Source organism: Amycolatopsis sp. WAC 04169 (genome assembly GCF_003947535.1).
Lineage (GTDB): Bacteria > Actinomycetota > Actinomycetes > Mycobacteriales > Pseudonocardiaceae > Amycolatopsis > Amycolatopsis keratiniphila.
Genome location: NZ_QHJI01000013.1, coordinates 114685 through 228511, shown reverse-complemented (window position 1 = coordinate 228511; position 113827 = coordinate 114685). Strand labels below are relative to the sequence as shown.

Genomic DNA, 113827 nt, shown 5'->3' with positions numbered 1-113827 from the left:
GCTTGCGCGCCATGTGGACTGTGGGGGTGAGTGCTGCCTGGCGGGCTGCCTATCGGCGGTCCGTGCGGTCGGCCTTCGCGACGGTGCCGTTCTACCGGGAACGCTGGGCTCTCGACGGCAGAACGGATCCCGTGCTGGTGTCGGGTCGCACCGGGACGGATTCCGGCGCGGCGCCACTGGCCGAGGCGGTGCACAAGATCGTCGACCTGGTCCCGCTCGCCGGTGGCGCGCAACGGATCGAGCCGAGCCGGGGCCTGGGTCCCGTGCTGCGTAAGGCACGTTCGGTGAGCGGGGACGCGCTGGTCGTCGTGCTCGGCGGCGACGGGGTGCGGCCGCCGTCGGACCTGCCGCGCGGCGTCCGGTGCTGTGTGGTGGATCCCGACGTCCCGGGGCCCAGCGTGCTGGCCGAACTGTCCTCCGCGCTTCGCCGCGGCCGTCGCGTGCTCGCGGTCGGCGACGACAAGCAACTGGCCGCCTTCGCCGCGGCCTTGCCCGAAGACCGTGCGTACCGGGTCGAATCCGTACCGCGACGGGAACTGGACACACTGGACTCCGGCCCGTACGGGGTACTCCACGATCCGGCGCTGGGTTACCTCGGCGCGATCGAGGAATGCGGCCGCTGGCATCTCGACTGGCCCCGCGTCTACGCGCGCCCGACGACGGGCGGTCTCGCGTTCACCCTGCTGCGCCAGGACTCCCCGCGGTTCGTGGACGTGCTCCCGGCCGGTGGCGTCCGCGGTGAGATCGCGCCGTGCCCGCGACACGGGACGCCGGTCGTGCTCACGTGATGGGGACGACGAAGGCGACGGCGAGAAGCACCGTGTTCGAGGTCGACGTGCTCGATCCGAGGACCGCGGCCGAACCCGAAGGCTGGAGTGGCTTCCGGCGGCGGGCGAAGTTGTGGCCGGTCTGGGAGTACGACGTCCTGCGCCGGGAAGCCTGGATGGCGAAGAATCCCGCGGTGCTCGCGGTGCTCCGCCGCAACGGGACGATCGTCGGCGCGTTCACCGTGATGGTGTGCCGAAGCTGGCGGGCGGGAGACTTCGCGCCGTTGTCCGTCTTCGGCGGACGGTTCCGTCCGCGCTGGGCCGAGGCCTACCTCTGGCAGCTCAGCGGCTATCCCGCCGGTGTGCTCGACGAGCGGCTCGACGAGGCCGAGCGGCGGGAAGTGGTCCGCCGGTTCGAACAGGCACTGTGCGCCCACCTCGGCCCGGGACTGCTGGGCCTGGTCTACCGCGCGATGAACCCGGAGCTCCTCCCGGCGCTGGAAGGCCGAGGCCGGATGTCCCGGGAGATCGACCCGGCGGCCGTGCTGGCCAACGAGTATTCCACTGTGGACGATTGGGAACGGGCACTGGGCGACGAGACCCGGAAGACACTGTACGAACTGCGGGCAGACGGGGACCTGCACACCGAGGCGGCCACCGCCCGCCGGGACCTGGACTGCCACGAGCTCGCCGTGCTGCTCAACGCCCACCGGAGCAGGCAGGACGACCGGGCCTGGGCGGGCGGGCAACGGTCGCGGTTCGGCGGGCTGCACATGGACACCCGGAGCCCGATCGCACCGTCCTATCTGGACGCGTTGATCCGCCGCCCGGACGTCCTCACCCGTACCTACCGGGACGGATCCGGGCGGCTGCTGGGTTTCGGCACGGTGTTCGACGCCGACGACGGCTGTGCGCTGCACCAATGGGCCGCGCTGCCGAGCGCGGCAGGGGGACGGAAAGGGCTCTATGTCGACTTCTACGCCAGGGGAGTGGAGCACATGATCACGCATCGGCGCCCCGAACTGACCGCGGGCCGGGCGATGCTGGAGAACAAGACCCCGCTCGGCTTCGGCACCAGGTCCCTGGTGTCGGTCGCCGTACCGAGACCGGTGCTGGGCCGATGACCTGGGACGTGCGGGTACTCGACCCGCGGACCGACCCGGAACCCGAGGGCTGGGCGGGATTCCTCGCCGCGCAGCAGGCCCCGGTCCCGTGGGACTACGGGTTGCTGCGGGTGGAGTCCCGGTTCTCGCGCAGCCCCAACGTGCTCACCGTGATCAGCGACGGCGGCGAGATCGTCGCCGCGGTGCTGGCGATGCTGTGCGCCCCGATCTCCCCGGACGGCCCCGGCGCCGTGCGCGGCGTGGCCCGGCTGGGACCGCGCTGGGTCGAGGTGCAGCACGCGTGGCTTTCCGGATATCCGCCGTGGTTGTTCGCCGACGGCCTCGACGCGGCCGACCGGCGGGAGATCATGCGCCGGTTCGAGCGGGCCGTCTGCCGCTTCACCGGGCCCGGGTGCGTCGGCGTGCTCTACCGGACCGTCGAGCCGGAGTCGCTCGCCATGCTGACCGGACGGGGCAGGCCCGTTCGCGACACGATGCCGACATCGGTGCTGGAGAACCGGTTCGTCGACGTCGACGGCTGGCTCGCGTCGCTGCGCCGCAGCAGGCGGCTGAGCCTGCGCGGCCAGTCGAAGAAGATCGCCGCCGACCCGGACGTGATCGTCCGCACCGAAGCCGCCCGCACCGACCTCGACGCCCTGGAACTGGCGACCCTGCTGCGGGAGCACCGCGAGCGGATGGGACCGGTGAAGTTCGACCGGCGCGGTCCGGTCACCGCCGAATACCTCGGCGAACTCGTGCGCAGACCGGACGTGATCACCTCGACCTACCACGACGGCGAAGGCAGGCTGCTCGCGTTCACCAACGTGCTCGACCACCCCGTCGCGCCGCTGCACCAGCATTGGGCCGCGCTCGCGCCGGAGGAGGGACGGCCGAAGCACCTCTACTTCGAGGCCGTCGTCCGGAACGTGCGTTACATGATCGAGGGCAACCGGAAGTCCCTGTCCATGGGCCGGGGCCTGACCGATCTGAAGGCGACGCTCGGTTTCCAGCCGGTCCCGCTGCTCGGGGTCATCGTGCCGAGACCGGTGACGCGATGGTGATCGAGGTGCTGGACCCCCGCCGTGACCCGGAACCCGCGTACTGGAAAGCGTTGCGGGACAAGGCGGGACTGCGTGCGGACTGGAGCTGGGAGGTGCTCACCACCCAGTCCTGGGCGGCGCGCACCGAACAGCCGGTCACGATCCTGCTCGAAGACGGCGAACCGCGGGGCGTGGTCAGCTCCGCGTGGGTCACCGGACTCACCCGGCGGCACCGGTTCGCCCGCACGGCGGGACGGGGGCGGCTCGGCGGGCTCGACGTCCGCTCCCCGGGCGCGGGGGCGATGCCGGGCTGGTGGTTCGACGGCGAGGACGGCGACGGCGGCGTCGGCAGGCTGCTGGACACCTTCGTCCCCGCCATGCGCGCGGAACTCGGCCTCGGCCTGCGCGCACTGCTGGTGCGTCAGGTCGGAGAGTCCGGAGTGGACAGTGTCCGCGGCCTGAAGATGGTGCGCCGGACGGAGGACGTGGCCGTCCTCGACGTCTCGCCGTTCTCGAGCCGGGACGACTGGATGCACTCGCTGGCCAGGAAGCGCAAACAGAACCTGCGCAAGATCTTCCGCACCGTCGAGGCCGATCCGTCGCTCGCGGTGCGCGTGCGGCCGGGTGCCGAGGCCGATCCGGTCGAGATCGCGGAACTGTTGCGGTACAACGAAACCAAACACCACGATGTGCCGATCGTGCCGCTGCCGGCGTTCGTCGGTTACGTCGGCGCGCTGCTGCGGCAGCCGGACGTGCACGTCATCGAGTACCGCGAGATCGCCACCGGTCGCGCGATCGCCATCGCGACCTTGCTCGACCACCCGGCGCTGCCGGTCGCGCGGCATTGGGCGGCGCTGCCGCCGGAACTCGGCGGGCGGCCCAATCTGTACTTCCACTTCTACGGCGAAGTGGTGCGCTGGGCGATCGGGGCCGGGCGGCCGCAGGTGGTGTTCGGCAAGAAGATGTCCGAGATGAAGGCCTCGCTCGGGGCGCATCTGGTGCCGCAGTACGCGGCCGCGGTCGCGCTGCTCTAAGCCTCACGAGGCGCGGAGGCCAAGCCGCGCAGGAAGAGGTCGATGGCGAACTCGAACCGCTCCTGCGCGGTCTCCGCGGTGAAGTACTCGCCCGCGCCCAGCAGGTTCGGGAAGGCCCCGGGCGGGAACGACGTCATGTACTCCACCATCCGCCTGCCGCGCTGTTCCTGCTCGGCGAGGTCGATGTCGCCGTGTTGCCAGCCGGCGCCTTCGTAGGCGAAAGCCTTGGCGTAGAGCCATAAAGCGTCGGCGGCGAACAGCGCCCGCTTGAGGTCGAGGCCGCCGGCGCGCAGGACCGCGAGCATCGCTTCGGCCTGCTGCAGGGCGTTCGCGCCGACCGGGACGGGGATGGCCCACGCGATCTTGGCGATCCCGGGGACCGACGTCAGCGCGCGCACGTTGTCGCGCAGCAGATCCTTCGCCTGTTCGACCCAGCGATCCGGGTCGGGTTCGGGGAACGGGCCGAAGGCGAGCACGTGGTCGACCATCAGCTCGTGGAGCTCTTCCTTGTTCGCGACATGGGCGTAGAGCGACGCCGGGCCGGTCTCCAGCGCTTTGGCCACACACCGCATGCTCACTGCCTCCAGCCCTTCACGGGCGAGGAGGTCCAGTGCCGTCTTCACCACGAGCTCCTGGGACAGCACGGGTTTCTCGGCGCGACGCCGGGGCCTGCTCACTTCGTTCGCCTCCTGATCCGGGGTTCGCCGGGAACTCTACTTGACGCGAACAGCGTTCGTCTGTAGAACGGTGTTCGTCAAACGAACAGCGTTCGTCTAACTGGAGGAAGCCATGACCGATCGACAGAACGAAGTGCTGGCCGTGCTGGGCGAGCTCGCCGACGCCTGGAACGCGGGCGACGCGGCCGCATACGCCTCGCACTTCACCGAAGACGCCGACTACGTGACCTTCTTCGGCATGAACATGCCGGGCCGCGCGACCATCGAAAGCGCGCACCGTGCCCTGTTCGAGGGGCCGCTCCGCGGGTCGAAACTGGTCTCGGGCGGCGGCGAGCCCAAGGTCCGGTTCGTCCGGCCGGACGTCGCGATCGTCGTGTCCGGCGGTGGGTCCTCGCTCTCGGGTGGCGAACCCGTGCCGGGCCGGGAATCGACGCTGACGTACGTCCTCGTCGAGGAGTCCGGCGGCTGGCGGGTCGCGTCCTTCCAGAACACCAGGGTGAGCGATCCGGCCGCCGGTGTCCCGATGGGCGGGGAGAGGCGTACGCTCGGTTAGGTTCACCTAAGTCACAAAGAGGGAGTGTGGATGGCCGAGGCGCGGAGAGCGGTGTCGACGACCCGGTTGCGGGTGCTGCGCACCGAGCGGATCACCCCGCATATGGTCCGGATCGTCGCCGGGGGCGAGGAGATCGGTTCGTTCCGGCCCAACGACTTCACCGACGCCTACGTCAAGGTGCACTTCCGGGTGCCCGGCGTCAGCTATCCCGAGCCGTTCGACCTGGCGCGGATCCGTGAAGAGCTGCCGCGCGAGCAGTGGCCGCGGATGCGCTCCTACACCGTCCGCGCCTTCGACGCGAACCTCGGCGAACTGGTGCTCGACTTCGTCCACCACGGTGACGAGGGGGTCGCCGGACCGTGGGCCGCCGCCGCGAAACCCGGCGACGAGCTGCTGATCTCCGGGCCCGGCGGGGCGTACGCGCCGGGCGAGGAGGCGGACTGGCATCTGCTCGCCGGTGACGAGAGCGCCCTGCCGGCGATCGCCGCCTCGCTCGAGGCGATGCCGGCGGGTGTTCCCGTGCACGCGTTCATCCTCGTCGAGGATTCCGCCGAAGAGCAGTCGCTGACCACCAAGGGCGACGCGCGGATCACCTGGCTGCACCGGAGCCGGGGCGACGATCTCGCCGCCGCCGTCCGCGCGCTCGAGTGGCGCGAAGGTGTGGTGCAGGCCTTCGTCCACGGCGAGGCCGGGTTCGTCCGGGACCTGCGGCGTCATCTGCTGGACGACCGGGGCATGCGGCGCGACCTGCTGTCGATCTCCGGATACTGGCGGATCGGGAAGACCGACGAGGCGTGGCGACTGGAGAAACAGGCCGAACGGAACGCGTAGCCTCGGTCGCATGATCGAGCTGAAGGTGGACGTCGACCCGGCCGAGGTGGGTTTCGACGCGGAGCGGCTGCGACGGATCGACCAGCACTTCGACGGGTACCTGGACCGGAACCGGCTCCCCGGGTATCTGGCCGTGGTGACCAGGAACGGGAAGGTCGCGCATCTCGCGGCGAACGGGCAGCGCGACGTCGAAGCCGGGCTGCCGGTCGAGACCGACACGATCTGGCGCATCTACTCGATGACCAAGCCGGTCACGTCGGTCGCCGCGATGATGCTCGTCGAAGAGGGGCTCGTCGACCTCAAGGATCCGATCTCCCGCTGGCTGCCGGAGTTCTCGGAGCCGCGGGTCTACGCGGCCGGTTCGTCGGTGAAGCAGGCGACCGTGCCCGCCGCCGAACCGATCCGGGTCTGGCATCTGCTCACCCACACCGCGGGGCTCACCTACGGGTTCCACCGCACGCATCCGGTCGACGCGCTCTACCGTGAGGCGGGCTTCGATTTCGGCACCGCGCCCGGGCTCGACCTGGCGGGTGTCTCCGAGGCGATCGCGAGGCTGCCGTTGCTGTTCCAGCCGGGTTCGGAGTGGAACTATTCGGTCGCGACGGACATCCTCGGCAGGCTCGTCGAGGTCGTCTCCGGGCAACCCCTCGACGTCTTCTTCGCCGAGCGGATCTTCACCCCGCTCGGCATGCACGACACGGGTTTCCAGGCCGACCCCGGCGCCCTCGACCGACTGGCCGCGCTCTACGTGCCGCATCCGGTGACGAAGGCGCCGTTCCGTCACGACGAGATGGGCGCCGTCGGCCGTGTCGCGCCCACGTGCTTCTCGGGCGGTGGTGGGCTGGTCTCCACGGCCGGTGACTTCCACCGGTTCGCCCAGATGCTGGTGCGCGGCGGCGAGCTCGACGGCGTCCGCCTGCTCGGTCCGCGCACGCTCCGGCTCATGGCGACCAACCACCTGCCCGGCGGCGTGGATCTGGAGACCTGCGGACGGACCGGGTTCTCCGAGGCGCCGTACGACGGTTTCGGCTTCGGGCTGGGCTTTTCCGTACTCGACGACCCGGTGAAGGCCAAGACGCTCGCCAGCGCCGGGGAGTTCGCCTGGGGCGGCGCGGCGAGCACCGCGTTCTGGGTCGACCCGGACGAGGACATCACGGTCCTGTTCTTCACCCAGTTGCTGCCGTCGTCGACCTACCCGATCCGGGTCGAATTGAGGAACCTGGTGTATCAGGCCTTGCTCGACTGAGGGGAGCCATGCGCCGCGGGCAGGTGCGGATCATGGTGCCCGGGCTGGGTGCTTTGTGTGGTCGTGAGTGGCAATGAGGGTTGGAACGACCATTGCCACTCACGACCCCTCGGCGGAATCGCCCGTTTCGTCACCGATCGGACATGTTGTCGTCGAACGGGCTCGCTGACGAGGACACCGCCCTGGCCTACCTGGCGTCGAAAGGCGCGTGATCCGGGGCGCAGACGGTGCCGCGTGCCGGAAGACGTCCGTGGGTCAGGTACGCGTCGACGGCCGCGTCGACGCAGGCGCTGCGGTTCAACGCGCCGTGCCCCCAGGCGTCCAGCGTCAGGAGCCGGGCGTTGCCGAGGATGCGTTCGGTGCGCTTCGCCCCGGCGTACGGGGTTTCCGGGTCGCCCTTGCCGTTGGCCAGCAACAGGATCGGCGCGGTCGGCCGGTTCCACGGCCCCGTGTACCGCGCCTCGTCGGTAGCGGGCCAGAAGGCGCACGGCAGGGAGAGATACGTGTCGTACGAACCGAAACCGCGGCCTTCCCGGTCGGCCGCGCGGGCAGCACGGGGCCAGGCGGCCGGGTCACGCGGATTCGTGGTGTCCGCGCAGATCGTCCCGCCGCCACCCATCGCGGAATCGAACGGTGTCGCGATGGCCTTCGCCGCGACGGGTTTCGTCACCGACTGCAGGAACTGCGCCAGCGCGGGCGAATGGGCCTCGTCGGTCAGCGCGTGGTGGGTCCGCCGGATGACCTCCTGGTAGGTGACCGGTCCCGGCGTGGTTTCGAGCCGGTCGAGGAGCGCGTCGTACTTGGCCCGCAGATCCGTCCCCGGCTCACGGAACGCGCACCGGACGTCGGCCGCGCATGTGTCGAGGAAGGCCTGCAGCGCACGGTCCGCGTCGCGGAAACCGCCGAGCCTGGTGCTGAACGGAACGTTCGCGTCCTCCGGGCGGTGTCCGGTGGACCAGGCGATCGGATCGTCGACGGCATCCAGTGCCAAGGCGCCGACACGATGCGGGAACAGGTTGGCGTACACCTCGCCGACGTAGGTGCCGTAGGAAAGCCCGTAGTAACGCAGGCGGGGCTCGCCGACGGCTTGGCGCATCCTGTCGAGGTCCCTGGCGACGTTCGCGGTCGACAGGTGGTTCAGCAGCGGCCCGGCGTTGCGGCCGCAGGAGGCGGTGACCTCACGGGCGTCGGCGAAATGCCGGGCCTCCTGTTCGGCGGTGATCGGGAACGTGCCCAGGATTCGTTTGAGCGGCTCGGTTTCGGCGTCGGACGTGAAGCAGCGGACCGGTGTGCTGGCGCCGATACCGCGCGGGTCGAAGCCGACGATGTCGAATTGCCGGTGCAGGGACGGCGTCTGGAACCTGCTGAAGCGGCCCTGATTCCCGGGGCCGCCGGGATTGGTGAAGAGGGTGCCGCGTTTGTGCTTCTGGTCCGTGGCGGGGAGACGACCGAGCGCGATCGTGATCCGCGGTCCGCCAGGGTCCTGATAGGACAACGGGACCTCGATCTCGGCGCAGTCGTAGCCCGGTGGCGATCCGGCCGGGCAAGGACCCCAGGCGAGGCCCTTCGGCGCGGCCGAAACCGCGGGCGTGATCGTCAGGGCGGCGAGTGCGGAAAGTGTGAGCGCGGCGGCGACGCGGATTCTGGTCACCAGGCGAGCGTCTCGCCTCGCGGACGCACGATCCCTGGTGCGCGCACCCGGAAAAATGGTGGGGTAAGCCCCTCCATGTTCAACATATAGCGCACCGGGGGGCTTGCGGCAAGACCCCGGTGGTGCCGCAGAATCCTCGGCCGTAGCCAGAACAGGCCGAACAGGAGTGAAGATTTGACGGACGTCGACGTGATCATCGTGGGTGCCGGCCCGACCGGTCTGATGCTGGCCGCCGAACTGCGGCTGGCCGGTGCGCGCCCGCTGGTCCTGGAACGGCGGCCGGAACAGGGGAAGACTCCGAAGGCCCACGGCCTCAGCGGGCAGATCCTGGACCTGCTGCATCATCGCGGCCTGCTGGAGAAGGTGCGGGGGCTCGTCACCGATCCCGTGCCGCCGCACCGTTTCCCCTTCGGTGGGGTCCACGTCGACCTCACCCAGTTCGACGAGCCGCCGCTGAAGGCGCTTTCGGTCCGGCAGCAGTCGCTGGAGCGGCTGCTGGAGGAGCACGCCACGGAGCTCGGCGCGGAAGTGCGTCGCGGGCACGAAGTCGTCGGGCTGCGCCAGGACGACGTGTCGGTGACCGCCGAGGTGCGCGGACCCGAGGGATCGTACGAGGTCACCGCCCCGTATCTGGTGGGGTGCGACGGCGGGCGCAGCCCCGTCCGGTCGATGGCGGGGATCGGCTTCCCCGGCACCACCTATCCGGAGGTGAACCGGATCGGACAGGTCAAGATCCCCGAAGGGCTGACCGTGCACGACAACGGCGACATCGAAACCCCGGAGCTGGGCCGGATCAAGGCGGGCTTCACCCGCACCGGCACCGGCGTGTTCGCGCTCGGTTCGCTGACGCCGGGGATCGTGTTCATCCAGACCACGGAGGACGATCCCGGCGAGATCGACGACGACGTGCCGATGACCCTGACCGAACTCGGGGACAGCATCCGCCGCGTGCTCGGCGGCGACGTCCCGCTGGGCGAACCGGTCCGGCTCTCGCGCTACCAGTTCTCCGCCCGCCAGGCCGAGCGCTACCGCGAAGGCCGGATCCTGCTGGCGGGCGACGCGGCGCACCTGCTGCCCTCCACCGGCACGGCGATCAACGTCGGCATGTCCGACTCGGTCAACCTCGCCTGGAAGCTGGCCGCCGAGATCCAGGGCCGGGCGCCGGAAGGACTGCTGGACACCTATCACGCGGAACGGCACGCCGCCGGTGCGCGTGCGCTGTTGCAGTCCCGGGCGCAGGTGGGGCTGCGGCGCGGGCACGACGAAGCCGCCGAAGCGCTCCGCGCGGTCTTCCAGGAACTGCTGGACGACGAGTCGGCCGCGCGACGCCTCGCCTCCCACGTGGCCGGGACCGACACGCGCTACCCGATGCCGGGTTCCCCGCACGCGCTCGCCGGCAGGTTCGTCCCGGATCTCGCGCTGGAGACCGACGACGGGGCGACCAGCGTCGCCGGGCTGCTGCGTGGGGCGCGGCCGGTGCTGCTCGACCTCGCGGGACGGCCCGATCTGCGTGATCTCGCGCAGGGCCGGGCCGACGTCCACACCGCGAAGGCCGAAGACAGGCCCGCCGACGTCCTCCTGATCCGCCCGGACGGCTACGTCGCCTGGGCCGGCGACGACGCCGACGGCCTGCGCGAGTCCCTCGCCACCTGGTTCGGCGCCTGACCCCCACGCATTTCGTCCTCTGAATGCGTTCTCCCGCATTCAGAGGACGAAATGCGGGTGTCAGCGGTTGATGACCTCCGAGCCGTAGCGCTTCAGGGTTTCCTCGCGCTGGTCGTGCATCAGGTAGAGCGAGAACTGGTCGACACCGAGCGAAGCCAGCTCCTCCAGCCGCTCGACGTGCGCTGACGACGGCCCGAGCAGGCAGAACCGGTCCACGATCTCGTCCGGGACGAAATCGGTCGACGGATTGCCGGCCCGCCCGTGGTGCGAGTAGTCGTAGCCCTGCCGCTCACGGATGTAGTCGGTCAGCTCGTGCGGCACCGGCCCGGAATCGCCGTACCGCGCCACGAGATCCGCGACATGGTTGCCGACCATCCCGCCGAACCAGCGCAGCTGCTCCCGCTGATGCGCCAGATCGTCGCCGACGTACGCCGGGGCCGCGAGGCAGATCGTGATCCCGGCCGGATCCCGCCCCGCCGCGCGAGCGGCCTCGCGGACGGAACCGATGGTCCACCGGGCGATCGCGGGATCGGCGCACTGCAGGATGAAGCCGTCGGCGTGTTCACCGACCGTCTTCAGCGCCTTGGGCCCGTATCCCGCCATCCACATCTCGAGCCTGCCGTTGCGGATCCACGGGATCTGCACCGGCTTGTCCCGCAACAGGACTTCGCGTCCCTCGGTCAGTTCCTTGACCACGTGCATGCATTCGCGCACCGTGGCCAAAGTGGACGGTGGCATACCGACCACCCGGTGCGCCGAGTCGCCGCGGCCGATCCCGCACACCGTCCGGTTGCCGTACATGTCGTTGAGCGTGGCGAAGGTCGACGCCATCACCGACCAGTCCCGGGTGGCCGGGCTGGTCACCATCGGGCCCACGATCATCGACGACGTCGCCGCGAGGATCTGCGAGTAGATGACGAACGGTTCCTGCCACAGCACGCACGAGTCGAACGTCCAGCCGTAGCGGAAACCCTGATCCTCCGCCGCCTTCATCAGCCGCACGAGATCGCGCGCGGGCGGATCGGTCTGGAGCACTATCCCGAAATCCATGGCGGCCGCCTCAGTTCAGGTACTGGTTCAGGTCGCGCGAGAGGAATTTCCCGTGCGTCGTACTGCCCGAGAAGCCGGACGGCGACACCACCACACGCCCGCGCGAGAGCACCGTGTCGACCTTGCCGGTGATCTCCATGCCCTCGTAGGCCGAGTAGTCCACGTTCATGTGATGTGTCTCGACCGAGAGGGTCTGCTTCGCCGTCGGGTCGTAGACGACGATGTCCGCGTCCGAACCCGCCGCGATGACACCCTTGCGCGGGTACAGCCCGAACATCCGTGCCGGGGTGGTCGAGCAGGTCTCGACCCAGCGGCCGAGGGTGAGCTCTCCCGCCACGACCCCTTGGTGCAGCAGGTCCATCCGGTGCTCGACGCCCGGGATCCCGTTCGGGATCGCGCGGAAGTCGCCGCGGCCGAGTTCCTTCTGGTCCTTGAAACAGAAGGGGCAGTGATCCGTCGACACCACCGACAGATCGTTGGTCCGCAGCCCCCGCCACAGATCCGCCTGATGCGACTTCTCGCGCAACGGGGGAGAGGCGACGTACTTCGAGCCCTCGAAATCGGGCTTCGCCAAGTCCTCAATGGACAGATACAGATACTGGGGACACGTCTCCGCGAAGACGTTCTGCCCCTCGTTCCGTGCTTCCGCTACCGCCGCCAGCGCCTGCGACGCCGAGAGATGCACGATGTACAGCGGCGCGCCGGTCACCTTGGCGAGCTGGATCGCGCGCGAGGTCGCCTCGCCCTCCAGTTCCGGCGGCCGGGTGAGCCCGTGCTGCACCGGGTCGATCTTCCCGGCCGCGAACGCCTGCGCGGCCAGCTGGTCGATCGCGATGCCGTTCTCCGCGTGCATCATGATCGTCGCGCCGATCTCGCGCGCCTTCTGCATCGCCAGCAGGATCTCGCCGTCCGTGGAGTAGAACACCCCCGGATACGCCATGAACATCTTGAAGCTGCCGACCCCGCCGTCGACACAGGCCTGCATCTCCTTCAAGGACGAGTCGTTGACGTCGGAGACGATCATGTGGAAGCCGTAGTCGATGGCGCAGTTGCCGTCGGCCTTCTCGTGCCATTTGTCCATGGTGGCCAACAGGGAGGTGCCCTTGGCCTGGACGGCGAAGTCGATGATCGTGGTCGTCCCGCCCCACGCCGCCGCCGTCGTGCCGGTGCCGAAGGTGTCGACGGAATGCGTTCCGCCGAACGGCATCTCCATATGGGTGTGCGCGTCGATCCCGCCGGGCAGGACATACTTCCCGGTGGCGTCGATGGTCTCGTCGGCGGGCCCCAGCGTGCCGGGGGCGCCCACGGCCGAGATCGTCTCGCCGTCGACGAGGACGTCCGCCGCCGAAGCGCCCATCGTGGACAGCACCTGCCCGCCGCTGATGAGGGTGGTCATCACGCCTCCGCGAGAGGTCCGTAGCTGTCGGGACGCCGGTCCCGGTAGAAGGCCCACAGATCCCGCACTTCGGCGAGTTTCCCCATGTCGAGATCGCGGACGACGATCTCCTCCTCGGTGTCGGACGCGGCTTCGCCGACGAGCTGGCCGCGCGGGTCGGCGAAATAGGACTGTCCGTAGAAGTCGTTGTCGCCCAAGGGTTCCACCCCGACACGGTTGATCGTGCCGACGTAGTACTCGTTCGCGACCGCGGCCGCCGGCTGCTCCAGCCGCCACAGGTACTCCGACAGGCCGCGGCTGGTCGCCGACGGGTTGAACACGATCTTCGCCCCGGCCAGCCCCAGCGCGCGCCAGCCCTCCGGGAAGTGCCGCTCGTAACAGATGTAGACGCCGATGCGGCCGACGGCGGTGTCGAACACCGGGTAACCCATGTTCCCGGGCCGGAAGTAGAACTTCTCCCAGAAGCCCTTCACCTGCGGGATGTGGTTCTTGCGGTGCTTGCCGAGGTACGTGCCGTCCGCGTCGATCACCGCGGCGGTGTTGTAGTACACGCCGGGCTGCTCGACCTCGTACATCGGGACGATCAGCACGACACCGTGGCGTTCGGCGACCTCCTGCATGAGCTTCGTCGTCGGCCCGTCGGGGATGCCTTCGGTGTAGGAGTAGTAGTCGGTGTCCTGCACCTGGCAGAAATACGGGCCGTAGAACAACTCCTGCAGGCAGACGACCTGCGCGCCCTGCGAAGCGGCCTTGCCGATGGCTTCGACCGCGTTCGCGATCATGGACTCCTTGTCACCCGTCCACCGCTGCTGGATCAATCCGGCTCGGACCACGTCGCTCACTTGCATCCTCCTCGATTTCGGTGGTGCGCTTGCGTTCGGGCAGGGACAGCAGCAGGTAGACGACGAAGGCGCCCGCCAGGCCGACGACCCAGTTGTAGTCGTAGAGGGGTTTCAGGAACGGGATCAGCCCGTCGGCGGGGAACGGCCCGCCGTACGCGCCGCCGACCGCGAGCACGGCGCCGACCAGTGTCGCGACGAGCGCGCGCCAGTTCCAGCCGCCGTTGAACCAGTAGACGCCGCGTTCGGTGTACAGATCCCGCAGGCGCAGCTTGGTGCGGTAGACGACCCAGTAGCCGGCGACCATCACCCCGGCGACGGCGCCGAGCAGGCCGCCGTAGAAGCCGAGCCACGCGAAGATGTAGATATTCGGGTCGGAGTAGAGCCGCCACGGCTGGATGACGATGCCGATGATGCCCGTGATCAGGCCGCCGACCGCGAAGGTGATCTTCTTCGGGAAGGCGTTGGAGAAGTCGTAGGACGGGCTGACCACGTTCGCCGCGAGATTCGCCGACACGGTCGCCAGCACCAGCGCGATCAGCGCGACCACCACGACGACCGGGGAATCGAACCGGTCGGCCAGTTTCGCCGGATCCCAGATCTGCTCGCCGTAGAGGACACTGCCGCCCGAGGTGGTCAGGATGGCCACGATCGCGATGAACGTCATCGTGGTCGGCAGGCCGAGTATCTGGCCGCGGACCTGCTTGCCCTGGCTGCCGCCGAACCGGGTGAAGTCCGGCATGTTCAGCGAAAGCGTCGACCAGAACGCGATCATCGCCATCAGCGCCGGGGCGAACACCTTCCAGAAGTCCGGCCCCCAGCCGAGTTTCCCGGGTTCGGACAGGATCGGGCCGAGACCGCCCGCCTTGACCAGCACGTAGCCGAGCAGGATCAGGAAGCCGACCGACACCAGCGGCGCCGTCCAGTTCTCGAACCGGCGGACCGCCTCCATGCCGCGCCAGATGATGAGCATCTGGAACAGCCAGAAGAGGCCGAACGAGAGCCACAGCGTCCAGTGCTGACCGAGGACGACGGTGGAATCCTTCCACCCGGAACCCGCCAGCCGCCCGACGATGATGTAGATCGCCTCGCCGCCGACCCAGGTCTGGATGCCGAACCAGCCGCACGCGATGAACGCCCGCAGCAACGCCGCCAGGTTCGCGCCGCGCATCCCGAAGAAGGCGCGGGCGAACACCGGGAACGGGATGCCGTACTTCGTCCCGGCGTGGCTGTTGAGCAGCATCGGGATCAGCACGATCAGGTTGCCGATGGTGATCGTGAGCAGCGCCTGCACCCAGTCCATGCCGAGCGCGATCAGCGACGCCGCGAGCGCGTAGGACGGGATGTTGTGCGCCATGCCCATCCACAGCGCGAAGTAGGTGTACGTGGTCCAGGTCCGCTTTTCGACCGGGACCGGGGCGAGTTCTTCGTTGTAGAAGCGGCTGTCCTTCAAGGACTCGACCTCGCCGAGTTCCACCCGGCCATCAGGATGCACGTGCTGCGTACCGCGTGCCGTCGGCTCCATTGCGGAATCGTGCTCGCCCGCGCCGCGCGGGTGGGACTGGCAGACTGTTCACTGTTGATGGCGTCGGAACGCAGACTGTCGATTGCGTTCGAAGGCCACTGGTGCATGACGTGCGTCACACACACGGACGTAGTGATCCGGCAAACCGGCCGAAACATCTCCACAGGATCTCCACAGCTCACCCGGATGGTCTCCACGGCCGATGCCTACAGTCATCCCCATGGAACTGGGAGGACGCCGGGTGCTGGTCGTCGAGGACGACGTGACCATCGCGGAGAGCATCGCCGCGCGTTTGCGGGCCGAAGGATTCTCGGTCGACCTGGCGCACGACGGCCCTTCCGGCGTCGAGACCGACGCCGAGCGCGAGCCGGACCTGGTGGTGCTCGACGTGATGCTGCCGGGCTTCGACGGGCTGGAAGTCTGCCGCCGGATCCAGGCCCGCCGCCCGGTCCCGGTGCTGATGCTGACCGCCCGGTCGGACGAGACGGACATGCTGATCGGCCTCGGCGTCGGCGCCGACGACTACCTCACCAAGCCGTTCTCGATGCGGGTGCTCTCGGCGCGGGTGCACGCGCTGCTGCGCCGCGTCGAGCGGTCCGCCCGCGCCGACGGCGGGGAAACGGGCACGAAGATCGTGCTCGGCGACCTCGAAATCGACGTCGACCAGCGGCGGGTCACTCGGGCGGGCACCCAGGCCCAGCTGACGCCGATCGAGTTCGACCTCCTCGTCCACTTCGCGAAACGCCCGAGGGCGGTGCAGCCCAGGGAACGGCTGCTCAGCGAGGTGTGGGACTGGGACGTCGCGGGCACCGGTTCGGGCACCCGCGCCGTCGACAGCCACATCAAGGCGCTGCGCCGCAAACTGGGCGCCGACCTCATCCGCACCGTGCACGGCGTCGGCTACGCCCTGGAGGTGGGATCGTGAAGCTCCGCCCGCTGCTCGGCCGCGTGGTCGACGCGCTCCCGAGACCGCTCGACCCGGTCCGCTCCATCAAGCTCAAGCTCGCGATCCTGCTGGTGTCGTCGGGCGGGATCGCGTTCGCCTTCTTCAACTGGCAGATCGGCTGGCTGCCGCCGCGGACCACGATCGCCGCCATGGTGCTGGCCGTGGTCACCTCGCAGATCCTGGCGCACGGGATGACCAGGCCGCTGCGGGAGATGACCGCCGCGGCCCGCGCGATGGCCAAGGGCGACTACACCCGGCGGGTCCGCGCGACCGCCCGCGACGAGGTCGGCGAGCTGTCGCACGCCTTCAACCAGATGGCCGCCGACCTGGACGCCTCGGACCAGCGCCGCCGCGAGCTGATCGCGAACGTCTCCCACGAGCTCCGCACCCCGATCACCGCGCTGAACGGGGTGCTGGAGAACCTGGTCGACGGGGTCGCCCAACCCGATCCGGCGACGCTGAAGACCGCGCTGCAGCAGACCGAACGCCTCGGCAGGCTGGTCTCGGAACTCCTGGATCTCTCCCGCATCGACGCGGGCGCGTTCCCCTTGCAGCTGGAGGAGTTCGATCTCGAACTGCTGCTGGAGGAGGTCGCCACCGAAGCGGGGGTCACCGGTCGCGGCGTGCGGTTCTCCGTCGACGTCCAGCCGCCCGGCGCGACCGCCGTCGCCGACCGCGGCCGGCTCTACCAGGTCGTGGTCAACCTGCTCGACAACGCCGTCCGGCACGGACCCGCCGGGGGAGAGGTCCGGGTGCGGGCGGAGGCCCGCGAGGCCGACGTCGTCATCGAGGTCGAAGACGAGGGCCCCGGCATCCCGCCGGGGGAGCGGGACAGCGTGTTCGAGCGGTTCACCCGCGGTGAGCGGGCCGGTGGCGGGGGCACCGGTCTCGGGCTCGCGATCGCGCGGTGGGTGGTGGACCTGCACGACGGCAGCATCGCCGTCGTCACCCCCGAAGGACGGCCGGGCTGTGTCATCCGCGTCGTGATCCCCGTTCCTTAACTCCCTGGCCGCTTTTCCGGGCGGCCGAACACGGCCAACGGTATGTGCTTTCGCAAACTGGAGGATTCGATGAGCGAAGATCAGGAGAAACAGGCGCACGCGTCGCCCCCGAAGGCGACGAGCACGATGGCTCCGACCATGCCCGACGGAGCCCTGCCGCCCAAGCCCCTGCCGCCCGCCCCGCCGGTACCGCCCGTGCCGGTGCTGATGCGGCCACGGGTGCCGCCGAAGTCGGCGATCGTCCCGCTGCCCGCCTCCGTGCTGCCCGCGGCGGTCGCGGCCGGGCTGGTCACCGCCTTCGTCATGCCGGACGACCCCGGGGCCGGCTGGTTCGTGGCCGGGCTCGCCTTCGCGGTGGCCGTCTACTTCGCCGACAAACGCGCCCGAGGCGACGCCGAACCACACTTCCGGCTGGTCAACGCGCTGTGGGCGGCCGCGGCGCTCGGTCTGCTCGCCGTCGGCATGTTCCGCGCGTCGGTCTGGCTGAACGTGTTGTGCGTGCTGGCGGCCTTCGTCGCGGGATCCCTCGCGGTGGTCGGGAAACGCACCGTGAACACGATCGTCTACGACGTCTTCGCGGTCCCCATCGAAGCACTGCTTTCGATCCCCTGGGTCGGGCGCGGGCTCAGGAAGCTCGGAAAGAAACAGGAAGGCCGGACGCGGCCGAGGTTCCTGGTGCCGGTGCTGGCGAGCGCCTTGCTGCTGCTGGTGTTCGTCCCGCTGCTGCGTGGCGCGGACGCCGCGTTCGCGAGCGTCGTCGACGCCGTGATCCCCGAGCTGAACCCGGGAACCTTCGTGCGCTGGGGTTTCCTGTTCGTGGTGGCCGCGTTCGCCGTCACCGGGGCGTGCTATCTGCTGGCGGCGCCCCCGCTGCCCGCCGACGACGACGCCCCGCGCAAACGGCTCGCGCACCGGCTCGAATGGACGTTGCCGCTGGGTGTGCTGGTGTTGCTGTTCACGAGCTTCGTCGTGGTCCGCCTGGTCGTGTTGTTCGGCGGCACCGAATACCTGCTGGCCACGAGCGGCCTGACGGCGGCCGAGTACGCCAGGAGCGGCTTCTGGCAGCTGTCCGCCATCACCGTGCTGACCCTGCTGCTGGTCGCCGCCGCGCTGCGCTGGGCACCGAAGACCTCGGTGGCCGATCGTGCCTGGCAGCGCGGGCTGCTCGGCTCGCTGAGCGTGCTCAGCCTGGTGCTGGTCGCGTCGGCGTTGAATCGCATGTGGACATATCAGCAGGCGTACGGGTTCACCGTGCTGCGGCTGCTGGTCGAGGTCTGCGAACTCTGGATCGGCCTGATCTTCGTGCTGGTACTCGTATCGCTGGTCCCACTGCGGTCGGCCTGGCTGCCACGTGCGGCCATCGGGGCCGCCGTCGCGGCACTGCTCGGGCTGGCCGTGCTCGATCCGGAACGGTTCATCGCCGACCGCAACATCGACCGGCTCGCGCACGGCAAGACACTCGACACCACTTACCTGTCAAGGTTTTCCGCCGACGTGGTGCCGTCGGCCGACCGGCTCCCCGAACCGCTGCGGTCCTGTGTGCTCGGACCGGTCGTGCGGGGAATCCCGGAAGATGATTGGCGCGAATGGAACCTGAGCCGGTCCCTCGCGCGTCAGACCCCCGTTACCGCGAAGGACGGGATCGGTTGCCGGTACCTGACCCGTCCTTGAGCCGTGACCCACGGCCTTGATCGCCCTCTTGGGGGTGAGGGCGATCAAGGCGGCGGTGAACGGCGCCGCCGGGCCACCGAGGGGGAGGTCCGGCGGTCACCTCGACGGAAATGTCTCGGTCAGAAGGTGAAGACGCCGGCCGACTCGGCGTCGGCGACGCACCGGTTGGCGTACGAGGTGCGGAAGGTGACCGGTTCGCCGCGCCACTTGCCGACCGCCGAGACGTCCACCGGCGAGTATTCGAGGGTGCAGGCCCGCGGTTCCGGCCGGAGCTTGCCGAACTCTCCGTCCACTTCGGACAGTTTGCCGCAGGCGTTCCCGCGCGTGGGGTGGGAACCCCCGGTGGGCCCGCAGGTGAGCGAGACGGTGCCGATCCGGCCCCTGGTGTCGTGGCTGGTCAGCTGAAACGTGGATTCGGCGGGTTGCGCCGGGGCCATACAGGCCAGCGCGAGCACGCAGGCGCCGATCGGTTCGAAGAAAGCCATATCAACCCTATCGGCTGACGTGGCCCGATCACTGTGTTCCACGCTCGGGTGAGATTTGCTCACCCGGACGTGTGGTCGTCCGCTTTTCGAATGTCGTGGGCGAGCAAAGCGACATAAAGCGAGAGCATCGACTCCGGATCTTCGAGCCGCACGCCCAGTACCTGCTCGATCCGGGCCAGCTGCTGGTAGTACGCGGTGCGGGAGGTGTGCGCCGCGGCCGCCGCCGCGGACTTGTTGCCACCGTGCTCGCAGTAATGCCTCAACGCCTGAACGAGTCTGCTGCCCTGCGCGGCGTCCCGGCTCAGCAGCGGGCCGAGCTCCCGCGCGGCGAACGCGGTGATCCGTTCGTCGCCGGCCAGCAGATGCAGCAGTCCGCGCAACCGGACGTCGTCGAGCCGGTGGACCAGCCGTTCGACGTTCTCGGCGAGCGCTGCAGCGGCGACCTGCGCGGCTTCGACGAGCGTCCGCCGCGCTTCGGCGGGCCCGCTGCCCGTGGTCCCGACCGCGACCACGGCGGGTGCTCCGGCGCGGGCCTCGTGGACGTCGGTGGCCAGCCGTCGCAGGACCGCGTCGACCCCCGCCTCCGGCGAAAGCGCGATCAGCGCGCGCACCTGGGTGTCGTCGGTGGCCACCAGCGCGGACACCTTGGCGTGCCGCGCGGCGAGCACCGTCGCCTCGGCGAGTTCCCGCAGCAGCACCGGGGTGGACTGCGCGGTCTTGGCGGTCACCGTGATCCGGGGCCGCACGGCGACCCCGACCAGCAGCCGTCCGGTCAGCGGGACACCCAGCGCGGAGGCCCGCGCGGTCAGTTCGGCGGGCGGCACCGGGTTCGCCAGCAGTTCGGTCAGGATCGCGCGGTGCGCTTGGCGTTCGAGGCTGTCGGTGTCCTTGGCGACCAGCCGGTGGACCGCGAGCGCGGACGCGGCCCGTTCGGCGACCACCACGTGCCGGTGCGGCGGCGGATCCCCGCAGACGACGACCAGCCGTCCCCAGTCGTGCCCGCGCGCGCCGACCACGGTGATCAGCCAGCCCGCGCCCTGGTGGTAGCCGGTCCGCTCGCCGACCTGCACCGGCCGTGATCGGGTCGGCCAGCCGGGCAGCAGTTCGCCGGGGTCGGTGCCCGCCGTGTCGTAGGCGAGGACCTCGTGCGACAGCGTCTCCAGCACCACGGGATGCTCGGTGAGCCGCGCGACCTCCCGCAGGATTTCGCCCGGCTCGGCGCCGGCGATGGTCAGCGCGGTGAAGGTCTCGTGGACCCGTTCGGCCGCGCGCAGTTCGTCGACCTGGGCGTCGACGATCAGCCCGTTCACCGCCTCGGTGACCGACACGAAGCGCGTCTCGCGCGAAAGGGTGATCAGCGGGACGCCGTGGCGGTCCGCGGCGTCGACCAGCGCGGGCGGCAGCTTCTCGCTCCAATGCCGGACCAGTTCGACGACGATCCCGGCGACCCCGATCCCCGCCAGGTCGCCGACGTACCGGGCCAGCGCGGCACCGTCGTCGGGCAGCGCGACCCCGGTGGTGAGCACCAGTTCTCCGCCCCGCAGCAACGGGGCGATGTCCGCGACCTCGGCGACATGCGCCCAGCGGACCGGCGCGTCCAGCCCCGCCGCCCCCGCCACCACATGGGGCCTGCCCTGACGCAGCACCGGCAGCGCGAGCACCTCGGCGACGGTCGGGTACATCGGCCTCCCACCCGGTTCGACAACGCTGGGGACAGACTGTACGGGCGGGACCGGGAGTCCGTACACGTTGACGATGGCGTCGGTGTGGCGCGCGCACCCAGACTCGACCGGGAGCAGGCATCAGCACCAGGAAGGCGGAACCCGTGACCGACCGCATCAACCACTGGATCGACGGCAAACCGTGCGAAGGCGTGAGCGAACGATCGGGTGACGTGTTCGATCCGGCCACCGGCCAGGTGCGGGCAAAGGTCGCCTTCGCCGCGCAGGACGACGTCGACGCCGCCGTCGCCGCCGCGTCCCGGGCGCTGCCGGGCTGGCGCGGGACCTCGCTGGCGGGGCGCACCCGGGTGCTGTTCGCCTTCCGTGAGCTGCTTTCGGCGCGGCGTCACGAACTGGCGAAGATCGTCACCGGCGAACACGGCAAGGTCGAATCCGACGCCGCGGGCGAAATCGCGCGAGCGATCGAGAACGTCGAGTACGCCTGCGGTGCGGCGCAGATGCTCAAGGGCGGGTTCAGCGAGAACGCCTCGACCGGCGTCGACGTGTACTCGATCTCGCAGCCGCTGGGCGTGGTCGGCGTGATCTCGCCGTTCAACTTCCCGGCGATGGTCCCGCTGTGGTTCGTGCCGAACGCGCTCGCCTGCGGCAACACCGTCGTGCTCAAGCCGAGCGAGAAGGATCCGTCCGCGGCCGTGTTCATCGCGGAACTGTTCGCCGAGGCGGGCCTGCCCGACGGCGTCCTCAACGTCCTGCACGGCGACAAGGTGGCCGTCGACGGGCTGCTGGAACACCGCGACGTCAAGGCGATCTCGTTCGTCGGGTCGACGCCGATCGCGAAGTACGTCTACGAAACCGGGACCAGGCACGGGAAACGCGTGCAGGCGCTCGGCGGCGCGAAGAACCACATGGTCGTCCTCCCGGACGCCGACCTCGACCTCGCCGCCGACGCGGCCGTGTCCGCGGGCTTCGGCTCGGCGGGGGAGCGGTGCATGGCGGTGTCGGTCGTGGTCGCCGTCGACCCGGTCGGCGACGAACTGGTCGCGAAGATCGCCGAGCGGATCAAGAAGTTGCGCGTCGGCGACGGCATGCGGCCCACCTCGGAGATGGGGCCGCTCGTCACCGCCGCCCACCACGAACGCGTCGAGTCCTATGTGGAGGCCGGGGTCGAAGCGGGCGCCCGGCTCGTCGTCGACGGCCGCGGTATCGAGGTCGACGGCGAGGACGGCGGGTTTTGGCTCGGCCCGACGCTGTTCGACCAGGTCACCCCGGACATGTCCGTGTACACCGACGAGATCTTCGGGCCGGTGCTGGCGGTCGCTCGGGCCGAGGGCTACGACGCGGCGCTGGAGCTGATCAACGCCAACCCCTACGGCAACGGCACCGCGATCTTCACCAACGACGGCCGGGCCGCGCGGCGGTTCCAGAACGAGGTCGAGGTCGGGATGGTCGGCGTGAACGTGCCGATCCCGGTGCCGGTCGGCTACTACTCGTTCGGCGGGTGGAAGGACTCGCTGTTCGGGGACAGCCACGCCTACGGGCCGGAAGGGTTCCACTTCTTCACGCGGACGAAGGTCGTCACGTCGCGGTGGCCGGATCCCTCGCAGGGCGGGGTGAACCTCGGGTTCCCGCGCAACAGCTGATGCCCGTCGCTCTTGAAGTACATGAAGGCCCCCTTCCTTGCGCCAGGCGCAAGGAAGGGGGCCTTCATGTACTTCGGTGCGGGTCAGAACCGGCCGCAGTTGCCGCCGCCCGCCTGCCCGTTGAACGCGCTCTTCAGCCACTCGGTGGCGTCGCCGGACGCGGTCATCATGCCCAGCGCGTGCGAGAAGAACGGCGTGAAGGTCGTCAGTTCCTTCCACTGGACGTTGGCGCCCTTGCCGCACCAGTCCTTCGCCATCTGCTTGCCGACGGCCGCGGGGATGACGTCGTCCATCGGGCTGTGTTCGACCAGGACCGGCATGGCCGGCTTGACGGTGCCGATCCGGTTCTCCGCCACGATCGCGTCGAACGGCGGCTGGGCCAGGTAGGCGGACACCGGCTTGCCCTCCTTCGTCAGCGAGCTGGTCTGCTTGTACATGAACTGGAGGACCGCGTTCATGGTGCAGGTCTGCCGGGCCTTCAGGAACAGATCGGCCCCGGCCGAGTTGGCCAGGTCCATCAACCTGGCCTCGGGGTAGGCCTGGTTGATGCCGATCAGCGCGTAACCGAGGAACCCGGCGTACATCCCGCCGTCGAGCGATTTCGACAGCACGGCCTTGTCCGCGGGAGCCGCGCCGGAATAGACGCCTTTGACGTCCAGTTCGGGTGCGTAGGTGGCGGCCAGTTCGGCGGCGGCCGCGGCGGCACTGCCGCCCTCGGAGTACCCGGCGATGCCCACCGGGCCATCGGCGGGCAGGCCCGTTCCGGGCAGCCGCTGGGCGGCGCGGACGACGTCGAGCACGGTGTGCGCCTCGGACAACCGGACGACGTACGGGTGGTCGCCGCTGCCCGTCACCCACGGTCCGATGTAGTCGGTCTGCGCCACGGCGAACCCGGCGCCCAGCAACGCGTTGACGAAACTGCCCTGGAAACCGGAGACCAGGTCCGAGGCGCCCTCGCCCGCGAGGGTTTTCGACGGTGCGCAGTCCGGCCCCATGCCGAAGGTGAACGGCGCGTAGGCCACGATCGGCCGTTCGCCGGGACCGGTCCACGGATTGTTCGGAACCAGGACGGTGCCGCTCACCGCGACTTGCCTGTCCTTGTTGTCCCGGGACAGATATTGGATACGGGTCGATTTCGCCCCGTTGTAGGTCGAGGGCTGCGACTTGATCACGTCACCGTTCTCACCGGCCGGAAGCGGTGAAGAGGAGACGTATACCGAATCGGATTCCGCGCTCGCGGCAGTCGCGCCCACCGCGACCAACGTCACGGTCATCGCGGCGATCAGGACATGACGAAAGGAAGAAGTCATAGTGCGCTCCACGTTGAGTCGGAACTTCCGCAGGTGAGCTAGATGGAAGACCTTTCGGTGCCGGCCGGTCAATGGCCGGTCGTCGAATTGTCATTCCCGTAAGTGCGGCGAAACTGATTTCACTCATGGCTTTCCGAGTGGCGGCCGGGTGATTTCCGGAATTCGCCGATCCCGGTTATCGTCGCCGTCATGTCGGAACCGAAGCGGTCGGCGATGCGGGTGGCCGATTCCGATCGCGAAAACGTCGCGCGACTGCTGTACGAAGCCATGGGTGCGGGACGCATCACCACCCGTGAACTGGAAACGAGACTGGACGCCGTCTACGCGGCCAAGACGTTCGCGGAATTCGAACCCGTCGTCGCGGATCTGTCGCCCGGCGGGGCGCTCGCCCTGTCCCACGCCGCCGACGAGGAGCAAGGCGGACGCCGCTCGTTCGCCGTCATGTCCGCCACCACGCGGCGGTTCGGCGGACCACTGCCGTCGAAACACGTCAGCCGCGCGTTCTGGGGCAGCGTGCGCCTCGATCTGCGGCGGGCCCGGATCACCGGATCCTGCACGATCAGGGCGGTGGCGGTCATGGGCGGCGTCAAGATCGTCGTACCCGAGGACTTCGCCCTCGACGTCCGGGGAATCGGACTGATGGGCGGATTCGGCACCGGCCGCCGGACCGGGCGACGGAGCCCGGATGCGGGCGCGCCGGTGCTGCGCGTCACGGGTTTCGCCTGGTGGGGGTCGGTGAGGGTGATCCGGAAGCCCTTGGAGCCGCGGCGGCGCTCCCCGCGCGGGCGCGGCTGAGGGGCCCAAAGAAGTCCGGTGGCTCGCCGGGCACTCCACCTTCCGTAAACTCGTTGTGAGGACGAGCCGAGGGAGGTGCAGGTGGCCAACGCGGAAGAACGCCGCTTCGAAGTGCTGCGCGCGATCGTCGCCGATTACGTGTCCAACCAGGAGCCCGTCGGATCCAAGGCGATCGTCGACAGGCACAACCTCGGGGTGTCCAGCGCCACCGTGCGCAACGACATGGCGGCGCTGGAAGAAGAGGGCTACATCACACAGCCCCACACCAGTGCGGGCCGGATCCCCACCGACAAGGGGTACCGGCTGTTCGTCGACCGGATAGCCGAGGTCAAACCGCTCAGCGCGGCCGAGCGCCGGGCCATCACCGCGTTCCTGGACAGCGGCACCGACGTCGACGACGTCCTGCGCCGCTCCGTCCGGCTGCTCGCGCAGCTGACCAGGCAGGTCGCGGTCATCCAGTACCCGATGATGACCAACTCCGCCGTCCGCCACCTGGAAGTGGTGCCGCTCACCCCGGCGCGGCTGATGCTCGTGCTGATCACCGATTCGGGCCGCGTCGACCAGCGCACCGTCGACCTCGGGGACGTCATCACCGAGGAGAACGTCGGCAGGCTGCGCACGGTGCTCAACGGGGCGCTGGCGGGGCGTCGTCTCGCCGACGCCGCGGCGTCGGTCGCCGAACTGCCCGAGAAGTCGCCGGGCGAACTGCGCGACAGCCTCACCCGCGTCTGTACCGTGCTGGTGGAGTCCCTGGTCGAGCATCCCGAAGAGCGGCTGGTGCTCGGCGGCACGGCCAACCTCACCCGCAACGTCTCGGACTTCCCCGGATCGCTGCGACAGGTGCTGGAGGCGCTCGAGGAGCAGGTCATCGTGCTCAAGCTGCTCGCGGCCGCCCGCAACCCCGGTGCGATCAGCGTGCGCATCGGTGAGGAAAATGAGGACGAGCAGATGCGCAGCACCTCGGTGGTGTCCATCGGCTACGGGATGGACGACATGCTGCTGGGCGGGATGGGCGTCGTCGGGCCGACCAGGATGGACTACCCGAACACCATCGCCGCGGTGCGCGCGGTGGCGAACTACGTGGGGCAGATCCTCGCCGGCCGCTGAACGCGGCGGTGAGGTCGAAGTCAGAAGGAGAAGGCGAAGACGGTGGCGAGGGACTATTACGGCATTCTCGGGGTGGCGAAGAACGCGACGGATCAGGAGATCAAGCGCGCGTACCGCAAACTGGCCCGTGAACTGCACCCCGACGTCAACCCGTCGGAGGACGCCCAGCACCGCTTCGGCGAGGTGACCACCGCGTACGAGGTGCTGTCGGATCCGCAGAAGCGCAAGGTCGTCGACCTCGGCGGCGACCCGATGGACGGCGGCGCCCGCGGCGGCGGGGGAGACCCGTTCTCGGGCTTCGGCGGTCTCGGCGACATCATGGACGCCTTCTTCGGCGCCGCCGGGGGTGGCGGCGGCCGCGGCCGTGGCCCGCGCAGCCGCGCGCAGCCCGGTTCCGACGCGCTCATCCGCCTCGGCCTGACCCTCGAGGAGTGCGCCACCGGCGTCGACCGCGAGATCACCGTCGACACCGCCATCGTCTGCGACCTGTGCCGCGGCGCGGGTGCGGCCGAAGGCACCGGCACCAAGACCTGTGACACCTGCGGTGGCGCGGGCGAGGTCCAGTCCGTGCAGCGGTCCTTCCTCGGCCAGGTAGTCACGGCCCGTCCCTGCCCGGTCTGCCGCGGCTTCGGCGAGGTCATCCCGGACCCCTGCCGCCAGTGCGGCGGCGACGGCCGGGTCCGCGCCCGCCGCAACGTCACCGCCAAGATCCCGCCGGGCGTCGGCGACGGTATGCGCATCCGCCTCTCCGGCCAGGGCGAGGTCGGCCCCGGTGGCGGCCCCGCGGGTGACCTGTACGTCGAGATCGACGAAGCGCCGCACGAGGTGTTCGTCCGGCAGGGCAACGACCTGCACTGCAACTTCCGCATCCCGATGACCACCGCCGCCCTCGGCGCCACGGTGCCCATCGAGACGCTCATCGACGGCGACTACGAACTCGACATCGAGCCGGGCACCCAGCCCGCCACCGAACTAGTGCTCACCGCCAAGGGCATGCCGCGGCTGCGGTCGTCGGGCCGCGTCGACGGCCGGGGCGACCTGCACGTCCACATCGACGTCGTCGTGCCGACCAAACTCGACGACGCCCAGCGAGACCTCCTCGTCGAACTCGCCCAGCAGCGCGGCGAAGACGTGCCTTCGCTGTCGTCGAACGGCTCCAAGCCCGGCGGGCTGTTCTCCAAGCTGCGCACCAAGAACCACCGGTAACCCGTGCCCGAGACGACACTGCCGGTCTTCCTCACCGCCGCGCTGCCCGGCTCCGGGCGCACCACCCTCGACGGCGAGGAAGCCCGGCACGCCGCCACCGTCCGCCGCCTGCGCGTCGGCGAACGTCTCGTGCTCTCCGACGGCGAAGGCGGCATGGCGCGCTGCGTCGTCGAGGCCGTCCAGGCGGGCCGCGACGCGGCGCTCACCCTCGCCATCGAAGAACACTGGACCGAGGAACCGCCCGCACTGCGCGTCATCGTCGCCCAGGCGCTCGCGAAGGGCGACCGCGGCGAACTCGCCGTCGAACTCGCCACCGAAGCCGGTGCCGACGCGATCGTCCCCTGGCGCGCCGCCCGCAGCGTCGCCCGCTGGGAAGAAGGAACCCGCGGCGACAAAGCCCTCACCCGGTGGCGCACCACCGCCCGCGCCGCCGCCAAACAAGCCCGGCGCGCCCACGTCCCCGAAGTCGCCGAACCCGTCACCACCCGCGAACTCGCCGAACTCGCGCAGACCGTTTCCCGCGCGCTCGTCCTCGAATCCGGCATCACCACCCGCCTCACCGAGATCGAACTCCCGGCACAGGGCGACATCCTTCTCGTCGTCGGCCCCGAAGGCGGCATCACCGACGACGAACTGAGCACCCTCACCGACGCCGGCGCCACCGCCATCCGGTTGGGCCCCACCGTTTTGCGCACCTCCACCGCCGCCGCCGTGGCACTCGGCGCGCTAGGGGTTCTCACCGACCGCTGGAAGTGAAAAAACACCCCACTAATTTGCGGCGAGTTATGGCGCGATCACGCAAACAGCCGTTACTCTCGTTAACTGACGCGCAACACACGGTTTCGGCGCGCCACTGGGGATGAAGCCCGGTCGCGCGCGTGAATCCCCGCCGGGCACCTCCCCCCTCGGTCCGGCGGAGCCGCGGCGACGGTGGGCCGACCCCCAGGGCCCACCGCGCCGCGGCATCTTCATTTCGAACCCCATCGCAAGTACTTCGCTCCTTGCCGTGCTTCGAAAGTCGCGCCGTGGCGCGATTCCGCGTGTTGCCCCGTGGGGCCCACGGTGAGGTCGACGGCCGGGGTGGTCGTGAGCGGCGTTTCGGGCTAGGGCGAAGGGTGCCTTCAATGGCTACTGGACTTTGGCTGCGGCGATCGCGGGTCGGGTCCGTGAAGGCCTCCTTGAGGGACCCAGAGTCCCTCAAGGAGGCCTTCACGGACTTGGGATCACAGGGCGAGGCGTGAGTGAAGGCGTGACTCGCGTGATCAGGGACGTGACTCGCGTGCTTGGAGGCCGCACTCGGGTGTTCCGCCTCTGATCACGCGAGTTCCGCCTTCGATCACGTGAGTGCGGTGCCACTCACGACCACCCAGACCGAGATGCGTGGACGCGAAGGGGACTTTCCTCGCATGCGACGCGGCGAAAGTTCCCTTCACCCCGTCGCGGCGTGGCGAGGGGTGGGCCCCCGGTGGGCGATAGGGTGGGGGGATGAGTGACGCGGAGACGTTGTTCGAGCGGATCATCGCGGGCGAGATCCCGTCCGACAAGGTGTACGAGGACGCGACGACGTATGCGTTCCGGGACATAGCGCCGCAGGCTCGGGTGCATGTGCTCGTGGTGCCGAAGAAGCGGTACCGCAATCTGGCCGAGCTGGCCTCGGGCGACCCGCAACTCCTCGCGGACGTCGCGTCGACGGCGCGCAAGGTCGCGGAGATCGAGGGGATCGCGGAGTCCGGGTACCGGGTGGTGTTCAACACCGACGGTGACGCCGGGCAGACCGTCTTCCACGTGCACGCGCACGTGCTCGGCGGCGAGCAGCTGGGGCATTTCGGGCGCTGAAGCGCGCGGCCTGCGGAAACCGGACTGCGTGCCGCCACCCGCAACCAGTAACATCGAACCCGTCACTGTCGTTGAAAATCGCAGCGTAAGCGCAGGAAGTAGGCCCGAGGCCACGTGGCCGGAACCGTACCGGGTGAAGCCGCCCGACCCGACGTTCCCGCGGACGTCACCCCGACGAAGGCTGAAGAGGCCGCGATCACCGAAGCGGCCCAGTCCCGATTCCCCATCCCCGACGCCGCCCCGCTCAGCCTGCTCGGCTCGAGGGACGAAAACCTCCGCGTCGCCGAAGAACTCCTCGCCGCCGACGTCCACGTCCGGGGCAACGAGGTCACCCTGACCGGTGCCCCCGCCGACGTCGCCTTCGCCGAGCGTGTCTTCGCCGAACTCGTGACGCTCGCCGGCCGCGGCCAGCAGGTCGACCCGGCCACCGTCCGCCGCACCGTCGGCATGCTCTCCACCGGTGACCACGAGTCACCGGCCGAAGTGCTGAGCATGAACATCATCTCCCGGCGCGGCAAGACGATCCGGCCCAAGACGCTCAACCAGAAGCGCTACGTCGACGCCATCGACAAGCACACGATCGTCTTCGGCATCGGCCCCGCCGGTACCGGCAAGACGTACCTCGCCATGGCCAAGGCCGTCCAGGCGCTGCAGGCGAAGCAGGTCACCCGCATCGTGCTGACCCGCCCCGCGGTCGAAGCAGGCGAGCGCCTCGGCTACCTGCCGGGCACGCTCAACGAGAAGATCGACCCGTACCTGCGCCCGCTGTACGACGCGCTGCACGACATGGTCGAGCCCGAGTCGATCCCGCGGCTGATGCAGGCGGGCACCATCGAGATCGCGCCGCTGGCGTACATGCGCGGCCGCACCCTCAACGACGCCTTCATCATCCTCGACGAAGCGCAGAACACCACGCCGGAACAGATGAAGATGTTCCTCACCCGGCTCGGGTTCGGCGCCAAGATCGTCGTCACCGGCGACGTCACGCAGGTCGACCTCCCCAACGGCCAGAAGAGCGGCCTCCGGGTGGTCCGCGACATCCTCGAAGGTGTCGAGGACCTGCACTTCGCCCAGCTCACCAGCCAGGACGTGGTGCGGCACAAGCTCGTCGGCGACATCGTCGACGCGTACGAGAAGTGGCAGGCGCTGCAGGACAGCAAGGATCAAGGCAGTGGCTGGAAAGGGCAGCGCCGTTCATGAGCATCGAGATCGCCAATGAATCGGGCGTGAACGTCGACGAGACCTCCATCGTGTCGGCCGCCCGCTTCGCGCTCGACAAGATGGAGGTCAGCCCGCTCGCCGAGCTGTCCATCCTGCTCGTCACCCTCGAGGTGATGGAGGATCTGCACGAGCGGTGGATGGACCTGCCCGGTCCCACCGACGTGATGGCCTTCCCGATGGACGAGCTCGACTCGTCGCGCCGCCCCGACGCGCCCGACGCCTCGCCCGCGCTGCTCGGCGACATCGTGCTGTGCCCGGCGTTCGCGAAGGACCAGGCCAAGACGGCCGGGCACGCGCTGATGGACGAGCTGCACCTGCTCACCACGCACGGGGTGCTGCACCTGCTCGGCTACGACCACGCCGAGCCCGCCGAGGAACGCGAGATGTTCGGTCTGCAGAAGCGGATCCTCGGCGAGTTCCAGGCGGCCGTGGCCGCGCACAACAAGCGCGACGCGCAGCGCTCCGCGGACGACAGGCTCCTCGGCACCGCCGGCCTCGACGCCGCGCCCGCCGAGGAACCGCCCGCCTAGGCGGTTCGCGGACATGGGTAGTCCCACGGCCCTGCTGGTCATCGCCATCGCGCTGATCCTGCTCGCCGGGGTGTTCGCGGCCGCCGACGCCGCCGTCAGCACGGTCTCCAAGGCCCGCGCCGACGGCCTCGTCCGGCTCGGCCGCCCCGGCGCGCGTCAGCTGTCGCTGGTCATCGCCGAACGCCGCCGCCACATCAACCTGATCCTGCTGCTGCGGATGACCTGCGAGCTGACCGCCACCGTGCTGGTCACCGTCGACATCCTCGGCTGGATCCGGCCGCTGTGGCTCGCCATCGTCGTCGCCGCGGGCGTGATGGTCGTGGTGAGCTACGTGATCATCGGCGTCGGCCCGCGCACCCTCGGCCGTCAGCACCCGTACCGGATCGGCCTCGTCGTCGCCGGTCCCGTGCGCGTCCTCGGGTCGATCCTCGGCCCGCTCAGCAGGCTGCTGATCGTCCTCGGTAACGCCATCACCCCCGGCCGCGGCTTCCGCGAAGGCCCGTTCACCTCCGAAGTCGAACTGCGCGAACTGGTCGACCTCGCCCAGGAACGCGGCGTCGTCGAGGAATCCGAGCGCGAGATGATCCACTCGGTGTTCGAACTCGGTGACACCGTCGCGCGCGAGGTCATGGTGCCGCGCACGGAGATCGTCTGGATCGAGCACGACAAGACCGTGCGCCAGGCGCTCGCGCTGGCCCTGCGCACCGGGTTCACCCGGCTGCCGGTGATCGGCGACTCCGTCGACGACGTGGTGGGCGTGGTCAACATCAAGGACCTCATGCCCGCGTACATGGCCGAGGGCGGCTCGCAGCGGCAGGTCGAGGAGCTGATGAATCCGGCGAGTTTCGTGCCGGACTCCAAACGGCTCGACGACCTGCTCAAGGAGATGCAGGTCTCGCACAACCACATGGCGATCGCCGTCGACGAGTACGGCGGCACCGCCGGCCTGCTCACCATCGAGGACATCCTCGAAGAGATCGTCGGCGAGATCACCGACGAATCCGACGCCGACGAACGCCCCGAGGTCGAGGAACTCGAAAACGGCGCGGTCCGCGTCTCGTCCCGGCTCTCGGTCGACGACCTGGGCGAACTGTTCGGGATCGACCTCGAAGACCACGACGTGGAGACCGTGGGCGGGCTGCTCGCCGAGCGACTGGGTAGGGTCCCGCTGCCGGGGGCCGAAGCCGAGGTCGCCGGGCTTCGGCTGTTCGCCGAAGGCGGTAAGGACCGGCGCGGGCGGATGCGGATCACCACGGTGGTCGTCCACCCCGCCGACGCGGACGCGGTGACCGACGCAGCCCAGGGCAGGCGCCGGACCCGGGTCCCGCAGCCCGATGAAAGTGACAGGAGTGTCGAACATGCCTGAGCTGGACGCCGAGGACCAGAAGCTGGTGACCCTGGCCAGGTCCGCGCGAGCCCGCACCCAGGCCGCCGAAGGCGCCGCGCTCCGCGACACCGACGGCCGCACCTACGCGGCGAGCACGGTCGACCAGCCGTCGTTCAAGCTCACCGCGCTGCAGGCCGCCGTCGCCGCCGCCGTTTCGAGCGGAGCCGAAGGAATCGAGGCCGCCGTCGTGGTCACCGCCGAAGGGCTGCTCAAGGAGGCGTCCGTGCACGCGGTGCGGGACATCGCCGAAAAGGCCCCGATCTACCTGGCCGACCCCAGTGGCAAGGTGCTGAACTGATGGCCGAACCGCATCGTTCCGGTTTCGCCTGCTTCGTCGGACGGCCCAACGCGGGCAAGTCGACGCTGACCAACGCGCTCGTCGGCAGCAAGGTCGCGATCACCTCCAGCAAACCGCAGACCACCCGGCACGCCATCCGCGGCATCGTCCACCGCGACGACGCCCAGCTGGTGATCATCGACACACCGGGCCTGCACCGGCCGAGGACCCTGCTCGGCGAGCGGCTGAACGACATCGTCCACTCGACATGGTCCGAAGTGGACGTTGTCGGGCTTTGCGTGCCCGCCAACGAAAAGGTCGGTCCCGGTGACCGGTTCATCGCCGCCGAACTCAAGAAGATCGCCAAGCGCACCCCCGTGATCGGCGTCGTCACCAAGACGGATCTCGTGAAACCCGAGCAGGTCGCCGAGCAGTTGCTCGCCCTGCAGGAGGTCATGGAGTTCGCCGAGCTGATCCCGGTGTCCGCTGTGGACGGTTTCCAGGTCGGCGCGCTCTCGGACCTGTTGGTGCGGCACCTTCCCGAGGGGCCGCAGCTGTATCCGGGCGGCGAACTCACCGACGAGCCGGAACAGACCCTGGTCGCCGAGCTGATCCGCGAGGCGGCTCTGGAGGGCGTCCGGGACGAACTCCCGCACTCGATCGCCGTCACCGTCGAGGAGATGCTGCCCCACGAGGGCAGAGACGACATGATCGACGTGCACGCGTTCCTTTATGTGGAACGACCGAGCCAGAAGGGCATCATCCTCGGGCACAAGGGGGAGCGGCTCAAGGACGTCGGCGCCCGCGCCCGGCAGCAGATCGAGGGGCTCCTCGGCTCGAAGGTCTACCTCGACCTGCACATCAAGGTCGCCAAAGAGTGGCAGCGCGACCCCCGTCAGTTGCGACGGCTGGGCTTCTGACTGAACGGAATGTCTCGATTCGGTCGCGGAGACCGGTTGATGGTGTGGAACCGGACGGGTGACCTTAGAGTCTCAACCCTTGACTCCGGTGATCGCTGATCGGGCGGCGCGCCCGGGTCGCAGTTCCACATCTCATTCGTGAAGGGAAAGCGGTAAATGACCGACAACCAGGGCCTGCCCAACTACTCCGGCGACCCTCAGGGCGGTGGAGGCTTCAACAACCCCGGCCCGCCGCCCAACAACAACCTGGTGTGGGCCATCCTCACCACGATCCTGTGCTGCCTGCCCTTCGGTATCGTCGCCATCGTCAAGGCGAACCAGGTGAACACCCTCTGGGCGCAGGGCCAGCCCGCCGCCGCGCAGGAAGCGGCCGACGCGGCCAAGAAGTGGTCGATCATCGCGGCGATCGTCGGTGGCGTCATCATCGTTCTGTACGTTGTCCTCGTCGTCTTCCTCGGCGTGTTCGCGGCCTCGGTGGACGTGAACAACTACCGCTGATCCCGGCGCTCGAGGGGGAGACCTCATGACCGACCAGTACCCGAACTACCCGCCCCCGGGCGGGCCACCGCCGCAGCAGCCGTATTACGGCGGCATGCCGAACTACGGACCCCCGCCGGACAACAACCTGGTGTGGGCCATCCTCTGCACGGTGTTGTGCTGCTTGCCGCTGGGTATCGTCGCGATCGTGAAGTCGAGCCAGGTGCAGACGTTGTGGTCGCAGGGCTTCCACGCCGAAGCCCAGAAGGCCGCCGACGACGCGAAGAAGTGGTCCATGTGGGGAGCGATCGCCACCGGCGGTCTTTTCCTGCTGTACATCATCTTCATCGTGGTGATGGTCATCATCGGCGCGTCGGCGGGAAGCTTCACGCCGTGACGTCGTCCGTCTACACGGGATTCCCGGCGCGCGGGTTCAAAGCCAAGGCCCGCGCGCTGGGACCGCCCCTGGCCATCGCCGCCGGGGCGGGCCTCGGCTGTGTCGTCCTCTGGCTGGGCGATCCCACCACTCCGGGCGGGCCGCTTCCGGTCTGTCCCACCAAGACCCTGCTGGGCATCGCGTGTCCCGGCTGCGGCGGCATGCGCATGGTCTACAGCGCGCTGCACGGGGACATTCCCGCCGCGCTGCACTACAACGCGGTGTCCTTTGTGGTCGTTCTGCTGCTCGTCTGGAGCACCGTCGCCTGGGCGGTCGGCAGGCTCCGCGGCCGCGCGGTGAACAGCTGGCTGCACTGGCGCTGGACGCCGCTCGCGTTCGGTGTCGTGTTCGTCGTCTGGTTCGTCATCCGTAACCTGCCCTTCGCCCCGTTCACCTCGCTATACGTGTGAGTGCCGGGCCGAGGCCCGGATCGTCGGTGGTACCGAGTACGCTCCCGCGCACCGGTCTGCTCGGTATGTACCCATGCCGTACATTCAGCCCGGGTCGCCGCACGAGGCCCAGTGCTCCAGGGGCGAGGAACCAGCGAGGGGATTTCGATGACCACTCCCTACGGCCAGCAGCCGCCGGGACAGCAGCCGCCGCCCGGATCCGGGGACGGGCAGCAGCAGTCACCGCAGCCGCAGTCGCCGTTCGGGCAGCCGCCGTCGGGAGAACAGCCTTCGCCGTTCGGGCAGCAGCCGCAGCAAGGCGACCAGCCCTCGCCCTTCGGGCAGCAGCCGCAGTCTTCGCCGTTCGGCCAGCAGCCGAGCCAGCCGTTCGGCGCGCAGCCGCAATCCCCGTTCGGCCAGCAGGGGCAGGCCTCGCCGTTCGGCCAGGCTTCCCCGTTCGGTCCGCGGACCGACTACGCCCACTGGGGCCTGCGCGCGGCCGGGTCGCTGATCGACTTCGCGCCGATCTTCGTTCTTCCGATCATCGGCGCCATCATCGCCACGAACGCGAATTCGCTTGTCGGCGGCATCATCTCCGGCGTCGGTTACCTCGCGGGGATCGGCTGGACCGTCTACAACCGGTGGATCAAGATGGGCACCACCGGCCAGTCGCTCGGCAAGAAGATGGTGAACACCAAGCTCGTCCGCGAGAGCGACGGCCAGCCGATCGGCCCGCTGATGGCCTTCGTCCGGGACCTGTGCCACAACCTGGACGGCTGGGTCTGCGGTCTCGGCTACCTCTGGCCGCTGTGGGACGAGAAGAAGCAGACGTTCGCGGACAAGATCCTCAGCACCATCGTCGTGCCGGGCGAAGCGTCGGCGACCACGTCGGCGCCGTTCGGCCAGACGCCGGGATTCCCGGCGCCGCCGTCGTCTTCGCCGTTCCCCGCGCCGCCCGCGCCGTTCGGCCAGCCGCAACAACAGCCGCAGCAGCAGTCCCCGTTCGGTCAGCAGCCCCAGCAGCCGCAGCCGTTCGGGCAGCAGCCGTCCCAGCCGTTCGGTCAGCCGCCGCGGGGAACCGCGGCGCCGTCACCGGAGCCCCAGCCTGAGCCGGCCCTGAGCGAGGCCGAGCCGACTCAGGTCCTTCGCCCGGGGCAGCAGCCCCAGCAGGCACCGTCAGGGTTCGACGAAGCCGAGCCGACGCAGAAGATCACCCCGGACCAGCTGAGGCAGCAGCTGCCCGGAGCGGATGGGCCGAACGGGCCCGGAACACCGCACCAGTAAGGAAAAACCGGCGGGATCCACCCGCCGGCAAATGCGACAAAAGTGGGGAACCCCGATGACGAACCCGTACGGCCAGCAGCCCGGCCCCGGCCAGCAGCCCTATGGCCAGCAGCCTCAGCCCGGATACGGACCCCCGTCCGGCGCCACGCCCGCGCCGTACGGCCAGCCTTCCGGCCCGAACCCGATGCCGTACGGCCAGCCGGCGCCCTACGGCCAGCCCGCGCCGTACGGTCAGCCCGCGCCCTACGGCGCGCCGGGCGGTATGCCCGGTGGCGGCGGTGACATCAACTCGATCCCGGACTACAAGGGCTGGGCGATCGGCTGCATCTTCCTCTGCTGGATCATCGCGATCTTCGCGATCATGAAGTCCAACGAGGTCAACACCTACAAGATGCAGGGCAACTACGCCGCCGCCGCGGACGCGTCGAAGTCGACGAAGACCATGTGCATGATCGCCTCGATCATCGGCGGTGTCGGCTGCCTGTTCTCCATTCTCTGGATCGTCCTGGTCGCCGCGAGCATCTAGCCCGACCCGTAGCCGAAAGAACAACGAGGACCACTTTCATGACCAACCCCTACGGCCAGCAGCAGCCCTATGGACAGCAGCAGCCTGGCTATGGGCCGCCTTCCGGTGGCATGCCCGCTCCTTACGGGCAGCCCGCCCCGTACGGCCAGCCTTCCCCCTACGGCGCTCCGGGCGGTATGCCGGGCGGCGGTGGCGACATCAACGCCATCAAGGACTACAAGGGCTGGGCGATCGGCTGCATCTTCCTCTTCTGGATCATCGCGATCTTCGCGATCATGAAGTCCAACGAGGTCAACACCTACAAGATGCAGGGCAACTACGCCGCGGCCGCGGACGCGTCGAAGTCGACGAAGACGCTCTGCCTGATCGCCACGATCATCGGTGGCGTCGGCTGCCTGCTTTCGATCGTCTGGATCATCTTCGCCGTCATCCTGGCGACGAGCGCGTCGACCTACAGCTGCTACGGCAGCTACTGCTGATTTCGATTCCGGGGCGCACCACCCCGATGTCGGTCCCAGATGGGACGATGTCGGGGTGGTGAACCTCTATCGCGACACCGGAGTGGTGTTGCGGACGCACAAGCTGGGTGAGGCCGACCGGATCGTCACCCTGCTCACGCGGCGGCACGGCAAGGTCCGTGCGGTCGCGAAAGGCGTGCGTCGGACGTCATCGCGCTTCGGGGCGCGGCTGGAGCCGTTCGGTCACGTCGACGTCCAGTTCTACACCGGCCGCTCCCTCGACGTGATCACCCAGGTCGAGACGGTCGACGCCTTCGCGCTGCCGCTGGTGGCGGACTACCAGCGCTACACCGCCGCGAGCGCCATCGCCGAGACCGCGGACCGGTTGTCCGCCGAAGAAGGCGAGCCGGTGCTCAAGCTCTACATGCTCGTCGTCGGGGCGCTGCGCGCGCTGGCGAGCGGCGAACGGGACAGTTCCCTCATCCTCGACGCCTTCTTCCTGCGGGCCATGGCCTACGCCGGCTGGGCGCCCGCGATCACCGAATGCGCCCGCTGCGGCCTGCCCGGGCCGCACAAGGCGTTCAGCGTGTCCGCCGGGGGCTCGATGTGCCCGGATTGCCGGGTTCCCGGCTGTGTCCACCCCTCCCCGGAGGTGCTGACGCTGCTCGCGGCGCTCCTGCACGGCGAGTGGCCGGTGGCCGAGGCGTCGCTGCCGGTGCCGAGGCGGGACGCGTCCGGCCTGGTCGCGGCGCATCTGCAGTGGCATCTGGAGCGCCAGTTGCGGTCGCTGCCGCTGGTGGAGAGGCGTGCGCGGGAGACCAGCACGCAGGCGCAGTAGGGTCGCAGGCACAGGTTTCACTCGATCAGGAGGCTCGAAGGTGCTGCGCAGGGGACGCGAGAACAAGGCGTCACAATTCGAACTTCGCGCGCCGGAGCCGCATCCGTCCGGTGCCCGGCCGCCGGAGATCCCCAAGGAACTCCTCCCGAAGCACGTGGCGCTGGTGATGGACGGCAACGGCCGCTGGGCCAACCAGCGGGGGCTGCCGCGGATCGAGGGCCACAAGCGCGGTGAGGCCGTGATGATCGACGTCGCCAGCGGCGCCGTGGAACTCGGCGTCAAATGGCTGTCGGTGTACGCGTTCTCCACCGAGAACTGGAAGCGGAGCCCGGAGGAGGTCCGTTTCCTGATGGGCTTCAACCGCGACACCATCCGCCGCCAGGTCGACTATCTCGGTTCGATCGGCGTCCGCATCCGCTGGGCGGGCCGCCGTCCCAAACTGTGGGCGAGCGTCATCAAGGAACTGCAGGTCGCCGAGGAGAAGACCAAGCACAACACGGCGCTGAACATGACCATGTGCGTCAACTACGGCGGCCGTGCCGAACTGGGCGACGCCATGCGCCGGATCGCCCAGGACGTCGCCGACGGGAAGCTGAACCCGGACAAGGTCACCGAGAAGACCATCGGCAAGTACCTGTACCAGCCCGACATGCCGGACGTGGACCTGTTCCTGCGGCCGTCGGGGGAGCAGCGCACGTCGAACTTCCTGCTCTGGCAGTCGGCCTACGCCGAGATGGTCTACCAGGACACGCTCTTCCCCGACTTCGACCGCACCCACCTGTGGCGGGCGTGCCTCGAATTCGCGAAACGGGACCGCCGCTTCGGCGGGGCCGTCGACAAGGCTTCCGAAGGGACCGCATGACCACCGAAGCAGCGGACACGGCGGCGTTGCTGACGTCGGCGCGGGAAGCCCTCGAGCGCTATCTCGAAGTCCACGTCGACGACGACGGCGCGCTGACCTTCTCGCACGCGGACGTCCCGTGCGTCATCCAGGCGACCCGGCTGGCCGAAGGGCTGACCGTGCTGAGCCTGACCTGCGTCGTCGCCTGGGATCTGCCGGACGACCCGGCGATCGCGGCCTCGGCGGCGGAACGTGCCGGACAGGGCCTGTTCGGGACGCTCGGGGTGGTGCGTTCGGAGAAGGGCATCGACATCACGCTGAGGTACGCGTTCCCGGCCGAGGGCATGGACCCCTCGCCGCTCGGGACGCTGCTCATGCTGGTCGTCTCGACGGCGTCGCAGCTGCGGTCGGACCTGCTGGGCTCCGCTGCGGGGGAGTGACCGCCGGAACGCAGGGTCACCTGGCATCATCGCGCGCATGGAAACCATTTCCAGAAGCGCCCCGGAGAAGAAGCCGGCCCGGCGGTTCAAGATCACCTCGATCGAGGTGCTCTGCGCGATCCTGCTGATCGCGATCCTCGGGCAGAGCTGGCTCCAGCAGGTGTTCGACGTGCCCGCGCTGCGGACCGGCTCGACCGTGTTCGTCGCCGTCTGCGTGCAGGCGCTGCCGTTCCTGGTGCTCGGGGTGCTGATCAGCGGCGCGATCGCGGCGTTCGTGCCCGCGCGGGTGCTGGAGAAGGTGCTCCCTCGCCGGGCCGGTGCGGCGGTCGGGGTCGCGGGCCTGGCCGGGGTCGCCCTGCCGGGGTGTGAATGCGCGTCGGTGCCGGTCGCGCGGCGGCTGATCGGCCAGGGTGTCGCGCCCGCGGCCGCGCTGACGTTCCTGCTCGCCGCGCCCGCGGTGAACCCGGTGGTGCTGGTCGCCACGGCGGTGGCGTTCCCCGGGAATCCGGAAATGGTGTTCGCCCGGTTCGCCGGTTCGCTCGCCACCGCGATGGTGATGGGCTGGCTGTGGGCGAAATGGGGCAAGCTCGACTGGATCGCGGAGCGGGCTTTGCGGCGGCTTCCCGAGGTTCAGCACGGTTCGCGCTGGAAGACCTTCGCCGAGACGGCGCGGGCGGATCTGGTCGAGGCCGGTGGTTTCCTCGTGCTCGGCGCGATGATCGCCGCCGCGATGAACGTGCTGGTGCCCGCCAAATGGTTCGGGGTGCTGGGGGAGCAGATCGTGCTCGGGGTGCTGGTGATGGCCGTGCTCGCCGTCGTGCTGGCGCTGTGCAGTGAGGCCGACGCCTTCGTCGCCGCGTCGCTGACCGCGATGCCGCTGCTGCCGAAACTGGTGTTCCTGGTGGTCGGGCCCGCGATCGACGTGAAGCTGTTCGCCCTGCAGACCGGCACCTTCGGCAAATCCTTCGCGCTGCGGTTCGCCCCGGTGACGTTCGTGGTCGCCTTGTCCTGTGCCGTCGTGTCGGGTGTGCTGATCCTCGGAGGTGGCGCGTGAAACGCGAGACCCAGAACATCCTGCTGATCCTGCTCGGCGGCGCGCTGCTCAAGATCACCGTCAACGGCGACTACCTGCGCTACGTCAAACCCGCGCAGCAGCCGTGGATCATCGCGGGCGGCGCGGTGATGGTCGCGCTGGGCGCGGTCGCGATCGTCCGCGACCTGCTGGCCGCGCGGGCCGCCGCCGTGGTGTCCGGCGACGTCCACGCGCACGAGCACAACGCCCGTTCGGCGTGGCTGCTGATGGTGCCGGTGCTGGCCGTGTTCCTGGTCGCGCCGCCCGCGCTGGGCGCCGATTCGGTCACCCGCACCGAGGCCAGGGCGCCGCAGAGCGCCGCGGCGAGCAACGCGGCCGCCTTCCCGCCCCTGCCCGCCGGAGACGTGGTGCCGCTGGAGGTCAACGAGTTCGTCAGCCGCGCCGGATGGGATTCCAGCGGCTCGCTGAACGGGCGGACGGTGCGGCTGTCCGGCTTCGTCGTGCACAACGAGGGCAACACGATGCTGGCGCGGATGGTGATCGGCTGCTGCGCGGCCGACGCGTTCCCGATCACCGTGCGGATGGTGGGCGAGGGCGTGTCGGGCTTCGGGAACGACACCTGGCTGGAGGTCACCGGGACGGTCGTGCCGGGGACCGCGGTGCGGGAGAACAGCTACATGCCGGATCTGACGCTCACCTCGGTGCGGCAGGTGCCGGCGCCGAAGGACCCTTACGAGTACTGACGCCGATGCTATGAACGGTCCGTTCCTTGCAAAATTTGCTATGAACGGACCGTTCATGGCGCTCGGCGTCAGTGGTTCGAGCAGGTCCCGACGATCTCCACGGTGTGGCTGATGTCGGAGAACCCGTGCTCCGAAGCGATCTTCTCGGCCCACCGCTCCACCGCGGGCCCCTCGACCTCGACGGTGCTGCCGCAGAGGCGGCACACCAGGTGATGGTGGTGGTGCGACGAGCAACGCCGGTAGATGGCCTCGCCGGTGTCGGTGCGCAGGACGTCGATCTCGCCGGCCTCCGACAGCGACTGCAGCGTCCGGTACACCGTGGTGAGCCCGATGCCGTCTCCGCGTTTGCGCAGCTCGTCGTGCAGTTCCTGGGCGGAACGGAAGTCGTCGATCTCCTTGAGCAGCTCGACCACGGCGGCCCGCTGTTTCGTCGACCGGCGTCCCGGCACCGGCGCGGAACTGTTGGCCGTCGTCGGACTCATGCTCACTTCCCCTCCTGAACGTGGGCTACGGCGTCCACCACGATATGCGCAAGGTGATCGTCGACCAGCCGGTACACCACCTCTCGGCCGCGTCGCTCACCCTGTACGACACCCGCGGTCTTCAGCACCCGCAGGTGCTGGCTGATCAGCGGCTGCGCGACATCGAGCGTGTCCACCAGTTCGTGCACGCACCTGTCCGCGTTACGCAGCTGCATGACGATGGCGATGCGCACGGGCGCGGCGAGCGCCCTGAGCAGGTCACCGGCGTCCGCGAGGACGGCGGGAGAGGCCGACGTCGCGGGTTCGGCGGGGGGACGGGCCGACGAATGCGGTCCGGGGTCTTCCGTGAGGCCCGGGGCGGCAGAGTCCGGGGTCACCGTAGCCATCGCCGCCTCCAAGTCCATCATGATTTCCGAAGTCATTGCCAGTAACAGCTCAGCCCATCTTAGTGTTCCCGTCGCCGGTGGTCTGTTCGCCGACCGGGCGACCACTTGGCGGCGATGTTACTGCTCCATTCGGGTGACTTCGCAAAGAAATGACCATTCCACTTCGCATGTGGTCGCCAACGGTGCAAGGTTGTCGCGGAGCGTTTCGTCGCTTCTACGCTGACGACCGCGCTTTGACGGCCCGGAGAGGCAGTGGGGAGACATGACTCGTTTCGTGACGAAGCTGGCCGCCGCGACGGCGGCCGTCGCTTTGGCGTCGGTTCCGGGGCTCGCCTCGGCGCAGACGACGCAGGCCGTCGACGAGAAGACCGGCCCCGTGTCGTTCGCGAACGTGGCGTCGGTGCGCATCGGGAACCCGGGATCGCTGATCACCGAGACCCAGCGCTCGCCGCTGACGCCCGGCCTGTCGAAACTCTCCCCGGACCGCACCGTCGTCCCGCGTGACAAGGGCGAGGAGAACACCTTCGGCGACAAATGGGCCGTCAACCTGGGCCGCTTCGGCGCTCAGAGCCCGTTCCCGCCCGGTATCGCCAGCCGCGATCACAACGTGGTCGCCGCGCTGCAGCAGACCACGGTCCCGACGGCGGTCGCGGAGGGCAACTTCGCCCTGCTCGACAACGGGCGCGGAGGCGCGAAGCCCGCCGACAACACCGTGCTGGTGCTCGAAGGCGCGAAGAGCGCCGTCGACTGCTCGTCGCCGGGCAAGACGACGTCGTCGACGAGCGTGGGCAAGATCTGGGTGCGGGACCAGAACGGTGACTTGAAGCCGTCCGGCGCTTCGGGCGTCGACGTCAAGGGGCTCAAGCTCGGCCCGCCGTCGGTCATCAAGAACGAGAACATCGGCAAGGACGACACCACCTCCGACCTCACCGTGTCCCGCGTGACCGCCTTCGACCAGCTCATCCGGCAGGACGGCTGGCGCAACGGCGACGTGACCGCGGTGGCGGGCTGGAAGGTGGACATCGTCACGCACGTGCGCGACGACGCGGGCAAGGATCTGCGCGAGGCCCGCACGACGCTCGTGCTCGGCGGCGTGAGCTGCTCGATCCCGAAGAACTTCGTCGCGAAGCCCGCCGGCGGTACCGGACCGGGTGCGGCACCCGCGCAGCCCGCGGTGCCGGGGACGGTGCCCGCGGGCGGTATCCCGCCGCAGGCCGCCGACTCGACACGGACCGTGGTCGGGCTGAGCCTGCTGGGCGGTGGCATCGTGATCGGTGCCGCGGCCATGCTGCTCCTCCGCCGTCGCAAGCCCGTTCCGGTGCGGGAGAAGTAGCCGCCCCGTGCGGCCCTGGCAGGCGGCACTGTCCGCCGTGGTCTCCGCGCTCGCCATCTCCGCGGGCGTGATCGTGCTGACCTGGATCCCGCCGGAACAGCCGGTGTCGTCGTTAGCGGAACCCGCGGTCGCGCCCGGCGAGGACGGCGCTCCCTTGGCGCTGCCCGCCGACAGTTCGAAACGCGGGCAGCGGCCCGGAACCATCCGCCTGCCCGAAGGCGGATCGGCGAGACTCGTGCGCTCCGAGGTCAACTCCACCGGCGTTCTCCCGATCCCGCGCGGGCTCGGCGACGCGGCCTGGTGGGGTGCGCGGCTGGGCGCCGAAGCGGGTACGGCGCTGATCTCCGGGCACGTCAACTGGGGCGGCGTCAAAGGGCCGTTCGACGAGTTGTGGCGGATGCGGGAGGGCCAGGAGGTGGCCGTCAGCGACGCGGCGGGCGGCATCTGGGTCTATCGCGTGCGGGAGATCGTCACGGTGCACAAGAACGACCTGCCCGCCCAGGCGGCGAAGCTGTTCGCGCAGAACGGGCCGCACCGGCTGGTCCTCGTCACCTGCGGCGGTGACTACCTGGGCGGGACCGACGGCTACCGGGACAACCGCGTGATCGTCGCGACCCCCGTTTCCGGCCCGCCCGCCTGAAGTCGGTGCAACCTCTCTCGGCTCGCGTCGCGTGTCTAGCGACACCGGCTAGACGCGAGCAAGGAGTAATACCCGATGGTGGGACAGTTCGACGTGGACGACGCGCGCGAGGAGCAGCCGAAGAAGCGCTCCAGCCTGGGGCTGATCCTCATCGGCGCCGCGATCTTCGTGGTGGCGGCCGTGGTCGCCGTGGTGGTTTTCACCGGAAAGAGTGATCCGGTCGTCGCGGCCGCGCAGGACCAGGCGACCACTTCGGCGGCACAGGCGCCCCAGACCCCGGCCGATCTCGGGCAGGCGCCCGGCACGGTCAAACTCCCCGGCGGCGGAACGGCGAAACTGATCCGCAAGGAGCTGACCGCGGACGGGACCCTCCCCATCCCCGAGGGTCTCGACGAAGCCACCTGGTGGGGCGCGAAACTGGGCGCCGACCAGGGCGCTTCCCTGCTTTCCGGGCATGTGAACTGGAAGGGCAAGAAGGGCCCGTTCGACGAATTGTGGCGGCTCAAGACCGGCCAGGAGGTCGATGTCGTCGACACCGACGGCGGCAAGTGGGTGTACAAGATCGGCGAGATCGTCACCGTGCACAAGACGAAGCTGGCCGAACAGGCGGAGAAGCTGTTCGGTCCGGACGGGCCGCATCGGCTGGTGCTGGTCACCTGCGGTGGCGAGTACGTCGGCGGGACCGACGGTTACGAGGACAACCGCATCGTCACCGCCTCGTTGGTCAGCAGGCCCTGAGCGGTCCGACCTCGCCGGAGGTCGCGCGGGGACGGGCGGTTAGTCTTGTCCTTCTAGCCCATACCCGTCCCCGCATGCTTCGGAGCGTGGAGTGCCCGCCAACACCATTGAGACCGTCGTCAGCCTGTGCAAGCGTCGAGGCTTCGTTTTCCCGTGTGGAGAGATCTACGGCGGTACCAAGTCGGCGTGGGACTACGGGCCCCTCGGTGTCGAACTCAAGGACAACATCAAGCGCCAGTGGTGGAAGACCGTCGTGCAGAGCCGCGACGACGTCGTCGGCCTCGACTCGTCGGTGATCCTGCCCCGCCAGGTGTGGGTCGCTTCGGGTCACCTGGACGTCTTCACCGACCCGCTGATCGAATGTCTCTCCTGTCACAAGCGGTTCCGCGCCGACCAGCTGGCCGAGGACTTCTCCGCCCGCTCGGGCAAGGAAGTGTCCGAGGACGACCTGTCCGAGGTGCCGTGCCCGAACTGCGGCACGCGCGGGCAGTACACCGCGCCGCGTGACTTCAACATGATGCTCAAGACCTACCTCGGCCCGGTCGAGTCCGAGGAAGGCGTGCACTACCTCCGCCCGGAGACCGCGCAGGGCATCTTCATCAACTTCCTCAACGTGCAGACCGCGGCGCGCAAGAAGCCGCCGTTCGGCATCGGCCAGATCGGCAAGTCGTTCCGGAACGAGATCACGCCGGGCAACTTCATCTTCCGCACGCGCGAGTTCGAGCAGATGGAGATGGAGTTCTTCGTCGAGCCGGGCGAGGACGAGACCTGGCACCAGTACTGGATCGACGCGCGCACCGAGTGGTACAAGGACCTCGGCATCAAGGCGGACAACCTCCGCCTTTACGAGCACCCGAAGGAAAAGCTCTCCCACTACTCGAAGCGCACCGTCGACATCGAGTACCGCTTCGCGTTCAACGCGGGCCAGGAATGGGGCGAGCTCGAAGGCATCGCGAACCGCACCGACTTCGACCTCACGACGCACTCGAACCACTCCGGTGTGGACCTGTCGTTCTTCGACCAGGCCACGAAGCAGCGGTTCCGCCCGTTCGTCATCGAGCCCGCGGCCGGTGTCGGCCGGTCGATGATGGCGTTCCTCGTCGACGCGTACCACGAGGAAGAGGTGCCGAACGCCAAGGGCAGCACCGACACCCGCGCGGTGCTCAAGCTGGACTACCGGCTCGCGCCGTTCAAGGTCGCCGTCCTCCCGTTGTCCCGCAACGCCGATCTCACGCCGAAGGCGCGCGACGTCGCGGCTGCGCTGCGCAAGCACTGGAACGTCGACTTCGACGACGCCGGCGCGATCGGCCGCCGCTACCGGCGCCAGGACGAGATCGGGACGCCGTACTGCGTCACCGTCGACTTCGACTCGCTCAACGACCACGCGGTGACCGTGCGGGAGCGCGACACCATGGCGCAGGAGCGGGTCGCGATCGACAAGCTCGAGTCGTACCTGGCGGGCCGGCTGATCGGCGCCTGAGTTCCGCTTTCGGGAGTACGTGAAGGCCCCCTTCATTGCGTCTAGCGCAGTGAAGGGGGCCTTCACGTACTTGCGCCCCGCCCCGTCGGGTCAAGTGTCATGAAAGGGCCGTTCAGGACGTTTCTTGTCCTGAACGGCCCTTTCATGACACTTGAAGCGGCCGCGAGCGCGCGATTGGGCGAAGGGAGCTTTCCCCGCATCGGATGCGGTGATGGGCCCCTTCAGCCCGTGCGCGCCGCCCCGTACCAACGCTATGAACGGTCCGTTCCTTGCAAAATTTGCAAGGAACGGACCGTTCATGGCATTCGGCAGCGGCTCACCCCTGACAACTGTCACCCTCAGGTCATGACGCGCGGCCCACGGCCGCGACGCCCCCGCGCGACATGCTCGAAGCATGCGAGAACAAGACATCACCGCGGGGGCGGCGGTCCGGCTTTCCGGGCTGCGTAAGCACTATGGCGACGTTCACGCCGTCGACGGCGTGGACCTGACGATCGCGCCGGGCGAGGTGGTCGCGCTCCTCGGCCCCAACGGCGCGGGCAAATCCACCACCGTCGACATGATCCTGGGCCTGAGCGTGCCCGACAGCGGCACGGTGACCGTGTTCGGCCGCGAGCCGGGCGACGCGGTCGGCGACGGGATGATCGGGGCGATGCTGCAAGGCGGCGCGCTCGTCGAAGATCTCACGGTCGCCGAGACGGTCGGCATGGTCGCGGCGCTGCACCGCGAGCCGATGCCCGTGCGGGAGGCGTTGCGCCGCGCCGGCATCGAGGACCTCGCGAACCGGCGCTCCACCAGGCTTTCCGGCGGGCAGAAGCAGCGCGTGCGGTTCGCCGTCGCGCTCGTGAGCGATCCCGATCTGCTGATCCTCGACGAGCCGACCGCCGCGATGGACGTCGGCACGCGCCGCGAGTTCTGGAAGTCCATGTACGAGTACACGAACACCGGCCGCACGGTCCTGTTCGCCACCCACTATCTCGAAGAGGCCGAGGAATTCGCCGACCGTGTGGTGCTGATGCGGTCGGGGCGGATCGTCGCGGACGGTTCGGTCGCGCAGGTCCGTGCGCTGGCCGGGGGACGCACGATCCGCGCGGTGGTGCCCGGGGCGGCGGAGCCGGTGATCGCGGGGCTGCCCGCGGTCACCGGGTTCGAACTCCGCGGCGGCCGCGCCGCGATCTCCAGTTCCGATTCCGACGTCACGCTGCGCGCGCTGCTGGCCGAAATCCCCGGAGCGCGCGACATCGAGATCAGCGCCGTCGGCCTCGAAGGCGCGTTCCTGTCCCTGACCACCGAAGCCACCGAGGAAACCGTCCGATGAACCCGACCTATCTCAAGACCGAGATCGTCCGCACCTTCCGCTCCACCCGGTTCGTACTCTTCGCCGTCGCCTTCCCGGTGCTGATGTTCCTGTTACAGGCCAACGTCTTCGCCTCGGGTCAGTTGAACATCTCCGGCGTGATCATGGTCAACATGATGGCCTTCGGCGCCTTCTCCGCCGCCATGACGAGCGGCGCGAAACTGGCCATCGAGCGGTCCACGGGCTGGCAGCGCCAGCTGCGGCTCACCCCGCTGACCGGCGCCGGCTACCTCGGCGGCAAGGCGCTCTCGGCGATGCTCGTCGCGCTCCCGTCACTGCTTGTGGTGCCGCTGGTCGGCGTCCTGTTCCAAGGCGTCCACCTCGACGCCGCCGGCTGGCTGCGGCTGGTGCTCGGCATCTGGGTCGGTGCGATCCCGCTGGTGCTGCTCGGCCTGCTGCTGGGCCAGTTCGGCACGCCGGAGTCGATGCAGCCGCTGAACATGATCGTCATGATGGGCATGGGTTTCCTGGGCGGCCTCTGGATCCCGATCGACGGGATGCCGTCGTGGATGGCCGACCTCGCCCAGGCGACGCCGACGTACTGGCTGATCCAACTGGTCCGCCCGGTGGTCACCGACCAGCTCACGGTGAGCCTCCCGGCCGCACTGGGCGTGCTGGCGGCGTGGACCGCGGTCCTCGGGACGCTGGTGATCAGGCGTTACCGTAAGGACAGTGCGCGGGTCTGAGAAAAGGGTGAACCGGTGAGCGACTACCCGGGCAGGGTCGAGACGGGTTTGAACACCCGGGAGAACTGGTGGGCGGACATGCCGCCGCGAACCGGGCGGGGTCCCCGGCCGAGTCGGTGGGTGATCTTCGGCCTCGCCTTCGTCCTGCCCAGCTTCGTCCCCGCGGCGGTCGATCTGGCCACCGACGGGCCGAACGGGAAAGAGTTGGTGATCGCCGCTCTCCTGCTCTTCTACGGCGCTTGCTACGTGCTGTTCCCGCTCAGCCTGCGGCCTTCCCGCCGGAAGCTGACCTACGTCTTCTCCGCGCTGATGCTGCTCGTGGGTCTCGCCCTGGTCTTCCTGCACGACAACAACCCGTACATCCTGATCTACGCGACGGCGGTGCTGGCGTTCACGCTGCCGCCGGCGTGGGCGGTGATCCTCGACGGCGGCGCGCTGCTGCTGGTGCTGGGCGTCCACCTCGCCATCGGGAAGGACGACTTCGGTGACCTCGTGGCGGTCGCGTCGATCACCGCGGCGATGTTCTTCATGGCGAACCTGGTCCGCGCGGTGCGGAAACTGGAGGCGGCCAACCGGGAGATCGCCACGCTCGCGGTGGCGGGCGAACGCGAGCGCCTGGCGCGGGATCTGCACGACATCCTCGGCCACAGCCTCACCACCATCACGGTCAAGGCCGGGCTCGCCCGCCGGATCCTGGAGAGCGGCAAGGACGATTCCCGCGCGCTGCAGGAGATCCGCGAGGTCGAGAGCCTGACCCGCAGCGCCCTTTCGGACATCCGCGCCACGGTGTCCGAATATCGCGAAGTGTCGCTGTCGGCGGAGGTCGCCGGAGCGCGGGCGGCGTTGCGAGCCGCCGAGATCGACGCGGATCTGCCGCACGCGGTGGACAACGTCGCCCCGGCCTTGCAACGCACTTTCGGTTACGTGCTGCGGGAAGCGGTCACCAACGTGCTCCGGCATTCCGGTGCCAAGCACGTGAAAGTCCGTCTCGGCAGGACCTGGCTGGAAGTCGAGGACGACGGCGAAGGCGGCGAGGCGATGGCGGGGAACGGTCTGCAGGGCCTCACCGAACGGCTGGACGCGGTCGGCGGGACCTTGACCGCCACCACGCCGCCTGGGGGAGGATGGCTCGTCCGGGCGGAGGTACCCGAGTCCGCCTTGCGGAGCGACGTGCCTGCGCCGCTCTCCGAACCCGCTGGAGGCTGCGCGTGATCCGGGTCCTGCTCGCCGACGACCAGGCGATGGTGCGCGGGGCGCTGGCCACCGTGCTCGGCCTCGAATCCGACATCGAGGTGGTCGCCCAGGTCGGCTCGGGTGACGAAGTGCTTCAGCGGGCGAAGGAGACCGCCCCGGACGTCGCGCTGCTCGACGTCCAGATGCCGGGCAAGGACGGTCTCGAAGCCGCCGCCGAACTGCACGGCGCGCTCCCGTTGTGCCGGATCATCATCTGCACCACCTTCGGGCGGCCCGGCTACCTGTCGCGGGCGATGGCGGCCGGTGCCGCGGGATTCGTGGTCAAGGACGCCCCGCCGGAGCAACTCGTCGACGCCGTCCGCAGGGTCCACGGCGGGCTCCGCGTGGTCGATCCCGCACTCGCCGCCGAATCGCTCGCCACCGGCGCGAGCCCGCTCACCGGACGCGAACACGACGTCCTGAAGGCCGCGAAGGACGGCAGCACGGTGGCCGATATCGCCCGCTCGCTGCACCTTTCCGAAGGCACCGTGCGCAACCATCTTTCGGCCGCGATGGGCAAGACCGGGGCCAGGACGAGGGCCGAGGCGGTGCGGCTCGCGGAAGAGCACGGCTGGCTCTGAGATCACCCCGCCGCTCTGCGAGAATCACCCCGTGAGTACCGCCGAACGGACCAAACCCACCCGCGCGAACTGGGTGCGCCGGACCTTGGCGGGATTCCTGCTGATCGTCGTCGCGCTGATCGGCGGAACGGCGTTCCGGGTCTGGCAGGTGGCGCGGGAGGACGTGCGCGACCGGGCCGACGTCATCGTGGTGCTCGGCGCGGCCCAGTACAACGGCAGGCCGTCGGAGATCTTCCGAGCCAGGCTGGAGAAGGCGAAGGCGCTGTACGACCGGGGCGTCGCCGAGGTGATCGTCACCGCGGGCGGCAAGAAGGCCGACGACAACTACACCGAGGCGCACGCGGGAGCGCAGTGGCTGCGCAAACGCGGTGTGCCCGTGTCGGCGACCCTGCCGGTCGGTGAGGGCAGCGACACCCTCCGCAGCCTCCGCGCGGTCGCCGAGCAGGTGCAGCAGCGGGGCTGGAAGACCGCCGTGCTGGTCAGCGACCCGTGGCATTCGTTCCGGGCGCGGGTGATGGCCGGCGACCTCGGGCTCGACGCCTGGACGTCGCCCACGCACCGCGGCCCGATCGTGCAGGCCCGCGAGACGCAGGCGCGCTACATCGTCCGCGAGACCGGCGCGCTGCTGTACTACCGCCTCACCAGGTTCCCCGCGGAGGTCTGAACCCGATAAGTGTCGGTGATCGCGCTTAAGCTTGGCTGGTGAGCGACACCTACACCGAGGCCGACAGGGCGCGCCTGCTGCCCGAGCGGCCCAAGGGCGCGGCGCTGGAGGGCGCGGAAGACGGGCGGAGCGCCTTCGCCCGTGATCGCGCACGCGTGCTGCACTCGGCGGCCCTGCGGCGGCTGGCCGGCAAGACCCAGGTGGTCGGCCCGGGGGAAGGTGCCGAGGTCAGCGGCGTCCCGCGCACGCGGCTGACGCATTCGCTGGAGGTCGCCCAGATCGGCAGGGGGATCGCGGACGAACTGGGTGCGGACCCGGACCTGGTGGACACCGCCGGTCTCGCGCACGACATCGGGCATCCGCCGTTCGGGCACAACGGCGAGCGCGCGCTGGACGAGGTCGCGCAGCCGTGCGGCGGTTTCGAGGGCAACGCGCAGACCTTGCGCATCCTGACCAGGCTGGAGCCCAAGGTCCTGCTCGAAGGCGGAGCGGCCGGCGGTCTGAACCTCACCCGCGCCTGTCTCGACGCCTCGACGAAGTACCCGTGGCTTCGCGAAGAGGGCAATCCGAAGTACGGCGTGTACGCCGACGACGCCGAGGTCTTCGCATGGGTCCGGCAAGGTACTGCGGCGCCATCGGAGCGCCGCACCTGTCTGGAAGCGCAGATCATGGACTGGTCCGACGACGTCGCGTATTCCGTGCACGACGTCGAGGACGGGGTGCTGGCGGGCCGGATCTCGTTGCGGGTACTGGCCGACGCGGAGGAACGCGCGGCGGTGGCCGAGGCGGCGCGCAGGTTTTCGCACCAATCCCAGTCCACTTTGGAAGGTGCGGCGAAGGAACTGCTCGACCTGCCCGTGGTCGCGGAACTCGCCGAACCGGGGCTCGACGGATCGCTCAAGGCGCAGGTCGCGTTGAAACGGCTGACGAGTGAGCTGGTCGGCCGGTTCGCGACGGCGGTGGTCGGCGCGACGAGGGAGGTCCACGGGGAGGGACCGCTGAGCCGCTACGCCGCACGCCTGGTCGTTCCGGAGCAGGTCGCGGCCGAGGTCGCGTTGTTCAAGGCGCTCGCGCTGCGGTACGTGATGAGCGACAAACGGCGCCTCGCGATGCAGGACGGTCAGCGTCAGACGCTCGCCGAACTGGTCGGCGCCCTGTGCCGCCGCGCGCCGGACGCGCTGGACGGCCTGTTCCTGCCCGCCTGGGAGGCCGCCGCGGACGACGCGGCCCGCCTGCGCGTGGTCGTCGACCAGGTGGCGTCGCTCACGGACGCGCAGGCTTACGCGTGGCACGCCTGGCACACCGGCCGCCACGGCTAGTCCGAACTTTCGGACAGGAGACGCACGGGCCCGTGCACGGTACGGTCTGCGGCATGGGAGCCGTCGAAAGCCACCTCCGGTTTGGTCTGGACCTCTACCGGGTGCTGGCGAGCCGCGCGGAGAACGCGTGCTGCTCGCCGTACTCGATTGCGAGCGCGCTCGGCCTGGTGACCCAGGCCGCCAAGGGGAAGACCCGCGAGGAACTGATCGCGCTGCTCGGCGACCCGGACGAGCTCGCCGACCTGCTGGGCAAGGCGTCGTCACTGCTCGAAGACGGCCCCGAACTCGCGGTCGCGAACACGCTCTGGGCCTGGGACGGGCTTCCGCTCGAAGACTCCTTCCGCGAGGAACTCGCCACCTGGCCGGGCGGGAAGGTCGAGAGCGCCCCGTTCGGCGACGATCCGGAGGCCGCGCGGCGGCTGATCAACGCCGACGTCGCGCAGGCCACCCGCGAGCTGATCCCCGAACTCCTGAAGCCGGGAACGGTCGCTGAGGACACCGTCGCCGCGATCGTCAACGCCTTGTATCTCAAAACCGCGTGGACCAATCCGTTCTCGCTTGACAACACCGCGCCCGCGGACTTCCACGCGCCGTCGGGCACCCGTACGGTGCCGACGATGTGGCTCGAAAAACAGCTCGACCACACCCACGAGGACGGCTGGCAGGTCGTCCGCCTCGGCGCCGAGGGCGGGGTGGAGGCTATCGTCCTGCTGCCGGACGGCGAACTCGACGACGCCGAACTCGACGCGGGGAAGCTCGCCGGCCTGCTGGAGAACACGCGGTCCAAGACGATCGCGCTGTCCCTGCCGAAACTCGACCTCGACGTCGACAGCCCGCTGACGGCCAAACTCCAGGATCTCGGCGTGCGGACGATGTTCACCGCCGACGCCGACCTCACCGGCCTCGCCGACGACGACCGGCTCGAAGTGTCCGAGGTGCTCCACCAGTCCGTGCTCCGCATCGACGAGCAGGGCCTCGAAGGCGCCGCCGCGACGGCGGTGCTGATGCGGCTGACGTCGCTGATCGTCGACGAGCCCCTCGAAGTCGCCGTCGATCGCCCCTTCCTTCTGCTCGTCAGGCATGCCTCGACGGGTGTGATCTACTTTCTCGCCCGCGTAGTCGAGCCGTGAGGACGGTCAGTGAGTCTTTTCCAGGCTGAGACGGCGGAGGTGGACGCCGGGAAGACTCCCACGAGACCCCGCCGGTTCGCCGCCGCCGACGCCGCCATCATGGGCGGCTTCCTGCTGTTCGCCTTCCTGCTCTACAACGGGCTCTGGCTCGACCTCGAGGAAGGCTATCTCTGGAACAGCGCGTCGGATCAGAACCTGTGGGAATGGTTCTTCTCCGTCACCGCGGACAACGTGCTGCACCTGAGGAACCCGCTCAGTTCGCACTTCCAGAACCATCCGCTCGGCGTGAACCTGATGGCCAACACGGCCATGCTCGGCATCGGCATCCCGCTTTCGCCGATCACGCTCACCTTCGGCCCGACGCTCACCTGGGCCATCGCCCTCACCGGCGGTCTCGCCGGCACGGCGGCGGCCTGGTACTGGGTCTTCTCGCGGCATCTGGTCACCCACCGGGTCGGCGCGGCCATCGGCGGCGCGTTCGCCGGTTTCGCCCCGCCGATGATCTCGCACGGCAACGCGCACCCGAACTTCGTCGCGTGGTTCGTCCTGCCGTTCATCGCGCTGAAGGTCTTCAAGATCGCGCGCGGCGAACGCCCGGTCCGCAACGGGATCTTCCTCGGCCTGCTGGCGGCGTACCAGATCTTCCTCGGCGAAGAACCACTGCTGATCTTCGCGATGGCGTTCGCGATCTTCGCCATCGCCTACTTCGCGACGAACTACCGCGAGTTCCCGCCGATGGCGAAACCGCTGGGGATCGGCGTCGGCATCGGGGTGCTCGTGGCGCTCGTGCTGTGCGCTTTCCCGCTGTGGTGGCAGTTCTTCGGCCCGCAGAGCTATCAGGCGATCGAGCACGGCCCGGTCGGGAACGACACGGCCGCGTTCACGCGGTTCGCGACGCAGTCCGTCGCCGGGCAGCCGCAGGCCGCCGCGGACGTGTCGATGAACCGCACCGAAGAGAACGCCTTCTTCGGCTGGCCGCTGATCGTGCTGATGGTGGTCATCACCGCCTGGCTGTGGCGCGAGGTGTTCGCACGGGCGCTGGCGATCTCGATGTTCGTGATGGCCTGGCTTTCCCTTGGCGTGCAACTGATCGTGGTGCACGAGGAGACCGGGATCCCCGGGCCGTGGAAGCTGTTTTCGGAACTGCCGTTGTTCGAGTCGCTGCTGGAATCGCGGCTGGCGATGGGCTGCATCCCGCTCATCGCCGCCCTGCTCGCTCTGGCGACCGAACGCGTCTACACCGTGGCGTCGAAACTGCCCGAAGTGCCGGGGGAGCGGCGGTTCCCGTTGCGGCTGGTGTGGATCGGCGTGGTCATCGCGGTCCTGCTGCCGATCGCGCCGACCCAGCTGATCGTCAAGGACCGGCCGCCCACGCCGAGGTTCCTCGCCGACGGCACGTGGCGGAGCTACGTCGCGCCCGGCGGGACCGTGGTGCCCGTGCCGTTGCCGAGTTCCGGCGAATCCGAGCCGCTGCACTGGCAGATCGACGCCGGGCTCGGCTACTCGATGCCGGAGGGCTACTTCGTGGGCCCGAGCGGGCCCGACGACAAACGCGGCCGCTACGGCGCCATCCAGCGGCCGACGTCGGTCATCTTCGACCAGATCAAGCAGACCGGCGTCCCGGCGACGATCACCGAGTCGCAGCGGGTGCAGGCGCTGGAGGATCTGCGGTACTGGAACGCCGACGTGCTCGTGCTGATCCCGCGCGAACACCAGGACGCCTTCCGGACCACGGTGGATCTTCTGCTGCGCAAGCCCGCCGAATTCGTCGACGGCGTCTGGGTGTGGGACGTCCGGACGATCACTCCGTGAGCCCGGCCCGGCTCGCGGACCACCGCGAGCCGGCGAACGGCTCGCCGGCGCGGTGTTCGTTGACCCGGACCGTGGCGCAGGCGAGCCGTGCCGCGACTTCGGCGGCGTGTTCCTCGTCCGCGCCCCACACCGATCCGCACAAGCCTGGCGCCGTGGCGTTCGCGAGCCCGACGGCTTCGTCCACTGTGGAGCATCGGACGACCGGGAGCACCGGCCCGAACTGCTCCTCGGTCACCACCCGCATCCCGTCGTGCGCCTCGGCGAGGATCGCCGGTGCGAAGAAGTAGCCCGGCCCGTCGAGCGGCCCGCCGGTGACGATCCGCGCGCCGCTCGCCCGTGCCTCGTCGGTGAGACCGGTGACGCGGTCGTGGCGTGGCCGGTTGTTCACCGGCCCGATCTGCGTCCCCGGCGTCCTTCCGTCGCCCACCACGACTTCCGCCGCCATGGCCGCCAGCGCCTCGACGACGCCGTCGTAGACCGGCCCGACGGCGTAGACCCGTTCGACCGCCACACCGATCTGCCCGCAGTTGGCGAAAGCGCTCCAGAAGAGCCGTTCCGCGATGGCGGCCGGGTCGGTGCCGGGCAGGACGATCGCGGGGTCGTTGCCGCCCAGTTCGAGCGCCAGCTGCCGCCATTCCGGCGCGGCCGCCATCCGCTTCCCGGTTTCGGCCGAGCCGGTGAAGGCGACCTGCCGGATCGCGGGATGTGAGATGAGGAGCTCGCCGAGGGGATCCTGGCCGGTGAGCACGGTCAGCACGCCCGGCGGCAGCACCTCCGCCAGCATCCGGCCGAGGTGCAGTGTGGTGAGCGGCGTGCGCGGCGAAGGCTTGAGCACCACCGTGTTCCCCGCGGCGAACGCCGATGCGAGCATCGCGACGGCCAGCTGGACGGGGAAGTTCCACGGCGTGATCGCGGCGACCGGCCCGTCCCCTGAGACCCGGGATCCGGGCCGAGACCCGGCGAAATACCGGAGCCGCGCCGCCGCTCCGGCGAACTCGGCTTCGGCTTCGCGAAGCGGTTTCCCTTGCTCCTCGGTGAGAACGGGGGCCAGCACGGGCGCGGCCTCCTCGACGACGACCGCGCACGACATCAGCGCCGCGCGCCGGTCCGCCGCGCGCCAGGCGGGGGAGGCGACCGCCGCGGCGCGTACCGCTTTGTCGACCTCGGCGGGCCCGCAGTCGGGGACGGTCGTGATCCGTTGTCCGGTGGCGGGATCCTCGACGGCGAGCATGGTCCTCCTCAGTGGAAGGAAAAGTGCCGGCTCACCAGCGTAGCGTCGATGATCGACTGACGGTTCCGGCGAAAAGGCGAAAAGACTTCCCTCCTGCCGCGTGGCGCACGTCACCGACAGTGCTGTCACGTCCGCGCGGGCCGCCTCGTCCAGTCGGTGAACGCACTCGCACGAGGAGGACACCATGCCGCGCATTCCCGCCGTGAAGACCGCCGAAGCCGGCTTCCTGCTGAAGCTGTTCTACAAGTTCGCAGGCAAGCGTTTCGGCGCCGTGCCCGAGCCGATGGCCGTCTACGCGCACCACCCGGCCCTGCTGCGGGCGAACGGCATGCACGAGATGATGGCGGAGAAGGCCAGCAAGACACTGCCGTCGAACGTGCGCGAGCTGGCCGTGTACCGCGTCGCGACCCAGCTCGGCTGCTCGTGGTGCATCGACTTCGGGACCATGCTGCAACTGCACGAGGGTCTCGACATCGAACGGCTGAAGAACATCGACGACTACGCGAAGTCGCCCGCCTTCACCCACCAGGAACGGCTCGCGCTCGCGTACGCCGACGCGATGACCGCGAGCCCCGTGACCGCCACCGACGAGCAGGTCGCCGAACTGGAACGCGAATTCGGCCGCAAGGGCGTCATCGAGCTGACCTACCAGATCGGCCTCGAGAACATGCGGGCCCGGATGAACAGCGCGCTGGACATCACCGCGCAGGGCTTCACCTCGGGCGATGCCTGCAAGATCCCGCTTCCCTGAGATTCCCGCGTTTAGTCCTCTGAATGCGCCCAGGCGCATTCAGAGGACTAAACGCGGTCAGAGGCCGGCGCGAGTCCGCGCGGTCGTGAGCTTGTCCGGGTTCGCCATGTCGTAGATCGCCACGATCTTCCCGTCGCGGATGACGAACGCGTCGACGTGCTCGTCCAGCGCCCGGTACCGCTCGGAACCGGGCTGCGGCGGCAGATAGACACCGAGGTCGCCATTGACCAGCGCGAGCCTCGCCTTTTCCATCCCCGCCGGGTCGTACATCCGCATGAGGCCCTGGAACAGCCGGGTGACCTTGTCGAACCCCGCGACCGTGTGCACCGCGGTGCGCGCCTTGCCGCCGCCGTCGCCGACGAGGACGACGTCGGGATGCAGGACCTCCGCCACCGCCTGGATGTCCCCGGTGAGCATCGCCGTCATGAACTTCTCGATGATCTGCTGCTGCTCGGCCAGCGCCGTCCGCGGCGGCGGATCGGCGTCGGCGACCGCGCGCCTGCCACGGGAACCGTGCTGGCGCGCGGCGTCCGTCGTGCAGCCGAGAATCTCGGCGATCTCGCCGAACGGCACCGAAAACGCGTCGTGCAGGACGAACGCGACCCGCTGCTCCGGCGTCAGCCGGTCGAGGACCACCATCGCGGCCATGCGCATGCCGTCGTCGCGGACGGCGACGGCCAGCGGGTCCTCCGACGGAGGGGAGCCCAGCGGGCCGAGGACCGGTTCGGGCAGCCATTCCCCGACGTACCGTTCGCGGCGCACCACCGCCGACCGCAGCCGGTCGAGGCAGATCCGGCTGACGACGGTGGTCAGCCAGCCCTTGTGGTCTTCGATGGCCGCGCGGCGGCGTTCGTCCATGCCGCTCAGGCGCAGCCACGACTCCTGGACCGCGTCCTCGGCGTCGGACAGCGTGCCGGTGAGCCGGTAGGCGACCGACACCAGGTGGGACCGCAGCGCGGCGAAGTTCCCGGCGAGTTCGTCCAGGGCGGTGCTCATTCCCCGAGTGTGCCGCACAGCGCTCGGGGAGCGGGAACTAGAGTGATGAGCGTGGCAGGACGGATTCGGGAGAGCGACATCGCGGAGGTGCGCGAGCGCAACCGGATCGACGAGGTCATCGGTGATTACGTGGCCCTCCGCAGCGCGGGCGGGGGCAGCCTGAAAGGGCTTTGCCCGTTCCACAACGAGAAGACCCCGTCGTTCAACGTGCGCCCCACTCACGGCACCTTCCACTGCTTCGGCTGTGGCGAAGGCGGTGACGTGATCAAGTTCATCCAGAAGATGGACCTGATCTCGTTCGTCGAGGCCGTCGAGCGGCTCGCGGATCGCGTGGGTTTCCGGCTGACCTACGAGGGCGGCGGCGGAAGCGTCCAGCGTGATCGCGGCACCCGCGCCCGGCTGATCGAGGCACACCGCGCGGCCCAGGAGTTCTACGCCGAGCAGCTGCTCACCCCGGACGCGCGTGCGGCGCGGGACTTCCTGTCCGAGCGGGGTTTCGACGCCGCCGCCGCGCAGACGTTCGGCTGCGGGTACGCGCCGGCGGGCTGGGACAAGCTCACCAAACATCTGCTCAACCGCGGGTTCGAGGTCAAGGAACTGCTCACGGCCGGGCTGGCCAAGGAGGGGCAGCGCGGGCCGATGGATCGGTTCAACCGGCGGCTGCTGTGGCCCATCCGCGACGTCGGCAACGAGGTGGTCGGGTTCGGGGCGCGGCGCCTGTACGACGACGACCGCGTCTCGGCGAAGTACCTGAACACCGCGGAATCGCCGATCTACAAGAAGTCGCAGGTGATGTTCGGCCTCGACCTGGCCAAACGCGAGATCGCGAAGCGTCACCAGGTCGTCGTCGTCGAGGGCTACACCGACGTGATGGCGATGCACGCCGCCGGGGTCCCGACGGCCGTCGCGTCGTCGGGGACGGCGTTCGGCGAGGACCATATGAAGGTCCTCCGGCGGCTGATGATGGACGACGACGCCTTCCGCGGCGAAGTGATCTTCACCTTCGACGGTGACGAAGCCGGTCAGAAGGCGGCGTTGAAGGCTTTCGAAGGCGACCAGACCTTCGCCGGGCAGACCTACATCGCGGTCGCCCCCGACGGCATGGACCCGTGCGAACTGCGGCTCGCGAAGGGCGACACCGCGGTGCGCGACCTGGTCGCGCGGCGGATCCCGCTGTTCGAGTTCGCGATCAAGAGCATGCTCAAGGCCTTCGACCTCGACTCCGTCGACGGCCAGGTCGCCGCGCTGCAGAAGACCGTCCCGCTGGTGGCGGGGATCAAGGACCGTGCCAGCCGGGACGGCTACGCGTCGAAACTCGCCTGGTGGGTGGGCTGGCAGGACGCGGCGCAGGTGGTGAACCGGGTGCGCGGCAGTGCCGGGGCGGCGGCGAAACGCTCCGCCACCGTCGAGGTCCGGCGGCCCGCCGCCGCGGCCACCGCCACCGCCGAAGAGGACCTGCCCCGCCCCGCGCCCGGCGACCCGCGGTTCATCGCGCAGCGCGAGGCGCTCAAGGCGGCCCTGCAGCAGCCGATGCTCGCCGGAGCCGAGTACGACGCGCTGCCGGAGGACGCGTTCACCCATCCGGTTTACGTCGCCATCCACAAGGCGCTGCTGTCCGCCGGGGGAGCGGGCTCCGGGCTGACCGGGCCCGCGCTGCTCGACGCGGCCGCCCCGCACTGCCCGCAGGGCACGGTGCGGCGGGTGCTGAGCGAGCTTTCGGTGGAACCGTTGCGCGCCAAGGGCGAAGTCGACTCGCGCTACATCTCCGCGCAGCTCGCGGCGGTGCAGGAAAGTCTGGTCGGCCGCCAGATCAACGAGATCAAGTCGAAGCTCCAGCGGCTTTCCCCGGTCGAGGCGCCGGACGACTACCGCGCGCTGTTCGGCGACCTCGTCGCGCTCGAGCAGTACCGGAAGGCGCTGAAGGAACAGGCCATCGGCGGATTGGACTGAGCATGGGCTGGCTGCGTCACCTGCTGGGTGACCGTGTCCCGGCGGATTTCGACGGCTCGCTGGACGACGGCGAGCACGTCGTCGGGAGCGCGGCGGTCGAAGGCGGCGGATATCTGCTGGTCACGCCGCTGGGACTGTGGATTCCGGGTCCGCGCCGGGTCGGCTGGCATCTGGTCGGCAAGGCGGCGTGGTCCACCGGGGTGCTGACCCTGACCGAGTCCGAGGAGACCGGCATGGCGGGGGACGCCGTGCTGCTGGCCGACAAGACCCCGGTCCGCTTCGAGCTCGCCCGGCCCGGCAAGGTCCCGATCCTCGTGCGGCAGCGGGTCGACGGCTCGGTCCGGGGGCGGTACCGCAAGGACCTCGGGACCGGAGGAGCGTGGTTCGTCGAGCGCAAGGTCCCCGGTCAGGACGGCACGGTGCTGCAGGTGCGGCCCGATCCGGGCACCGACGTCGACCTGGTCAAGGCGATCGCCGAGGAAGCGGCCAGGAAGCTGGCGAAGCCGAACAGCTAGCAGTACGCTCGTACTGTGTGGGATCCGGTCAAGTACCTCGACTACGCCGACCTGCGGGCCCGGCCGTTCCACGACCTCGTCGGGCGGATACCGGCCGAGGCGCCCCGCCGCGTCGTCGACCTCGGCTGCGGTCCCGGGAATCTGACCGCCGGCCTGGCGGAACGCTGGCCGGACGCGATCATCGAGGCGAGCGACAGTTCACCCGAAATGGTCGAAGCCGCGCGGTCACGAGGTGTCGACGCGCGAGTGCTGGACGTCAACGACTGGGTGCCCGAGCCGGACACCGACGTGGTCATCTCGAACGCCGTGCTCCAGTGGGTCCCTGAACACCGTGACCTGCTCCGCCGCTGGGTGGACCTCCTGCCGTCCGGGGCGACCCTCGCGTTCCAGGTCCCCGGCAACTTCGACGCCCCGTCGCACGCCCTGACCCGCGCCCTCGCGCGCACCGACGAGTGGGCTCCGCGCCTCGCCGGCGTCGTCCTGCGGGAGAACGAGGCCGTCGACAGCCCGCTCGGCTACGGGACCCTGCTCGCCGACGCGGGCTGCGCCGTCGACGCCTGGGAGACGACGTACCTGCAGCGGCTGTCCGGGGAAGACGCCGTGCTCGAATGGATCACCGGCACCGCGCTGCGGCCGGTCAAGGAGGCCCTGCACGGGGAAGACTGGGACCGCTTCCGCGCGCAGCTCGCCCGCAGGCTGGACGAGGCCTACCCGCCGCGCCCCGACGGGACCACCTGGTTCGAGTTCCGGCGGATCTTCGTGGTCGCCGTCGTGGCCTGACGCGGCGAAGGGTCAGCGCTGAGGCCGCCCGAACCGCTCGCCGACCTTGGCGCGAGCGACCCCGGCGGCGCCCTGCACCATGGGGTGGTCGGCGACCTTGCGGTAGGTCCGCACGATCTGCTCGTACCGCCCGCGGCCGGCCTTCGCGCCCAGTACGTAGCCCGCGGCCGCACCCAGCAGGAACATCTTCATCCGAGTCCACGCCTCCCGTTCGATCTTGCTCCGGCTGTCATTGTCCCTCAAAACGCGAGCTTGACGAGGTGATGTCGAAAGTGGGGGGTGGGTGCACGGCCGCCGGAGGGCATGGGCTAAAGTTCTCTCATCGGTCGGAGCGATCCGGCTGGTGCGGAGCACAATCCCCTGTAGCTCAACTGGCAGAGCATTCGGCTGTTAACCGGAGGGTTCTTGGTTCGAGTCCAAGCGGGGGAGCACAAGGCCCAGGTCATCGACCTGGGCCTTCTTCGTGTCCGGACCCCCAGGGCCGACTTTGACGACCGTCCAGTGATCGACGTTGTCCTGACCGGGCGCTGCGCGGGCCGTCAACCGTCGCGGCTTCAGCGCCCCGCGCCGCAGGACGAGCCGTACAGCGTCACGGCGGATTGGGAGTACTTCGTGGACAGCTTCTGGACGAGATCGGATGCCGAGCAGTCGTTGTGCTGGAGCAACGACCTGGCTGTCTTCCGACCCTTCATCTGGATCGTGAATCAGTGGAACCGGCCTGTGATGGTGAATAGTTCGGTTGGGTGATGGAGGCCGTGGTCGCCTGGTATCGGCGCCGTCGTCGTGAGACGACAGAGGACACCCGAATGACTGATTCTCTTGGGAACTATCGCTCTTAGCGACTCCGGAAATCAAAATAGGTGCTGCGGGTTTCACAATGGCCGGAAACCGACCCAGTCACCCACCGGAAGGCCCGAAAAGACGTGACCAACCTCCGTGTAATGGCCACTCTCTGCTCGGCAGCGCTGGTCGCCGCCCTGCTGACCACCCAGCCGGCCTCGGCGGCGATCGAGTCGCCCATTGTCAGCGCGCTGAACGGCCAGTGTCTCGACGCACACGGCAACGGGGCCAAGGTCACCCCCAACGGCGCGCCGGCGATCCAGTGGCCCTGCCATGGGGACACCAACCAGCTCTGGCATTTCTCCCAGGACTTCAACCGGGAGAACACCTTCTGGCTCCAGGTCGGAAGCGGGAACTCCAAGTGCCTTGACGTACCCGGCAAGAGCAGCGCGGCCGGGGCCGAACTCCACCTCTGGGATTGCCAATCCGATTCCGGCGGCAGCCAGTTGTGGCAGTTCCGCCACATCCGTTCCGAGAACGGCTGGCACTACCACTACATCCAGAACATACGGTCCGGTAAGTGCCTGGACATCCCTGGTGGCTCCACCCGTAGCGGGGTCCAGCTCATCCAATGGCCGTGCAGCCTCGCGGCGCGCAACCAGGTCTGGCGCAACCGGGCCTGACGCCATCGCGGCTTTTTGTCTAGGGTCGCGGTATGGGGGACACGGTGGACGATGTGGACTGGTCGCGGCTCGAGCACAATTACGGCAACGCGGCGGATGTCCCGGCGTTGCTTCGCGGCTGTGCGAGCCCGAATGTGAAGACGGCGTCGAACTCGCTTTTCGACCTGTCGAACAAGCTTTTCCATCAGGGCGGATGGGTGTGCTCGGCGGCGTCGGCCGCGCTGCCCGGTCTGGCCGATCTCGCCGGTGATCCGGCCGTCCACGGGCGGCACGAGGTGGTTGAGCTGATCAGCTGGCTGGCGGGTGAGGCGGTCGAGGTTTCCGAGCGGTTCGTCGACGCTGGTTGGCGGCCTGCGCTGGACAGGGTGAGACCACGACTGCTTGCGTTGCTGGACGACGCGGATCCGGCCGTTCGGCGGGCGGCGATCTCGCTCGTCGCTGACGGTATCCGTCATCCGGAGTCGATCGTGATGCTGCGTCGCCGGTGGACGGTGGAGACCGATCGCACGATCCGGATCGATCTCGTGGGCGCGTTGGGCGTGGTGTTCGCCTGGTCGCAGGACGAGGAATCAGGCGAGTGCCTGCACGCGCTGGTGACCGATGACGACCCACTGACCGGACTGGCCGCCGTGCACGCCTTGGCCGTGTCCGATCCCGCTGTCGCGACGGACAAGGTCGGCCTGCTCATCTCCGGGGTGTTGAACGCTGATACCGCGCAGTACCAGGATTCCGAATGGGTCGGCCACGGCCCGGAGGCTCTCGTCCACAAGACCGGGAGTTTGCTGCTCGGCGACCCGGGCGCGGCCACCGCGTTCGCACTCGGCGTCGCTCGTTCCGGCGACGCGGCGAAGCGAGTCGCCGCGCTCAGGCATGTTCAACAGGTGCTATCCCTGTGGCGCACCACCACCGAAGAGTTGCTTCCCCTGCTGGCCGCGCACCTAGACGACGAATCACCCGAAGCGCGTTACCGGGCGGCTGCCCTGCTCGCCTGCGTGGGCGAAAGGGGAGCGCCGTACGCCGAGCAGTTGATCGCCCGCACCTTCGACCACGCGGCGCGTGCCCCTCGTACTGCGACGACCGTGGGCGATGCCGCGGTGTGGGCATTGGCGAGGCAGCATCATCCAGGCTGTGTGCCGGGACTGGTGAAACGGCTGTGCCGTAGCAGCCTCGGGTTCAGCCCTGCGGGCTCCTACTACGACAGGACCAATCCGATATTGGATCAGCCGTCGATCGGCGAGGTACTGATCCCCTTGCGTGGACACGTCGATGCCCTTCTGGACGCCGTCATCGGCCGGCTGGCCAAAGCCCGCCGTGACTCCATACTCGCGCTGAACCTGTGCCAGGTGATCGCGGCATGGGGGCCGAGCGCGGCCGCCGCCTTACCTGTCGTCATCCGATTCCTTGACGACGAGCAGGTCCGGCCCGCGGCCGCGAAAGCGATCGGTGCCATGGGGCCCGCCGGTGTCGGCGCGGTGGACGCGTTGCGTCGCCACGCGAGCGAACCGGCCGTGGCATGGGCGTTGTGGCGCACCGGCGCCGATCCCGAAACGGCCGTCGCCGTCTTGACAGACCTCGTAGCCAGGCCCGGTCTCTGGCACACGACGATCGCGCTGCTGGCCGACCTCGGTCCACAAGCCGCATCGTGCGTGGACGAGCTTCGTTCCCTGAGCTGTTCCGCCGACGACTGGACTCGCACCGAAGCCGCCTACGCCTTGGCACGGATCACCGGCGATCCGACCGAGCCTGTGACCATCCTGACCGACTTGGCCTACCCGCTCGCGCACGGCGACTGCCTGCCTGTCCGAATCGCCGCGCTGCGCCACCTCGCTGACCTCGAAGCGACCGACGATCGAGTGCGCGAGCTGGCACAGGCCGTAGTCGACAGCGAACGGCGGCTCGCTTATTTCGGCGGATGGCACACCTTCTCCGAAGACGAACAGGCCTACACCGCCGCGACCGCACTGCTGGCCGACGACTCCAGTGAGGACGGAGCATCCGAACGATGAGCACGAGCAGGGCAGTGACCTGGGAAGGCTTCTTCAACACCAGGGACCTCGGCGGACTGCCCACCACGTCCGGCGACACGACCGGCTATGGAGCCTTCTTCAGGGCGGCGGACCTTCGTTTCGTCACCGAGACAGGCTGGGCCCAAGCGCGTGAGTCCGGCGTCCGCACGGTTATCGACCTCCGCAACGCGGACGAGATCCGGCCTGCTGAAACTCCGTTGACGGCACAGGCGGGCTCGGCACAATTCGCTGCCGCCCCAAAAGGCCCTGCCATACCGACCGGCGTCGACCGGCTCGAAGTCCCGCTCGACGACATCGACGACATCGAGTTCTGGCAGCACGTCAACCGTGAGCGGCTCAACGGCACGCCGCTCTACTATCCCGTCTTCCTCCAGCGGAAGGCCGAGCGTTGTGCAGCCGTCATCAAGGCGATGGCCAATGCCGATCCCGGCGGGATTCTGTTCCACTGTGGCGCCGGCCGAGACCGAACCGGGGTGATCGCGCTTCTGTTGCTTGCGCTGGCCGATGTCGAACCCCAGGCGATCGCCGCGGACTACGCCCTGTCCGCCGAAGCCCTTAGGGCCCTCTTCGCCGCGATGGGAACTGCCGACCAAGAGCCGCTGATCCAGGCTGTCCTCGCGGACCGGGGCACCACGGTCGAAGAGGCCGTCATGGCGACCCTCGAAGGCTTCGATGTCGAGCAGTACTTGCGCACAGCCGGCGTTACCAGCAGGGAACTCGACGACGTTCGCAGCAGACTCTCTTGAGACTGGTCGCCGCCCGCTCAGGCGGCGAAGACGGTGCGGACGACGGACTCGTCCCCGTCGATCTCGACGAGCCCGAGCGCGCGGGCGTCTTCGAGGGTGAGGGCACCGGCGGCGAGGCCGAGGACGCAGGCGGGGACGGCGCGAACGGTGGCGTCGAGTTCGCGGCCGTCGTGCGGATCTACCTCGAAGCCGGAGCGTGTCGCGCGGAGCTGGTAGGGCGGGCCGCCGATCTCGAGGCCGATCGTCATCGCGGAGCGGACCTTCACCCGGGCGCCGAGCAAGGCGGGGACGGCGAGTGCGAGCCACTCCGGCCGGAACGAGTCGTCGCCGGGCCCTCGGGTCATCAGCGGGGTGGACCAGCGGATCAGGCTCTCGATCGGCTCGCGAAGTTCGGCGCCCCATGGCGTGAGGGCGTACTCGACCACGCTGCCCGAGCCGGCCAGCCGCCGCTCGACCACGCCCCAGGTCTCCAGATCACGGAGCCGGTCGGCGAGCAGGTTGGTTGCGATGCCGGGCAGGCCGTCGAGCAGCCCCCGGTAGCGGGCGGGACCGATGAGGAGCTGCCGGACGATGAGCAGATTCCACCGATCGCCCACGACTTCGAGGGAACGGGCGAGCCCGCAGTACTGGCCGTAGCTCCGCATGGAATCCCTCAACTTGTTTTTCTCAAGTGCGCGTGGCAAGCTCAAGTCTACCGGAGAGGGGTCGCCATGTCGGATGTCACCGCGAACGTGAGGCCCTCCTGGGTCGACGACGACTTGTTCCCGTTCGAGAGCCGTTTCGTCGACATCGACGGGAACACCGTGCATTACGTCGACGAGGGATCAGGCCCCACGCTTCTGTTCCTGCACGGCAACCCGACCTGGTCGTTCCTCTGGCGCGACGTGATCCGCGCGCTGCGTAAAGACTTCCGGTGCGTCGCCCTCGACTACCCGGGCTTCGGTCTGTCGACACCGAAGCCCGGATACCGCTACTGGCCCGAGGAACACGCCGACGTGGTCACCGCCTTCGTCGACGCGCTCGGCCTGGAGGACGTCACTCTGGTCGGCCAGGATTGGGGCGGTCTGATCGGCCTGGCCACCGTGCAGCGGCGGCCGGACGTCTTCACCCGGCTGATGCTCGCAGACACCTGGGCATGGCCGGTCAACGGCGTCTTCCACTTCGAGTACTTTTCCCGGATCTTCGGCGGCCCGCCCGGCCGTTTTCTGGCCAGGCGGCTGAACTTCGTCGTCAACGTGTTCGTCCCCTTGGGGCATCGGCGACGCAAGCCGACGGCACTCGAAATGACCCATTACCGGCGGCCCATGGACAACCCCGAGCGACGCCGGGCCTCCGCCATGTTCCCGCACCGGGTCCTCGCCAGCCGCGCCTTCTTCGCCGAGATCGAGGCCGGGCTTCCGGGTATCGCCCACTTCCCGACGCTGATTGTGTGGGGCGACAAGGACATCGCTTTCCGCCCCCAGGAACGTGAACGACTGGAAGCCACCTTCCCCGACCACACGACCGTGATCGTCGAAGGCGCCGGCACCTACGTGGAATCCGACGCGCCCGAGGAGTTCGTCACCGCGTTCCGCGATTGGGTGGCGTCTTAGGCGCGGTCGTGGAGGGTGATCCGGTAACCGTCGGGATCGGCGAAGGTGAAAGTCCGCCCGAAGGGGCCGTCGATCGGCGCGGAGACGATGGTGTGCCCGTCGGCGACGAGGGAGTCGTGAATGGCCTGGACGTCCGTGGCGTGCAGCCAGATCGCGGCGCCGATGCCGGGCTGTGGGACGGAGTCGAGGTCGGTGCCGGGAATGACCTCGCGGAGCGCGAAAGCGATCGGCTTCGTCTCGAAGACGACGGCATGCGGAGGTCCGGCCGGTGAGCGGACGAGGCCGAGGTACTGCTCGTAGAACGCCTGCGAAGCGTCGAGGTCGCGCGCTTGCAGCGAGATGAAGTCCGGGCCGGTGGCGGGCAAGGGCATGCTCCTTTTCGTCGTGTCAGCATCCTGACATAGGCGAGAGTATGTCAGGATGCTGACACGAGTCAAGGTGGTTGACCTCCAGTCGGGTCCAGGTTCAAGGATGGAGGCATGACACTCGAAGCGGACGAAATGCTCCTGTTCCGGAACACCATGCGGATCACCGACGGCCACCTGGAGGAGTTCACCGCCGCGGTCCGCGAAGCCATCGACTTCGTCGAGCGCAACGCGCCGCAGGTGATGGTGCAGACCTTCGTGGACGCCGACCGGATGCTGGCCTACAGCTACCAGATGTACGCGGACTCGGCCGCGGTCCTCGAGCACTGGCGGATTTCCGAGGATCAGATCAACGCCGTGTCGGCGCATTGCACGGTGGTGGACTTCCAGGTGCACGGCTCGCCGGACGAGCGGGTGCTCGCGGGAATGCGCGGCATGATCGACGACGGCACCGCCGTCGTCACGCCGCGCATCGCGGGTTTCGTGCGCGCCGCGGTCAGCCCTTGAAATAGCCCTTGAACAGGATCTCGCTGATCTTGGTGGTGGTCTCCTGGCCGGTTTCGTAGCCGTTCTGGATGACCTTGGTGTTGTTCATCAGCGCGAGGGTGTACCGCTCGTGCGGCCCGACGAAGCCGACCGAGTTCATGATCCAGGAGCCGTCGTCGTTGTCGTCGGACCAGCCGTTCTTGTTGCCGGGGCGGGCGGCGGGCCCGGCGCCCCAGACGCCCCACTGCTGGTTGGCGTCGACGGTGCGCATCTCGTGGACGATGTAGTCGCGGTGATGGCGGGGCAGCTTCGTCAGGACGTAGTTGACGAGCCGGTCCAGGTCGTTCGCGGTGGTCAGGATCCAGCCCCAGTGATGCGGGTGCTGGTCGGTGAACCGCATGTCGGTCATCCCGTAGGACGGGAAGCGCTTCGCGAACTCGGCCTCTCCGCCGTAGCGGGTCCACAGGGTGTGGGCGGCGGCGTCGTCGCTGGAGTCGAGCATGCGGCGCATCAGCTCCCGGTCCTCCGCGGTCAGCTGGACGGCGCCGGAGTCGTTGCGCAGCAACAGGTCGACGACCATGGCCAGCTTCGGCGTGGAGCAGGCCCAGATGAGGGTCCCGGCGTCCGCGCTCCGGTAGACGGCGCCGGTCCAGCGGTCCCGCAGGACGATCCCGGTGTCACCGGGCCTGCTGTCGGCATAGGCCTGGGCGCGCGCGATGCGGGCTTCGAGCTCCCGGCCGAAGCGGGTCGTCGCGCCGGCGGGCGTGGCAGGTGTCAAGGCGAGCATCACCAGTATCGCGGTCAGGATGGCGGAAAATCTCTTCATGCGTTCCCCAGGTCGTCTAGTGGTTCTTCCTGAGGTGCAAGACGTTCGCGGGGCGGCGAAGGTTGTCATGGGCAGGCACTCAAAGGGACATCGGCGACACGGGGTCGGCCTTGCGCACCAGCGCCGCGCCGAGGGTGCGGGCGGCGCGGGCGACGGTGTCGGACAACGCGGCGAGTGGCTGCGGCGGCGCGAGCACGGCCGCGATCGAACCGACCGCCCGGCCGGTCGGCAACGTGATGGCCGCTTCGACGGCGACGAGTTCGTGTTCCGCCTGCCATACGGGGCAGAAGCGGCCGATGCGTTGCGGCACGGTGGATCCTGGGCGGAAAAGGCGGTGATCCTCCGGCCGGGCGAGGCTGGCGGCGGCGATCAGGATGTGCCCGTCGCAGGGCACGGCGAGCACCGAACTGGCTCGCGTGGCCGCGGTCAGGCGCCGGAGCTCGCCGCGGGCCAGCTCCAGCAGGCGCGGATAGGGTTGCCACGATTGGCCGAGCCGGAATGCCTGCGCGCCGACGCGATAGCGGCTTTCGCTGCGCTGGACAACCTCCAGTGCGGTCAATTGCTCGAGTAATCGATGTGCCGTCGCTTTCGGTATCGAGCACGAATTCGCCAGCTGGGTCAATCCCGCTTCACCTTGATGCCGTACCAAGGCATCCAATAGGGTGAAAGCACCTTCGAGGACGCTTCTCGGTCTTCTCTTGGTCTCCATTGAAATCCCCTCGCGCGGTCCACTGGACGGAAACCTTGCTGACAAGGCCATCCCGTCGGTGTCAGGGTGGAACGGTCCCGGTGCGTATCTTCGGTCAAAAAGCGCGAACTGGGAAGAGTGCATCCACCGAACGGAAAGAGGTTCGAGCAAAATGCGAAGATCCATTCGGCTGGGGACGGCGTTGGCCGGTCTGCTCGCCGGTCTGCTCGTGGCGCCCGGGGCGGCGGCGGACGAAGGCGATTTCCGTATCGCCGCCTCGCCCTCGTCGCAGAAGACCGCCGCGGACTTCGACGGCGACGGGTTCGCCGACAAGGCGGTTTGGCGCCCTGGCAACGGTGTCTGGTATGTGATCCGCAGCAGCAACGGCAGCGTGGTGTCGCAGCAGTGGGGCGTCTCGGGCGATGTTCCGGTCGCCGCCGACTACGACGGTGACCACCGCGCCGACTTCGCCGTTTGGCGGCCGGGCAACGGTATTTGGTACATCATCCAGAGCAGCAACGGCGCGGTGGTGACCCAGCAGTGGGGTGTGGCCGGCGACGTTCCGCTGACCGGCGATTTCAATGGTGACGGCCGCTCCGATTTCGCCGTCTGGCGGCCGAGTAATGGGACCTGGTACGTGCTGGGTATCGCCACCGTGCAATGGGGCGTGGCCGGTGACGTTCCGGTCGCGGGGGATTTCAACGCGGACGGACGCGCCGACTTCACCGTTTGGCGGCCGAGTGACGGCGTCTGGTACGTACGGGGAATCGCGACCCAGCAATGGGGCGTCTCGGGCGACATTCCGGTGGCGGGTGATTTCAACGCGGACGGCCGGTCCGATTTCGCCGTTTGGCGGCCGGGTAACGGCGTCTGGTACGTGCTCGGTATCGCGACCCAGCAATGGGGTGTGGCGGGTGACGTGCCCATGGGAGGCGACTTCGGCGGCGACCCGCGGGCGGACTTCGTGGTGTGGCGCCCGTCGAACGGGACCTGGTACGGCCTGAACCTGTTCACCACCCAATGGGGGACAGCGGGCGACATCCCGGTCTGACCGAGCTGCCACTCGATCAGGTGACGCCTTGACCCGCGAATAGTGACACTTCTACGCAAAGGATGGGGCGTGTGGCGACTGGGGCCTTGGAGGCTGACGCGGCTCTCTCCGGCTCCTTCAAGCGCTATGAACGGTCCGTTCCTTGCAAAATTTGCAAGGAACGGACCGTTCATAGCGCTCGGGACCGGACCGCGGCGGTCGGCGGCAAGCTCGTCGTCGGCGCTCGTGAGCGAGTACGCCGGGATCGGAGTGGGCGAAAACGGGGCGCCGCCGGCCTACCCGGTCAAGAAGTGACCCCGGCGTCGAGAAGGTCGGGCATGCCCCTCAGCTGCCTGCGCGAGGTGATGCCGAGCTTGCGGAAGATGTTGCGCAGGTGGGCGTCGACCGTGCGGGGGCTGAGGAACAGGCGCGTGGCCACCTCCTTCGAGGTCGCGCCCGCGGCGACCTGGCGCGCGATATGCGTCTCCTGCATGGTCAGGTGGTCGTAGGAACGTCCGGTGCGGCTGCGCGCGACCTCCCCGGTCGCGCGCAGCTCGTCGGCGGCCCGCCGGGTGAACGCCTCCAGCCCGATGTCCGACAGCCGTTCGTGCGCGGTGCGCAGGTGTTCGCGTGCCTCACGACGGCGTCCCTCGCGGCGCAGCCACTCGCCGTACCGCAGATGCGCCCGCGCCAGATGCACCGCGAGCGGGCCGTTTTCCAGATGCCCCAACGCTTCCCGGTGGTCGGCCTCCGTGTCGCTGACCAACGCCCGTGCGGCCGCCGCGGTTCCGCGGGCGAAGGCGGTTCCGGCGGGCTCCGTGCGCTCGGTCAAGGAATCCAGCGCCGACCGGGCGACGGCGGGCTCGCCGCACCGCACCGCGGCTTCCACGAGCTCGGGCAGCGCGATGCCGGTGAGGAAGAGATCTCCACTCGCGACGGCACGGGTCGCCGCGTCCAGCGCGGCCGGATAGTCGGCGAGACCGTTGTACAGCACCGCGGTCGCCCAGTGGGCGTTCGCGGTCAGCTGGCCGTTGCCCCGCGTCGTCGCCTGGGCGAACAGGTCGAGCACTTCCTCGCGGCGGCCGCGCATGGCCGCCAGATGCACTCGCGGGTAGAGCTGCGGCGCGTCGCCGACGGCGTCCGCGATCGCCTCCTCCTCCGCGATCGCGGCCATCGCCCGGCCGAAGTTCCCGGTGAGCACCGCGTGCAGCGCCACCTGGGACAGGCCGAGCCGGATGGTCATCGGCGATCCGGTGTCGTGCCCGGTCCGCACGAGCCAGTCGACGATCGTCGCGTGCAGTTCGATGTCCCACAGTTCGCCCGCGAGCACGGTGGCCAGGGCCGGCGTCCTGGTCCAGCCGTCGTCGTCGCCGGTGAGAGCCCGGCGAAGCGCGGGCACGCCGGCGTGGTGTCCTTCGGTGGTCAGCCGCACGAGCGCGTCGAGGAGGTCCGGCGGCCCCGGAGGCGCCGAGCGCGCCGCGTCGAGGACACGGTCCAGCACTCCTGCGGCCCTGCCGACGACGAGCCCCATTTCCAGCGCCGCGACGAAGAACTCACGCGATCGCTCCGGATCGACGGGGGCGAGCCGCTGGGCCGCCCGCAAAATGAGCTCAGGCCCCCGCACGGCTCCCTCCGCGCCTTGGACGAAGGCGATCCGCCCGCGCAGCAGTTCGACGGAAGCGTGCTGCGGCACATCCAGTGTCTCCGTGTCGACGCTGGCCAGCAGATCCGCCGCCGCGTCCGTCCCGCCCGCTTCGAGCGTCGTCCGCGCGGCCGCGAGGGTGCGCTCGGTCTGCTTCGCGGGGTCGAGCGAAAGCGCCGCCGCCCGTTCGAGGAACGCGGCGGCGGCCGCCACGCCACCGCGCGCCTGCGCCCGCGACGCCGACAACTCCAGCTCCGCCGCGACCTCCTCGTCCGGCCCGGTGGTGGCCTGCGCACGGTGCCAGGCCCGCCGGTCCCCGGCGGTTTCCGGGTCGGTGACCTCGGCCAGCGCCCGATGCGCGGCATGGCGCTGCTCCGGCGCGGCCGCGCGGTACGCGGCGGACCGCGCCAGCGGATGGCAGAAGCGCGCCCGCGTGTCGAACCGGATCAGCCCGGACGCCTCGGCGGCTGCGCTCGCGGCGGGCACTGTGATGTCCAGCCGCCGCGCGGCCGCCCAGAGCAGTCCGGGGTCGCCGGTGGGATCGGCGCTCGCGAGGATCAGCAGCCGTCGCGCGTCCACGGGCAGTTCCGCCATCCTGGCGAGGAAACTGCGCTCGATCCGGCTCGCGACCGGCGACGGCTCCGGCAGCGCGAAGCCACCCGCCTTCGGCAGTTCGATCAGGGCGAGCGGGTTACCGCGTGCCTCGGCGAGCAGGCGGTCACGCACCCGCTCGTCCAGCGTCACGGTCTTCTCGCCGGCCAGCACGGCACGCGCGTGCGCGTCGCTCAGGCCGCCGATCGTGAGCCCGGGCAGTTCGTCCAGCCCGCGGACCGGATCCCGGTCGCGGGCGGCGAACACCATCGCGATCGGCTCGGCCGCGATCCGCCTCGCCAGGAACGTCAACGCCCTCGCCGAGGCGGTGTCGAGCCAATGCGCGTCGTCGACCAGGCACAGCAGCGGACGCGTCCCGGCGGCGGTCGACAGCAGTTCGAGCGCGGCGAGGCCGACCCGGAACGGGTCCGGCGCGCCGTCGGCCAGCCCGAAGGCGACGAGGAGGGACTCGCGGTACGGACCCGACAGCGTGTCGAGGTGCGCCAGCGCCGGAACGCACAGCTGGTGCAGCGCCGCGAACGGCAGTTCGCCCTCGAATTCCGACCCGGAGGCGCGGATGAGCTGGAATTCCCCCGCGGTCGCCTCCCCGACGTGGTCCAGCAGCGCGCTCTTGCCGATCCCCGGCTCACCGCGCAGGACGAGCACCCCGCCCTCGCCCCGGGCCGCCGCGCGGACCAGGGCGAGGAGGCGATCGATCTCGTCGCGCCTGCCGACGAGCGGGCGGGAGGACGTCGTGGGCATGGTCCGAACCCTAGCGAGACGAACTAGGTGATTGTCGCCGACGCGAGCGAAGGCGGGCCCGCGCGATCGTTGCGGCATGACAGTACGAGAGACGAGACGGATCTCGCGCGGGGTCGCGATGGCAGGCCTGGCGAGCGCCATGTTCCTGGTCATCCTCGATGCCGCGATGGTCAACCTGGCCGGATCCAGGATCCGGCAGGGCCTGGGGCTCACCGCCGCCCAGCTCACCGTGGTCGTGGACAGCTATCTGGTGACCTTCGCCGGTCTGCTGCTGCTCGGCGGCCGCCTCGCCGACGTGCTCGGGGCCAGGAAGGTGTTCCTGGCCGGAATGGCGGCCTATCTCGCGGCGACGGCCTTCTGCGCGCTGGCCACCGGCGGTGGGATGCTGATCGCCGGGCGGATCGGGCAGGGGATCGGGGCCGCGGTCCTGATGCCCGCCGCGCTCTCGCTCGTGCTCGGCCTCTACCCGTCGCCCGCGGAACGCACCAGGGCGATGGGGATCTGGGGCGCGGTCGCGGGGGCGGGCAGCCTAGCCGGGGTCTTCCTCGGCGGAACACTGACCGGACTGCTCGGCTGGCAGGCGGTGTTCGTGGCACCGGTGCCGTTCGGCGTCGTCGGCGCGCTCGTCGTGTGGCGGGCGGTGGCGCCGGTGCCCGGACGGCCGGGCCGGTTCGACGCGCTGGGCGCCGTCACGATCACCGTCGGGATCTCCGGGCTCGCGCTGGGCATGGTCTCCGCCTCGGACGCGGGCTGGGCCGCGCCCGGCACGATCATCGGACTCGCCGCGGGTCTGGTTTCGCTGGCGGCGTTCGTGGTCGTCGAGCGGCGTTCCGCGCGGCCCCTGGTCCCGCTCGGGGTGTTCCGCCGGAAACCGGTGGTCACCGCGAATCTGGTGATGGTGCTGATCGGCGGCACCTTGACGAGCCTGTTCTTCTTCCTGCCCCAGTACCAGCAGGACGTGCTCGGGATGAGCCCGCTGGCGACCGGGATGACCCAGCTCCCGCTCGCCGTCATGATCATCGTCGGCAGTGTCCTCGCGCCGATGCTGGCGAAACGCGTCGGGCCCGGCCGCGCACTGCCGACCGCCCTGGTCGTCCTGCTCGCCGGTTTCCTGTGGCTGGCCTGGGACCCGACGACCAGCGGCTTCTCGGCGAGTTTGCTGGGCGCGTTCCTGCTGATCGGCACCGGGCTCGGGCTGGGCGCCGTCAACGCCACCGCGATGGCGGTCCGCGACAGCGCGGACGGCGAAGCGGGTCTGCTCAGCGGACTGGTCAACGCCGCGCAGCAACTGGGCGGCGCGGTCGGTCTCGCCGCGCTCGCCGGAATCGCCATCGGCGCCGCCGGAACACACGGCGAGATCTCGTTCACGACCGCATTCCTCGGCGAAGCCGCCTTCGTCGTCATCGCCCTCGCGGTATCGCTCGTCTCTGCGAAACGTTGACCTCCACCATGAAAGGAAACTCCACAATGGACACCGTGCTGGTGACCGGCGCGACCGGAACCGTCGGATCCGCATTGATCCCCGCCCTGCTGGCCCGCGGAGTTGCCGTCCGCGCCATGACCCGGGACCCTGGGCGCTCCGTGCCCGGCGCCGAGACCGTCGTCGCCGACCTGCGTGACCCGGAATCCGTTGCGGCGGCGCTGGAAGGCGTCGACGCGGCCTTCCTCAACAGCCCCTCCGCGGCCGACGCCGCCGCACACCAGATCCGGTTCGCCGACCTGGCCCGGGACGCCGGCGTGAAGCAGCTCGTGGTGCTCTCTCAGTACGCGGCGAACGCGGACTCGCCGGTGCGATTCCTGCGCTGGCACGCGGAAGTCGAGGAATACGTCCGGAAACTCGGGATCGATCACACCGTGCTGCGCCCCAACCTGTACCTGCAGGCGCTGCTCGGCTTCTCGCGCACCATCGCGCAAGGCTTCATCGCCGCGCCCATCGGCGACGCCGCCGTCAGCGCGATCGACACGAGGGACATCGCGGCCGCCGCCGCGGTCGTACTGACCGATGCGGGACACACCGGCCGGACCTACACGCTGACCGGCCCCCGCGCCGTGACCCACACCGAGATCGCCGACGCACTGTCGATGGTCATGGGACGGAGCATCGTCTTCCACGACACGTCCGCCGATCAGTTCGCCGCCGCGCTGAACGGTTTGCTCCCGCCGTGGCAGGTCGACGGTCTCATCGAGGACTACGCCCACTACGCCCGAGGCGAAGCCGCCGAGGTGCACACGTCCGTCGCCGATCTGACCGGAAACCCCGCGCGAGACGTCACCGATTTCGCCCGCGATTACGCCGCGGCTTTCGAGGCCGGCCGATGATCTATCACTGCATCCGGTTCACGCTCAAGCCCGGAGTCACCGAAGAGGAGAAAGCAGCGGGTCTCGCGCAGATGGGCGAGCACATCAACGCGATTCCCACGATCAAAGCACGCGTCGTCGGACCCGATTTCGGTGGTGAATTCGACTACGGCGCCGTCACCGTCCTCGAAGACATCGAGGGGTATGAGCAGTACATGAATCACCCGGCGCATCTTGCGATGGACAGGGCCGGGTTGCCGTTGATCGACCGGTTCGTGTCGTACGACGTCACCGACGATCCGGATCCGGAAAGCGGCGCGAAGATCGCGGATGTGCATCGGCGGCGGTTCCGGGACGTGCCGGATGTGGCGGAGTTGGTTGCGGAGCTTGGGGAGTACAGCGGTAGTGCGGCTCCTGGGCGGCATGGGAGTTGAGTCGGTTCTGCGGAATTTCGCCGAGGGTGAATGGGCTTCGGGGCCGATTCACCCTTCGGTGTTGTTCGTGCGGTTCGCTTGTTGCTTAAAATTACGAACACGTGTTCGACAGATTTGCGGTATTATTGAGGGGTGTCCGAGACCTTCCTCCCCGAACTGCCGCAGGAGTTGTGGCGCGCTGGCAAGCTGGAGCTTGCCCATGGCGTGCAGCAGTCGTTGCAGGTGATTCGGATGGCGACCGCGGCGTTGTCGCGGTTTCTGGCGGAGATCGAGTCTCGGGGCGTCAAGGACTTGTATGGGCATGGCAGTACGGCGAGCTGGTTCGCGGAGATGGCGGGTTTGTCGCGCGGCGAGGCGGGCGCGGTGGTGAAGCGGGCTCTTGCCCTGAATCCCACCCGGGCTTTGGATGGCACGGAGGTTCCGCCTGTCGCTCCGGCGACTGCGGCGGTCGCTGCTCAGGGGTTGGTCGGGGATGAGCGGATCGATCAGATCCTGGAGATCTTGAAGAACCTCCCCGCCGACACCTCTGCCGAGGACCGGGCGAGTGCAGAGAAGATCCTGGCCGAGCTTGCCCCGAACGCCGGTCCCCGCCAGCTCGTCGAGGCCGAGGCGAAACTGCTGGGCTGGCTCGACCCCGACGGCAACGAACCCAAAGACCCTGAACCCAAGGAACCACGCCGGGAGATCACCCTGGAACGCCGCAGGGACGGCTTCTGGAAACTCACCGGCCTCCTGGACGACGAGACCGGCGCCCGGACCGCGGCTGCCCTGGAGGCGCATGCCCAGCCGCGGCCGGTGGACGAGTTCGGGCAGGCGGATCTGCGGATGAAGTGCGAGCGCATGGGAGACGCCTGGGCCGAACTCCTCGACCTGGCCATCGCCTGCCCCGATCAGCCGGGAACCAGTGGCTACCGGACCTTGGTGCACGTCACCGTCGGACTCGAGGAGTTGAAGTCCGGTCTCGGAACAGCGTGCCTGGATTTCGTGGGGACGATGACCGCCCGCGAGGCCCGGCTCGCCGCCTGCGACTGCCTCATGTTGCCGGTCGTGATGGGCACCTCGGGCGAACCACTGGATATGGGACGCCTGAGACGGTTCGTCACACCCGGCCAACGCCGGGCGTTGAACATCCGCGACGGTGGCTGCGCGTTCCCGGGCTGCCATCGGAAACCCAAGAACTGCCACGCCCACCACATTCACCACTGGGCAGACGGCGGGCCGACAGATCTTCGGAATCTCGTGTTGCTCTGCGGCTTCCACCACCGGTTGATTCACCACGGCGACTGGGAAGTACGGATGGCGGCCGATGGGTTACCGGAGTTCATCCCACCCCAATACCGGGATCCGCTCCGACAACCCCGCCGTAACACCCTGCATCACGTCTAGGCCCCGAGGAGCCCGCCAGCCACCCAGGCGACGGGCCCCTCGGCATGCCCGGCGCTAGGGGACCGTGTGGATTTCGGGACATCTGACGTCCCAAAACCCACACAGTCCAGCACGCCTCAAAGCCACCCTCATTTCAGGTCATCCGACCGCTCGGCAGCCGGCGGCCTACGAGAAGTCATCCACCCCAACACCGCGGACCTGCAGCAGTCGAGGGTTTACCGGAGCTGACCCCGTCCGCATAACCCCGAAACCGGCAGAAACCCCCACGCCCAGTTCTGCCAGGAAACCTGCCTGGTCCCGCCCCGCCCACCGGCCTACGTTGATGCCAGCCGCTCAGCGGCGACACGGAGCCGAGGGGCCCGGACACGCCCATCGGTCTCCGAACCGACGTCGTCCCCGACGTCACACGCACGCCGAGGCCGGCGGGATACCGGCCGATCGGCCGCTGCCCCCCGATCCCCATCCGGCCTCGGCGTGCCACGGTCACGGGAGCCCGCCGAGCCGATCACCGAGACCACGAGCGCGTTCCCGGTCCGTGCGGGCCGACCCCGGATCGCCCATCTCGTCGGCCAGCGCCGCTCGTTCGCCGAGCGTGTCGATCTGAGCCTGGGTCAGCCCGATGCGTTCGTAGAGTTCCTCGGCTTCGGACAAGCGGCGGTGCGCGTTCGCGTGGTCGCCCTGGCGGCGCAGGAGCCGCCCGGTCTCCTGCAGCGCGCGGGCCTGGCCCATGGTCGCTCCGTGCCGCCGGAACAGGCCGAGCGCCGTTTCGCATTGGGTGAGCGCCCGGTCCGGCGCGTCGAGGGCGGCCAGGTTCTGTGCCGAACGCAGCAGCACGTACGCGTAGTTCGTGTCGTCCACCGGGGTCCGCGTGCCGCCGTGCTCCTGCGCGAAGTAGCGGACACAGACCTCGAATTCCTCGGCGGCGTCGGCGAACCGACCGGACCGAAACCAATAGGAGGCTCGCATCGTCCGCGCCACATGGACTCCGAGCGGGTAGCCGGCCTCCTCGAACAGCCGCACGGCCTCGTCGAAAAGCTCCGGCGACGTCGTGCTGCCGGTGTCGCGGGCATGGGCGCTCGTCAGGTACACCCGTGCCCAGCCCTGTTCGCGCGGGTCGCCCGCCTCCACCGCGGCGTCCCACGCCAGCCGGGCCATCCGGATCGACTCTTCCGCCCGGTCGCGCAGCGAAGCCTGCACCCAGGACAGATAGTTCCGGTGCACCGCCTCGTCCCGTTTGCTGCCGAGCGCGATGGCCGAGTCCACGGCGAGTTCGAACACGTCGTACCAGACGCTCGCGGTCCCGCCGATCTCCGAATACCAGTGCATCGACTCTGCCAGGTCGAGGACCGGCCGGTGCGCACCGCGCGCGGCGACGCTTTTGACCGCGGCGAGCCAATTCTTCAGCTCGACTTCGAGCCATCTGCCCGCGCCGGTGTGGTCGCCGAACGACGGCGTCGCGACCGGGAGCGGGCTCGCCCCGTCGCTCGGGTGGAAGTAGCGGCCCGCCGCCGTCGCGGTGCGCACCAGCCAGTCGGCCAGCCGCTTCTCCGCCGCGGCGACGACTTCGGGGGATTCCTCCAGCGCGAGCCGTTCGGTCGCGAAGACCCGCAGGAGGTCGTGGAACTGGTACCGCCCGTTCTCCTGTGACGTCTGCAGCAGGCTCGCGTCGGCCAGTTCCTCCAGGAAGACGGCGGCGTCATCCTCGTCAGTGGCTTCGACGAGGGCCATCGCGGCGCCCACCGAGAAGTCCGCCGCCGGGACGAGCGACAGCCGCCGGAACACCGCGGCGGCGTTCGGGCTGAGCTGGCGGTACGACAGTTCGAACACGCTGCGCACGCAGAGATCGCCGGCGGTCAGGGTGGTCAGCCGTCGACCGCGCAATTGGTCCACCAGCCGCGACAGCGGCCACGTCGGACGGCTCGCCAGCCGGTTGCCCGCGATCCGCAGCGCCAGCGGCAATCTTCCGCACAGCTCGACCAGTTCGAGCGCCGCCTGCCGTTCGCGCGCGACGCGGCCCGCTCCGATGATGGCCGACAGCAGGGCGATCGCGTCGTGTTCGCCGAACACGTCGAGCGGGAGCCTGCTCGCGCATTCCAGCCCCACCAGCATCTGGCGGCTGGTGATCAAGGTGAGGCAACGCGGTCCGCCGACCAGCAGCGGACGGACCTGGGCTTCGTCAGCCGCGTCGTCCAGGACGATCAGGGTCGCTCGATCTCGCAGGAGCGACCGGCACAGGCCCGCCCGGTCCTCGGGGTCGGCGGGGATGCGGACGGCGTCGACGCCCAGCGAGCGCAAGATCAGGTGCAGCAGGTCCGCCGGGTTCGCCGGTTCGGCGGACATTCCGCGCAGCTTGAGGAAAAGTGTCCCGTCGGGGAATTCTTCGGCGAGGTTGTGCGCCACGCGGACCGCGAGGGTGGTCTTGCCGGTCCCGGGTGGCCCGCTCAGGATCGCGACCCGTCCCGACCGGCGCCTGCCGTCGCACAGATCCGCGGAAAGGGCGCGCAACGCGTCGAGATCCCTCTCTCGTCCGGTGAGGTCGTCGACGTCCGCCGGGAGAACGCCGATCAGGTACGTCTTGTGGATTTCGGGCGCGGGGGCACGGCCCTGCCTCGCGGCCTTCTGCAGGCCGGTCAGCTCCTCGTCGGTCAAGGACAGCGGCGCGGCGAGCGCTTCGATCGTCCGGCGCTGCGGGCTTTTGGCGATCCCCCGCTCCATGTCGCTGATGGCGCGGACGCTCACCCCGGACCCCTCGGCGAGCTCCTCCTGCGTGAGTTCGGCGCGGACGCGGTAACCCTTCAGCAGCACACGGAAACTCGTGGCTGCCCGGCCCGGGGCGGCGTTCGTCATGATCGGATTATCCCGCCCCGACCTGCGGGCTCAACTTGACTTTTGTCTCACGGGGTACCGGGTCGTGATCGCCGCCGCCCTGTCCCGCAAGGAATCGCGTAACCAAGGCGGGCCAAGGGCTTCGGCGTCCGCGGCGAGCTGCCACAGCGCCCATTCGGCGTGCCGCGCGTCCTGGAAGGTCACCTCCAGCCTCAGCCTGCCGTCCTCCTCGGTCTCCTCCGCGAGGACGGCCAGCGCGGTGCTCACCAGCTGGTCGCGCCGAGCCGGATCCACCCGCACCTCGACCGCGACCTGATCCCCGCCGGAGCGGAACCGCGTGCTGCGTTCCTGCCAGGTCCGGTCCAGATCGACGCGTTCCGGTCGTTCCGCGGGCTCGGGGAGTTCCTCGGCGGCCCGAAGCCGGGACAAGCGGTAAGTCCGGTCCTCGCCGGATCTCGTGGCCAGCAGATAACCCTGATCCCGGACGGTGACCAGGCCGATGGGGTCCACCGTGCGCCACCGCGCCGCCTGACCCGAGGCCGCGTAGTGGATGCGCAGCTTGTGCCCGGCGAACACCGCGCGCCGGACCTCGGCGACGATGGCGTCGGGCACCTCTTCGGCGACCACGCGGCGCGAGAGGAGATCGGTCTCCGGGTCGATGAGCAGCCGCCGGGCCGCGCCCGCCGCGGTGTCCCGCTGCCCTTCCGGCAGCGCGTCGATCACCTTGAGCATGGCCGAGGCGAGCGCGGAACCGAGGCCGAACGTCTGCGCGCCACGCCGCGATCCCGCGATCAGCAGCGCGAGCGCCTCGTCGTGGTTCAGACCGGTGAGCTCGGTCTGGAAACCCGGCAGCAGCGCGAAACCGCCGTTCCTGCCGCGTTCGGCGTACACCGGGACACCCGCCGCGGACAACGCTTCGATGTCGCGCAGCACGGTGCGGGTCGAGACCTCCAGCTCGCGCGCGAGCGTGGTCGCGGACAGCCTGCCCCGGTGCCGCAACAGCAACACCAGTGAGACCAGCCGGTCGGCGCGCATGGGAAAACTCTAGCGGAATACACGACACAGGATGTCGTGTATTCGCTGCGAAGCTCATCCCCATGACAAGCAGGACTGTGGCCACTGAGCCGAACGATCTGGGCAGGTTCTTCATCGAACGAGGCAACGCGGGCGATGTCGACGGGCTGGTGGCGTTGTACGAACCGGACGCGGTGCTGGCGTTCCCGCCGGGCAACGTCGCGACGGGGCACGCGGAGATCCGCAAGGTGTACGAGGAGTTCGTCGCGGCCGCGCCGGAACTCCTGCCGGGCAGGCAGCACCCGGCGCTGGTGAGCGGGGACCTCGCGCTCACGGCGTCCACGCTGACCACCGGTGAGATGACCGTCGAGGTCGCCCGCCGTCAGCCGGATGGTTCCTGGCTGTGGGCGCTGGACCAGCCGGTGTTCGTGCCGTGACGCCGGCGGCTCGCCGGTGACGGGCCCCGTCACCGGCGAGCCGTGCCCGGGGTCAGACCGTGCAGTTCCTGGCCGTGCCCGTGTTCACCTTGGCGCCGGTGAACTCCTCGATGATCGCGATGTTCTCCGGTGCGTAGTTCTTGGCGACGATCTTGGCCACGTCCGCGCTGCCGAGTTTGGCGGCGTGGGGTGCGGATTGATCCAGCCAGTAGGCCGTCCGAAGGAACTCGATGAGCACGAATTGACGCAATTCGGGCTGTGCCTTGATCTTGGCCCAATAATCGGGATGCTTCGTCTTGGCGACGCGCAGGTACAGCTGGAGGTAGCGCAGGTTCGTGGCCGCGATGTCGCGGGAATTGCTCGCGCCCACCCCTTGGATGTACTCGGCGACGACGGTCGCCGCGGGCAATCCCATGAGACCCGCGTTGAGTTCCGCGATGACACCTTGCATCCGGTACGACCCCTGCTGCTGGTCGCGCAGGTAGATGTCGTCCATCGACCGCGTGAGATCGTCCGTGATCAGCGGGAGTATTTCGCGGCGGGGGAATCCGCCGTGGATCGGGACCTTCATCGCCTTGCGGGAAGCGTCGATCCAGGCGGAGACGTAGACGTCCCACGAGGTTCTCGACGGATCCAGATCCCACATGTGGGTCTCTTCGTGGATCGCCACCATCAGGGATTCGGCGAGCGCGTTGAAGCTGGTCTTGTTCACGAACTGGCTGAAGTACTTGTCCTTGGCCTGGGCGATCGCGAGGGCCTCACCGCTGGGCCAGCGCCGCTGGTACACGGCCTGGATCGTCTGAAGCCACTTCGTGGACTGGAAACCGGCCTTTATGTCACTTACATCGGCTTTCGGTTGTACGGGTTCTTCATAACAGAAGGGAGCCGTCGTCTCTTGCGCGGCGGCGGGGACGGCGAATGGGGAGAGGGACAGGACGAGGCACGCGGTCAGCACGGTAATGCGATTTCGGCGCATGAATTCCTCGGTTCACGGTAGGGTTTTCCGTGGTCGGACGGAAGTGTCCCCTACCGATCACCGTCACTTCAATGATCCGGCCCGTACTGCGGCTGGACAGGCTAGGAATTATGGCGGCGAACGGGCTATTCCGCGGCCAGCCGGGATCGGCGCATGCTGTAACCGAAGTAGATCAGCAGCCCGAGCGCCATCCAGCCGGCGAAGACGATCCACGTGGCGCCGTCGAGGCTGAGCATCATGTAGGCGCAGCACAGCACCCCGAGGATCGGCGTGACGGGGGAGAACGGCACCCGGAACGAACGCGGCGCCTCCGGTTGCCGCTTTCGCAGCAGCAGCACGGCGACGTTCACCAGCCCGAAGGCGAAGAGCGTGCCGATACTGGTGGCGTCCGCCAGCTTCCCGAGCGGGACGAACGCGGCCAGCGTCGCGACGAACCCGGACACCACCAGGGTGTTGATCCGCGGCGTGCCGCTTTTGGGGTCCACTTTGGACAGCGAGGCGGGCACCAGGCCGTCGCGGGACATCGAGAACAGGATCCGCGTCTGTCCGTAGAGGACGGTCAGCACGACACTGGAGATCGCCACGATCGCGCCGACGGCGAGCAGTCCGGCCCACACCGGGTTGCCCGCCACGACGCCGAGCACATGCGAGAGCGCGGCTTCCTGGCCGTCGAACTCCTGCCACGGCAACGCGCCGATCGCGGCCACGGCGACCAGGCAGTACAGCACGGTGACGATGGCGAGCGAGAGCAGGATCGCCCGCGGCAGATCACGCTGCGGGTTCTTCGCCTCCTCGCCCGCCGTGGACGCCGCGTCGAAACCGATGTAGGAGAAGAAGAGTTTCGCGGCGCCGGCGCTCAGCCCGGCCAGGCCGAGCGGCAGGAACGGGGTGAAGTTCGCCGCCCGCACCGCCGAGAACGCGATCGCGCAGAACAGGACCAGCGTGCCGACCTTGATCACGACCATGATCGCGTTGGCCCGCGCGCTCTCCTTCGCCCCGGACAGCAACAGGAACATGGCCAGCAGCACGACGACGATGGCCGGGACGTTGACGATCCCGCCCGATCCCGGCGGCTGGCTCAGCGCGTCGGGGATGGCGAAACCGAACGTCAGCCGCAGCAGCTCGTTGAGGTATTGCCCCCAGCCGACGGCGACCGACGCCACCGAGACGCCGTACTCGAGCACCAGGCACCAGCCGCAGACCCAGGCGACCAGCTCGCCGAGCGTGGCGTACGCGTAGGAGTAGGACGAACCGGACACCGGGATCATGCCGGCCAGTTCGGCGTAGGAGAGCGCCGAGAACAGCGCGGTGACGCCGGCCAGCACGAACGACAGCACGACCGCGGGGCCGGCCACGGGCACCGCCTCGCCGAGGACGACGAAGATCCCGCTGCCCAGCGTCGCGCCGATGCTGAGCATGGTCAGCTGACCGAGACCGAGGGAGCGCTTCAGCGTGCCGTGATCACTCTCGGTGATCAGGTCGGCGACCGGTTTACGCCGCACCGCCGCGGCTCGCAAATTCATGACGCCGACCGTATCTGCCGCCTCGGGAGGCCATGGGCCCGGCTATCGCCCGGCCAGCTGCCGGTCGTGAATTCCGCGCCAGACCAGCAAAGAAAGCACCGCGCCGCACAGGCAGAGGAACATGTCCCACTGGGTGTCCCAGATGTCCCCTTGGGTGCCGAGGAAGTCGTCCGCGCCCGAACCGGCGACGAGTGCGCTGGACCACTCCACCAGTTCGAAGCCGACGGCGATCGACAGGCAGACACAGACGGTCAGGAACGCGACCCAGCCGCCGGGGCGCAGCGGCGTCCGCCGCAGCAGCACTTCGCGGACGGCGATCGCGGGGACGAAACCCTGGACGAAGTGGGCGAACCGGTCGTAGTTGTTCCGCTGGGTGCCCATCCAGGCTTGAAACCACTCCCCGGCCGGGGTCTCGGCGTAGGTGTACTGCCCGCCGTAACACAGCACGAACGCGTGCAGCACCAGCAGCCAGCAGAGCAAGCGGGTCAAGGGAAAGCGTTTGCGCAGCGCCACCACCAGCGGCAGCCCGATCAGCACCCAGGCGACTTCCAGCAGCCACGTGCCGGGGGATTTCGCCTGGACGCCGGTCGCCACGAGTGCCGCGAGCACCGCGCCGGCCAGCAGGGTCCCTTCCGTCCGGCCGACACCGCGCACCATGGAAGGGACCCTACTTCGACGGGCTCCGGCCCGCTCAGTTCAGCTTGCGCATGTCGGCGGGCAGGCCGCCGCCGGCGTAGACGTCCTCGGTGAGCTTCGCCAGCGCGGTGAGCGCGACGTTCTGGCTGAACGGCCCGTAGGACACGCGGGAGACACCGAGCTTCTGCGCGGTGGCCAGCGGGATCGAGCCCGGGACGCCGATCAGGTTCACCTTGCGCTCGCCCAGCGCCTCGACCAGCCTGCCGACCTGGGTCCCGTCGAGCTTGCCGGGCACGAAGACGTTCGACGCGCCCGCGTCCAGGTACGCGCGGCCACGGGTGATCGCGTCGGCCAGCACCTCTTCGGGGTCGCGGTCGCCCGCCCGGAGGAAGGCGTCGGTGCGGGCGTTGAGCACGAAGTCGACACCGGCGGCCTGAGCGGCGGCGACCGCGGCCTCGACGGCCTTGACGGACTCGGCCAGCGGCTTCATCTGGTCTTCGAGGTTGCAGCCGACCGCGCCGACCTCGATCGCGCGGGCGACCGTGCCGCCCGGGTCGCCGTAGCCCGCTTCCAGGTCGGCGGTGACCGGCAGATCGCCGGCCACGCGGACGACCAGGGCGACCTCGGAGATCATTTCGTCGCGGGGGATCACCTCGCCGTCGGGGTAGCCGCGGGCGGCGGCGATGCCGTGGCTCGGCGTGGCGAGCGCCTGGGTGCCAGGGGTTTCGGCGACGACCTTCGCGGTGATCGCGTCCCAGACGTTGACGACGAGCAGCAGTTCGGGGGCGGCGTGCAACTCCTGCAGCCGCGTGGCCTTCTCGGCGGTGGAAACCATGCCGCCAATCTAGAGGTTTCACCCGCATCACGACGAGGCGTTGAGTGCGCCGAACGTGTTACGCGCCGGGCCGGGGCCACGACTGGGAGGCATAGCACGTTCGAGGGAGGCCCCATGGAGCTGACGATCAACGCCGCCGGCGACGAACAAGCGCTGACCGAGTTCTACAGCTGGCTTCGCGACGACGTCGACGTGGCGCGGTCCGCGACGATCAGCCTCGCCGGGTCGCGGGACACGGGGGAGATGGGCGCCTTCGAGGTCATCTGCATGTCCATCGGTTCCCTGACCGGGCTGGCGAACCTGGGGATCGCTTGGGGCGGCTTTCTGCGCTCCCGCGAGGAAACCCCGCCGTTCACCATCACCGTCGAGGGCGAGCTGACCGCGGAACAACGCGCCATGCTCCGGAACCTGGACCTGCCGTTCTCCTGACGGGTCAAGCGCCGCTTCCCAGCCACCGCAACGTTTCCAGCGCGACGGCCACGTCCACCGCGTTCTCCGCCAACGGCCGGGGGAGCAGTTCATCGGCCCGCGCCAGCCGCCGGACGACGGTGTTGCGGTGGGTGTAGAGCCGTTCCGCGGTCCGCGTCGTGTTGCCCAGTTCGTGCACGTAGGTCCGCACGGTCTCCCGGGTCTCGGTGTCGGCGTGCCGGAGTTCCCCGAGGGTGTCGGCGATGAACTCGCCCGCCTGCGCCGGATCGCCGGTGAGCAGCACGAGCAGCTGGATGTCCTGGTACCGCGCGATCTGCCGCGGCGAGGTGAGCCGGGCGAGCATCCGCTGGGTGGCGGCGGCGTCCAGATGGCTGCGGCGGAAGCCGTCGATCCCGCTGCCGGGCCGCCCGAGCGCGACGCGGACGTCGGGGTGCGGCGCGAGGTCTTCGGCGAGCCGGTCGGTGCGCGGCGGTGTCCGGCCGGGCAGCCAGACCCACAACGCGGCGGCGCTGGCGACGACGGTCAGCCGGTGTGAAGCGCCGCTGGCCCGCATGAGCGTTTCCGCGGCGGTTTCGAGCTGCTGCGACGACGGGGTGACCGAGCCGCTCCAGACGATCGCGGCCGTATGCGGGCCGGCGAGCGGGTAGCCGAGCTGGGCTTCGGCGCGCGAGCGGCTGATGGGCGCGCCTTCCAGCAGCAGTGTGACCGTCGCCCGCCGTTCGGCGTGGGCGCCGCGGGTCAGCTCCGTGCGTTCGGCGGCCATCCGTTCCGACACCGCGGAGACGGTGTCCTCGATGAACGTGGTGATGGACAGCGAGGAGACGTCAAGCAGTTCACGGAGCAGCACCGGATCCGACGTGAGGTCGAAACAGATCTCGATCCACCGGCGCCAGGCCACTCCCTGCGCCCGCCGGTAGGCGTCGAGGCCGCCGGAGTCGAAGCCGCGGCGCACCATGTCGCGGGCGCCGTCGAGCACCTCCTGGTTCAGGTTGGCGGAGACGCGTTCGCCGGGACGCTGCACGTTGGCTGCCGCCCAGTGCAGCAGATTCGCCAGGTTCGCGCGTTTGGTCCCCTCGGTGAGCACGGGGTCCTCGGCGACCGCGCGCATGCTGTCCCCGCCGAGGGAGGCTTCGTGCAGCTCCTCGATCCATTCGGCGCGCGGATGCAGCACGATTTCCGCGCCTTGCCGGAAGAGGTCACGGGCCTCGGGGGACAGCGTCGGCCAGGGTGATGCGGCACTTTGCACCATGAATGCATCATGATGGTGCAGATAGCGCTAGCGCAAATCCCCGCCGCACCCGCATCGTGGAGAGAACCGAGACGAGGCTGGAGTACCGCATGACGACGAGCACACCCGTCGAGCACCTCGACGTGGTCATCATCGGTGCCGGGATTTCCGGGATCGGGGCCGCGCGCTACCTGAAGACCGAGAACCCGGGCAAGACGTTCGCCATCCTGGAGGCCCGCGGCACGTCCGGCGGCACCTGGGACCTGTTCCGTTACCCGGGCATCCGCTCCGACTCCGACCTCCACACCTTCGGCTACGAGTTCAAGCCGTGGCGGGACAAGCAGTCGATCGCCGACGCGCCCCGGATCCTGTCGTACCTGCGTGAGACGATCACCGAGAACGGCATCGAGCCCAGCATCCGCTATCACCACAAGCTGCTCTCGGCCGCCTGGTCGAGTGACGAGGCGCGCTGGCTGCTGGAGATCGAGCGGACCGACACCGGCGAGCGCACCCGCCTCAGCGCGGGCTGGCTGTTCAACGCGGGCGGCTACTACCGCTACGACGAGGGCTTCACCCCGCGTTTCGAGGGCCGTGACCGCTTCGCCGGCACGATCGTGCATCCGCAGCACTGGCCGGAGGACCTCGACTACGCGGGCAAACGCGTCGTCGTGATCGGCAGCGGCGCCACCGCGGTCACCCTGGTCCCGGCGATGGCGGGCACCGCGGCGCACGTGACGATGCTGCAGCGCACCCCGACCTACGTGATGCCGGTGCCGCGCGAGGACAAGATCGCGAACGGCCTGCGCAAGATCCTCGGCGACGAGCGGGCGTACGCGCTCACCCGCCGCAAGAACATCCGCAAGGGGCTCGCGGTCTGGCAGTTCTGCCAGAAGTTCCCGAAGACCGCCCGCGGGCTCATCCGGTACGTCAACAAGAAGCAGCTTCCCAAGGACTATCCGGTCGACGAGCACTTCAACCCGCCGTACGACCCGTGGGACCAGCGGCTGTGCGCCGTGCCCGGCGGCGACCTGTTCGCCGCGATCCGCAAGGGACAGGCGGACGTCGTCACCGACAAGATCGCGACCTTCACCGAGAAGGGCATCCGGCTCGAATCCGGGCGCGAGCTGGAGGCGGACATCATCGTCACCGCCACCGGCCTGAACCTGCAGGTGTTCGGCGGGGCGAAGCTCAGCGTCGACGGTAAACCGGTGATCCTGCCGGAAACCGTCGCGTACAAGGGAATGATGCTCTCCGACGTGCCGAACGCCGCGTTCGCGATCGGCTACACGAACTCGTCGTGGACGCTCAAGATCGGCCTGCTGTGCGAGCACTTCTGCCGCCTGCTGACGCATATGGACACTCACGGCTACGACGTCTGCCGCCCCGTCCTCGCCGACCCGGACATGCCGACGAAACCGTTCCTGGACTTCGCCGCCGGATACGTGCAGCGCGCGCTCGACCAGCTCCCCCGGCAGGGCGACCGCATGCCGTGGCTGACGTCGATGAGCTACCACTCGGACATCAAACTGCTGCGCGCGGAGGACATCACCGATCCCGAGCTGCACTTCTCCCGCGCCAAGGTCCGTGAGGCGGTGGGCTCGTGACCGACAGCTTCGCCGACCTGCCCGGCGGCCCGCGGCTCTGCTACCGCGAGGACGGCCCGGCCGACGGGGTGCCGCTGGTGCTGATCGCCGGTCTCGGCCTGGACCTCACGTCGTGGCCGCGGGAAATGATCGACGGTTTCACCCGCCGCGGCTTCCGGGTCGTCCGGTTCGACAATCGCGACGCGGGCTGTTCGGATCGCATCAAGGCGCCGAACCCGGGCAAACTCCGGCAACTGCTGGCCAAACCGCTGCCCGGCGCGTACGACCTGGGCGACATGGCGGCGGACACCGTCGGCCTGCTGGACCATCTGGGCATCGAGAAGACGCATCTGGTCGGCATGTCGATGGGCGGCATGATCGCCCAGACCGTCGCCGCCCGGAATCCCGGCCGCGTCCTGTCGCTGACGTCGATCTTCTCCACCACCGGGCATCGCCGCGTCGGGCAGCCGGCTAAGTCGACGCTGGTGCGTATGGCGAGGCGGCCCGCCCAAACGGTCGAGGAGTCCGTGGCCGGGCACCTGTCGCTGATGGGCCACCTCGGTTCGGCCTCGTTCCCGCTGGACAAGGACGTCGAAACGGCCTGGGCCGAGGGATTGTGGGAACGCGCCGGGGGACGGCGCGCCCGCAGCGGCATCGCCCGCCAGATCGGCGCGATCCAGGCCAGCGGCGACCGCACCGCCGAACTCGGCCGCATCACCTGCCCGACGGTCGTGGTCCACGGCGACACCGACCGGATGGTCCACCACAGCGGCGGACGGGCGACCGCCAAGGCCATCAGCGGTGCCCGCTACGTCGAAATCCCCGGTATGGGGCACCACATCGCCCCGGAGCTGGTGGAGCGGCTCGTCGGGCTCACCGCCGAAGTGGCCCTCGACCCGGCAGGAGAAACCCGATGAGCGGCGTTCGCGGCAAGGTCGCCGTCGTCACCGGAGCCGGTTCCGGCATCGGCCGTCAGCTGGCCCTCGAACTCGCGCGGCGCGGAGCCCGGCTCGCGGTGTCCGATGTGGACGAAAATGGGCTGGCCGAGACCGTCGCCGAGGTCAAGGCCCTCGGCGCGGAAGTGCAGGGCGCCACGCTGGACGTCAGCGACCGGGAGGCCGTGCGGGAGTACGCGACCACCGTCGCCGGGCAATTCGGTGTGGTGCACCAGATCTACAACAACGCGGGGATCGCCGGCGGCGGGCAGACCGTGCTCGACGCCGACTGGGAGCTGTACGACCGTACGCTCGCGGTGAACCTCTTCGGCGTCATCAACGGCACCAAGGCCTTCCTGCCGCATCTGATCGACTCCGGCGACGGCCAGGTCGTGAACATCTCCAGCCTCAACGGTTTCCTGGCCCAGCCGACGCTCAGCGCCTACTGTGCCAGCAAGTTCGGCGTCCGCGGGTTCACCGAGGCGCTGCGCACGGAGATGATCGCGGGCAGGCATCCGGTGCGGGTCACGGTCGTCCACCCGGGTGGTGTCAAGACCGGAATCGCCTCGGCGGCGTTGAAGGAAGCCGAAGCCCGCGGCATCGAGCCGACCGCCGAACAGCGGGAACGCGTCCGCGTGTACAACGAAAAGCTGCTGAAGATGCCGGCGGATCAGGCCGCCCGCATCATCCTCGATGGCGTCGAAGCGGGGAAACCGCGGGTGCTCGTCGGAAACGACGCGAAACTCGTCGACCGGCTCGTCCGGCTGCTCCCGCGGCGGTATCCGAAACTGATCGTCGACTTCGAACGACGGCGCCTCGCCCGCTAGCCCTCGACGCTGCGGTGCCCGAACAGGCCGAGCAGCCAGGTGTAGCGGACGGCTTCGCGTGCCTGCTCGTAGGCCTCGGGAGTGCCGATCCAGATGGCCTGCGTGATCAGCTCGATGGTGGCGGCGACGACGGTCCGCGCGGTGAACGGCGGCGGTGACGGCAGCGCGGCATCGGTGGCGCGCAGCCATTCCGCCGTCCGGTCGAAGACGGCTTCCCCGGCGCGCAAGGTCTTCTCGCGTGCTTCGAGCCCCGCGTCGCCGAGCGCGTAGATCTCCAGCAGCGCGGCGCGGACGGCGGTAGGGCGCCGGTGCACGTAGTCGACGAGGAAATCGCAGCAGGCGGCGACGGCGTCCAGTGGGGTGGCGGCCTTGGCGCCCGCGGCGACACCCTGGCCGATGAACTCGGTGGTGATCTCGCGGTAGGCGGCGAGGAACGCGTCCTGTTTGCCGGTGAACTGTTCGTAGAACGAGGTCCGTGACACGCCCGCGGTGGCGGTGATGTGGCCGACCGTGGTGGCGACGTAGCCGCGTTTGCCGGTGTTCTCCAGAACCGCGTCGATCAGCCGGGCCCGCTGGGTTCCGGCGACCTCGTCGCGGCTGAGGTTGTGCGGCCCCTTCGGCAGCTTGCGGTGCTCGGTCACGTGCGGCACCGTACCGGTCCCCGAAATCCGTGAAGGCCTCCTTAAGGGACCCAGAGTCCCTCAAGGAGGCCTTCACGGACCGAGCGGTCAGCTGACCGGCACCTCCGGGGCGAGGGAGTTGCCGGGCGCGATCTTCCCGCAGCTGGACGGCGCGGCCTTGCCCGCGAACCGGTCGTTGAGCCAGCCGATGGCCTGCGGCGCCCAGGCGACGGCCGCCCCGACGTGGCTCAGCAGGTTGTACTGGTCGTACTTGATCGACTTGTTGCCGGTGTCGCAGTACTGCCGGGCGAGCGACCGCACGTCACCGGCGACCATCACGCCGTCCCCGGTCCCGATCCCCGGCGGATTGCCGAAAGTGCCTTCCACGGCACCGTTGTTGCCCTGCGCGATGTAGCCGGGCACGGTGGGCGTCGGCGCGGAGCCGAGGTTGATCTTGTTCACGGCCTCGACGTACGGCAGCACCTTGTTCGGGTTCGTGTACTCGGGCTTGACGAATTTCTCCCACGTCAGCCCGGGATAACGGCCGAGCGCGTCGACGATCGACGCTTTCTCCATGTCCTTGAGCACCTGGAGCCCGTACGAATTCGCGTACGGCTTGAGGTCGATGCCGAACGACCGCGAGACCCCGATGAGCGCCATCGGGATGACCCCGGTCCACGCGACACTGCCGTTGACGTATTTGAGATTGTGCGACGGTTTGACGAGCACTCCGCCTTCGGTGAAACCGACGAGGTTCTTGTTGACCTCGGGCGCGTAATCCTGCGCGAGCGCGGCCGCCCAGCCGGTCGCGATGGCGCCGCCCGAATAGCCGATGAGCCCGAACCGGGTCTTGTCGTTCATTCCCGTCCCCGGCGACCTCGTCGCGGCGCGGATGGAATCGAGCGTGTTCGTCCCGTATTCCGGCCCGGCGGCGAAGTTCGCCTTCTGGCCTTCGGTGTCGGGGATGACGACGTTGTAGCCCAGCAACAGGGCGGGCGCGATGAACAGCGACTCCGCGTTGGCGATCAGCCCGCCGAGCGAGACGTCACCGGCGATCGCCCTCGACGGGCCGTGCTCGGGATTGAGCGAATCGTAGAACGATTGGTACGAAACGGCTTTGGTGCTGTCGCCGGTCAGGCTGCGCAGCACCGAGGTGACGTTGGCGGACGGCTTCCCCTGCGCGTCGGTGGACCGGTAGAGCAACTGGGTCACCTTGAGCGGCGTGGAAATGCCGAGGACGTGGTAATTGAGCGTCCTGGTCTTCAGCACGGTGCCGGGGCTGTACGAAGACAACGGTTCGTTGCCGTCGTAGCTGTAGAACGGATCGGTGGCGGGGGCGGCGGAGGCGGCGGGCGCGGCGGCGAAACCGACGATGAGGACGATCGCGACGGCCAGCAGACGAGCGGGCTTTCGGGTCATGACTCCCCTTTGAATCATGAAGTGGATCACGTTTTGGATTCCCGGAACCTACCAGCCGGTAACCGATGATGTACAGGGCCGTACATCATTTATTGTCGCGACATTGACACTTCTTCCGCTCCTGTTTGGACGGAGCACGGCTCGGACAGGGTGCGCGTTGTGATCCAGCACAAAAGCGGCAGTGCGATCAGCGGGATCAAGGCCGTCCGCAGAGACGTGTGGTCGGCGATCGTTCCGATGAGGGGGCTCGCGAGGCCGCCGATGCTGACCGTCAGGCCGAGGGTGACGCCGCTGGCCGTGCCGACCCGCGTGGGGAGGTAATCCTGGGAGAGGGTGATCTGCAGGGAGAACGGTATGTACAGGCTCACCGCGGCCAGCAGCACGAACGGGAAGAACGCGGGCCCGGGTACGAACACGACTCCCGCGACCGTGACGACGGTGGCCAGGTACGACCAGCGGACCACGGTGACCCGGCCACGGCGCCCCGCCAGCCTGCTGCCCAGCAGAGTGCCCACGGCGCCGCCGAGATAGAGCAGGAACAGCGCGGCGCTGCCCGTCGTCGTGCCGCCTCCGGTCCGCTGCTGTGCGTAGAGCGAGACGAACGTGCTCAGCCCGACGAACACGATCGAGCGGAAGACGACCGACACCGACAGTTTCGCGAACGACCTCCAGTCGTCGACGCCGGCGACGTCCGATCGCGAGCCGCCGGCGCGTGCCTGACGCGTGAGGGCGCGCAGCACGGGCAGGCAGAGCACGGATCCGGCCAGCGCGGGGACGACGAGCAGTGGTGACATCCGGAGCCCGCCCAGCGTCATGACCGCGGCCACGAGTACGGGGGCGGCCGCGAAGCCGATGTTCCCGCCGAGGGAGAACCAGCCCATGGCCTTGTGCCCGCCGCCGCCCGCGATCCTCGCGATCCGGGCGGCTTCGGGGTGATAGGCGGCCACGCCGATTCCGGACACGGCGACAAAAATGAGTGTCAGCGCGTACGAATCGATCAGCCCGCCGAAGCCGATGCCGAGCCCGCCGAGGAGGGTGGTCGACGGCAGCAGCCACGGCATCGCCCAGCGGTCGGTCAGCGCGCCGAACAACGGCTGGGCCACCGACGAAAGCAGTGAGGCGGCGAGCACGATGCCCGACACCGCCGCGTATCCGTAGGCGCGTTCGGCCGCGAAGAACGGCACCAGCGCGGCCACCGAACCTTGATACACGTCCACGCAGGCGTGCCCGGCCGAGAGCAGGGCGATCGCTTTGATCTTCGGCATCCCGCCATGCTCGTCGCGGACCTCGGTGTCGCGCTTCCGATAAAATGACAAACAATGACGGAAATCCGCCACCTACCCGAGGCGCCGACCCAGGTCCGGTCACTGGCCTCGGGCGCGATCGTCGACGCGCACCGCCACGACGAGCACCAAGTCGTCTACGCCGCCCGTGGCGTACTGGCGATCACGACCGACAAGGGTTCCTGGGTCGCGCCGGCCACGAGGGCCATCTGGGTGCCTGCCGGGACCGTGCACGCCCATCAGGCGCACGGCGATCTCGAACTCCGCCTCGTCGGCCTGCCCGCGACCGTGAACCCCTTGCGGCTGAACGAGCCGAGCGTGCTGGCGGTCGGCCCGCTCCTGCGCGAACTCATCCGCGCGTACACCGATCCGCCGCGCGACGACACCCCGGAACGCCGCCGGCTGCGCGCGGTCCTGCTCGACCAGCTGCGCGCCTCGCCGCAGCAAGCCCTGCACCTGCCGACGCCGGACGACCCGCGGCTGCGCGCACTGTGCGAGATCCTCAGCGCCGATCCGGCCGACAACCGGACACTGGCCGCCCTCGGCGCCCGGGTCGGGGCCAGCGATCGCACTCTCGCCAGGCTCTTCAAAGCCGATCTCGGCATGACTTTCCCGCAGTGGCGCACACAATTGCGGCTCTACCGCGCTTTGGCCCTCCTCGCCGAGGACACTCCGGTGACCGCGGTGGCGCATGCCTGCGGCTGGTCGTCGACCAGCGCGTTCATCGACGTCTTCCGCCGCGCCTTCGGGCATACGCCGGGCACGCACTACGACCGGTGAACGCGAAAGCGGGGCCGGTCCACAATGGACCGGCCCCGCTTCTTCGTTCGCTTCTTACGCCTCGCTACGGCGACGGCGCACCAGCAGCACCATCAGCACACCCGCACCGAGCAGCGCGCCGCCGATCACCAGCGGCATGGTCGCGGAGGCACCGGTGTTGGCCAGCTCGTCGCCGCCACCCGACTCGGCACCACCGGGGGTGGTGGGCGCCGGGGTGTCGGTGGCGGGCGCGCCACCCTGCTTCCAGGCCACGGTCGCGTTCGCGACGACCGAGGTCTTCTCGGACTCCGCCACGATCAGGGACTGCGCGGGCACCTTGGCGTAGTTCTCGCCCACGAACAGGCGACCGGTGTCGAGGTGGCCGCTCACCTTCAGCGAGAACGAACCGTTGCCGTCCTTGGCGTCCTTGGGAACGTCGATGTAGACCTTGGTGCCGTCCTTGATGGCGGCGGCCTTGATCTCCTTGCCGTCGGCGTCGGTGACCTTGGCGCCCTCGGGCAGCTTGCTCGTCAGCTCGGTGATGTCACCGTTGGTGGCGATGCTGAACGGACCGATCTTGGAGCCGGTCGCGCCCGAGGCCTTGGCCGGGCCGATGTCGAGGGTCGGCTTCGGCTGCGCGCCGATGCCGACGTTCTTCTCGCCGGTGAGGTAGTCGTAGACGGCCAGCACGTCGGCGGACTCTTCGGCGCCCTCGAACGGCAGAGGCTTCTTGCGGTCGAGGTTCTTGCCGTCACTGAAGTGCCAGACGGCGGCCTGCGTCGCGGTCACGGCCTCCTCGACGGACAGGCCGTCGGTCAGCTTGACGTCCTTGCCGAGCGCGCCCTCGAGCGCCTTCACGGCGACGGCCGGGTAGCCGTGGTGCAGGACCCAGTTGATCTTCGAGTTGTTCTTGTTGAACGGCGAAGCGGCGTCCGGGTACTTGTTCCACGGACGTTCGATCATGTCCTGGTCGGTGCGCATACCGACCTCGACCTGCACGCAGTACATCTTGAGCTTGCTGCCGTCGGAGAGCTTCAGCCCGAACAGCTTCGTGACGTAGTGCTGCCCGCCCTCGAAGTTGACGCTGAAACCCCCGGTGCCGGAATTTTCGACGACCCGGCCCCGTGCCGCGCCGTCGTCGGCGAGGGCGGCCGGAGCGGCCATCGTCAGCGCGACGGCCGCGGTGGCGACCGCGATCCCGCCGCGAACCAGAACTGACCTGCCGTGCATGTGTCTCCTATCCGAAATACGGACCACGAATGCCAGTGCCGCGTGCGACCACAGGCCCCGACCGCAACGGCTCGCCCGGATGGGGGATGACTAATCCCATCGAGCGAGAGCGGAGCATACAGAAGTCACACAAGTGGCTACTCGGGGGTATGGCTCATGTCCGAATTGCCCCGAAAGAAGGATGAACGGCAAGAAAACGATCTTGAGCGAGTGGGCGACCCCGCCGTTGAGCGGGTCCGATGGCGGTCACGCTCCGTGGGAGGACTCTTCGCTCGGTCGTCGACCGGAAAATCGTGTCTCGGGGTTATTCGGGATCGTTTCCGGTGATATTCTTTCGCGGCGATTGATTTCCGCACTCGTTTTCCATTGTTGCGCTAATGGAAGTGGTGGAGATCACTGTATGTGGCGACGTCGTCGGTGCCTCCTGCGATCAGGCGTATCGGGGGCTCGGAGGGCCGATGTCTTGGTTCTTTCGGGTAGATGTTCCGTGCTCGCCGCCGGCGAGCCCGCTCGGCGAGGTAGACAGGGAGGTTCGGGCATTGCCGGGAGTTCGCGGATGAGGCGATTGCGCGGACGAAAGAAAACGGCCGTGTGGGGAGGCACGAGCATGCGATCTTCGACGCGTGACCAACGATTTTGTTCATCGTGGATTTCCATTCTCGAACGTGGGGAATCGCGGCCGCGCAATTCGCGCCCGGATCGCCGCCCGCCGGGGTGCGGTCATGGGAGATGACCTCGGTGCGGTGGCCGTCGCCCGGTCACCCTCCGGCACCCCGGTTCCCCGTCAGCTGCCTCCGGTGCCCGCGCATTTCACCAGCCGGACCGCGGAACTCGAAGCGCTCGACTCGGCCGCCGCCGGTCAGGCGGACGACTCGGCCGACCGGTCGCCCGCGGTGACCGTGGTGGTCGGGCCCGGCGGTGTCGGCAAGACCGCGCTCGCGATCACCTGGGCGGTCCGGAACGCCGGACGGTATCCGTCGGGCCAGCTGTACGCGGATCTGCGCGGGTTCTCCCCGGAGACGGCCGTGCCGCCCGAGGACGCGCTCGGAGCGTTCTTGCGCGCGCTCGGCGTCCCTCCGGAACGGGTGCCGGTCGGGCTGGCCGAGCAGGCGGCACTGTTCCGGACCACCACCGCGGGGATGCGGCTGCTGCTGGTGGTGGACAACGCCATCTCGGCCGCGCAGGTGCGGCCGTTGATCCCGGCCTCGTCGGGATGCGTCGTGGTGGTCACCAGCAGGCTGAGGCTGGACGGCCTGCACGCGGAGGGCGCGCGATTCGTCGACATGGCGCCGCTGCCGGAGGAACACGCCGTCGAGCTGTTGACGCGATCGGTGGGCGAATCGAGGGTGGCGGGCGAACTTCCGGACGTGACGAAGCTGGCGGCACTGTGCGGACGGTTGCCGATCGCGCTCCGGGTGGCGGGCGCCAGGCTGGCGTCGCGGCCGAAATGGCCGGTGGCCAGGATGGTGGCGGAGCTCCGTGACGAACGGATGCGGTTGACGAAGCTGTCGCCGGTGGGTGAAGCGTCGCTGACGGCCACCTTCGACTCGTCCTATTCGGCGTTGTCCTCGCACGCGGCCAGGCTCTATCGGTTGCTCGGCGAGCACCCGGGACCGACGATCGAAGTGGGCGCGGCGGCCGCGGCGGCGAGGGTCTCCGAGAATGAGGCCGCGGACGGGCTCCAAGAACTGGCGGACGCCAGCCTCCTCGAGGAAGTCGGAGAGCGCGGCTACCGCTTCCACGATCTGGTGCGGTTGCACGCGCGGGCGCTGCCGGACGACGAACGGCTCGAAGTCGTCGCCCGTATCGCGGACTGGTACCTGCACCGGATGACGCGGGCGAACCTGGTGGTGATCCCGATGCGCTGGCGGGTCAGCACCGTGCGCGCCCGGTACGAGGGCGCGCCGGCCTTGTTCGCCACGGGCGCCGAAGCCCTTCAGTGGCTGGACGAATGGCTGCCGGACATCATCGAGGTGCTCGAAGAGACGTCCGCGCTGGGGCAGGACGAACTCGCCTGGCAACTGTGCGAAGCCCTGTGGGAACTCTTCCTCTACCGCAAGCATTATCAGCTGTGGCTGCGGACGCACGAGGTCGGCGTCGCCGCGGCACACCGGTGCGGCCACGCGGTCGCCGAAGCCCGGCTGCGCTGCCAGCTGGCCCGCGCGCACCTGGATCTGGGACGGTTCGAAGACGCCGAGAACGAATGCCTGAAGGCCGCGGAGCTGGCCAAGGGCGCCGGAAGCCGGCACAACGAGTCCGTCGCCCTGGACCAGCTGGGCATGGCGGCGCAAGGCCGTGGCGACTTCGAGCGGGCGGTCGAGTTCTTCGGCCAGAGCCTCGTGATCGAAGGGGAACTCGGGATCGACCGCGGCGTCGCCCAGCGGCACCGCCGGATCGGCGAGGCGTTGCTGCAGGCGGGCCGGACCGCCGACGCCGCCCGGCATCTGCGTCTCGCGCAAGAGCTGTTCGACGACATCGGCGATGTGAAGGGCGAGGCCGAGGTCACCCTGTCGCTCGCGCGGATCGACGCGCGGGCGGGCGAGATCACCGCGGCGAAACGGGAACTCGCCCGCGCCGCCGCGGTGCTCGACGAGTCAGGTTCGGCCGTCTATCAGTCCGATGTGCTCGTGGCGTTCGCCGAGGTCGCTGAGCTCGAGGGTGATTTCGGTGCCGCCCGTGCGCAGCTCACCAAGGCGCTCGACCTGTGCGGCCCGATCGGCGGGCTTCGGGTGGAGCGGGCCCGTGCCCGGCTGGAGGCCTTGGCCGCGCGGCGAGACCATTCGCAGCAGCCGGAGCCGACGGCCGGCGAGTAGCCACAGATAGGCCCCCGCGCCCGCCAGTTCGGCGGACACGCACGCGACGACGACCACGTCTCCCATGCGGTCGCCGACGAGACAGCGGCCGGGGGAGTACGCGACGGCGACGATCGTGAGCCCGGGCAGCCGGTCGAAGTCGCTCGCGATCACGGCGCGGGCGTCGGCGACCGCACACGGTCCTGAGTGGACTAGCACGTCGGCGAGGGAGGCGCACGTTCCGCCGTTCGCATCGGACAGGAGGAACGAGCTGCCCGCTACAGAGGCCGGCACGGCAGCACCTCCGCCATCCGCACCGGGGACACCGGGACCGCCCTGGTGGGCTCGGGCAGGCCGAGGAGCCGGTACATCTCGGTCCGCAGGATCGCGCCGGCGCGGCCCGGCCGCGATGAGAGCAACTCGCGGACCTGCCCGGCCACGCCGATGGATTCCGCCTCGCACAGCAAAGGCAGAAGGGAACTGCCGGGCGTCCACCGGGGCGCGTGCTCGGCGACGACCGCGCTGGGTGTGCCCGGCAGCAGCGGTTCGGTGCCGTCCCCGGCCAGGAGCACCGGTTTGCCGATGCCCGCCGCGTAGCCGGTCACGGAACCGTAGTCGCCGATGACGTGGTCCGCCGCGATCAACGCGGCCCGCCAGCTCCCTTCGGGGCGCAGAAGCTCGAGCCCGGACCGCAGACAGTCGGCCAGCCAGGTACGGATCTGCCAAAGGCTGTGGTGCGACCAGATCTGGGGGTGCAGGACCCCGAGCACCCGGAAGTGCTCGGGCGGGAGTTCGCCGAGTACCCGCTCGAACAGGTCGTGGTGCCGGCCGAAAGCCGACCGGTCGGACCAGGTCGAGGTGACGACCACCAGCCGCCGGTCGTCGGTCACGCCGAGCCCTCGCCGGTAGTGATCGCGAAAGGGAAGGCTGGCGATGAGCCGGTCCAGCGCGATGTCGCCCGCGACGACGGCGGCGGGCACCGCGGGAGGACAGGTCTCGGCCAGGACCTCCAATTCGCGGTCGTGGACGAGCACGATCGAGTCGGCCCGTACCCGCCCTTCCCGCATCAACTGGCTCGCGTCGAGCCCGACCTGAGGGCTCCAGTCGGGGCCGGCGCCCGGAGGCCGCCACGGCCGGTACTGGCCGAAGCCGCCGCCGTGCGGAACCAGCAGGACCGGTCCCGAGACTTCGTCGATGCCGCGCTGGCTGGCGGCGAGGACGAGGTCGTACGCACCGCGCCGCGCCTGCGCCCAGGGGAGGACTATGCCGCCCTGCGCCTCCACGAAGTCGCGCGTGGCACGCCAGGATTCCCATTCCGGGACGGTGAACACCGCCTGGACGCGGTGGTCGGCTTCGAAGAGCGGCAGCAGATCGAGGAGCCGGTTCCCGGCGACGATGTGCGGGATCATCACCAGCACGGATTTGACGCCCTTGCGTGTCGCCCAGTGCTGATCGGAATCGCCCACCGGACCGCGGACCCACGATGACTCGGTCATGAAATTCCCCTCGCTCGAACTCCGGTATCCGCAGTCAGCATGGGAGCGAGTGTGGAGAAAACGGCTTCGGCCGGTTGTCAGTTCATTGACAGATGATCAACGGTGATCGCCGAAGTTTGACAATTAAGCCGGTGACCTGGCCTTATGCGCGAACGGGTGGAAAAATGATCCGGCGGGACAGGGGTGGCGAACCCGGGTTCGCCATGGGGAAGGGGCGCACTCGTGGAAATCGCTTTCGGAATTCTCGGGCAGACGGCCATGCTAATGCACGGGAATGTGGATGTGAACTGGGCGGGGCCTCGGCCGCGGCAGGTGCTGACCGCGTTGCTGACGGCGCCGAACCGCCGATTGCCGCTGGACGTCGTCGTGGACTGGGTGTGGCAGGAGCACGAGGGCGCGCCACAAGACGCACTTTCGACGCTGCACCAGAACGCGACGAAGCTGCGCCAGGCGTTCGACAAAAAGGCTGTGCCCGCGAGGGTGAGTGTAAGCAAAGCCGGTTGCCTGCTGGAGATCGAGCCGGCACTGGTCGATCACTTCGGCTTCCAGGCCACGATGGACAAGGCCCGCCGGTTCCGTGAACTCGGACAGCACGACCGCGCGCTCGTCGAAGCGCTTTCCGCGGTCCGGTTGTGCCGGGACGAACCCTTGGCCGATCTCCGGACCGAGCGTGCCGACGCATGGCGTGCCTTATGGGATCGCAGTGTGTGGATACCCGCCAACGCGTTCGTCGTGGCGGAGCAATTGGCGACCGGGAAAGCCGACGCCGCGGTGCGAAAACTGGCGGAACTCGAACAGTCGCATCCGGGAGAACTGAGTTTCGAGAAATTGAAAATCCGGGCGCTGGCCGAAGCCGATCAGCCCGCCGAAGCCGCCGACTTCTTCCGGACGGCTTATGCCCGTTACCGGGAGGCGGGGGAGACAAGGGCGGCGGACGAACTGCGGGCGGTCAACGACAAGGTACTGATGCGGCCGGAACGGGTGATGCCCCGGCGCAAACCGGCTCCGCTCGATCCCGCTGGCCAAAGCGAACACGTGATCCGGCATTTGCCGCCGGACGTCGACGACGTCGCGGGAAGAGTCGATCTGATCGCGCTGCTCGACGCTTACACGACCGATTCCGCGGGTGCGCCGAAACGGGCCGCGGTGGTGGTGACCGGCGGCCCCGGGGTCGGGAAGACGACCTTGGCGGCGAAATGGGCCCATCGCGCGGAACGACGGTACCGGCACGGCGCGGTCATGCTGGATCTCCGCGGGGACAGCCAGGCCGCGAGGGCCGACGCCGGCGAAATAGTCGACACGCTCTTGTCGTTGCTGGACTTCCCGGTCGACCAAGTGGTCAACCCGATCGCCCGCGCCGCGAAACTGTCGGCGCTGCTCGCCCGGCGCTCGATGCTCGTGATCCTCGACAACGTGCGCAGTTCCGATCAGGTCGCGCCGCTGCTGGGCGTCCTGTCGTCGTGCACGGTACTGATCGTCTCGCGATGGCGCCTGAAATCCTTGTCGGCGAAGCTGACTCCGCCGGTGATCACGGTGTTCCCGCTCGCCGACCAGTATTCCTCCGCTCTGTTGACCCGGCGAATCGGTCGCCGCGCGCGAGACGACGCGGAGGGAGTCGAAGAGCTGGTGCGGCTGTGCGACGGCAACCCGTTGGCGCTGACCCTGGTGGCCGAACGGGCCATCTCCCGGGCGGGCACGCGGATGAGGACCCTGGCGAGCCAGTTGCGCGACGCCGACCTGTTCCTGGACCTCGGCGACGAGGGAGACTGGCCGGGGATGAGCCTGAGGTCCGCCTTCGCCCTTTCGTATCAGGACCTCGAACCCGCCGAGCGGCGCGTGTTCGCCTTGATCGGCCTGCACCCGAGCGCCGAGATGACCACCGCGGTGATCGCCGCCGCGGACGGGCGCCCGGCATCGGAGGTGCGGCGCTCGCTCGACATACTGGTCGCCGCGCATCTGATCGAACACCCCGCCGACCTCGACCGTTACCGCGTGCACGACCTTCTCCATCTGTACGCCGCGTCCCTGGCCACCCAACTGTCCGATGTGGACGCCGCCAGACGGAGAATGTCCGAATTCTACTTGCTCATGGTTTTCGACGCGTATCGGCTGCAGTATCCCCACAAGGTCCCGCCCGACCTGCCGGACATTTCCCTGAAAGTGGCTCCGCCCGGATTCGGCGACGCCGTCGAGGCGCGGCAATGGGTTCTGCGGGAAAGAGTGGCGTTGCTCGCCGTGGTCGCCATGGCCGAAGAGTTTCACCTGTATCCGATAGCCTATACCATTCCGGCGCTGGTCACGGAATTCCTGCTCATGCAAGGAGATTTCCCCGAGGCCGTCGAAGGTTTGACCATCGCGGTCCGGTCGGCGGCGGCTCAAGACGAGGTGGCGCCATGGGCATCGTGTCTGAATGACCTGGCCGTGGTGCACATGCTGGCGGGCGATGATGACAAAGCGGAAGAATGCCTTCTGCGAGCTTTGGAACTGGTCGACGCGCACGGGATCTTGATCGGCCGGGTGACGGTCTTGCTGAATCTGGCACGCGTTCATCTGCACGCCGGACGCGCGGCCGAGGCCGCCGGAATGTATCGAGAAGCGCTGCCGCTGACTCGCAGGCTGGGAGAGCCGGCCCTTTGTGCCAGTGCCGAACACCGGCTCGCCGACGCGCTGAGCGAAATGGACGGCCATGAGCAAGAAGCTCTCGATCTGTATCGGAGCGCCTTACGGAGCCGGGGCGCGGCGGGTGACGCCACAGCGCTGATGCGAACGCATATCGCACTGGCCGCCCTGTTGGTTCGTTTGGGGCGACTGGCGGAGGCGGACACGGAGTGCCGCGCGGCCTCGGCGCTGACCGACAAGAGCCAGGACCTCCCTGTGGTCATGAAACTGAATACGGTCCTCGCCCGGCTGCGGCACGCGGAAGGGGACGATCGGGCGGCACTGCGGCATGCGCACAAGGCGGTCGGGTTGGCGGATCGATCACGACACGCGACGGGGCAGGCGCGTGCGCTGTCCGTCCTCGCGCAGATCGTTTGCGACCACGGTAATCCTGAGGCCGCTCGGAAGCTGTGGGAAGAGGCCGCGGAGCTGTATCGAGGTCGAGCCAAGTGGTCCAAGGCCGCGGCGATCGAGGCCTTGCTGGCGGAACTCGACGCGCGTGGGCCGCTTGTCCCGTCTGCTCGTGAAGGGGACACCGTGGCGATGCCTTCTCCGCATCTCCGGATCCTGCCCGGAAGGCGGAGTTGAGAGGGCGGCGAGTAGAGCTACGCCAGAGATACTGCGCAGTAGGCACTAGATGGTGTGAATAATTTGCCTTGCTTGCTACGTGGAGACTTTGAATGCCTGGGCGTCGACACTCGCAAGGATGAATTCACAGCGGCTGGCAGGGCCTTGTCGTCACCTTCTGATCAGGTCGCGTGCGTCTGCTCGCAGGCAAGGCGGATGAGGCCATGGCGGTGGACCCCCGTGGCGTCGGCGCGGTCCACTTCCGGGTCCCTGTTTGCGGCCCGGATAATCCGGCCGCGCAAGGCAAACCTGCAGTTCAGGCCTTCGTGTGGCGTGTCGTTGAAGTCGACGGGATCCGGGAGGCCGGGTCGGCGCGTACGGGTGATCCGCAGCCGCTACGCTGCTCTCGTCTCATCGCCCCACGGATAGGTCAGATCGAACGCTCGCCGGTGATCCGGCCTTTTTTTCGGAGCGTTTTGATACGCCCCCATCCGGGCTGTGAGACTTCCATTAACGCAAGGCGAGTGAGGAGCGGTCAACCTATGCCGAACCACATGGACTGGTGGATCGTTTACAGCACGTTGCGGGGGCAGTAGTTCTCGTCGCGAGCCGTGCTGGTTCTCCGGGCGGATGTACCGCTCGGAGAACCAGGTGAGCGTGGCTAGTGCCGCCCTCTCGGGCGGAGGACCACGCCCTCTGCCAGGAGAATCCGCCTCGTCTGGCTGTAGGTCATGCCATAGGTCTCCGCCAGCTGCCGAATGTTCCGGCCCGACAGATAGGCGTGGACGAGTCCTGGCGGTGTCGGCGGTAGCCGGACCTTCGGCGGCCGGAGTGTGACGCCGGCTTCCAGCAGGGTGGTGCGTACCTTCCGGTAGCTCACGCCGAGGTCTTCGGCGAGGCCTTCGATCGTCTCGCCCTCGTGATAGCGGCGGACCAGCTCCGCGGGCGCGAGTGGATCGCCCCCTTGGGCAGCATCTTCACCGGCTTCGTCATCGGTCACCAGATCATCGCCGCCCCGTACAGCTGATCGGTTGTTCTCCGACAGGACGAGTCCGGTGATCCAGGCCCGCCCGATCTTTCTAGACAACTGCACGTCACCACAGGGCTGCACCGCTACTTGTGTGTACTTGCCCGGATGTGGGCAGGTTCACCTGCAGGACGGGTGACGTGCGGTCACGTGCGCGCCGGAAAGAAACCAACGAAAACCTCGCGTATGGAGGTACCGCCGCTCCGCCGACCGCTGTTGAATTGGACCAGACCATTCATTGGCGATTGGAGTCCCTCATGACGCGACGGCACCTCCGCCGGGGGTTGTCCCTGGTGGCCGGGCTCGCCTTGGCCGGGACGCTGCTCCCGGCCGCGAGCAGCGCGGAAACGCGGGAAGCGCGGGGTGTTCCGCTCGGTGAGCTGACCGCCACGGCGACCAAGGTCGCGTCCGGGCTGGTGAACCCGACCGCGATCACGGCGCTCGACGACGGGAGCGGCCGGATCCTCATCGTGGAGAAACGAGGGGTCGTCCGCGCCTACCACCCCAGGACCGGGCTCGCCGCCAAACCGGTCCTCGACATCAGCGACAAGGTGAACGGCGCGGACGTCGAGCGCGGGCTGCTCGGGCTCGCGATCGCCAAGGACAGGCGGGCTTACGTCGCGTACACCCGCAAGTCCGACAGCGCGGTGACGTTGTCCCGGGTCCGGTTCGACACCGGTGAGCTCACCGAGCTGATCACCCAGCCGCATGCCGAGTTCTCCAACCACAACGGCGGCCAGCTGGCGTTCGGTCAGGACGGCTACCTGTACTGGGGGATCGGCGACGGCGGCGGAGGCGGCGATCCACTGGCCAGCGGGCAGCGGTTGGACACGCTGCTGGGCAAGATCCTGCGCGTCGACGTCAACCGCGCGTGCCGCCCGCTCAAGTACTGCGTCCCGGCGGGCAACCCGTTCGTCGGCGTCGCGGGCGCGCGGCCGGAGATCTGGGCGTACGGGCTGCGCAATCCCTGGCGCTTCTCCTTCGACCCGGCCGACGGTTCGCTGTGGATCGGCGACGTCGGCCAGGGCCGCTTCGAGGAGGTCGACCACCTCGCCAAGGGCAAGGGCGGCGCGAACTTCGGCTGGTCCTGCAAGGAGGGGCCGGTCGTGTTCGACGAGACGCGGTGCGAGGACGGCGTGACCTACACCGAGCCGGTGTTCCACTACATCTCCGGCGCGGAGGGCTGCGCGGTGATCGGCGGGCACGTCTACCGCGGCCGAAAGTACGCCGCGCTGGCGGGCGGGACCTATCTCGCCACCGACTTCTGCCAGGGAACGGCCTGGGCCGTCCGCAAGAAGGCCGACGGCACCTATGAAAGCGCCCGCATCGGCCAGTTCCCGCTCGACGCCACCACGTTCGGCACCGATCAGAACGGCGAGCTGTACCTGGCCGACGAGACGCCCGGCGGGCTGCACCGGATCTCGTTCGCGCGCAAGGGCTGAACCGGCTTCCCCTGCCGCGTCCGCCCGGCGCGGCAGGGGACCTGATCACGTTTCATCAAGTTTTCATCCTTCCTCCATAGCTTGGGTTCGTTCGGTGAATTCAGTGATGGAGGGCGACGTGGAGCAATCATTCCCACCCGGAGGCGCGCAGTGGCCGCCGCCGCAGGGCTGGGTCCCGCAACCGGTACCGGCGCCGCCCGCCCGGAAAACCCGGTGGCCGCTGTTCGCCGGGATCGCCGGGCTGGTGGTGGTGCTTCTCGCGGGTCTGACGACCTGGTTGCTGTGGCCCTCGAACGCCGGCCGTGAACCTTTCGAGCAGGCACTGGCCGGGCTTGCCTCGGCGCCCGCCGTCCGGAACAGCACCTCCGCGGTCGGCGGGATGATGGAGACGGACGTCAAGACCACGGCGTACGGCGAGACGTCCGGCACGATGTCCTTCCACGGCAAGAAGATCGAGATCCTGGTCGTCGGCGGCAAGGTGTTCTTCAAGGCACCAGACGGCCTGCTGCCCGGGGCCTCAGCGGACTCGGCCGAGGAGCTCAAGGACCGGTGGATCACCGGCGAGGACGAGCTGTTCGGCCCGGTCCTGCAGCAGTTCGAGTCCCCGGAGAAACTCGCGAACCGGTTGCGCGAGGCGCTGGAGCGGGCGGACGAGATCACCGAGGGCCCGAGCATCCGGGACGTCCCGGCGCTCAAGGCGAGCACGCCCGCCGGTGATCTGTACGTGTCGAAGGAAGCGCCGCACCGGCTTCTCCGGTACTCCGTGAAGATGCCCGGCGGCATGCCTTCCCTGCCCGGCGCGGGTTCGCAACCGCAGCTGCCCTCGGGTGCCGGTCTCGGTGACTCCGATGTGGACGCCTTGTCACCGCAGGAGACCGACGCCGTCTACGAAGAACTGACGTCGAACACCAAGAAGCTGACCGGTGCCGTCAATACCGGCGTGCGGTTCGACATGGACGGCGCGGCCACGGTCGCGTGCAGTGCCTCGGGCTGCACGGTGACCGCGAACGTCACCAGTTCCGCCTCGGCGAGCGGCGGGAAGGTCACCGGCCAGGTCAACGCCACGATGACCGCGAACGTCACCATCGGCGGCCGCTCGGCGGGCAGTTGCCGGAACACGGCCACGCTGCCGATGAACGGCTCCGGCTCGATCAGCTGTGTCAACGGCGGGGCCGGCGGCGTCTTCTCGGCCGTCGAGGCGGAGAAGAAGGCGGACGCGGAAGCCCGGTCGCGAGCGTCGGGCGGCGTTCCCGTCCAGTACCAGATCGAGAGCATCGCCTCGGTTTCCGTGCTGGCCGAAGCGATCGGGCAAGTCGAGATCACCCGGCTCGTGGACGAATTGGGACAGCGGCGGTCCCAGCTCGGCGGCAAATAAAAGAAACAGCGCCGGGCGTACGGCTTCGATGCCGCGCGCCCGGCGCTTTCGCGTCCCGTTCGATTCGGGTCAGTCGGTGCCGGATTCGATCGCGGCGTGGTCGAGCAGTTCGTCCTCGCCGGAGGCCTTGCCGCGCGAGGCGATCGCCTGCGCGCCGCCCGCGTCCATCGCCCCGATCAGACCGGTCGACGCGGCCTGCGCGGCGCCGATCAGCGTCGGGTGCCCGCCGCCGACCATGCCGAGCCCGGCGTACTGCTCCAGCTTGGCGCGCGAGTCCGCGATGTCGAGGTTCCGCATGGTGAGCTGGCCGATCCGGTCCACCGGGCCGAACGCCGAGTCCTCGGTGCGCTCCATGGACAGCTTGTCCGGGTGGTAGCTGAAGAACGGGCCGGTGGTGTCGAGGATCGAGTAGTCCTCGCCGCGCCGCAGCCGCAGGGTGACCTCGCCGGTGACGGCCGCGCCGACCCACCGCTGCAGCGACTCGCGCAGCATCATCGCCTGCGGGTCCAGCCAGCGGCCTTCGTACATCAGCCTGCCGAGGCGGCGGCCCTCGTTGTGGTAGCTGGCGAGGGTGTCCTCGTTGTGGATCGCGTTGACGAGCCGCTCGTACGCCGCGTGCAGCAGCGCCATGCCCGGTGCCTCGTAGATCCCGCGGCTCTTGGCCTCGATGATCCGGTTCTCGATCTGGTCGGACATGCCGAGCCCGTGCCGTCCGCCGATGGCGTTGGCCTCCAGGACCAGGTCGACCGCGGTGGCGAACTCCTTGCCGTTGATCGTCACCGGGCGGCCCTGCTCGAAGCCGATCGTGACGTCCTCGGGCGCGATCTCGACCTCGGGGTCCCAGAACCGGACGCCCATGATCGGGTTCACGATCTCGATGCCGGTGTCGAGGTGCTCCAGCGACTTTGCCTCGTGCGTCGCGCCCCAGATGTTCGCGTCGGTCGAGTAGGCCTTCTCGGTGCTGTCCCGGTACGGCAGGCCGTGGGCCTGCAGCCACTCGGACATCTCCTTGCGGCCGCCGAGTTCGCTGACGAACGCGGCGTCCAGCCACGGCTTGTAGATCCGCAGCGACGGGTTCGCGAGCAGGCCGTAGCGGTAGAACCGCTCGATGTCGTTGCCCTTGAAGGTGGAGCCGTCGCCCCAGATCTGGACGTCGTCCTCGAGCATCGCGCGCACCAGCAGGGTGCCGGTGACCGCGCGGCCGAGCGGGGTCGTGTTGAAGTAGGTGCGGCCGCCGTTGCGGATGTGGAAGGCGCCGCAGGACAGCGCCGCGAGACCTTCCTCGACCAGCGCGGCCTTGCAGTCGACGGCGCGCGCGATCTCGGCGCCGTAGGCCTTCGCCCGGCCCGGGACCGACGCGATGTCGGGTTCGTCGTACTGGCCGATGTCAGCGGTGTAGGTGCACGGCACTGCACCCTTCTCGCGCATCCACGCGACCGCTACCGAGGTGTCGAGGCCGCCGGAGAAGGCGATCCCGACGCGTTCGCCGACAGGCAGAGAGGTGAGTACCTTGGACATGATGGAAGTATATGCATAGGAGTGTATGACCATGCAAGCCGGGGTGAGCGGCGCAACTCGGGTGGGTGGTCGCCTGTCCGCAGGGCTGGCCGCCTCGAATACCTGGCATGGAGACTTCGCGGACCGCTCGGGAACCACGCCTCCCCGTCTTCGGGGCCGCGCTGATCGGGGTCGTCGCCCTCGCCGCGGCACTGGCGGCCGGCCATCTGGTGGCCGGGTTCATCAGTGCCAACGCTTCGCCGTACCTCGCGGTCGGCAACGGGGCGATCGATCTGACGCCGGTCGGGCTGAAGGATTTCGCGGTCCGCACCTTCGGCGTCTACGACAAGCTCGTGCTGCTCGGCGGGATGGCCGTGGTGATGGTGCTCGCCGCCGCCGTGGCCGGGATGGCCTCGCGCCGGTCACCCGTTCCGGGCATCACGCTGATCGCCGCCTTCGGCCTGCTGGGTGGGTTCGCGGTGGCGCAGCGACCCGACCTCTCGGCGGTCGCGCTGCTCGCACCGCTGGCCAGCCTGATCGCCGGGGTCGGCGTCTTCTTCTGGCTGCATCGCCTGGCCTCGGCCGGTCCCCAGAGCGAAGTCGCGGGCGCATCACGAAGGTCGGTGCTGCTGGCCGGGGCCGGCGCCGTCGTGGCCGCGGGTGCGGCGGGCGTCGGAGGGCAACTCCTCGCAGGCACGCGAGACGCCGAGTCCTCGCGGGCGGCCGTCGGGCGGCTCGTTCCCGCCGAGCCGGCGCCGCCCATCCCGGCCGACGCGGATTTCGCGAAGCTCGGCACGCCGACGTTCCTCACCTCGAACCGCGACTTCTACCGCGTCGACACCGCGCTGTCGGTACCGCAGGTCCGGGCCGAGGACTGGAGCCTCCGGCTGCACGGCATGGTGCGCGAGGAAAAACGGTTCAGCTACGACGACATCCGCGGCAGGCCGCTGATCGAGCGCACGATCACCATGACCTGCGTGTCCAACGAGGTCGGCGGGAACTACGTCTCCACGGCGAACTTCATCGGCGTGGATCTCGGGGACCTGCTGCGGGAGGCCGGGATCCTGCCCGGTGCCGAGCAGATCCACTCCACCAGCGTCGACGGCTGGACCGCGGGCAGCCCCGTCATCGCCGCGCTCGACCCTGAGCGGGGCGCGATGCTGGCGATCGGGATGAACGGGGAACCGCTGCCGGTCGAACACGGTTTCCCCGCGCGAATGGTCATCCCCGGTCTCTACGGCTATGTTTCGGCGACGAAATGGGTCAAGGATCTGGAGATCACCACATGGAAAGCGCGCCGTGCGTACTGGCTCGAACGCGGCTGGGGTGAACAGGCCCCGATCAAAACGCAGTCCAGGATCGACAGTCCGAAAGGATTCGAAACGGTACCCGCCGGCAAGGTCCGGGTCTCGGGTGTCGCGTGGGCGCAGCACACCGGGATCGAGCGGGTCGAAGTCCGGCTCGGCGCGAACGGAAGCTGGCTGCCCGCAACGCTTTCCCGTGAGGTGGGGGTGGACACCTGGCGGATGTGGTGGATCGAATTCGACGTTCCGGCGGGCAGTCACCAGGTCACCGTCCGGGCCGTCGACAAATCCGGCTACACCCAGACCGACGCGCGCGCCGGGACCGTTCCCGACGGGGCGACCGGCCGGCACGTCATCAGTTTCACCGCACGGTGATCGGCGTCACTCGAATGGGTGGCAATCCGATTTCACCGTGGTTCCGAATACCCGGTAAGAGTCCGAAAACAAAATGGAGTGATTTTCCGTGAGCAAGCTTCGCGTCGCAGGAATCGGTTTCACCGCGGTCACCGCGCTGGCCCTGGCCGCCTGCAGCAGCAACGACAGCGCTTCGTCCGGCAGCTCCAGCAGCGCCCCCGCGCCCGCCCCGTCCTCGTCGATGTCGGCCCCGATGTCGAGCGCCGCTTCCGGTGACGGGGTCACCACCAACGCCGACGTGTTCGGCCCGGCCTGTTCGCAGCTGCCGCAGGGCAGTGCGCCGGGTTCGCTGGACTCGATGGGCCCGCAGCCGGTCGCCAGCGCCGCCTCCACCAACCCGCTGCTGACCAAGCTGGTCGCCGCGGTGAAGGCCACCAACCTGGTGGACACGCTCAACAGCCAGCAGGCCATCACCGTGTTCGCCCCGGCGGACCCGGCCTTCGAGGCCCTGGGTGAAGCCAAGTTCACCGAGCTGGCGGGCAAGCCCGACCAGCTGGCCCCGATCCTGCAGTACCACGTCGTCGGCAAGCGTTACGACGCCAAGGGCCTGGAGTCCGCCAAGTCCGTGGAGAGCCTGAACACCGCGGGCGGCCCGGTCAAGATCGAGGGCTCCGGCGAGAACATGACCGTCAACGGCGCCAAGGTCCTGTGCGGCAACATCCCGACCAAGAACGCCACCGTCTTCGTCATCGACAAGGTGCTGACCCCGGGCACCAACAAGAACTAGGTCCCCGCCCTGAGATCGCGGTGGCCACGCCTTCGGGCGCGGCCACCGCGATCTTCGTGTCAGGGAACGAGCGCGGCGGCGTCCACATCGGTCACCACGAGCCGCAGACTCGCGTTCTCCCAAGGGGTTCCGGTCAGTACGGCGCGCAAGGCGGCCCCGGCGACCTCTGTGAGCGGCGGGATCGGCACCTCCAGCGCGACCACGCGGATCTCGACGACGTTCTCGGAGATGTCGACGGCCATCACGTCGAGATCCCACGGCACCGCCGACGCGGCGGCCGTGGTGGACGGCGTGGCCGCGCGCAGCCCCGGTATCTCGCGAAGCGTGCTGAGCAGTGAAGCGGTCAGTTCGGAACGTGCGGTCACAACAGTCCTCCACGGATTTCGATGTCCAAAATGGACACCGAGACGGCCGACGGGGTGAGCCCGGTCGCCTCGGTGACCGCTTTGCCCACGGCCCGCTGCACCGCCTGCGCGGTCGCGGCGGCCTGGTCCAGGCCGGAGAGCGAGAGGTCGATTTCCACCCGCACGTCCGGGGGGTCGTGCTCGACGAACGCGCGGACCCCTTCCGTGGGCGCCGGTTCGAGGCCCTTGATCCGCTGCCGCGCGATCCTGGTCAGCGAACCGGCCAGCCCGCGCAGCCCGGGTTCCAGGCGTACCACGCCGGGGACCCGGGCCGCGGCGTGCGCGGCGACCGCCGCGATCACCGGCGGGGCGATCACCGTCTCGACCAGTTGCCGGGCCGGGGCCTGCTCACGCGTCATAGAGGTCCTCCACCACCAGATCGAGCCGGGCCAGGCGGAGACCGACCCTGGCGCCCGCCGCCGCGGTGACCCGCTCGCGGACGACGTCCAGCGAGTCACCGTCGAAATCATGTGCGATCGCCAGGTTCAGCTCCACGTTCACGGCCAGCGGGTCGGTGACGTCCGGTGCGGGCAGGACCCGGCAGCGGCGCGCGCGGACGCCGTCGACGGAGTCCGCGGCGAACCGCAGCACGGCCGCGACCGCCTGATCGCTCACCTGGACCTCGCCCGGCTCCGGGCTCGCCAGCGGCACCAGATCGCGACGCCGCACCTCGGCGCGGATCGCGGACATGATGCGGCCGGTGAGGTCCGGCGACGGCTCGGTGTCGTCTTCGGCCAGTTCCCTGGTCAGCCCGCGCAGCACCAGAAGGCTTTCGCGGGTCGCCCGGCAGTGCGGGCAGTCGAGTTCGTGCGCGTCCGCCCGGCCGGCGTCGACCTCGTCGAGCCGGTCCCAGACCTGTTCCACATCACGGCCGCACGGCAGCAGGTAGTCGCGGGTCGCGTGGTTCATCGCCATGGCGCCATCACCTCCGCCAACTGTGCTCGTGCTCGCGCGATGCGTCCGCGCACCGCGGTGGTGGTCGCCCCGATCGCCTTCGCGATCTCCTCGTAGGAGCGACCGTGGACCTCGCGCAACAGCCAGCAGGCCCGTTGCTCGGCGGTCAGCTGGTCCAGCGCGCCGGTGAGCGCCGTCATCTGCGCGCTCGTCTCGGCCGCGCGCTCCGGCCGCCCCGCCGAACCGGTGGACTCCTGCTGGTCCAGTTCGACGTCGGCCACCGGTTTCCTGGCGCGGATCACGTTCAGGCACCGGTTGGTCGTCATCCGGTAGAGCCAGCCGACGAACGCCGCGTCCTCCTGCAGCTGGTCGAGCCGCCGCCAGGCGACGAGGAACACCTCCTGGACGACGTCCTCGGCGTCCCCTTTGTTCCCCAGCATCCGCAGCGCCAGCCGGTACATCGGCCCCTGGAACCGCAGGACGAGCTGCTCGTACGCGCGGATCTCGCCGTCGCGGGCGCGCGCGACCAGCGTCGCGTCGTCCAGCACCGTTTCGCCGGCCGCGAGCGGCTCTGTTCTCGCCGAAGCCGTCATCGAGCGCACCTGTGCAGCGCCGTCATGCCGAAGCTCCCTTCACCCCACCCGGACAGGTGGTCACCCGTTAAGACACCGCTTCCCCGGAAACGTCACGCGGGAAACCCGATCCAGCCGACCACGGCACGGCGGATCGCGCACGGCGAAGTCAGGTGATCGCCCGGCGGCGGAACGCGCGGAGACCCGCGGGGGTGAGCACGACCAGCGCGAGGACCAGCGCGAGCGCGCAGAGCCACGCGGGCAGATGGGCGACCTCCGGGGTCAGCGCGCCGCGCAGGCCTTCGCTGACGTAGGTCATCGGGTTCAGCGCGCACAGGGCGCGGAACCAGGGGACGGCGGCGAGTTCGGGGAACGGGAACTGCGCGGAACCGGTGAACAGCAACGGCGGCATCACCAAGGAGAAGGTGATCCCGATCCGGGCGGGGGAGACGAGTGAGCCGATCGTCACCCCCGCCGCGCCACCCGCCAGCGCGCCGAGCACGGTGTACCCGAGCGCCGCCGGGAGACCGGACGGCCGCCAGGACAGTTCGCCGAGTACGAGTGCGCCGACCGGGACCATGAACACGGCCGTGACCAGGCCTCGCGACGCCGCGGCGAAGATCCGCTCGACGACGATCCAGGCGAGCGGCACGGGTGCCCGCAGCCTGTTCTCGATGGTGCGGGTGGCGAACTCCATGGCCAGGGGGAAGGACGCGTTCTGGGCGGCGGCGAAGAACGCGTTCAGCGCGACGAGGCCGGGCAGGAGCAGCCGCGCGTAGCCGGGCGGGGTGTAGCCGAGCGCGCCGAGGACCTTTCCGAACACCAGGAGCATCAGCAGGGGT

Annotated in this window: 110 protein-coding genes and 1 tRNA gene (1 of these 111 cut by a window edge); 73 read left to right on the top strand and 38 right to left on the bottom strand. The window is 69.2% G+C overall.

All coding sequences use genetic code 11. The annotated features are described in order from the left end of the window. The first annotated feature begins 62 nt into the window (after positions 1-62). Genes DMC61_RS34380 through DMC61_RS34365 form a run of 4 tightly spaced genes read left to right on the top strand, consistent with a single transcriptional unit; the run spans position 63 to position 3944 of the window. Positions 63-788 (top strand): hypothetical protein, encoded by a 726-nt coding sequence (locus tag DMC61_RS34380; protein ID WP_125694598.1) that lies wholly within the window; start codon positions 63-65, stop codon positions 786-788. Beyond that, positions 788-1891, top strand: coding sequence for a hypothetical protein (locus tag DMC61_RS34375; RefSeq protein ID WP_125694597.1), 1104 nt, complete (start codon positions 788-790; stop codon positions 1889-1891). The genes DMC61_RS34380 and DMC61_RS34375 overlap by 1 nt, the downstream gene beginning before the upstream one ends. Continuing rightward, a complete protein-coding gene (locus tag DMC61_RS34370; RefSeq protein WP_125694595.1) occupies positions 1888-2931 on the top strand; it encodes a GNAT family N-acetyltransferase in 1044 nt (347 codons plus the stop codon). Before DMC61_RS34375 ends, DMC61_RS34370 begins: the two co-directional genes overlap by 4 nt. Beyond that, on the top strand, positions 2925-3944 hold the full coding sequence (locus DMC61_RS34365; protein WP_125694593.1) for a GNAT family N-acetyltransferase: 1020 nt from the start codon (positions 2925-2927) through the stop codon (positions 3942-3944). Before DMC61_RS34370 ends, DMC61_RS34365 begins: the two co-directional genes overlap by 7 nt. Here DMC61_RS34365 and DMC61_RS34360 read toward each other — a convergent pair. After that, a complete protein-coding gene (locus tag DMC61_RS34360; RefSeq protein ID WP_016332438.1) occupies positions 3941-4621 on the bottom strand; it encodes a TetR/AcrR family transcriptional regulator in 681 nt (226 codons plus the stop codon). The genes DMC61_RS34365 and DMC61_RS34360 overlap by 4 nt on opposite strands. Before the next feature lie 112 nt (positions 4622-4733). On the opposite strand from DMC61_RS34360, the gene DMC61_RS34355 reads away from it, so the two are divergent. Genes DMC61_RS34355 through DMC61_RS34345 form a run of 3 tightly spaced genes read left to right on the top strand, consistent with a single transcriptional unit; the run spans position 4734 to position 7251 of the window. Next, on the top strand, positions 4734-5174 hold the full coding sequence (locus DMC61_RS34355) for an SgcJ/EcaC family oxidoreductase (RefSeq protein ID WP_125694591.1): 441 nt from the start codon (positions 4734-4736) through the stop codon (positions 5172-5174). Positions 5175-5204: 30 nt separating this feature from the next. Beyond that, entirely contained in the window at positions 5205-6005 is an 801-nt protein-coding gene (locus DMC61_RS34350; protein WP_199750165.1) for a siderophore-interacting protein, read from the top strand. Between the two features lie 10 nt (positions 6006-6015). Then, positions 6016-7251, top strand: coding sequence for a serine hydrolase (locus tag DMC61_RS34345; protein WP_125694589.1), 1236 nt, complete (start codon positions 6016-6018; stop codon positions 7249-7251). 187 nt (positions 7252-7438) lie between these two features. Here DMC61_RS34345 and DMC61_RS34340 read toward each other — a convergent pair whose 3' ends face one another. Further along, a complete protein-coding gene (locus tag DMC61_RS34340) occupies positions 7439-8902 on the bottom strand; it encodes an alpha/beta hydrolase (RefSeq protein ID WP_125694587.1) in 1464 nt (487 codons plus the stop codon). 174 nt (positions 8903-9076) lie between these two features. On the opposite strand from DMC61_RS34340, the gene DMC61_RS34335 reads away from it, so the two are divergent. Next, a complete protein-coding gene (locus tag DMC61_RS34335) occupies positions 9077-10567 on the top strand; it encodes an FAD-dependent monooxygenase (RefSeq protein ID WP_125694585.1) in 1491 nt (496 codons plus the stop codon). A 60-nt stretch (positions 10568-10627) separates the two neighbouring features. On the opposite strand, the gene DMC61_RS34330 is transcribed toward DMC61_RS34335, so the two are convergent. The 4 genes from DMC61_RS34330 to DMC61_RS34315 are packed head-to-tail and all read right to left on the bottom strand — an operon-like array spanning position 10628 to position 15377. Continuing rightward, a complete protein-coding gene (locus DMC61_RS34330) occupies positions 10628-11617 on the bottom strand; it encodes a TIGR03842 family LLM class F420-dependent oxidoreductase (protein WP_125694583.1) in 990 nt (329 codons plus the stop codon). Positions 11618-11627: 10 nt separating this feature from the next. Further along, complete coding sequence (gene hydA, locus DMC61_RS34325) at positions 11628-13013, bottom strand: dihydropyrimidinase (RefSeq protein WP_125694581.1); 1386 nt, start codon at positions 13011-13013, stop codon at positions 11628-11630. Beyond that, positions 13013-13855, bottom strand: coding sequence for a nitrilase-related carbon-nitrogen hydrolase (locus DMC61_RS34320; protein ID WP_016332446.1), 843 nt, complete (start codon positions 13853-13855; stop codon positions 13013-13015). Before DMC61_RS34320 ends, hydA begins: the two co-directional genes overlap by 1 nt. Next, positions 13806-15377 carry an NCS1 family nucleobase:cation symporter-1 gene (locus DMC61_RS34315; protein WP_125694579.1) on the bottom strand — a complete coding sequence of 524 codons (1572 nt, stop codon included), beginning with the start codon at positions 15375-15377 and terminating at the stop codon, positions 13806-13808. The genes DMC61_RS34320 and DMC61_RS34315 overlap by 50 nt, the downstream gene beginning before the upstream one ends. 241 nt (positions 15378-15618) lie before the next feature. Between DMC61_RS34315 and DMC61_RS34310 the strand changes: the two genes are divergently transcribed. The 3 genes from DMC61_RS34310 to DMC61_RS34300 all read left to right on the top strand — a co-directional run bounded on the left by DMC61_RS34310 (position 15619) and on the right by DMC61_RS34300 (position 18995). Then, entirely contained in the window at positions 15619-16302 is a 684-nt protein-coding gene (locus DMC61_RS34310) for a response regulator transcription factor (RefSeq protein WP_063274640.1), read from the top strand. Then, positions 16299-17324, top strand: coding sequence for a HAMP domain-containing sensor histidine kinase (locus DMC61_RS34305; protein WP_016332449.1), 1026 nt, complete (start codon positions 16299-16301; stop codon positions 17322-17324). The genes DMC61_RS34310 and DMC61_RS34305 overlap by 4 nt, the downstream gene beginning before the upstream one ends. A gap of 69 nt (positions 17325-17393) precedes the next feature. Then, positions 17394-18995, top strand: coding sequence for a DUF4153 domain-containing protein (locus DMC61_RS34300; protein ID WP_125694577.1), 1602 nt, complete (start codon positions 17394-17396; stop codon positions 18993-18995). 119 nt (positions 18996-19114) lie between these two features. Here the strand turns inward: DMC61_RS34300 and DMC61_RS34295 are convergent, their stop codons facing one another. Then, on the bottom strand, positions 19115-19480 hold the full coding sequence (locus tag DMC61_RS34295) for an SSI family serine proteinase inhibitor (protein ID WP_016332451.1): 366 nt from the start codon (positions 19478-19480) through the stop codon (positions 19115-19117). A gap of 59 nt (positions 19481-19539) precedes the next feature. Then, a complete protein-coding gene (locus DMC61_RS34290) occupies positions 19540-21162 on the bottom strand; it encodes a PucR family transcriptional regulator ligand-binding domain-containing protein (protein ID WP_125694575.1) in 1623 nt (540 codons plus the stop codon). A gap of 143 nt (positions 21163-21305) precedes the next feature. Between DMC61_RS34290 and DMC61_RS34285 the strand changes: the two genes are divergently transcribed. Continuing rightward, on the top strand, positions 21306-22802 hold the full coding sequence (locus DMC61_RS34285; RefSeq protein WP_125694573.1) for a CoA-acylating methylmalonate-semialdehyde dehydrogenase: 1497 nt from the start codon (positions 21306-21308) through the stop codon (positions 22800-22802). A gap of 83 nt (positions 22803-22885) precedes the next feature. On the opposite strand, the gene DMC61_RS34280 is transcribed toward DMC61_RS34285, so the two are convergent. Then, on the bottom strand, positions 22886-24112 hold the full coding sequence (locus DMC61_RS34280; protein WP_125694571.1) for a lipase family protein: 1227 nt from the start codon (positions 24110-24112) through the stop codon (positions 22886-22888). Positions 24113-24301: 189 nt separating this feature from the next. On the opposite strand from DMC61_RS34280, the gene DMC61_RS34275 reads away from it, so the two are divergent. The 21 genes from DMC61_RS34275 to DMC61_RS34175 all read left to right on the top strand — a co-directional run bounded on the left by DMC61_RS34275 (position 24302) and on the right by DMC61_RS34175 (position 40856). Further along, entirely contained in the window at positions 24302-24907 is a 606-nt protein-coding gene (locus DMC61_RS34275; protein ID WP_233595052.1) for a DUF1707 domain-containing protein, read from the top strand. Between the two features lie 81 nt (positions 24908-24988). Continuing rightward, positions 24989-26014, top strand: a complete 1026-nt coding sequence (hrcA, locus tag DMC61_RS34270) for a heat-inducible transcriptional repressor HrcA (protein WP_125694569.1) — start codon at positions 24989-24991, stop codon at positions 26012-26014. A gap of 42 nt (positions 26015-26056) precedes the next feature. Then, positions 26057-27220, top strand: a complete 1164-nt coding sequence (dnaJ, locus tag DMC61_RS34265; protein WP_125694567.1) for a molecular chaperone DnaJ — start codon at positions 26057-26059, stop codon at positions 27218-27220. A 3-nt stretch (positions 27221-27223) separates the two neighbouring features. Then, complete coding sequence (locus DMC61_RS34260; protein ID WP_125694564.1) at positions 27224-27976, top strand: 16S rRNA (uracil(1498)-N(3))-methyltransferase; 753 nt, start codon at positions 27224-27226, stop codon at positions 27974-27976. 729 nt (positions 27977-28705) lie between these two features. After that, positions 28706-29056, top strand: coding sequence for a histidine triad nucleotide-binding protein (locus DMC61_RS34255; RefSeq protein ID WP_016332459.1), 351 nt, complete (start codon positions 28706-28708; stop codon positions 29054-29056). Positions 29057-29170: 114 nt separating this feature from the next. Further along, positions 29171-30256, top strand: coding sequence for a PhoH family protein (locus DMC61_RS34250; RefSeq protein WP_125694562.1), 1086 nt, complete (start codon positions 29171-29173; stop codon positions 30254-30256). Continuing rightward, positions 30253-30807: an rRNA maturation RNase YbeY gene (gene ybeY, locus DMC61_RS34245; protein WP_016332461.1), complete on the top strand. Its 555-nt coding sequence runs from the start codon at positions 30253-30255 to the stop codon at positions 30805-30807. The genes DMC61_RS34250 and ybeY overlap by 4 nt, the downstream gene beginning before the upstream one ends. A gap of 13 nt (positions 30808-30820) precedes the next feature. Beyond that, positions 30821-32173, top strand: coding sequence for a hemolysin family protein (locus tag DMC61_RS34240; RefSeq protein WP_125694560.1), 1353 nt, complete (start codon positions 30821-30823; stop codon positions 32171-32173). Continuing rightward, positions 32166-32492: a hypothetical protein gene (locus DMC61_RS34235; RefSeq protein ID WP_016332463.1), complete on the top strand. Its 327-nt coding sequence runs from the start codon at positions 32166-32168 to the stop codon at positions 32490-32492. Before DMC61_RS34240 ends, DMC61_RS34235 begins: the two co-directional genes overlap by 8 nt. Further along, positions 32492-33391, top strand: coding sequence for a GTPase Era (era, locus tag DMC61_RS34230; RefSeq protein WP_016332464.1), 900 nt, complete (start codon positions 32492-32494; stop codon positions 33389-33391). The genes DMC61_RS34235 and era overlap by 1 nt, the downstream gene beginning before the upstream one ends. A gap of 156 nt (positions 33392-33547) precedes the next feature. After that, complete coding sequence (locus DMC61_RS34225) at positions 33548-33889, top strand: CD225/dispanin family protein (RefSeq protein WP_125694558.1); 342 nt, start codon at positions 33548-33550, stop codon at positions 33887-33889. 25 nt (positions 33890-33914) lie between these two features. Further along, positions 33915-34265, top strand: a complete 351-nt coding sequence (locus DMC61_RS34220) for a CD225/dispanin family protein (protein WP_007034859.1) — start codon at positions 33915-33917, stop codon at positions 34263-34265. After that, positions 34262-34714, top strand: a complete 453-nt coding sequence (locus DMC61_RS34215; RefSeq protein WP_016332467.1) for a DUF2752 domain-containing protein — start codon at positions 34262-34264, stop codon at positions 34712-34714. Before DMC61_RS34220 ends, DMC61_RS34215 begins: the two co-directional genes overlap by 4 nt. 147 nt (positions 34715-34861) lie before the next feature. Next, positions 34862-35977 carry an RDD family protein gene (locus tag DMC61_RS42040; RefSeq protein ID WP_125694556.1) on the top strand — a complete coding sequence of 372 codons (1116 nt, stop codon included), beginning with the start codon at positions 34862-34864 and terminating at the stop codon, positions 35975-35977. A 55-nt stretch (positions 35978-36032) separates the two neighbouring features. Further along, positions 36033-36503 carry a CD225/dispanin family protein gene (locus DMC61_RS34205; RefSeq protein WP_016332469.1) on the top strand — a complete coding sequence of 157 codons (471 nt, stop codon included), beginning with the start codon at positions 36033-36035 and terminating at the stop codon, positions 36501-36503. Between the two features lie 38 nt (positions 36504-36541). After that, positions 36542-36982 (top strand): CD225/dispanin family protein, encoded by a 441-nt coding sequence (locus DMC61_RS34200; protein WP_125694554.1) that lies wholly within the window; start codon positions 36542-36544, stop codon positions 36980-36982. A gap of 55 nt (positions 36983-37037) precedes the next feature. After that, positions 37038-37799, top strand: coding sequence for a DNA repair protein RecO (recO, locus tag DMC61_RS34195; protein ID WP_016332471.1), 762 nt, complete (start codon positions 37038-37040; stop codon positions 37797-37799). A 40-nt stretch (positions 37800-37839) separates the two neighbouring features. Further along, complete coding sequence (locus DMC61_RS34190) at positions 37840-38661, top strand: isoprenyl transferase (protein WP_016332472.1); 822 nt, start codon at positions 37840-37842, stop codon at positions 38659-38661. Then, complete coding sequence (locus DMC61_RS34185; RefSeq protein ID WP_016332473.1) at positions 38658-39080, top strand: hypothetical protein; 423 nt, start codon at positions 38658-38660, stop codon at positions 39078-39080. Before DMC61_RS34190 ends, DMC61_RS34185 begins: the two co-directional genes overlap by 4 nt. A gap of 37 nt (positions 39081-39117) precedes the next feature. Continuing rightward, the gene (locus tag DMC61_RS34180; protein WP_016332474.1) at positions 39118-40134 is read left to right on the top strand and encodes a permease; all 1017 of its coding nucleotides are present in this window, start codon (positions 39118-39120) and stop codon (positions 40132-40134) included. Beyond that, a complete protein-coding gene (locus DMC61_RS34175; RefSeq protein ID WP_016332475.1) occupies positions 40131-40856 on the top strand; it encodes a TIGR03943 family protein in 726 nt (241 codons plus the stop codon). The genes DMC61_RS34180 and DMC61_RS34175 overlap by 4 nt, the downstream gene beginning before the upstream one ends. Before the next feature lie 68 nt (positions 40857-40924). On the opposite strand, the gene DMC61_RS34170 is transcribed toward DMC61_RS34175, so the two are convergent. After that, complete coding sequence (locus tag DMC61_RS34170) at positions 40925-41338, bottom strand: Fur family transcriptional regulator (RefSeq protein ID WP_020629376.1); 414 nt, start codon at positions 41336-41338, stop codon at positions 40925-40927. A gap of 2 nt (positions 41339-41340) precedes the next feature. Further along, on the bottom strand, positions 41341-41724 hold the full coding sequence (locus DMC61_RS34165) for a helix-turn-helix transcriptional regulator (RefSeq protein ID WP_043848664.1): 384 nt from the start codon (positions 41722-41724) through the stop codon (positions 41341-41343). Positions 41725-41986: 262 nt separating this feature from the next. Between DMC61_RS34165 and DMC61_RS34160 the strand changes: the two genes are divergently transcribed. From DMC61_RS34160 to DMC61_RS34105, 12 genes are all read left to right on the top strand, one after another. Next, a complete protein-coding gene (locus DMC61_RS34160; RefSeq protein ID WP_125694552.1) occupies positions 41987-43057 on the top strand; it encodes a hypothetical protein in 1071 nt (356 codons plus the stop codon). Between the two features lie 7 nt (positions 43058-43064). Then, positions 43065-43697: a class F sortase gene (locus DMC61_RS34155; RefSeq protein WP_125694550.1), complete on the top strand. Its 633-nt coding sequence runs from the start codon at positions 43065-43067 to the stop codon at positions 43695-43697. Between the two features lie 75 nt (positions 43698-43772). After that, positions 43773-44435 (top strand): class F sortase, encoded by a 663-nt coding sequence (locus tag DMC61_RS34150; RefSeq protein WP_125694549.1) that lies wholly within the window; start codon positions 43773-43775, stop codon positions 44433-44435. Between the two features lie 91 nt (positions 44436-44526). Next, on the top strand, positions 44527-45915 hold the full coding sequence (locus DMC61_RS34145) for a glycine--tRNA ligase (RefSeq protein ID WP_034316415.1): 1389 nt from the start codon (positions 44527-44529) through the stop codon (positions 45913-45915). Between the two features lie 394 nt (positions 45916-46309). Next, positions 46310-47233 carry an ABC transporter ATP-binding protein gene (locus DMC61_RS34140; protein ID WP_199750164.1) on the top strand — a complete coding sequence of 308 codons (924 nt, stop codon included), beginning with the start codon at positions 46310-46312 and terminating at the stop codon, positions 47231-47233. Further along, positions 47230-47958 carry an ABC transporter permease gene (locus DMC61_RS34135; RefSeq protein ID WP_125694547.1) on the top strand — a complete coding sequence of 243 codons (729 nt, stop codon included), beginning with the start codon at positions 47230-47232 and terminating at the stop codon, positions 47956-47958. Before DMC61_RS34140 ends, DMC61_RS34135 begins: the two co-directional genes overlap by 4 nt. A gap of 15 nt (positions 47959-47973) precedes the next feature. Beyond that, positions 47974-49170, top strand: coding sequence for a sensor histidine kinase (locus DMC61_RS34130; protein ID WP_125694545.1), 1197 nt, complete (start codon positions 47974-47976; stop codon positions 49168-49170). Further along, the gene (locus tag DMC61_RS34125; protein WP_125694543.1) at positions 49167-49772 is read left to right on the top strand and encodes a response regulator transcription factor; all 606 of its coding nucleotides are present in this window, start codon (positions 49167-49169) and stop codon (positions 49770-49772) included. Before DMC61_RS34130 ends, DMC61_RS34125 begins: the two co-directional genes overlap by 4 nt. A 31-nt stretch (positions 49773-49803) precedes the next feature. Beyond that, a complete protein-coding gene (locus tag DMC61_RS34120; protein ID WP_125694541.1) occupies positions 49804-50436 on the top strand; it encodes a YdcF family protein in 633 nt (210 codons plus the stop codon). Between the two features lie 38 nt (positions 50437-50474). Further along, entirely contained in the window at positions 50475-51755 is a 1281-nt protein-coding gene (locus DMC61_RS34115) for a deoxyguanosinetriphosphate triphosphohydrolase (RefSeq protein ID WP_125694539.1), read from the top strand. A gap of 53 nt (positions 51756-51808) precedes the next feature. Further along, a complete protein-coding gene (locus tag DMC61_RS34110; protein WP_125694537.1) occupies positions 51809-52885 on the top strand; it encodes a serpin family protein in 1077 nt (358 codons plus the stop codon). 9 nt (positions 52886-52894) lie between these two features. Continuing rightward, complete coding sequence (locus DMC61_RS34105) at positions 52895-54697, top strand: glycosyl transferase (protein ID WP_125694535.1); 1803 nt, start codon at positions 52895-52897, stop codon at positions 54695-54697. On the opposite strand, the gene DMC61_RS34100 is transcribed toward DMC61_RS34105, so the two are convergent. Beyond that, on the bottom strand, positions 54687-55928 hold the full coding sequence (locus DMC61_RS34100) for an aldehyde dehydrogenase family protein (RefSeq protein WP_125694533.1): 1242 nt from the start codon (positions 55926-55928) through the stop codon (positions 54687-54689). The genes DMC61_RS34105 and DMC61_RS34100 overlap by 11 nt on opposite strands. A 184-nt stretch (positions 55929-56112) precedes the next feature. On the opposite strand from DMC61_RS34100, the gene DMC61_RS34095 reads away from it, so the two are divergent. Further along, a complete protein-coding gene (locus DMC61_RS34095; protein WP_016332491.1) occupies positions 56113-56679 on the top strand; it encodes a carboxymuconolactone decarboxylase family protein in 567 nt (188 codons plus the stop codon). Between the two features lie 57 nt (positions 56680-56736). On the opposite strand, the gene DMC61_RS34090 is transcribed toward DMC61_RS34095, so the two are convergent. Beyond that, positions 56737-57675 carry a sigma-70 family RNA polymerase sigma factor gene (locus DMC61_RS34090; protein ID WP_125694531.1) on the bottom strand — a complete coding sequence of 313 codons (939 nt, stop codon included), beginning with the start codon at positions 57673-57675 and terminating at the stop codon, positions 56737-56739. Positions 57676-57720: 45 nt separating this feature from the next. Here DMC61_RS34090 and dnaG point away from each other — a divergent pair, with 45 nt between their 5' ends. From dnaG to DMC61_RS34075, 3 genes are read left to right on the top strand one after another with little or no spacing between them, the layout of a single operon-like run. Then, entirely contained in the window at positions 57721-59625 is a 1905-nt protein-coding gene (gene dnaG, locus DMC61_RS34085; protein WP_037342879.1) for a DNA primase, read from the top strand. Positions 59626-59627: 2 nt separating this feature from the next. Continuing rightward, complete coding sequence (locus tag DMC61_RS34080; RefSeq protein ID WP_125694528.1) at positions 59628-60140, top strand: hypothetical protein; 513 nt, start codon at positions 59628-59630, stop codon at positions 60138-60140. Positions 60141-60155: 15 nt separating this feature from the next. Further along, the gene (locus DMC61_RS34075) at positions 60156-60920 is read left to right on the top strand and encodes a trans-aconitate 2-methyltransferase (protein WP_125694526.1); all 765 of its coding nucleotides are present in this window, start codon (positions 60156-60158) and stop codon (positions 60918-60920) included. Positions 60921-60932: 12 nt separating this feature from the next. Here DMC61_RS34075 and DMC61_RS34070 read toward each other — a convergent pair whose 3' ends face one another. Continuing rightward, entirely contained in the window at positions 60933-61163 is a 231-nt protein-coding gene (locus tag DMC61_RS34070) for a hypothetical protein (RefSeq protein WP_228688334.1), read from the bottom strand. Between the two features lie 113 nt (positions 61164-61276). On the opposite strand from DMC61_RS34070, the gene DMC61_RS34065 reads away from it, so the two are divergent. From DMC61_RS34065 to DMC61_RS34045, 5 genes are all read left to right on the top strand, one after another. Beyond that, a tRNA-Asn gene (locus DMC61_RS34065) sits at positions 61277-61349 on the top strand. 72 nt (positions 61350-61421) lie between these two features. Next, positions 61422-61667: a hypothetical protein gene (locus tag DMC61_RS34060; RefSeq protein WP_125694524.1), complete on the top strand. Its 246-nt coding sequence runs from the start codon at positions 61422-61424 to the stop codon at positions 61665-61667. Between the two features lie 194 nt (positions 61668-61861). Next, on the top strand, positions 61862-62383 hold the full coding sequence (locus DMC61_RS34055) for an RICIN domain-containing protein (protein ID WP_125694522.1): 522 nt from the start codon (positions 61862-61864) through the stop codon (positions 62381-62383). A 32-nt stretch (positions 62384-62415) separates the two neighbouring features. Continuing rightward, entirely contained in the window at positions 62416-64389 is a 1974-nt protein-coding gene (locus DMC61_RS34050) for a HEAT repeat domain-containing protein (RefSeq protein WP_125694520.1), read from the top strand. Then, on the top strand, positions 64386-65156 hold the full coding sequence (locus tag DMC61_RS34045; protein ID WP_125694518.1) for a tyrosine-protein phosphatase: 771 nt from the start codon (positions 64386-64388) through the stop codon (positions 65154-65156). Before DMC61_RS34050 ends, DMC61_RS34045 begins: the two co-directional genes overlap by 4 nt. A 17-nt stretch (positions 65157-65173) precedes the next feature. Here DMC61_RS34045 and DMC61_RS34040 read toward each other — a convergent pair whose 3' ends face one another. Then, positions 65174-65800: a helix-turn-helix domain-containing protein gene (locus DMC61_RS34040; protein ID WP_125694516.1), complete on the bottom strand. Its 627-nt coding sequence runs from the start codon at positions 65798-65800 to the stop codon at positions 65174-65176. A 66-nt stretch (positions 65801-65866) separates the two neighbouring features. Here DMC61_RS34040 and DMC61_RS34035 point away from each other — a divergent pair, with 66 nt between their 5' ends. Next, positions 65867-66748 carry an alpha/beta fold hydrolase gene (locus tag DMC61_RS34035; protein WP_125694514.1) on the top strand — a complete coding sequence of 294 codons (882 nt, stop codon included), beginning with the start codon at positions 65867-65869 and terminating at the stop codon, positions 66746-66748. Here DMC61_RS34035 and DMC61_RS34030 read toward each other — a convergent pair. Continuing rightward, complete coding sequence (locus DMC61_RS34030) at positions 66745-67113, bottom strand: VOC family protein (RefSeq protein ID WP_125694512.1); 369 nt, start codon at positions 67111-67113, stop codon at positions 66745-66747. The two genes, DMC61_RS34035 and DMC61_RS34030, sit on opposite strands and share 4 nt — an antisense overlap. Before the next feature lie 114 nt (positions 67114-67227). Between DMC61_RS34030 and DMC61_RS34025 the strand changes: the two genes are divergently transcribed. After that, positions 67228-67620, top strand: a complete 393-nt coding sequence (locus DMC61_RS34025; RefSeq protein WP_125694510.1) for a hypothetical protein — start codon at positions 67228-67230, stop codon at positions 67618-67620. Here DMC61_RS34025 and DMC61_RS34020 read toward each other — a convergent pair. Next, the gene (locus tag DMC61_RS34020; RefSeq protein ID WP_125694508.1) at positions 67610-68425 is read right to left on the bottom strand and encodes a serine hydrolase; all 816 of its coding nucleotides are present in this window, start codon (positions 68423-68425) and stop codon (positions 67610-67612) included. The two genes, DMC61_RS34025 and DMC61_RS34020, sit on opposite strands and share 11 nt — an antisense overlap. Before the next feature lie 79 nt (positions 68426-68504). Next, positions 68505-69134 (bottom strand): helix-turn-helix domain-containing protein, encoded by a 630-nt coding sequence (locus DMC61_RS34015; RefSeq protein WP_125694506.1) that lies wholly within the window; start codon positions 69132-69134, stop codon positions 68505-68507. A 151-nt stretch (positions 69135-69285) separates the two neighbouring features. On the opposite strand from DMC61_RS34015, the gene DMC61_RS34010 reads away from it, so the two are divergent. Continuing rightward, entirely contained in the window at positions 69286-70164 is an 879-nt protein-coding gene (locus DMC61_RS34010) for a VCBS repeat-containing protein (RefSeq protein WP_125694504.1), read from the top strand. Positions 70165-70447: 283 nt separating this feature from the next. On the opposite strand, the gene DMC61_RS34005 is transcribed toward DMC61_RS34010, so the two are convergent. After that, complete coding sequence (locus DMC61_RS34005) at positions 70448-73138, bottom strand: AAA family ATPase (protein ID WP_125694502.1); 2691 nt, start codon at positions 73136-73138, stop codon at positions 70448-70450. A gap of 76 nt (positions 73139-73214) precedes the next feature. On the opposite strand from DMC61_RS34005, the gene DMC61_RS34000 reads away from it, so the two are divergent. The 4 genes from DMC61_RS34000 (at position 73215) to DMC61_RS33985 (ending at position 77256) form a co-directional block, all read left to right on the top strand. Continuing rightward, the gene (locus DMC61_RS34000) at positions 73215-74579 is read left to right on the top strand and encodes an MFS transporter (protein ID WP_199750163.1); all 1365 of its coding nucleotides are present in this window, start codon (positions 73215-73217) and stop codon (positions 74577-74579) included. 26 nt (positions 74580-74605) lie between these two features. After that, positions 74606-75457 carry an SDR family oxidoreductase gene (locus tag DMC61_RS33995; RefSeq protein ID WP_125694500.1) on the top strand — a complete coding sequence of 284 codons (852 nt, stop codon included), beginning with the start codon at positions 74606-74608 and terminating at the stop codon, positions 75455-75457. Beyond that, positions 75454-75870, top strand: a complete 417-nt coding sequence (locus DMC61_RS33990; protein WP_125694498.1) for a Dabb family protein — start codon at positions 75454-75456, stop codon at positions 75868-75870. Before DMC61_RS33995 ends, DMC61_RS33990 begins: the two co-directional genes overlap by 4 nt. A gap of 132 nt (positions 75871-76002) precedes the next feature. Then, the gene (locus DMC61_RS33985) at positions 76003-77256 is read left to right on the top strand and encodes an HNH endonuclease signature motif containing protein (RefSeq protein WP_125694496.1); all 1254 of its coding nucleotides are present in this window, start codon (positions 76003-76005) and stop codon (positions 77254-77256) included. Between the two features lie 483 nt (positions 77257-77739). Here DMC61_RS33985 and DMC61_RS33980 read toward each other — a convergent pair whose 3' ends face one another. Then, positions 77740-80103, bottom strand: coding sequence for an NB-ARC domain-containing protein (locus tag DMC61_RS33980; RefSeq protein ID WP_125694494.1), 2364 nt, complete (start codon positions 80101-80103; stop codon positions 77740-77742). A gap of 30 nt (positions 80104-80133) precedes the next feature. Next, positions 80134-81117, bottom strand: a complete 984-nt coding sequence (locus DMC61_RS33975) for a YafY family protein (RefSeq protein WP_125694493.1) — start codon at positions 81115-81117, stop codon at positions 80134-80136. Positions 81118-81194: 77 nt separating this feature from the next. On the opposite strand from DMC61_RS33975, the gene DMC61_RS33970 reads away from it, so the two are divergent. After that, the gene (locus DMC61_RS33970; protein WP_016332516.1) at positions 81195-81533 is read left to right on the top strand and encodes a nuclear transport factor 2 family protein; all 339 of its coding nucleotides are present in this window, start codon (positions 81195-81197) and stop codon (positions 81531-81533) included. A 52-nt stretch (positions 81534-81585) separates the two neighbouring features. Here DMC61_RS33970 and DMC61_RS33965 read toward each other — a convergent pair whose 3' ends face one another. The 4 genes from DMC61_RS33965 to DMC61_RS33950 form a co-directional block, all read right to left on the bottom strand. Next, the gene (locus DMC61_RS33965) at positions 81586-82320 is read right to left on the bottom strand and encodes a hypothetical protein (protein WP_125694490.1); all 735 of its coding nucleotides are present in this window, start codon (positions 82318-82320) and stop codon (positions 81586-81588) included. A 314-nt stretch (positions 82321-82634) separates the two neighbouring features. Then, positions 82635-84032, bottom strand: coding sequence for an amino acid permease (locus DMC61_RS33960; protein WP_125694488.1), 1398 nt, complete (start codon positions 84030-84032; stop codon positions 82635-82637). Between the two features lie 42 nt (positions 84033-84074). Then, positions 84075-84689 (bottom strand): DUF2238 domain-containing protein, encoded by a 615-nt coding sequence (locus DMC61_RS33955; RefSeq protein WP_125694486.1) that lies wholly within the window; start codon positions 84687-84689, stop codon positions 84075-84077. Between the two features lie 34 nt (positions 84690-84723). Next, complete coding sequence (locus DMC61_RS33950) at positions 84724-85503, bottom strand: isocitrate lyase/phosphoenolpyruvate mutase family protein (RefSeq protein ID WP_125694484.1); 780 nt, start codon at positions 85501-85503, stop codon at positions 84724-84726. Between the two features lie 114 nt (positions 85504-85617). On the opposite strand from DMC61_RS33950, the gene DMC61_RS33945 reads away from it, so the two are divergent. Beyond that, on the top strand, positions 85618-85932 hold the full coding sequence (locus DMC61_RS33945; protein ID WP_125694482.1) for a hypothetical protein: 315 nt from the start codon (positions 85618-85620) through the stop codon (positions 85930-85932). Positions 85933-85936: 4 nt separating this feature from the next. Here DMC61_RS33945 and DMC61_RS33940 read toward each other — a convergent pair whose 3' ends face one another. Continuing rightward, on the bottom strand, positions 85937-87181 hold the full coding sequence (locus DMC61_RS33940) for a CdaR family transcriptional regulator (protein ID WP_125694480.1): 1245 nt from the start codon (positions 87179-87181) through the stop codon (positions 85937-85939). An 89-nt stretch (positions 87182-87270) separates the two neighbouring features. On the opposite strand from DMC61_RS33940, the gene DMC61_RS33935 reads away from it, so the two are divergent. Genes DMC61_RS33935 through DMC61_RS33925 form a run of 3 tightly spaced genes read left to right on the top strand, consistent with a single transcriptional unit; the run spans position 87271 to position 90505 of the window. Beyond that, complete coding sequence (locus DMC61_RS33935) at positions 87271-88764, top strand: NAD(P)/FAD-dependent oxidoreductase (protein WP_016332523.1); 1494 nt, start codon at positions 87271-87273, stop codon at positions 88762-88764. Continuing rightward, positions 88761-89660, top strand: a complete 900-nt coding sequence (locus DMC61_RS33930) for an alpha/beta fold hydrolase (RefSeq protein WP_125694478.1) — start codon at positions 88761-88763, stop codon at positions 89658-89660. Before DMC61_RS33935 ends, DMC61_RS33930 begins: the two co-directional genes overlap by 4 nt. Next, positions 89657-90505 carry an SDR family oxidoreductase gene (locus DMC61_RS33925; protein ID WP_016332525.1) on the top strand — a complete coding sequence of 283 codons (849 nt, stop codon included), beginning with the start codon at positions 89657-89659 and terminating at the stop codon, positions 90503-90505. Before DMC61_RS33930 ends, DMC61_RS33925 begins: the two co-directional genes overlap by 4 nt. On the opposite strand, the gene DMC61_RS33920 is transcribed toward DMC61_RS33925, so the two are convergent. The 3 genes from DMC61_RS33920 to DMC61_RS33910 form a co-directional block, all read right to left on the bottom strand. Next, a complete protein-coding gene (locus tag DMC61_RS33920; RefSeq protein ID WP_233595051.1) occupies positions 90502-91146 on the bottom strand; it encodes a TetR/AcrR family transcriptional regulator in 645 nt (214 codons plus the stop codon). The two genes, DMC61_RS33925 and DMC61_RS33920, sit on opposite strands and share 4 nt — an antisense overlap. An 87-nt stretch (positions 91147-91233) precedes the next feature. Beyond that, the gene (locus tag DMC61_RS33915; RefSeq protein ID WP_125694474.1) at positions 91234-92544 is read right to left on the bottom strand and encodes a lipase family protein; all 1311 of its coding nucleotides are present in this window, start codon (positions 92542-92544) and stop codon (positions 91234-91236) included. 89 nt (positions 92545-92633) lie between these two features. Further along, the gene (locus tag DMC61_RS33910) at positions 92634-93809 is read right to left on the bottom strand and encodes an MFS transporter (RefSeq protein WP_125694472.1); all 1176 of its coding nucleotides are present in this window, start codon (positions 93807-93809) and stop codon (positions 92634-92636) included. A 54-nt stretch (positions 93810-93863) separates the two neighbouring features. Between DMC61_RS33910 and DMC61_RS33905 the strand changes: the two genes are divergently transcribed. After that, positions 93864-94607, top strand: coding sequence for a helix-turn-helix transcriptional regulator (locus DMC61_RS33905; RefSeq protein WP_125694470.1), 744 nt, complete (start codon positions 93864-93866; stop codon positions 94605-94607). Between the two features lie 54 nt (positions 94608-94661). Here DMC61_RS33905 and DMC61_RS33900 read toward each other — a convergent pair whose 3' ends face one another. Then, positions 94662-95816, bottom strand: a complete 1155-nt coding sequence (locus tag DMC61_RS33900; protein WP_125694468.1) for a thioester domain-containing protein — start codon at positions 95814-95816, stop codon at positions 94662-94664. Positions 95817-96538: 722 nt separating this feature from the next. Here DMC61_RS33900 and DMC61_RS33895 point away from each other — a divergent pair. Next, positions 96539-98629, top strand: coding sequence for a tetratricopeptide repeat protein (locus DMC61_RS33895; protein WP_125694466.1), 2091 nt, complete (start codon positions 96539-96541; stop codon positions 98627-98629). 257 nt (positions 98630-98886) lie between these two features. Here the strand turns inward: DMC61_RS33895 and DMC61_RS33890 are convergent, their stop codons facing one another. Then, positions 98887-100104 carry a hypothetical protein gene (locus DMC61_RS33890; RefSeq protein ID WP_125694464.1) on the bottom strand — a complete coding sequence of 406 codons (1218 nt, stop codon included), beginning with the start codon at positions 100102-100104 and terminating at the stop codon, positions 98887-98889. Positions 100105-100362: 258 nt separating this feature from the next. On the opposite strand from DMC61_RS33890, the gene DMC61_RS33885 reads away from it, so the two are divergent. Next, positions 100363-103350, top strand: coding sequence for a tetratricopeptide repeat protein (locus DMC61_RS33885; RefSeq protein WP_370456440.1), 2988 nt, complete (start codon positions 100363-100365; stop codon positions 103348-103350). A 640-nt stretch (positions 103351-103990) separates the two neighbouring features. Here the strand turns inward: DMC61_RS33885 and DMC61_RS41520 are convergent. Further along, the gene (locus DMC61_RS41520; protein WP_199750162.1) at positions 103991-104422 is read right to left on the bottom strand and encodes a hypothetical protein; all 432 of its coding nucleotides are present in this window, start codon (positions 104420-104422) and stop codon (positions 103991-103993) included. A 191-nt stretch (positions 104423-104613) separates the two neighbouring features. Between DMC61_RS41520 and DMC61_RS33875 the strand changes: the two genes are divergently transcribed. Both DMC61_RS33875 and DMC61_RS33870 read left to right on the top strand, forming a co-directional pair. Continuing rightward, entirely contained in the window at positions 104614-105798 is a 1185-nt protein-coding gene (locus DMC61_RS33875) for a sorbosone dehydrogenase family protein (protein ID WP_125694460.1), read from the top strand. Positions 105799-105916: 118 nt separating this feature from the next. Beyond that, positions 105917-107173, top strand: coding sequence for a type I-U CRISPR-associated protein Cas7 (locus DMC61_RS33870; protein ID WP_233595050.1), 1257 nt, complete (start codon positions 105917-105919; stop codon positions 107171-107173). Positions 107174-107242: 69 nt separating this feature from the next. On the opposite strand, the gene argG is transcribed toward DMC61_RS33870, so the two are convergent. Beyond that, a complete protein-coding gene (argG, locus tag DMC61_RS33865; protein WP_016332537.1) occupies positions 107243-108691 on the bottom strand; it encodes an argininosuccinate synthase in 1449 nt (482 codons plus the stop codon). Positions 108692-108798: 107 nt separating this feature from the next. Here argG and DMC61_RS33860 point away from each other — a divergent pair, with 107 nt between their 5' ends. Beyond that, positions 108799-110349 (top strand): molybdopterin-dependent oxidoreductase, encoded by a 1551-nt coding sequence (locus tag DMC61_RS33860; RefSeq protein WP_199750161.1) that lies wholly within the window; start codon positions 108799-108801, stop codon positions 110347-110349. Between the two features lie 88 nt (positions 110350-110437). Beyond that, positions 110438-111115 (top strand): fasciclin domain-containing protein, encoded by a 678-nt coding sequence (locus DMC61_RS33855; protein WP_125694458.1) that lies wholly within the window; start codon positions 110438-110440, stop codon positions 111113-111115. 59 nt (positions 111116-111174) lie between these two features. On the opposite strand, the gene DMC61_RS33850 is transcribed toward DMC61_RS33855, so the two are convergent. The 5 genes from DMC61_RS33850 to DMC61_RS33830 all read right to left on the bottom strand — a co-directional run. Further along, positions 111175-111480 carry a hypothetical protein gene (locus tag DMC61_RS33850; protein ID WP_007032135.1) on the bottom strand — a complete coding sequence of 102 codons (306 nt, stop codon included), beginning with the start codon at positions 111478-111480 and terminating at the stop codon, positions 111175-111177. Beyond that, positions 111477-111878, bottom strand: coding sequence for an Asp23/Gls24 family envelope stress response protein (locus DMC61_RS33845; protein WP_016332541.1), 402 nt, complete (start codon positions 111876-111878; stop codon positions 111477-111479). The genes DMC61_RS33850 and DMC61_RS33845 overlap by 4 nt, the downstream gene beginning before the upstream one ends. Then, positions 111868-112434 carry an Asp23/Gls24 family envelope stress response protein gene (locus tag DMC61_RS33840; protein WP_125694456.1) on the bottom strand — a complete coding sequence of 189 codons (567 nt, stop codon included), beginning with the start codon at positions 112432-112434 and terminating at the stop codon, positions 111868-111870. The genes DMC61_RS33845 and DMC61_RS33840 overlap by 11 nt, the downstream gene beginning before the upstream one ends. Next, positions 112425-113006 (bottom strand): RNA polymerase sigma factor, encoded by a 582-nt coding sequence (locus DMC61_RS33835; RefSeq protein ID WP_125694454.1) that lies wholly within the window; start codon positions 113004-113006, stop codon positions 112425-112427. The genes DMC61_RS33840 and DMC61_RS33835 overlap by 10 nt, the downstream gene beginning before the upstream one ends. 148 nt (positions 113007-113154) lie before the next feature. Further along, a protein-coding gene (locus tag DMC61_RS33830; protein ID WP_125694452.1) for an ABC transporter permease crosses the window boundary here: on the bottom strand, positions 113155-113827 show its 3' portion. Its footprint extends 101 nt past the window's final position; 673 of the gene's 774 nt are visible here — the last part of the coding sequence; its start codon lies beyond the right edge, outside the window; its stop codon occupies positions 113155-113157.

Coding starts and splice junctions, on each gene's coding strand:
- DMC61_RS34375 (WP_125694597.1), top strand. CDS start 788: ATGGGGACGACGAAGGCGACGGCGAGAAGCACCGTGTTCGAGGTCGAC.
- DMC61_RS34370 (WP_125694595.1), top strand. CDS start 1,888: ATGACCTGGGACGTGCGGGTACTCGACCCGCGGACCGACCCGGAACCC.
- DMC61_RS34365 (WP_125694593.1), top strand. CDS start 2,925: ATGGTGATCGAGGTGCTGGACCCCCGCCGTGACCCGGAACCCGCGTAC.
- DMC61_RS34355 (WP_125694591.1), top strand. CDS start 4,734: ATGACCGATCGACAGAACGAAGTGCTGGCCGTGCTGGGCGAGCTCGCC.
- DMC61_RS34350 (WP_199750165.1), top strand. CDS start 5,205: ATGGCCGAGGCGCGGAGAGCGGTGTCGACGACCCGGTTGCGGGTGCTG.
- DMC61_RS34345 (WP_125694589.1), top strand. CDS start 6,016: ATGATCGAGCTGAAGGTGGACGTCGACCCGGCCGAGGTGGGTTTCGAC.
- DMC61_RS34330 (WP_125694583.1), bottom strand. CDS start 11,617: ATGGATTTCGGGATAGTGCTCCAGACCGATCCGCCCGCGCGCGATCTC.
- hydA (WP_125694581.1), bottom strand. CDS start 13,013: ATGACCACCCTCATCAGCGGCGGGCAGGTGCTGTCCACGATGGGCGCT.
- DMC61_RS34315 (WP_125694579.1), bottom strand. CDS start 15,377: ATGGAGCCGACGGCACGCGGTACGCAGCACGTGCATCCTGATGGCCGG.
- DMC61_RS34300 (WP_125694577.1), top strand. CDS start 17,394: ATGAGCGAAGATCAGGAGAAACAGGCGCACGCGTCGCCCCCGAAGGCG.
- DMC61_RS34295 (WP_016332451.1), bottom strand. CDS start 19,480: ATGGCTTTCTTCGAACCGATCGGCGCCTGCGTGCTCGCGCTGGCCTGT.
- DMC61_RS34290 (WP_125694575.1), bottom strand. CDS start 21,162: ATGTACCCGACCGTCGCCGAGGTGCTCGCGCTGCCGGTGCTGCGTCAG.
- DMC61_RS34280 (WP_125694571.1), bottom strand. CDS start 24,112: ATGACTTCTTCCTTTCGTCATGTCCTGATCGCCGCGATGACCGTGACG.
- DMC61_RS34275 (WP_233595052.1), top strand. CDS start 24,302: ATGTCGGAACCGAAGCGGTCGGCGATGCGGGTGGCCGATTCCGATCGC.
- DMC61_RS34255 (WP_016332459.1), top strand. CDS start 28,706: ATGAGTGACGCGGAGACGTTGTTCGAGCGGATCATCGCGGGCGAGATC.
- ybeY (WP_016332461.1), top strand. CDS start 30,253: ATGAGCATCGAGATCGCCAATGAATCGGGCGTGAACGTCGACGAGACC.
- DMC61_RS34240 (WP_125694560.1), top strand. CDS start 30,821: ATGGGTAGTCCCACGGCCCTGCTGGTCATCGCCATCGCGCTGATCCTG.
- DMC61_RS34235 (WP_016332463.1), top strand. CDS start 32,166: ATGCCTGAGCTGGACGCCGAGGACCAGAAGCTGGTGACCCTGGCCAGG.
- era (WP_016332464.1), top strand. CDS start 32,492: ATGGCCGAACCGCATCGTTCCGGTTTCGCCTGCTTCGTCGGACGGCCC.
- DMC61_RS34225 (WP_125694558.1), top strand. CDS start 33,548: ATGACCGACAACCAGGGCCTGCCCAACTACTCCGGCGACCCTCAGGGC.
- DMC61_RS34220 (WP_007034859.1), top strand. CDS start 33,915: ATGACCGACCAGTACCCGAACTACCCGCCCCCGGGCGGGCCACCGCCG.
- DMC61_RS42040 (WP_125694556.1), top strand. CDS start 34,862: ATGACCACTCCCTACGGCCAGCAGCCGCCGGGACAGCAGCCGCCGCCC.
- DMC61_RS34205 (WP_016332469.1), top strand. CDS start 36,033: ATGACGAACCCGTACGGCCAGCAGCCCGGCCCCGGCCAGCAGCCCTAT.
- DMC61_RS34200 (WP_125694554.1), top strand. CDS start 36,542: ATGACCAACCCCTACGGCCAGCAGCAGCCCTATGGACAGCAGCAGCCT.
- DMC61_RS34185 (WP_016332473.1), top strand. CDS start 38,658: ATGACCACCGAAGCAGCGGACACGGCGGCGTTGCTGACGTCGGCGCGG.
- DMC61_RS34180 (WP_016332474.1), top strand. CDS start 39,118: ATGGAAACCATTTCCAGAAGCGCCCCGGAGAAGAAGCCGGCCCGGCGG.
- DMC61_RS34170 (WP_020629376.1), bottom strand. CDS start 41,338: ATGAGTCCGACGACGGCCAACAGTTCCGCGCCGGTGCCGGGACGCCGG.
- DMC61_RS34165 (WP_043848664.1), bottom strand. CDS start 41,724: ATGGCTACGGTGACCCCGGACTCTGCCGCCCCGGGCCTCACGGAAGAC.
- DMC61_RS34160 (WP_125694552.1), top strand. CDS start 41,987: ATGACTCGTTTCGTGACGAAGCTGGCCGCCGCGACGGCGGCCGTCGCT.
- DMC61_RS34150 (WP_125694549.1), top strand. CDS start 43,773: ATGGTGGGACAGTTCGACGTGGACGACGCGCGCGAGGAGCAGCCGAAG.
- DMC61_RS34140 (WP_199750164.1), top strand. CDS start 46,310: ATGCGAGAACAAGACATCACCGCGGGGGCGGCGGTCCGGCTTTCCGGG.
- DMC61_RS34135 (WP_125694547.1), top strand. CDS start 47,230: ATGAACCCGACCTATCTCAAGACCGAGATCGTCCGCACCTTCCGCTCC.
- DMC61_RS34110 (WP_125694537.1), top strand. CDS start 51,809: ATGGGAGCCGTCGAAAGCCACCTCCGGTTTGGTCTGGACCTCTACCGG.
- DMC61_RS34100 (WP_125694533.1), bottom strand. CDS start 55,928: ATGCTCGCCGTCGAGGATCCCGCCACCGGACAACGGATCACGACCGTC.
- DMC61_RS34095 (WP_016332491.1), top strand. CDS start 56,113: ATGCCGCGCATTCCCGCCGTGAAGACCGCCGAAGCCGGCTTCCTGCTG.
- DMC61_RS34090 (WP_125694531.1), bottom strand. CDS start 57,675: ATGAGCACCGCCCTGGACGAACTCGCCGGGAACTTCGCCGCGCTGCGG.
- dnaG (WP_037342879.1), top strand. CDS start 57,721: ATGAGCGTGGCAGGACGGATTCGGGAGAGCGACATCGCGGAGGTGCGC.
- DMC61_RS34080 (WP_125694528.1), top strand. CDS start 59,628: ATGGGCTGGCTGCGTCACCTGCTGGGTGACCGTGTCCCGGCGGATTTC.
- DMC61_RS34055 (WP_125694522.1), top strand. CDS start 61,862: ATGGCCACTCTCTGCTCGGCAGCGCTGGTCGCCGCCCTGCTGACCACC.
- DMC61_RS34050 (WP_125694520.1), top strand. CDS start 62,416: ATGGGGGACACGGTGGACGATGTGGACTGGTCGCGGCTCGAGCACAAT.
- DMC61_RS34045 (WP_125694518.1), top strand. CDS start 64,386: ATGAGCACGAGCAGGGCAGTGACCTGGGAAGGCTTCTTCAACACCAGG.
- DMC61_RS34040 (WP_125694516.1), bottom strand. CDS start 65,800: ATGCGGAGCTACGGCCAGTACTGCGGGCTCGCCCGTTCCCTCGAAGTC.
- DMC61_RS34035 (WP_125694514.1), top strand. CDS start 65,867: ATGTCGGATGTCACCGCGAACGTGAGGCCCTCCTGGGTCGACGACGAC.
- DMC61_RS34025 (WP_125694510.1), top strand. CDS start 67,228: ATGACACTCGAAGCGGACGAAATGCTCCTGTTCCGGAACACCATGCGG.
- DMC61_RS34020 (WP_125694508.1), bottom strand. CDS start 68,425: ATGAAGAGATTTTCCGCCATCCTGACCGCGATACTGGTGATGCTCGCC.
- DMC61_RS34015 (WP_125694506.1), bottom strand. CDS start 69,134: ATGGAGACCAAGAGAAGACCGAGAAGCGTCCTCGAAGGTGCTTTCACC.
- DMC61_RS34010 (WP_125694504.1), top strand. CDS start 69,286: ATGCGAAGATCCATTCGGCTGGGGACGGCGTTGGCCGGTCTGCTCGCC.
- DMC61_RS34005 (WP_125694502.1), bottom strand. CDS start 73,138: ATGCCCACGACGTCCTCCCGCCCGCTCGTCGGCAGGCGCGACGAGATC.
- DMC61_RS34000 (WP_199750163.1), top strand. CDS start 73,215: ATGACAGTACGAGAGACGAGACGGATCTCGCGCGGGGTCGCGATGGCA.
- DMC61_RS33995 (WP_125694500.1), top strand. CDS start 74,606: ATGGACACCGTGCTGGTGACCGGCGCGACCGGAACCGTCGGATCCGCA.
- DMC61_RS33990 (WP_125694498.1), top strand. CDS start 75,454: ATGATCTATCACTGCATCCGGTTCACGCTCAAGCCCGGAGTCACCGAA.
- DMC61_RS33980 (WP_125694494.1), bottom strand. CDS start 80,103: ATGACGAACGCCGCCCCGGGCCGGGCAGCCACGAGTTTCCGTGTGCTG.
- DMC61_RS33975 (WP_125694493.1), bottom strand. CDS start 81,117: ATGCGCGCCGACCGGCTGGTCTCACTGGTGTTGCTGTTGCGGCACCGG.
- DMC61_RS33960 (WP_125694488.1), bottom strand. CDS start 84,032: ATGAATTTGCGAGCCGCGGCGGTGCGGCGTAAACCGGTCGCCGACCTG.
- DMC61_RS33955 (WP_125694486.1), bottom strand. CDS start 84,689: ATGGTGCGCGGTGTCGGCCGGACGGAAGGGACCCTGCTGGCCGGCGCG.
- DMC61_RS33950 (WP_125694484.1), bottom strand. CDS start 85,503: ATGGTTTCCACCGCCGAGAAGGCCACGCGGCTGCAGGAGTTGCACGCC.
- DMC61_RS33945 (WP_125694482.1), top strand. CDS start 85,618: ATGGAGCTGACGATCAACGCCGCCGGCGACGAACAAGCGCTGACCGAG.
- DMC61_RS33940 (WP_125694480.1), bottom strand. CDS start 87,181: ATGGTGCAAAGTGCCGCATCACCCTGGCCGACGCTGTCCCCCGAGGCC.
- DMC61_RS33935 (WP_016332523.1), top strand. CDS start 87,271: ATGACGACGAGCACACCCGTCGAGCACCTCGACGTGGTCATCATCGGT.
- DMC61_RS33925 (WP_016332525.1), top strand. CDS start 89,657: ATGAGCGGCGTTCGCGGCAAGGTCGCCGTCGTCACCGGAGCCGGTTCC.
- DMC61_RS33915 (WP_125694474.1), bottom strand. CDS start 92,544: ATGACCCGAAAGCCCGCTCGTCTGCTGGCCGTCGCGATCGTCCTCATC.
- DMC61_RS33910 (WP_125694472.1), bottom strand. CDS start 93,809: ATGCCGAAGATCAAAGCGATCGCCCTGCTCTCGGCCGGGCACGCCTGC.
- DMC61_RS33905 (WP_125694470.1), top strand. CDS start 93,864: ATGACGGAAATCCGCCACCTACCCGAGGCGCCGACCCAGGTCCGGTCA.
- DMC61_RS33900 (WP_125694468.1), bottom strand. CDS start 95,816: ATGCACGGCAGGTCAGTTCTGGTTCGCGGCGGGATCGCGGTCGCCACC.
- DMC61_RS33895 (WP_125694466.1), top strand. CDS start 96,539: ATGGGAGATGACCTCGGTGCGGTGGCCGTCGCCCGGTCACCCTCCGGC.
- DMC61_RS33890 (WP_125694464.1), bottom strand. CDS start 100,104: ATGACCGAGTCATCGTGGGTCCGCGGTCCGGTGGGCGATTCCGATCAG.
- DMC61_RS33885 (WP_370456440.1), top strand. CDS start 100,363: ATGCTAATGCACGGGAATGTGGATGTGAACTGGGCGGGGCCTCGGCCG.
- DMC61_RS33875 (WP_125694460.1), top strand. CDS start 104,614: ATGACGCGACGGCACCTCCGCCGGGGGTTGTCCCTGGTGGCCGGGCTC.
- argG (WP_016332537.1), bottom strand. CDS start 108,691: ATGTCCAAGGTACTCACCTCTCTGCCTGTCGGCGAACGCGTCGGGATC.
- DMC61_RS33860 (WP_199750161.1), top strand. CDS start 108,799: ATGGAGACTTCGCGGACCGCTCGGGAACCACGCCTCCCCGTCTTCGGG.
- DMC61_RS33845 (WP_016332541.1), bottom strand. CDS start 111,878: ATGACGCGTGAGCAGGCCCCGGCCCGGCAACTGGTCGAGACGGTGATC.
- DMC61_RS33840 (WP_125694456.1), bottom strand. CDS start 112,434: ATGGCGATGAACCACGCGACCCGCGACTACCTGCTGCCGTGCGGCCGT.
- DMC61_RS33835 (WP_125694454.1), bottom strand. CDS start 113,006: ATGACGGCTTCGGCGAGAACAGAGCCGCTCGCGGCCGGCGAAACGGTG.